The organism is Paenibacillus aestuarii, assembly GCF_027789125.1.
Taxonomy (GTDB): Bacteria; Bacillota; Bacilli; order Paenibacillales; family NBRC-103111; genus Paenibacillus_E; species Paenibacillus_E aestuarii.
In genome coordinates this window covers 1-88,506 of sequence record NZ_JAQFVF010000048.1, presented here as the reverse complement: position 1 = coordinate 88,506, position 88,506 = coordinate 1, and the positions used below count along the sequence as shown (strand labels likewise).

The 88,506-nt window shown below is 50.5% G+C and carries 99 protein-coding genes, 1 tRNA gene and 1 other annotated feature; of the genes, 6 read left to right on the top strand and 94 right to left on the bottom strand.

Translation table 11 applies throughout. The features are described from left to right. The 16 genes from O9139_RS20485 to O9139_RS20410 all read right to left on the bottom strand — a co-directional run. The coding region (locus tag O9139_RS20485) for a hypothetical protein (RefSeq protein WP_270881328.1) at positions 1–198 on the bottom strand (198 nt) is incomplete at its 3' end. Between the two features lie 164 nt (positions 199–362). Continuing rightward, positions 363–491, bottom strand: coding sequence for a hypothetical protein (locus O9139_RS20480; protein WP_270881327.1), 129 nt, complete (start codon positions 489–491; stop codon positions 363–365). A 402-nt stretch (positions 492–893) separates the two neighbouring features. Beyond that, positions 894–1,514, bottom strand: a complete 621-nt coding sequence (locus O9139_RS20475; protein WP_270881326.1) for a redox-sensing transcriptional repressor Rex — start codon at positions 1,512–1,514, stop codon at positions 894–896. Then, a complete protein-coding gene (dinG, locus tag O9139_RS20470) occupies positions 1,511–4,375 on the bottom strand; it encodes an ATP-dependent DNA helicase DinG (protein ID WP_270881325.1) in 2,865 nt (954 codons plus the stop codon). Before dinG ends, O9139_RS20475 begins: the two co-directional genes overlap by 4 nt. A gap of 87 nt (positions 4,376–4,462) precedes the next feature. Next, complete coding sequence (locus O9139_RS20465) at positions 4,463–5,056, bottom strand: tetratricopeptide repeat protein (RefSeq protein WP_270881324.1); 594 nt, start codon at positions 5,054–5,056, stop codon at positions 4,463–4,465. 97 nt (positions 5,057–5,153) lie between these two features. Then, complete coding sequence (panD, locus tag O9139_RS20460) at positions 5,154–5,537, bottom strand: aspartate 1-decarboxylase (protein WP_270881323.1); 384 nt, start codon at positions 5,535–5,537, stop codon at positions 5,154–5,156. A 5-nt stretch (positions 5,538–5,542) separates the two neighbouring features. Continuing rightward, positions 5,543–6,430: a pantoate--beta-alanine ligase gene (gene panC / locus O9139_RS20455; RefSeq protein WP_270881322.1), complete on the bottom strand. Its 888-nt coding sequence runs from the start codon at positions 6,428–6,430 to the stop codon at positions 5,543–5,545. An 8-nt stretch (positions 6,431–6,438) separates the two neighbouring features. Beyond that, positions 6,439–7,293 carry a 3-methyl-2-oxobutanoate hydroxymethyltransferase gene (gene panB / locus O9139_RS20450; protein WP_270881321.1) on the bottom strand — a complete coding sequence of 285 codons (855 nt, stop codon included), beginning with the start codon at positions 7,291–7,293 and terminating at the stop codon, positions 6,439–6,441. Positions 7,294–7,555: 262 nt separating this feature from the next. Then, positions 7,556–8,524, bottom strand: a complete 969-nt coding sequence (locus O9139_RS20445; RefSeq protein WP_270881320.1) for a biotin--[acetyl-CoA-carboxylase] ligase — start codon at positions 8,522–8,524, stop codon at positions 7,556–7,558. A gap of 58 nt (positions 8,525–8,582) precedes the next feature. Beyond that, entirely contained in the window at positions 8,583–9,902 is a 1,320-nt protein-coding gene (locus tag O9139_RS20440; protein ID WP_270881319.1) for a CCA tRNA nucleotidyltransferase, read from the bottom strand. Positions 9,903–9,932: 30 nt separating this feature from the next. Then, positions 9,933–11,105 carry an N-acetyl-alpha-D-glucosaminyl L-malate synthase BshA gene (bshA, locus tag O9139_RS20435; protein WP_270881318.1) on the bottom strand — a complete coding sequence of 391 codons (1,173 nt, stop codon included), beginning with the start codon at positions 11,103–11,105 and terminating at the stop codon, positions 9,933–9,935. Between the two features lie 19 nt (positions 11,106–11,124). Continuing rightward, positions 11,125–11,817 carry a bacillithiol biosynthesis deacetylase BshB1 gene (bshB1, locus tag O9139_RS20430; RefSeq protein WP_270881317.1) on the bottom strand — a complete coding sequence of 231 codons (693 nt, stop codon included), beginning with the start codon at positions 11,815–11,817 and terminating at the stop codon, positions 11,125–11,127. Then, the gene (locus O9139_RS20425) at positions 11,810–12,238 is read right to left on the bottom strand and encodes a methylglyoxal synthase (protein ID WP_270881316.1); all 429 of its coding nucleotides are present in this window, start codon (positions 12,236–12,238) and stop codon (positions 11,810–11,812) included. The genes bshB1 and O9139_RS20425 overlap by 8 nt, the downstream gene beginning before the upstream one ends. 42 nt (positions 12,239–12,280) lie before the next feature. Then, positions 12,281–13,084: a 4-hydroxy-tetrahydrodipicolinate reductase gene (gene dapB, locus O9139_RS20420; protein ID WP_270881315.1), complete on the bottom strand. Its 804-nt coding sequence runs from the start codon at positions 13,082–13,084 to the stop codon at positions 12,281–12,283. 38 nt (positions 13,085–13,122) lie between these two features. Beyond that, positions 13,123–13,620, bottom strand: a complete 498-nt coding sequence (locus tag O9139_RS20415; RefSeq protein WP_270881314.1) for a tetratricopeptide repeat protein — start codon at positions 13,618–13,620, stop codon at positions 13,123–13,125. A 44-nt stretch (positions 13,621–13,664) separates the two neighbouring features. Beyond that, positions 13,665–14,003: a nucleotide pyrophosphohydrolase gene (locus O9139_RS20410; RefSeq protein ID WP_270881313.1), complete on the bottom strand. Its 339-nt coding sequence runs from the start codon at positions 14,001–14,003 to the stop codon at positions 13,665–13,667. Between the two features lie 146 nt (positions 14,004–14,149). Here O9139_RS20410 and O9139_RS20405 point away from each other — a divergent pair, with 146 nt between their 5' ends. Then, positions 14,150–15,019, top strand: coding sequence for a YitT family protein (locus tag O9139_RS20405; protein ID WP_270881312.1), 870 nt, complete (start codon positions 14,150–14,152; stop codon positions 15,017–15,019). 40 nt (positions 15,020–15,059) lie between these two features. On the opposite strand, the gene O9139_RS20400 is transcribed toward O9139_RS20405, so the two are convergent. The 58 genes from O9139_RS20400 to ypeB form a co-directional block, all read right to left on the bottom strand. Next, the gene (locus O9139_RS20400; protein WP_270881311.1) at positions 15,060–15,950 is read right to left on the bottom strand and encodes a sporulation protein YpjB; all 891 of its coding nucleotides are present in this window, start codon (positions 15,948–15,950) and stop codon (positions 15,060–15,062) included. Positions 15,951–16,005: 55 nt separating this feature from the next. Continuing rightward, the gene (locus O9139_RS20395) at positions 16,006–16,680 is read right to left on the bottom strand and encodes a DUF1405 domain-containing protein (protein ID WP_270881310.1); all 675 of its coding nucleotides are present in this window, start codon (positions 16,678–16,680) and stop codon (positions 16,006–16,008) included. 65 nt (positions 16,681–16,745) lie between these two features. Then, positions 16,746–17,636: a menaquinol-cytochrome c reductase cytochrome b/c subunit gene (locus O9139_RS20390; RefSeq protein ID WP_270881309.1), complete on the bottom strand. Its 891-nt coding sequence runs from the start codon at positions 17,634–17,636 to the stop codon at positions 16,746–16,748. Between the two features lie 19 nt (positions 17,637–17,655). Beyond that, entirely contained in the window at positions 17,656–18,327 is a 672-nt protein-coding gene (gene qcrB / locus O9139_RS20385) for a menaquinol-cytochrome c reductase cytochrome b subunit (RefSeq protein WP_270881308.1), read from the bottom strand. Positions 18,328–18,344: 17 nt separating this feature from the next. Further along, a complete protein-coding gene (locus O9139_RS20380; protein WP_270881307.1) occupies positions 18,345–18,890 on the bottom strand; it encodes a QcrA and Rieske domain-containing protein in 546 nt (181 codons plus the stop codon). Positions 18,891–19,182: 292 nt separating this feature from the next. Continuing rightward, positions 19,183–19,614, bottom strand: coding sequence for a DUF2487 family protein (locus O9139_RS20375; RefSeq protein WP_270881306.1), 432 nt, complete (start codon positions 19,612–19,614; stop codon positions 19,183–19,185). 70 nt (positions 19,615–19,684) lie between these two features. Next, positions 19,685–20,725: an LCP family protein gene (locus O9139_RS20370; RefSeq protein ID WP_270881305.1), complete on the bottom strand. Its 1,041-nt coding sequence runs from the start codon at positions 20,723–20,725 to the stop codon at positions 19,685–19,687. A gap of 138 nt (positions 20,726–20,863) precedes the next feature. Next, positions 20,864–21,052, bottom strand: coding sequence for an IDEAL domain-containing protein (locus O9139_RS20365; protein ID WP_270881304.1), 189 nt, complete (start codon positions 21,050–21,052; stop codon positions 20,864–20,866). A gap of 174 nt (positions 21,053–21,226) precedes the next feature. Further along, positions 21,227–22,354 carry a hypothetical protein gene (locus tag O9139_RS20360; protein WP_270881329.1) on the bottom strand — a complete coding sequence of 376 codons (1,128 nt, stop codon included), beginning with the start codon at positions 22,352–22,354 and terminating at the stop codon, positions 21,227–21,229. A 165-nt stretch (positions 22,355–22,519) separates the two neighbouring features. Then, positions 22,520–23,116 (bottom strand): histidine phosphatase family protein, encoded by a 597-nt coding sequence (locus O9139_RS20355; protein WP_270881303.1) that lies wholly within the window; start codon positions 23,114–23,116, stop codon positions 22,520–22,522. Between the two features lie 56 nt (positions 23,117–23,172). Then, complete coding sequence (locus O9139_RS20350; RefSeq protein WP_270881302.1) at positions 23,173–23,802, bottom strand: anti-sigma factor family protein; 630 nt, start codon at positions 23,800–23,802, stop codon at positions 23,173–23,175. A 7-nt stretch (positions 23,803–23,809) separates the two neighbouring features. Next, positions 23,810–24,391, bottom strand: a complete 582-nt coding sequence (locus tag O9139_RS20345; RefSeq protein WP_270881301.1) for an RNA polymerase sigma factor — start codon at positions 24,389–24,391, stop codon at positions 23,810–23,812. 1,410 nt (positions 24,392–25,801) lie between these two features. Beyond that, the gene (locus O9139_RS20340; RefSeq protein WP_270881300.1) at positions 25,802–26,659 is read right to left on the bottom strand and encodes a polysaccharide deacetylase family protein; all 858 of its coding nucleotides are present in this window, start codon (positions 26,657–26,659) and stop codon (positions 25,802–25,804) included. 162 nt (positions 26,660–26,821) lie between these two features. Continuing rightward, the gene (locus O9139_RS20335; protein WP_270881299.1) at positions 26,822–27,910 is read right to left on the bottom strand and encodes a prephenate dehydrogenase; all 1,089 of its coding nucleotides are present in this window, start codon (positions 27,908–27,910) and stop codon (positions 26,822–26,824) included. A gap of 26 nt (positions 27,911–27,936) precedes the next feature. After that, positions 27,937–29,037, bottom strand: a complete 1,101-nt coding sequence (gene hisC / locus O9139_RS20330; RefSeq protein ID WP_270881298.1) for a histidinol-phosphate transaminase — start codon at positions 29,035–29,037, stop codon at positions 27,937–27,939. Between the two features lie 156 nt (positions 29,038–29,193). Then, positions 29,194–30,000 carry a tryptophan synthase subunit alpha gene (trpA, locus tag O9139_RS20325; RefSeq protein WP_270881297.1) on the bottom strand — a complete coding sequence of 269 codons (807 nt, stop codon included), beginning with the start codon at positions 29,998–30,000 and terminating at the stop codon, positions 29,194–29,196. 3 nt (positions 30,001–30,003) lie between these two features. After that, on the bottom strand, positions 30,004–31,200 hold the full coding sequence (trpB, locus tag O9139_RS20320; RefSeq protein ID WP_270881296.1) for a tryptophan synthase subunit beta: 1,197 nt from the start codon (positions 31,198–31,200) through the stop codon (positions 30,004–30,006). Further along, positions 31,197–31,895, bottom strand: a complete 699-nt coding sequence (locus tag O9139_RS20315) for a phosphoribosylanthranilate isomerase (protein ID WP_270881295.1) — start codon at positions 31,893–31,895, stop codon at positions 31,197–31,199. The genes trpB and O9139_RS20315 overlap by 4 nt, the downstream gene beginning before the upstream one ends. Positions 31,896–31,910: 15 nt before the next feature. Then, the gene (trpC, locus tag O9139_RS20310) at positions 31,911–32,717 is read right to left on the bottom strand and encodes an indole-3-glycerol phosphate synthase TrpC (RefSeq protein WP_270881294.1); all 807 of its coding nucleotides are present in this window, start codon (positions 32,715–32,717) and stop codon (positions 31,911–31,913) included. Next, a complete protein-coding gene (trpD, locus tag O9139_RS20305) occupies positions 32,707–33,741 on the bottom strand; it encodes an anthranilate phosphoribosyltransferase (RefSeq protein ID WP_270881293.1) in 1,035 nt (344 codons plus the stop codon). Before trpD ends, trpC begins: the two co-directional genes overlap by 11 nt. A gap of 14 nt (positions 33,742–33,755) precedes the next feature. Next, on the bottom strand, positions 33,756–35,303 hold the full coding sequence (trpE, locus tag O9139_RS20300) for an anthranilate synthase component I (protein ID WP_270881292.1): 1,548 nt from the start codon (positions 35,301–35,303) through the stop codon (positions 33,756–33,758). Positions 35,304–35,681: 378 nt separating this feature from the next. Beyond that, positions 35,682–36,059 (bottom strand): chorismate mutase, encoded by a 378-nt coding sequence (aroH, locus tag O9139_RS20295; RefSeq protein ID WP_270881291.1) that lies wholly within the window; start codon positions 36,057–36,059, stop codon positions 35,682–35,684. A 3-nt stretch (positions 36,060–36,062) separates the two neighbouring features. Beyond that, entirely contained in the window at positions 36,063–37,157 is a 1,095-nt protein-coding gene (aroB, locus tag O9139_RS20290; RefSeq protein ID WP_270881290.1) for a 3-dehydroquinate synthase, read from the bottom strand. A 1-nt stretch (position 37,158) separates the two neighbouring features. Beyond that, complete coding sequence (gene aroC, locus O9139_RS20285) at positions 37,159–38,322, bottom strand: chorismate synthase (protein WP_270881289.1); 1,164 nt, start codon at positions 38,320–38,322, stop codon at positions 37,159–37,161. 229 nt (positions 38,323–38,551) lie between these two features. Further along, positions 38,552–38,713 carry a hypothetical protein gene (locus tag O9139_RS20280; protein ID WP_270881288.1) on the bottom strand — a complete coding sequence of 54 codons (162 nt, stop codon included), beginning with the start codon at positions 38,711–38,713 and terminating at the stop codon, positions 38,552–38,554. A 95-nt stretch (positions 38,714–38,808) separates the two neighbouring features. Then, positions 38,809–39,591: a CheR family methyltransferase gene (locus O9139_RS20275; RefSeq protein WP_270881287.1), complete on the bottom strand. Its 783-nt coding sequence runs from the start codon at positions 39,589–39,591 to the stop codon at positions 38,809–38,811. Positions 39,592–39,816: 225 nt separating this feature from the next. Next, positions 39,817–40,260: a nucleoside-diphosphate kinase gene (ndk, locus tag O9139_RS20270; RefSeq protein WP_270881286.1), complete on the bottom strand. Its 444-nt coding sequence runs from the start codon at positions 40,258–40,260 to the stop codon at positions 39,817–39,819. Between the two features lie 88 nt (positions 40,261–40,348). After that, entirely contained in the window at positions 40,349–41,326 is a 978-nt protein-coding gene (gene hepT, locus O9139_RS20265; RefSeq protein ID WP_270881285.1) for a heptaprenyl diphosphate synthase component II, read from the bottom strand. After that, complete coding sequence (locus tag O9139_RS20260) at positions 41,323–42,186, bottom strand: menaquinone biosynthetic enzyme MqnA/MqnD family protein (protein ID WP_270881284.1); 864 nt, start codon at positions 42,184–42,186, stop codon at positions 41,323–41,325. The genes hepT and O9139_RS20260 overlap by 4 nt, the downstream gene beginning before the upstream one ends. Continuing rightward, entirely contained in the window at positions 42,167–42,778 is a 612-nt protein-coding gene (locus O9139_RS20255; protein ID WP_270881283.1) for a UbiX family flavin prenyltransferase, read from the bottom strand. Before O9139_RS20255 ends, O9139_RS20260 begins: the two co-directional genes overlap by 20 nt. After that, positions 42,775–43,650, bottom strand: a complete 876-nt coding sequence (locus O9139_RS20250) for a UbiA-like polyprenyltransferase (protein ID WP_270881282.1) — start codon at positions 43,648–43,650, stop codon at positions 42,775–42,777. The genes O9139_RS20255 and O9139_RS20250 overlap by 4 nt, the downstream gene beginning before the upstream one ends. Positions 43,651–43,654: 4 nt before the next feature. Then, positions 43,655–44,395 (bottom strand): demethylmenaquinone methyltransferase, encoded by a 741-nt coding sequence (locus O9139_RS20245; RefSeq protein WP_270881281.1) that lies wholly within the window; start codon positions 44,393–44,395, stop codon positions 43,655–43,657. 15 nt (positions 44,396–44,410) lie between these two features. Beyond that, complete coding sequence (locus O9139_RS20240; protein WP_270881280.1) at positions 44,411–45,277, bottom strand: heptaprenyl diphosphate synthase component 1; 867 nt, start codon at positions 45,275–45,277, stop codon at positions 44,411–44,413. Between the two features lie 88 nt (positions 45,278–45,365). Beyond that, positions 45,366–45,905, bottom strand: a complete 540-nt coding sequence (locus O9139_RS20235; protein WP_270881279.1) for a hypothetical protein — start codon at positions 45,903–45,905, stop codon at positions 45,366–45,368. 67 nt (positions 45,906–45,972) lie between these two features. After that, positions 45,973–46,236 carry a trp RNA-binding attenuation protein MtrB gene (gene mtrB / locus O9139_RS20230; RefSeq protein ID WP_270881278.1) on the bottom strand — a complete coding sequence of 88 codons (264 nt, stop codon included), beginning with the start codon at positions 46,234–46,236 and terminating at the stop codon, positions 45,973–45,975. A gap of 68 nt (positions 46,237–46,304) precedes the next feature. Then, positions 46,305–47,231 carry a phosphatase PAP2 family protein gene (locus tag O9139_RS20225; protein WP_270881277.1) on the bottom strand — a complete coding sequence of 309 codons (927 nt, stop codon included), beginning with the start codon at positions 47,229–47,231 and terminating at the stop codon, positions 46,305–46,307. A gap of 94 nt (positions 47,232–47,325) precedes the next feature. Next, a tRNA-Pro gene (locus O9139_RS20220) sits at positions 47,326–47,402 on the bottom strand. A gap of 508 nt (positions 47,403–47,910) precedes the next feature. After that, positions 47,911–48,183, bottom strand: coding sequence for an HU family DNA-binding protein (locus O9139_RS20215; RefSeq protein ID WP_235122749.1), 273 nt, complete (start codon positions 48,181–48,183; stop codon positions 47,911–47,913). A 270-nt stretch (positions 48,184–48,453) separates the two neighbouring features. Then, positions 48,454–49,932 (bottom strand): stage IV sporulation protein A, encoded by a 1,479-nt coding sequence (spoIVA, locus tag O9139_RS20210; RefSeq protein WP_270881276.1) that lies wholly within the window; start codon positions 49,930–49,932, stop codon positions 48,454–48,456. Between the two features lie 325 nt (positions 49,933–50,257). Continuing rightward, on the bottom strand, positions 50,258–51,007 hold the full coding sequence (locus O9139_RS20205; protein WP_270881275.1) for a hypothetical protein: 750 nt from the start codon (positions 51,005–51,007) through the stop codon (positions 50,258–50,260). A gap of 19 nt (positions 51,008–51,026) precedes the next feature. Further along, complete coding sequence (locus O9139_RS20200) at positions 51,027–51,374, bottom strand: 2Fe-2S iron-sulfur cluster-binding protein (RefSeq protein WP_270881274.1); 348 nt, start codon at positions 51,372–51,374, stop codon at positions 51,027–51,029. 18 nt (positions 51,375–51,392) lie between these two features. Continuing rightward, complete coding sequence (locus tag O9139_RS20195; protein WP_270881273.1) at positions 51,393–51,977, bottom strand: nucleotidyltransferase family protein; 585 nt, start codon at positions 51,975–51,977, stop codon at positions 51,393–51,395. Positions 51,978–52,021: 44 nt separating this feature from the next. Next, positions 52,022–52,315 carry a 2Fe-2S iron-sulfur cluster-binding protein gene (locus O9139_RS20190; RefSeq protein ID WP_270881272.1) on the bottom strand — a complete coding sequence of 98 codons (294 nt, stop codon included), beginning with the start codon at positions 52,313–52,315 and terminating at the stop codon, positions 52,022–52,024. 18 nt (positions 52,316–52,333) lie between these two features. Beyond that, on the bottom strand, positions 52,334–52,513 hold the full coding sequence (locus O9139_RS20185) for a DUF2768 family protein (RefSeq protein WP_270881271.1): 180 nt from the start codon (positions 52,511–52,513) through the stop codon (positions 52,334–52,336). Positions 52,514–52,610: 97 nt separating this feature from the next. Continuing rightward, a complete protein-coding gene (locus O9139_RS20180) occupies positions 52,611–52,895 on the bottom strand; it encodes a stage VI sporulation protein F (protein WP_270881270.1) in 285 nt (94 codons plus the stop codon). A 77-nt stretch (positions 52,896–52,972) separates the two neighbouring features. Further along, complete coding sequence (locus tag O9139_RS20175; protein ID WP_270881269.1) at positions 52,973–54,016, bottom strand: NAD(P)H-dependent glycerol-3-phosphate dehydrogenase; 1,044 nt, start codon at positions 54,014–54,016, stop codon at positions 52,973–52,975. Between the two features lie 33 nt (positions 54,017–54,049). Further along, on the bottom strand, positions 54,050–54,652 hold the full coding sequence (gene plsY / locus O9139_RS20170; RefSeq protein ID WP_270881268.1) for a glycerol-3-phosphate 1-O-acyltransferase PlsY: 603 nt from the start codon (positions 54,650–54,652) through the stop codon (positions 54,050–54,052). A 36-nt stretch (positions 54,653–54,688) separates the two neighbouring features. Continuing rightward, the gene (gene der / locus O9139_RS20165; protein ID WP_270881267.1) at positions 54,689–56,014 is read right to left on the bottom strand and encodes a ribosome biogenesis GTPase Der; all 1,326 of its coding nucleotides are present in this window, start codon (positions 56,012–56,014) and stop codon (positions 54,689–54,691) included. A gap of 156 nt (positions 56,015–56,170) precedes the next feature. Further along, positions 56,171–56,350, bottom strand: a complete 180-nt coding sequence (locus tag O9139_RS20160) for a capping complex subunit for YIEGIA (RefSeq protein ID WP_270881266.1) — start codon at positions 56,348–56,350, stop codon at positions 56,171–56,173. Between the two features lie 6 nt (positions 56,351–56,356). Continuing rightward, positions 56,357–57,262 carry a YIEGIA family protein gene (locus O9139_RS20155; RefSeq protein ID WP_270881265.1) on the bottom strand — a complete coding sequence of 302 codons (906 nt, stop codon included), beginning with the start codon at positions 57,260–57,262 and terminating at the stop codon, positions 56,357–56,359. Beyond that, positions 57,262–57,888 carry a YphA family membrane protein gene (locus O9139_RS20150; RefSeq protein ID WP_270881264.1) on the bottom strand — a complete coding sequence of 209 codons (627 nt, stop codon included), beginning with the start codon at positions 57,886–57,888 and terminating at the stop codon, positions 57,262–57,264. Before O9139_RS20150 ends, O9139_RS20155 begins: the two co-directional genes overlap by 1 nt. A gap of 76 nt (positions 57,889–57,964) precedes the next feature. Continuing rightward, positions 57,965–59,023 (bottom strand): type 2 isopentenyl-diphosphate Delta-isomerase, encoded by a 1,059-nt coding sequence (gene fni, locus O9139_RS20145; protein ID WP_270881263.1) that lies wholly within the window; start codon positions 59,021–59,023, stop codon positions 57,965–57,967. Between the two features lie 44 nt (positions 59,024–59,067). After that, positions 59,068–60,360, bottom strand: a complete 1,293-nt coding sequence (gene rpsA, locus O9139_RS20140; protein ID WP_270881262.1) for a 30S ribosomal protein S1 — start codon at positions 60,358–60,360, stop codon at positions 59,068–59,070. Between the two features lie 151 nt (positions 60,361–60,511). Next, positions 60,512–61,093 carry a lysophospholipid acyltransferase family protein gene (locus O9139_RS20135; RefSeq protein ID WP_270881261.1) on the bottom strand — a complete coding sequence of 194 codons (582 nt, stop codon included), beginning with the start codon at positions 61,091–61,093 and terminating at the stop codon, positions 60,512–60,514. 1 nt (position 61,094) lies between these two features. Next, positions 61,095–61,778: a (d)CMP kinase gene (gene cmk / locus O9139_RS20130; protein WP_270881260.1), complete on the bottom strand. Its 684-nt coding sequence runs from the start codon at positions 61,776–61,778 to the stop codon at positions 61,095–61,097. A gap of 128 nt (positions 61,779–61,906) precedes the next feature. Further along, complete coding sequence (locus O9139_RS20125; protein ID WP_270881259.1) at positions 61,907–62,131, bottom strand: DUF5359 family protein; 225 nt, start codon at positions 62,129–62,131, stop codon at positions 61,907–61,909. 67 nt (positions 62,132–62,198) lie between these two features. Further along, on the bottom strand, positions 62,199–62,861 hold the full coding sequence (locus tag O9139_RS20120; protein WP_333742789.1) for a flagellar brake protein: 663 nt from the start codon (positions 62,859–62,861) through the stop codon (positions 62,199–62,201). Between the two features lie 107 nt (positions 62,862–62,968). After that, on the bottom strand, positions 62,969–64,375 hold the full coding sequence (ypeB, locus tag O9139_RS20115; protein ID WP_270881257.1) for a germination protein YpeB: 1,407 nt from the start codon (positions 64,373–64,375) through the stop codon (positions 62,969–62,971). A gap of 73 nt (positions 64,376–64,448) precedes the next feature. On the opposite strand from ypeB, the gene O9139_RS20110 reads away from it, so the two are divergent. Further along, positions 64,449–64,724 (top strand): hypothetical protein, encoded by a 276-nt coding sequence (locus O9139_RS20110; RefSeq protein ID WP_270881256.1) that lies wholly within the window; start codon positions 64,449–64,451, stop codon positions 64,722–64,724. Between the two features lie 58 nt (positions 64,725–64,782). Here O9139_RS20110 and O9139_RS20105 read toward each other — a convergent pair whose 3' ends face one another. From O9139_RS20105 to O9139_RS20080, 6 genes are all read right to left on the bottom strand, one after another. Next, a complete protein-coding gene (locus tag O9139_RS20105; protein ID WP_270881255.1) occupies positions 64,783–64,938 on the bottom strand; it encodes a hypothetical protein in 156 nt (51 codons plus the stop codon). Between the two features lie 70 nt (positions 64,939–65,008). After that, positions 65,009–65,704: a glutamic-type intramembrane protease PrsW gene (gene prsW / locus O9139_RS20100; protein ID WP_270881254.1), complete on the bottom strand. Its 696-nt coding sequence runs from the start codon at positions 65,702–65,704 to the stop codon at positions 65,009–65,011. 46 nt (positions 65,705–65,750) lie between these two features. After that, entirely contained in the window at positions 65,751–67,001 is a 1,251-nt protein-coding gene (locus O9139_RS20095) for a Glu/Leu/Phe/Val family dehydrogenase (protein ID WP_270881253.1), read from the bottom strand. A gap of 21 nt (positions 67,002–67,022) precedes the next feature. After that, a complete protein-coding gene (locus O9139_RS20090; RefSeq protein ID WP_270881252.1) occupies positions 67,023–68,540 on the bottom strand; it encodes a DnaB-like helicase C-terminal domain-containing protein in 1,518 nt (505 codons plus the stop codon). 120 nt (positions 68,541–68,660) lie between these two features. Next, entirely contained in the window at positions 68,661–69,266 is a 606-nt protein-coding gene (locus O9139_RS20085) for a genetic competence negative regulator (RefSeq protein ID WP_270881251.1), read from the bottom strand. 245 nt (positions 69,267–69,511) lie between these two features. Then, positions 69,512–69,823, bottom strand: a complete 312-nt coding sequence (locus O9139_RS20080) for a hypothetical protein (RefSeq protein WP_270881250.1) — start codon at positions 69,821–69,823, stop codon at positions 69,512–69,514. Positions 69,824–69,992: 169 nt separating this feature from the next. On the opposite strand from O9139_RS20080, the gene O9139_RS20075 reads away from it, so the two are divergent. Then, on the top strand, positions 69,993–70,826 hold the full coding sequence (locus O9139_RS20075) for a polysaccharide deacetylase family protein (protein WP_270881249.1): 834 nt from the start codon (positions 69,993–69,995) through the stop codon (positions 70,824–70,826). Between the two features lie 44 nt (positions 70,827–70,870). On the opposite strand, the gene O9139_RS20070 is transcribed toward O9139_RS20075, so the two are convergent. The 3 genes from O9139_RS20070 to O9139_RS20060 form a co-directional block, all read right to left on the bottom strand. Further along, positions 70,871–72,520, bottom strand: coding sequence for a stalk domain-containing protein (locus O9139_RS20070; protein ID WP_270881248.1), 1,650 nt, complete (start codon positions 72,518–72,520; stop codon positions 70,871–70,873). A gap of 78 nt (positions 72,521–72,598) precedes the next feature. Beyond that, the gene (locus O9139_RS20065) at positions 72,599–72,799 is read right to left on the bottom strand and encodes a hypothetical protein (RefSeq protein WP_270881247.1); all 201 of its coding nucleotides are present in this window, start codon (positions 72,797–72,799) and stop codon (positions 72,599–72,601) included. 2 nt (positions 72,800–72,801) lie between these two features. Then, on the bottom strand, positions 72,802–73,404 hold the full coding sequence (locus O9139_RS20060; protein WP_270881246.1) for a CPBP family intramembrane glutamic endopeptidase: 603 nt from the start codon (positions 73,402–73,404) through the stop codon (positions 72,802–72,804). Between the two features lie 88 nt (positions 73,405–73,492). Between O9139_RS20060 and O9139_RS20055 the strand changes: the two genes are divergently transcribed. Then, positions 73,493–74,413: a hypothetical protein gene (locus tag O9139_RS20055; protein ID WP_270881245.1), complete on the top strand. Its 921-nt coding sequence runs from the start codon at positions 73,493–73,495 to the stop codon at positions 74,411–74,413. 67 nt (positions 74,414–74,480) lie between these two features. Here O9139_RS20055 and O9139_RS20050 read toward each other — a convergent pair whose 3' ends face one another. After that, positions 74,481–74,804, bottom strand: a complete 324-nt coding sequence (locus O9139_RS20050) for a rhodanese-like domain-containing protein (protein WP_270881244.1) — start codon at positions 74,802–74,804, stop codon at positions 74,481–74,483. Positions 74,805–75,012: 208 nt separating this feature from the next. Next, positions 75,013–75,241, top strand: a binding site (T-box leader). Positions 75,242–75,322: 81 nt separating this feature from the next. Here O9139_RS20050 and serA point away from each other — a divergent pair. Next, a complete protein-coding gene (gene serA, locus O9139_RS20045; protein ID WP_270881243.1) occupies positions 75,323–76,903 on the top strand; it encodes a phosphoglycerate dehydrogenase in 1,581 nt (526 codons plus the stop codon). A 125-nt stretch (positions 76,904–77,028) separates the two neighbouring features. On the opposite strand, the gene O9139_RS20040 is transcribed toward serA, so the two are convergent. The 9 genes from O9139_RS20040 to O9139_RS20000 all read right to left on the bottom strand — a co-directional run bounded on the left by O9139_RS20040 (position 77,029) and on the right by O9139_RS20000 (position 86,677). After that, positions 77,029–78,918: a sensor histidine kinase gene (locus O9139_RS20040; RefSeq protein ID WP_270881242.1), complete on the bottom strand. Its 1,890-nt coding sequence runs from the start codon at positions 78,916–78,918 to the stop codon at positions 77,029–77,031. A 1-nt stretch (position 78,919) separates the two neighbouring features. Beyond that, positions 78,920–79,633 (bottom strand): response regulator transcription factor, encoded by a 714-nt coding sequence (locus tag O9139_RS20035; RefSeq protein WP_270881241.1) that lies wholly within the window; start codon positions 79,631–79,633, stop codon positions 78,920–78,922. Between the two features lie 69 nt (positions 79,634–79,702). Then, positions 79,703–80,962, bottom strand: coding sequence for a cytochrome c biogenesis protein CcsA (ccsA, locus tag O9139_RS20030; protein WP_270881240.1), 1,260 nt, complete (start codon positions 80,960–80,962; stop codon positions 79,703–79,705). Further along, the gene (gene resB / locus O9139_RS20025; RefSeq protein WP_270881239.1) at positions 80,959–82,623 is read right to left on the bottom strand and encodes a cytochrome c biogenesis protein ResB; all 1,665 of its coding nucleotides are present in this window, start codon (positions 82,621–82,623) and stop codon (positions 80,959–80,961) included. Before resB ends, ccsA begins: the two co-directional genes overlap by 4 nt. A gap of 56 nt (positions 82,624–82,679) precedes the next feature. Continuing rightward, positions 82,680–83,216, bottom strand: coding sequence for a redoxin domain-containing protein (locus tag O9139_RS20020; RefSeq protein ID WP_270881238.1), 537 nt, complete (start codon positions 83,214–83,216; stop codon positions 82,680–82,682). Positions 83,217–83,370: 154 nt separating this feature from the next. Beyond that, positions 83,371–84,117, bottom strand: a complete 747-nt coding sequence (locus tag O9139_RS20015; RefSeq protein ID WP_270881237.1) for a pseudouridine synthase — start codon at positions 84,115–84,117, stop codon at positions 83,371–83,373. A 210-nt stretch (positions 84,118–84,327) separates the two neighbouring features. Further along, entirely contained in the window at positions 84,328–84,861 is a 534-nt protein-coding gene (locus O9139_RS20010) for a spore maturation protein (protein ID WP_270881236.1), read from the bottom strand. Positions 84,862–84,867: 6 nt separating this feature from the next. Then, positions 84,868–85,467: a nucleoside recognition domain-containing protein gene (locus O9139_RS20005; RefSeq protein WP_270881235.1), complete on the bottom strand. Its 600-nt coding sequence runs from the start codon at positions 85,465–85,467 to the stop codon at positions 84,868–84,870. 13 nt (positions 85,468–85,480) lie between these two features. Continuing rightward, the gene (locus O9139_RS20000; RefSeq protein ID WP_270881234.1) at positions 85,481–86,677 is read right to left on the bottom strand and encodes a D-alanyl-D-alanine carboxypeptidase family protein; all 1,197 of its coding nucleotides are present in this window, start codon (positions 86,675–86,677) and stop codon (positions 85,481–85,483) included. A 243-nt stretch (positions 86,678–86,920) separates the two neighbouring features. On the opposite strand from O9139_RS20000, the gene O9139_RS19995 reads away from it, so the two are divergent. Next, positions 86,921–88,216 (top strand): ArsB/NhaD family transporter, encoded by a 1,296-nt coding sequence (locus O9139_RS19995; protein WP_270881233.1) that lies wholly within the window; start codon positions 86,921–86,923, stop codon positions 88,214–88,216. Positions 88,217–88,267: 51 nt separating this feature from the next. Here the strand turns inward: O9139_RS19995 and O9139_RS19990 are convergent. Continuing rightward, the coding region (locus O9139_RS19990; protein WP_270881232.1) for a hypothetical protein at positions 88,268–88,506 on the bottom strand (239 nt) is incomplete at its 5' end.

Sequence of the window (88,506 nt, the reverse complement as noted above, 5' to 3'; positions counted from 1 at the left end):
TGTGAGAATAGGAGGACGGGTTGCATTAGCTACTCCAAAAGCTCCGAGCACGACTGTTAGTCCGGTTTTGCCCAATTGGAGCAGCCTCCTCAGCGTTTTCCCACGCTGCAGTCCGGTTTTGCCCAATTGGAGCAGGGTTTCCGCACGCTGGCACCCAATCTCCATGCTGTAGTTCGGCAAAATCGGACTACAGCACACTCATCCGCCCCGAGCCCTGCTGCAAGTGGGCTTTTTCGGACTACAGCGGCTATGTATGGTGTGAGAATAGGAGGACGGGTTGCATTAGCTACTCCAAAAGCTCCGAGCACGACTGTTAGTCCAGTTTCGCCCACCTGAGCAGCCTTCGCCGCACTTTCCACGCTCTAGTCCGGTTCAGTCCAGTTTTGTCCAATTGGAGCAGCCTTCGCCGCTCTTCCACGCTCTAGTCCGGTTTTGTCCAATTGGAGCAACCTCCTCTGCGCTTTCCCACGCTCTAGTAAGGTTTTGTCCAATTGGAGCAACCTCCTCTGCGCTTTCCCACGCTCTAGTCCGGTTTTGTCCAATTGGAGCAACCTCCGCTGCACTTTCCACGCTCTAGTCCGGTTTTGCCCAATTGGAGCAGCCTCCTCTGCGCTTTCCCACGCTGCAGTCCGGTTTTGCCCAATTGGAGCAACCTCCTCAGCACTTTCCCACGCTCTAGTCCGATTTTTCCCAATTGGAGCAGGTTTTCCGCACGCTGGCACCCAATCTCCATGCTGTAGTTCGGCAAAATCGGACTACAGCACACTCACCCGCCCCGAGTCCTGCTGCAAGTGGGCTTTTTCGGACTACAGCGGCTATTCGAGCATACTAAGCCAGCACCAACCAAAAAAGCTATACCCCAGCCGAATTCACGGCTAAGATATAGCTTTTGACTAATCCAAATAATACGCCAAGCTCTGCAGCTCCGTCGTAAAATCCGCATGATGCACGCGAACCTCCGGCGGCACCTTGATCACGACCGGCGCAAAGTTCAGAATCGCCTCGATCCCGCAGGACACGAATTGGTTCGCCACATTCTGGGCTTCCATCGCCGGCACTGTAATAATCCCGATGCGAACGCCCAGCTGCGATAACGTAGCCTTCATCTCCTGCATCGGCTGAACGGTCAAGTTATTGATCGTCTCCCCCGCTTTGCTCGGCATGGCATCAAACACGGCGACAATCTTCATATCATTTCGCAAGTACGTATTATAATTGCATAGTGCCCGCCCCAGATTACCCGCTCCAACAAGCGCCACAGAAATATGCCGGTCCAGCTTCAAAATTTGCCTGATCTTTTCGATCAGATAGGCAACGTCATAGCCGATACCCTTCTTCCCGAACTCGCCAAAATAAGCGAGATCTTTACGAATCTGCGCAGGGTTCAGATCCAGCTTCTGGCCCAAATCCTGCGAAGAAACGGTCATTATATTTTTCATCGCCAAATCGTTCAAAAACCGCAGGTAGATCGGCAGACGGCGGACGACCGCTTCGGATATTTTCTGCGTTTTCATGGCTGCAACACTCCCATCCACTCGTGGATTCGCGGCAGCATCTGCTCCGTTGTCATATGTTCGATTTTCGGACCAGGCAGCGAATATAAGAAGTGCTTGCCATAATAGGTATCAATGACACGCGTATCGTAAATAATTACGATCCCCTTATCCGACGATCTCCGAACGAGCCGGCCAAATCCTTGCTTAAAGCGGATTACAGCCTGCGGTACCGAAAACTTCATAAAAGGATTTTCATTGCGCTTCTTAATATTTTCGCACTTGGCCTCGACCAGCGGATGGTTCGGCGGCTGAAACGGCAAGCGGATAATCGCCAGGCAGCTCAGCGCATCGCCTGGAATATCCACGCCTTCCCAGAAGGAGCTCGTTCCAAGCAGCACGCACTTATTATTATCCTGGAACATACGGGTAAGCTTGCTGCGATTGCTGCTGTCAACGCCCTGGCCAAGCACCGTAATGCCTTGCGGCTTCAACAATTCCTTCAGCCCGGCATGAACCTGCTTGAGCATACGGTTGGATGTGCAAAGAATCAGCATCCGCCCTTGCGTCACCACCGCCACCTCGCTAAGCGACTGAACCAATGCCTGAATGAACACCGGATCGCCGGCAGCGCCTTTGATCGTTGGAAAATCTCTGGGAATGACGACCAGCGCTTGCTCGCGGTAATTAAACGGCGAAGGCAGCTGAACGGTCTTGAGCTTACCGGACTCCTCATCGGCGGGAATGTGAAGCCCAAGCTGCTCCGCCGAGTATTGGAACGATTTATTTACGGACAACGTCGCCGAAGTCAAAACAATACTATCTTTTACCTCAAAAAAATGCTGCTGCAGCAGCGGGCTGACATCTGTCGGCACACTGATCAGCTGAAGCGATCTCGCTTTGGCGTAAGTGCCTGCCTCCATCCAATAAACATACCCATCATCAGCCATCTTCATGAAAAAATGAAGCGCATCCCGGTGTTCGTACAGTTCCTTCACGGTCCCGTTCAAATCGGTGACAAGACCTTGGACTTCAAACACGTCCTGCATATCCTTGATTTCATTCAAAAGCTTATCTAGTCCGCGAAGCACACTGCTCATGTTCAAATAAATGTTATCTTCCATCATCAGCAGCTCATTCCAGTGGCTAGGCAGCTCATCTGGTTTCACCCGCAGCACGTACTGCGAATTTTCCGATTGCGAAGGGTCGCTGCGTGAAGACAACAGCTCATAGAGCCCTTCGCTTAGCCGATCCCAGTCCTCTTTGATCTGAAGCAGCTTCGGGAACGTACCGTCGATCACCGCACTCCACGCTTCAACGCGCTCGGGATGATCGTCATTCTTGTTCAAACGAAACCGCAGCATCGGCAGCTGGCCGCTGCGCTGATCCTTGAACAGCCACTGCAGCGTGTTATACAGCGCGGCCGCGTGCAGTTCGATCCCTAGATGCTTGCTCGCCACCTCTTCAAAATGATGCGCCTCGTCGATAACCAGCTGTTTGTAGGCCGGCAGCAAGCGGTTCTCCGCCTTCATGTCCGTGAACAGCATGGAATGATTCGTAATAATTAAATCCGCCGTATTGGCGTCATTACGGGCTCGGTGGTAGAAGCATTTTTTGAACCATGGACACATCCGGTTGAGACACGAGTCGGTGTCGCTCGCCACCGAATACCAGAACTGCGCGCCTTTATTGCCAAAATGCAGCTCTTCCTCATCGCCGTGCTCCGTCTCGCCCAGCCATACGACCATTTGCGCCGCCGTTACCGGATCATCTTTGCCATTCTCATAATCGCGTGTGGTCAGCTTCGTCTCAAACTTGCGCAGGCATAAATAATGGCTTCTACCTTTCAACACAGCTGCTTTGAAATCGACAGGAAATATTTCCTTAAGCAAAGGAATATCCCGTTCGCGCAGCTGCTCCTGCAAGTTAATCGTATGCGTGGAAACGACGATTTTCTTTTCATGTCTGATTCCGTAGTATAACGCGGGTATCAAGTACCCCAGCGACTTGCCGGTGCCGGTGCCCGCCTCAATCATCAAATGCTGATCCGTGCGGAGCGACTGCTCCACCTCGCGAATCATCATATCCTGCGATTCTCGCTCCTCGAAGTCGACGAATTTTTGCCGCAGCTGCGCTTTCAGTCCTTCCTGGAAATCCTCAAATGTAGCGCCAAGCTGTAGACTCGCCTCTTCGTCGCGAACTTCCTCATCTTCGCCCCAATCGTTCACATTGATCGTAAATTGGCGGAAATAGCGGTGCGCATCGGCATCAACACCGGTCTCCGATTCTTTGAACATCCGGATTTCGTCTAAAAACCAGCCTAAATCGCCCGCTGAGCTTTCGAAAATGTGACTCAATCGCTGCACCGTGAGCAGTGGCAAACCAAGCAGCCGCTCCATGCATATGATCCAGATGAGAGCAGTCACTTCGGCATCGCTGTCCGCTTGATGCGGCCGCTCATGGTCTATGCCAAACAGACTGGCTACCATGCTCAGCTGCAAACTGGAGATAGATGGGAATAACATGCGCAGCATATCCATCGTATCCAGCACACGTCCGGAGAATGGCGGATAGCCTGTTTTCGTCAACCCTCTTTGTAGAAAAGAAAGATCAAACGGTACATGATGACCTACCAGCACACAGTCGAACAATAAAGGAAACATGTCCGACATGACCTGATCCAGTGCAGGCGCATCTTTGACCATTTCATCGGTAATGCCCGTTAACGTTGTAATAGAAGAAGGTATACCCATACCTGGATTTACCAGGGAAGTATACCTGTCGACAATTTGAAATTGATCTATAATTACAAGCCCGACTTGAATGATCTCATCGGCTTGCCCGCTTCCTGTCGTTTCAAAATCCAAAACTGCAAATTTCATGACCTGATCTTCAATCCCTTCGTCCTGCACTTCTCCTAGCATACCAAATCTGATCAGGAAAAGGGAATACCTTGTTCATCCACCCGCTTATGACTCATCCAGATTGATCAACGGCTCCATGCAGGATGGATCGGTATGATAGGCTTTTTGAAAATATTCGAACGCCTTCTCCATGTTTTGATTTTGCACTTGGATACAGCCCATCGCATTGTAAGAGATTGCTTTCATTTTCGTATTATTGGTTAGTGGCAGCAAAAATTGAAAGTGACGGTATGCTTCGCCAAATTCCCCTTTTCGTAAATAACCCATGGCCAAATAAATACGTGCCAGCAAGAAATCGGGTTGCCGCTCAATCAGCGCCTCGAACTCCTGGATAGCCTGATCGTACATATATAGTTTGTAGTACCCCTGACCCTTCACAAACTCCGCTGTCTGCTTGCCGGCGACATCCAGCTCCATCAGCTCATTATGAAGGGTCTGGGTACCGATCGGTACGGCCCCATAGAACTTTCCCAGCTTCTCCTCAAACTGCAGCCAAGCTTCAATAAACTCGTCGCTCATCGACTTGAGCACCTGCAGTTGTTCGTCCAGCTCCGCTTTTTTCTCTCCGGCGCTGCTCGGGTATTCCCTTTGGATTTCTTCCAAAACCTCGTTCATTGTGGAAAATAAATGCTTAAACATTTGCCATCCCACCTTTGCCTCGAAAGCTTACCCTCATTCTTTGTCAGTAGCGCCGATTTCATGCATGAAAAGAAACGAAAATCCGACGTACAAAAAGTTACAGCACCGTGGAGTGTTCCTCTTCTCGGAGCAGCTGTGCCACCTTGTTGTCCGCTCCCATAATGGCAACGGTAGGGCGATGCTTTCTGGCCTCTTCATCGGTCATCATGGCATAGGAAACGATAATGACGATATCGCCTGTCTGTACCAAGCGAGCGGCAGCCCCGTTGAGGCAAATGACGCCTGTGCCGCGAGGACCTGGAATAATGTACGTCTCCAGACGGGCTCCATTATTGTTATTAACGATTTGCACCTTCTCACCCGGCAGCATATCGACTTGATCCAGCAGATCTTCGTCAATCGTAATGCTTCCGATATAGTTGAGATTCGCTTCCGTTACGGTAGCGCGGTGAATTTTGGCTTTCATCATTGTGCGGAACATGTAAATCACTTCCCAATTGGCAGAATAATGTTATCAATAAGTCTGGTGTTACCGAATTTAACGGCAACGGCTACGATAATGGAAGTAAGATCGCTAAGATAGCTGCTTTCAAAAGGAACCAAAGTCGGATATTCCAACACTTCAACATAATCGATTTGCGCTAAAGGCGCGGTTACAATATGATTTTGCACAAGCTGTGTCAGCTCATGAGCGGCAAAATTCGGATTGCTTTGCACAAAATTTTCCGCTTTCTTCAAAGATTGCGAGAGAACGAGCGCTTGCTTGCGTTCTTCATCACTCAAATACACATTGCGCGAACTAAGCGCTAAGCCATCTGCTTCACGCAATATCGGACATGGTACAATTTCCACAGGGAAATTGAGATCGTTCACCATCTGCTGAATGACGGCCACTTGCTGCGCATCCTTCAGCCCGAAGAACGCCTGATCCGGCTGCACCATGTGGAACAGCTTGCTGACCACCGTCGCCACGCCGTCAAAATGGCCCGGGCGAGACGCCCCGCACAGCCGCTCCGACACGCCCGTCACGGAGACGGTCGTCCGAATCTGCCGCGGATACATCTCCGCCACATCCGGCATGAAGACGATATCCGCGCCCGCGGCTTCGGCAACCTGCAGATCGCGCTCCGCATCGCGCGGATAGCGCTCGAAATCCTCGTTAGGCCCGAATTGCAGCGGATTGACAAAAATGCTGAGCACGACGAGTCCGCATCGCTCCCGCGCCTGGCGAATTAAGCTTGCATGACCTTCGTGCAAGAAGCCCATCGTCGGCACGAACCCGACCGGCTTCTCACTGCTGCGGCGAAATGCGGAAACCCGCGCTCGCAAATCGCTGATCGTATGAACGACTTCTATCGTTTGGACAGCTTTCATGGCGGCCATTACTCCTTATCCCCATATAAATATTGGACAACATCGTTATCCATATGAAACGTATTCTCAGGTGCAGGAAAAGCGCGTGTTTTCACTTCCTGCACATAGCTGCTGATGCCATTGCGTATAGCTTCCCCAATATTCGCGTACGTTTTTACGAACTTTCTGGGTGCGCTGGCACTTCCATACTGCAGCAGATCGTGGAAGACGAGCACTTGCCCGTCGCAATTCACGCCAGAACCGATGCCGATCGTCGGAATGGACAGCTCCTTCGTAATCCAGGCTGCCAGCTCATCGGTCACGAGCTCAATGACGATCGCGCAAGCCCCGGCCTGCTCAATCGCTTTCGCGTCGCGCATCAGCTTCTCCGCCTGCTCCGAGCTCTTGCCCTGCACGCGGAATCCCCCGAGCTGGTGCACCGATTGCGGCGTTAAGCCGATATGACCGACAACCGGCACGCCTGACTTCGTAATCGCTTCTACCGTTGCCGCGATTTCTTCGCCGCCCTCCAGCTTCACCGCTTTCGCGCCGCCTTCTTGCATTAAGCGCGCCACGCCTTTCAGCGTCACGTCGAGGCTACCGTGGTAGGTCAAGAACGGCATATCGGCCACGATAAACGTGTTCCCTGCCCCTCTGACCGCGGCGCGCGTATGATAAACCATATCATCCAGCGTCACCGGCAGCGTCGAATCGTAGCCTAATACAACATTGCCCAGCGAGTCCCCGACGAGAATCAGATCGACGCCCGCTTCTTCGGACAGCTTAGCCGACGGATAATCATACGCCGTTACCATCGTAATCGGCACACCGTCCTGCTTCATCTTTCTCATCTTGGCTGTCGTTAACGGCTTGCGTTGTTCCATGCGTATCCCAGCTTTCCGTATAAAATAAAAAAACCTTTTAGCTAAGAGCTAAAAGGAGCGCATGCAGAAAGAATCCCTATGATCCTTCTGTCTCGGTCCCCTCAAGGCTCAGAGCAGAATCCAACATCTTGTCGTGCTTAGTATTCCATACAATCATGACCTTAAGTCCGCAAGTGCAGTTCCATACGGATACCGCCTCACACTTTCATTATACCAAACCTTACATATTTTGAATATCCCTATTCCCCTACGGCTCGACTTCCTACTTCAGCTCGATATCGCCGGAGTAAATCTTCATCCGCTCGCCTTCTTTGGTCACGACCGTCAAGGCCCCGGAGTCATCCAGCGATTCGGCCATCCCTTCCACAATCCCCTGCGGCGTATGCGTCCGAATCGGACGACGCAGCGTTACGCTCTGCGCTTCCCAGAGCAAGCGGATCGGCGCAAAGCCCTTCTCCAGGTACAAGTCATACAGCTCTTCAAACTCTTGCAAAAAGGATTGAACCAGCGCTTCCCGCGACACATCGGCACCACGCTCAATCGCTAATGATGTGGCAACGCTCCGCAGCTCTTCCGGATAATCGTCGACGCTCAAATTCGCGCTGATGCCGATGCCGGCTATCACATATTTCAGCCGCTCGTCTTCACCGCTGCTTTCCAGCAAAATGCCGCTGATTTTTTTGCCCTTGACCAGCAGATCGTTCGGCCATTTGATGCCGGCGTCCACGTGTGCCGTTTTTTGTACCGATCGGCACAACGCGACGGCGCACAGCAGCGTAAGCTGCGGCATGAAATAGACGGGAATCCGCGGGGTCAGCACCAAGCTCATCCAGATGCCTTTACCGGCCGGAGAATGCCATTTGCGCCCCATGCGCCCTCTGCCCGATGTCTGGGACTCCGCGAGCACCAGCGTGCCCTCAGGCGCCCCTGAGGCGACGAGCGCGTGTGCGATCGTTTGCGTGGAATCGACTTCGCCATAAACGTGCAGCTTCTGGCCCATTCGCTTCGTACGCAGACCAGCCAGCAACGCGGTCACATTCCAGGCATCAGGCTTGCTCAGCAAGCGGTACCCTTTGCGCGTGGCGGATTCGAATTTATAGCCGGCTTGGCGGAGCGCTTCAATATGCTTCCACACCGCCGTGCGGCTGACATTTAACTTTCGGCTGATCTCTTCCCCCGATACATAAGCATCAGGGTTTTGCTCAAATAGTTGTAATATGCGTTCGTTCATCTTGCTTCACTCACCTGCTCACTCATTCACAATATCATTAAGAAAGCCGCGAATGACGCTACATCAAAGCGTCGCGCGCGGCTTGAAGCAAATCGTCCCGCCTATTCACCAGCTCGCCCAGTGCCGCACGTTCGAGCAGCTGCTGAAGCAGCTCGCCCATCCATGGGCCGGGCTTCCTGCCCAGCGCCTCCGCCACCTCGTTGCCGGTGACGTCAAGTTCCTTCAGGCTGGCGCAAGGCATCTCCGCCAGCCAATCCCGCCCGTGCCGTACGAGCAGCGGCACGGCATAGCGCTGGAAGCGCGCGAGCTCGCCGCGCGCCACTTCTAACGGCTGCGGCAGCGCCTGCAGCACGTCCAAGAGCGCGTGTGCCGCCGCCATGCCGCGGCGCACAGCGCCTATTTTCCAGACCCGCGCGAGCAGCGCCGGGTCTGAAGCTGCCGCGGCGGCGTGCGCATGCTCGCCGCCATCAAGCTGCGCTGCGAGCCACTCGCGCAGCGCCAGTACGCCCGCGATCCGCTCGGTATCGGCGCGGGAGAAGGTCAGCTCCTGGAGCGCCAGGCGGACGGTTTCCGCCGGCGTCTCCAGGAGCATCAGCAGCAGCGCCCAGCGCGTCTGCTGCTCAGTTAGCGCGCTGACAGCGTCCAGCGCGTGGTCGTGCGCGAGCCATAGCTCAAAAGGCAGCGGCAGCTGCTTTTTGAGATGAGCCGTGAGGCGGCTCGCGAGCAGGAGGCGCACAGCCCGTCCCGGGGCTGGGCCTTCGACCATGCGGGCGAGCTCGCTGCGCACGCGCTCCATGGCGATGTGGCGCAGCAGCGGAGCTTGCTCCAGCAGCGCCTGCCACGTCTGCGCCTCGACCTCGAGCCCGTAAGTCGAGGCGAAGCGGATACAGCGAAGCATGCGCAGCGCATCTTCGCCGAAGCGCTCCTCCGCTGCCCCGACGCAGCGGAGCACACCGTTTGCCAGATCCTGCTGGCCGTCGAACGGATCGAGCACTTCATGCGCCATGTTCATCGCCATGGCGTTCATTGTAAAATCGCGCCGCCGCAAGTCCTCCGTTAAGTCCGAGATGTACTCGACGGATGCCGGGCGGCGAAACCCCTCATACTGCGCCTCTTTGCGGAACGTCGTCACCTCGTAGGTCCCCTGTTCCAGGATGACCGTCACCGTTCCGTGGGCTAGTCCCGTCGGCGCCGTGCGCTTAAAACACGCCATCACCTGGTCGGGCAGCGCCGACGTGGCGATGTCGATGTCCTTGATCGGCCGCGCGAGCACAGCGTCCCTGACGCAGCCGCCGACGTAATATGCCTCGTACCCGCCCGCAGTGAGCGTAGCGAGTACGTAGGCGGCTCCGGCGTCCGCTATTTGCATGTGTGTCATATTCACTCCTAACGGTCCCGCTGCATTCTTCTACTGACAAGTCGAAGCCGTGATACGGTGGGATTCCGGCAGCTCGCGTCCTAAGACGCGGTAATAAATTTCTTCATAATGCTGTGTCGTAATATCGTTGCAGAAGGTGCCTCTTGCGCGCTGCAAACAATTTTGCACAACTTGTTCATAATGATTTTCATCGGTCAGCAGACGAAGCACATAGTCAGCCATCTGCTCGGTATCGCCAATATCGGCTAAATAGCCGGTTTCCCCGTGGGTAATCAGCTCGGGAATTCCCCCGGCATTGGAGCCGACCGTCGGCACGCCGCAGGCCATCGCCTCCAAGGCGACGAGCCCGAAGCTCTCCTTCTCGGAAGGCAGCAGCATGACGTCCGCCAGGGAGATCACCTGGGCGACATCGTCCTGTTTGCCGCAGAAACTCACTTTATCTGTAAGGCCCAGTTCCTTTACCTTGGCAATCATTTTGGACAAATCCGGACCTTCCCCGACGAACATCAGTCTGGATGGAATTTTTTTACATACTTTAGCAAAAATGTCCACGACGTCCTGAACGCGCTTCACTGGCCTGAAGTTGGAGATATGCAGGAGAATTTTTTCATCCGCCCGCGCGAACTCTCCTCTCAGTTTGGAAATATCTCGCGGATAATAAACCCGTTTATCTACGAAATTGTAGGTCAAATCAATATCCCGGTCGATGGCGAGCGATTCTCTCGTTTCCCGGATCAGATCTTTGGACACCGCTGTGACGGCGTCGCTTTCATTAATCGCGTACCGGATCAAATCCGAGATCGATTGGTCTTGCCCCAGCACCGTGATATCCGTACCGTGAAGCGTTGTCACAACCTTGAGCTTGCTGCCGACCATCTGCTTGGCGAGCAGGGCGCAAACCGCATGCGGAATCGCGTAATGCACGTGGAGCAGGTCCAGCTCTTCCATCTTCGCCACTTGCGCCAGTTTGCTGGCCAACGACAAGTCATAAGGCGGATAACGGAATACGTAATATTCGCTGACCTCAACCTCGTGGTAAAAAATGTTTTTATGATATTTACCCAGCCGAAACGGCATGCTGTGCGTAATGAAATGCACTTCATGCCCTTTCTCCGCCAGGAGCTTCCCCAGCTCTGTCGCTACAACGCCGGATCCGCCCAGTGTCGGATAGCAGGTAATCCCTATTTTCAGCTTATCGCTCATTGTCCACCTCATTTTCCGGTCAAGCGAAGCGGTCCACCAGCAGCGGCAATTTGGAGACGAAGCCTTCTGCGTAAGTGATCATTCGTTTCTGGCCCATAAGCCGGTCGCGCGCTTCCACACGCTCTACATAGCCTTGATTCAGCGGTGTGGATACGGTGTCCTGCCCCGTAACAAACTGCGAACGATAGGCGCTGAGCGCAGCAATTTTGGCATCATACCAACTGGAAACGTCGACCATAACGTCCGCTTCGTACACATCGTTAATAAAATAAAAATACAGCTGCTGCACCTGCACCGCTTCCATCTCGGGCAAATACCTGCGCAGCTTGGCGTTGAATACCGCCTCCTGAATTAACTGCGAGCAGGCAATATGATCCGGATGGCGGTCCTGCCAGTACGGTGCAAATACGATTCTTGGCTTATATTTGCGGATCTCCATCGTAATGCGCTCGATGTAGTCTGGCGACATAAACAAGCCGCGATCCGGCAGCCCGAGGTTTGTGCGAAGGCTCAAGCCTAGCAGGCGCGCCGCTTCCTCCGCCTCGGCTTGTCGCAGCTCCACTGTGCCGTTGGAGGACATTTCGGCGTACGTCAAATCGCAGATGCCCACCTTCAGTCCGGCTGCCGTATGCTTGGCGATCGTGGCGCCCATGCCGATCTCAGCATCATCCGCATGCGCGCCGAAGATCAGAATATCTAACGAATCATTCATTGGCATCGATTCCCGGTTTATATTTATGTACGAGTTCTCTCCAGGCAAAGTCGCCCCGGTCTACGGCACGCACCAGCAGCTCTGCCGTGGCGATGTTCGTCGCGCACGGAATGCCCTGCACATCGCACAAACGAAGCAAAGCGATAATGTCCGGCTCGTGCGGCTGGGCCATCAATGGGTCGCGGAGAAAGATGATAAGATCCATCTCATTCTCTGCGACGAGCGCTCCGATCTGCTGATCCCCGCCAAGCGGGCCGGACATGAAGCGATGTACGTCCAGTTTCGTATTATCCATAATCCGCTGCCCTGTCGTTCCCGTCGCATACAATTTATGACCGTGAAAAACGTGCTCATATGCAGTGACGAAGTTCACCATCTCATCCTTTTTACGATCATGGGCAATTAACGCTATTTTTAGCATGGTCATCTCTCCTTAGCGCTTTCCTCGGAAAGCTTCTCATCTCTAATCAATAAAATGCTCAAAGCCGTAGATCATGCCTGTATACGTCATCACTTTCCGTACTGCAATGGCTACTCCCGGCATATAGGCTGCGCGATCATAAGAATCATGCCGGATCTTCAGCGCTTGGCCTGGCTCTGCCATAATAACCTCTTGTTGGGCAAAAATTCCGGGCAGCCGCACACTATGTATTCTAAACCCATTGTAATACCCGCCGCGCGAGCCATCAATGGTTTCCTCTTCACGGGGATTGCCTTGGCGGATTTCTTCCCGCACTTCCGAGATCAGCTCGGCGGTTTTGATGGAGGTGCCGGATGGGGCATCCAACTTCTGGTCACCGTGGTATTCAATGATCTCCAGATGAGGGAAATACTTGGATGCTTGCGCGGCAAAACGCATCATGAGAATCGCGCCGATGGAGAAGTTCGGAGCGATCAGGCCGCCGATTCCCTGCTCTTGGCACAGCTTGTCCAGCTCCTGAATGTGTTCGGGCGTGAAACCCGTCGTGCCCATCACCGGACGGACACCATGCTTAATGGCCAGACTCGTATGCGAGAAGGCGGTTTGCGGACCTGTAAAATCGACCAGCACATCCGGTTTCGACGTTACCAGTGCGAGCTCCAAATCGTTCTGCATCAGAACGCCGCACTCCTCCATACCTACCATTCGCCCTAAATCAATCGGACCGGAGGTACGGGCAACGCCCGCAGCCAGTTCCATATCTGGCTCCGCCAACACTTTCTTGACGACCTCCCGCCCCATTCTACCGCTTGCGCCTACGACGGCTACTCTAATTTTGCGATCCATGTCTGTCGTTCTCTCCCTTTTCTATGATTCATGCTCATCTATTTCAGCAATTGTTTGTACTGAGCCGCTTGCTGCTTGGCTATTTCGTGAAAAGGCTCCAGCCTTAACCCTTCCATCACTGTCTTATAGGCGTTCTCATAATCCCTTCGACTTGCAAAAACTTCTGCTAGAGTCAAATACGCTTCTATAAATAGAGGATCCAGCACCAGCGCCTGCTTCAGTAAGAAGATCGCACGCTCTGTTTGTTTGGCGCCTTTTAACTCCTTGTGTGCCTGTTCAGCCAGCTCTCTTGCCCGCAGCACTTTCAGATGATAGCGATGCGTCTCACTGCCTGATTCCAGCTCGACCGCCTTCGTGGCGTGCTCGATCGCTTTGTGCAGCTTATTGCTTCTCGCATAAGTGATGGATAGTTTGTAGTGATAGGCAGCGTTATGCGGCTCTGCTGCTATCGCTTTTTCAAACCATTCAATGGCCTTCTCAAAATCGTGACCAAGAATAGATTCGTATGCTTTCTGTATTTGATTTTCTCCATTCATCTGCCCATCCCTCCTTCTTATAGAGATGGTACAGTTTATGAAGGTTATGTGTTTTCGGTGTTAATTTTAGTCCAACGGTCTGCATCGCGGGTATTGAATTTATGCATCACTTTGTCGTGAGCTTCAGTCAAATCAATCCCCAGCGAATTGGCAAAACAGATCGTGATGAACAAAATATCGCCAAGCTCCAGCTCAATGGAATTGTCCGCTTCCGTCTTTTTTTTCGGCTTCTCCCCATAGGCATGGTTCACTTCTCTAGCCAGTTCACCGACTTCTTCGGACATCCTTGCCAGCATCGCCAGCGGACTGAAATAGCCTTCTTTAAATTGAGATATATAGCGGTCGACTTCTTGCTGCATATCTTTAAGTGTACGTTCGGACATGCTCACCCTTCTTTCCATGATCACCCACAAGTTATCATTACCATGTTAAACTAAACATGAAAAGTTGACAAATTTTTTTCATTGCAAAAAAAAGATATACTATACGTATACATAGCGCCCTAGGCCAGATGGAGGAAAAACAAACGATGTATAAGGAACGAATCTCGGATCGATTAACGAATTTGGCAGCTATTTTCATCGGCACGGCCATATATGCTTTCGGGCTGCACTATTTTGTCATATCCAATGAGCTCATGGAGGGAGGCGTTACAGGTGTATCGCTGCTGCTCAAATATGTCCTCAACGTACCTCCGTCCTACTCGACGCTGATCATCAATATCCCTTTGTTTTACTTGGGATGGAGAAATTTCGGCAAAGAAGCGATGCTTTACACCATCTTTGGCGTCCTCTCGCTGTCTTTCTTCCTCTGGGTGTTGGAACTTGCGATTCACCATCAATGGCTTGTGCCATTCCGGACGTCGCAGGACTATTTCCTCGTCACGCTATACGCGGGATTAACATTAGGGACTGGGCTCGGTCTCGTTTTCCGCTTTGGCGGCACGACAGGCGGCTCTGATATTTTGGCGAGAATTGGAAATAAAAAAAGAGGTTGGAGTGTCGGTCAAGTCATTCTTGTCATCGACGTCGTCGTCATCGGTTCCTCCTTCCTTTATTTGCCAAAAGAGAAGGTACTATACTCACTGGTCGTTGTATTCGTCACTGCCAAAATCATCGACTATATCTCTGAAGGCGCGCATGCAGCCAAGGCATTCACGATTATTAGCGATCATGCGGACAAGCTAGCGCAAACGATCACCCAGGAGCTGGATCGCGGCGTCACGCTCTTCCCTGCCCGAGGCGCCTACTCCGGCAATCAGAAAGAAGTGTTGTACTGTGTCGTCTATCGCCACGAAACGCGGAGAATGCGTGAGCTCATCACTTCCATCGACCCACGGGCTTTCATTATTATAGGTGAAGTTCATGATGTGCTCGGTGAAGGATTCAAGAAGGAATGAAAAAATCCCGCTGCGGCCATCCGGCCTGGCGGGATTTGGTTTATAAATACTCTTTTTCTCGCGTCTTCGCTTGCTGTCTGCGCACAGGAACGACATGCTTGCCTGAACGGTACATCCGCCATGCCGAGAAGCTCAGCACGCTGACAATGATGAATCCAATGCCGATCGACCAAATAATCGGCTGAATCGGATCGGTGACAGGCACGAAAGCGATGGCATCTTTATTTTTCATAAACAGCTCGTCGATCGTCTGCTGCAGATGGTCCATTCCTGAGCCGAGCTGTCTCATTGGCAGCGGGTTTTGGTTCAATAGGCTGTGCAGGAAGGTCATCAACGAGTCCAGCTTCTCGACATCGGCAGGCTGCCTGCTGATGAGCAGCGATGGGCGGATAACGCCCAAATGCTGCGAGAGCTTCGTATAACTGGCCATCGCCGCTTTCTGCCCGTCCGGCCTAAGCGTGCTTTTCAACTCGTCTATGTCGTTTTGCAAAACCTTATAATATTGAAGCCACATCGGCTGATTTTTATGAGTGAGCGCATCTGTGGCCAGCCGGATTTTGGCAACTGCCACTTTGCCTTCTTCATTTGAATAGGAAGCAGCGTTAAAAACACGCTTCGCTTGCGTGATCGTCTCCGTAAGCGCGTTCAGCCCTTCTACAGAGGTGACCCCTTCGAAGTGAATTTTCGGGATTTGGTCCGAAATCTGCTGCAATTTGCTTCTCGCCTCGACCACTTGACCTTCCATCGTCTTGTTGTACATATCCTCGGCCACTTGGTTCAAGAACTCCATTTTCTGCATTTGCTCCGGATCCGCTTGCTGCGCCGTTGTTTCCTTCTCACTTGGCACGGCTCCGCATCCCGCGAGAAGTCCGATAAGAACTATGATCATGACTACGGTGGCCAACCGTTTCGTGCCGGTTCCAACCAACATGGGACAATCCCTCCTTCACGAACAGTTTATGGAGGTTTGTCCCGAATTAGACCTGTTATCTCGCCGCGGTTGCTTTCTTGTGGGCTCGAGAACGGTGGAAAGCAAGAGCAATAAGAATGCCCGCTATACTTAATCCGATCGTAAACCCGTCAATGGTCGGCAGATTGTCCCAGAGCTCTTCCGGCAGCCTTGGAAAAACACCGCGCTGATAATCCATGAAATCATTCGAAAGCGTCCAGATGGCCACAAGAACGACTGCTGGAAGCCGGTATGTAAACCACCTTGCATACAGCAGGACTTCAACGGCCATAGCCAAATGCGAGGCTGTCAGCATCCAGCCGTCCGTGCCAACCGGCACGCCCTGCCAGGCGCCAGCCCAAATCATCGTGACCGCCCAGATGCCATATTTAAACGATGTAATAAGTGCGAACGCTTCCACAAAGGCGCGGAAGGCGCGATACAGCTTGCTTCTCTCCGAGTTCAGTTTGCGTTGATCGAGGATCAAGTACAGTACAGCTCCGGTAAAAAACAGACTCGCGGTCGGGCTGTCTGGCACAAAGATGACATACCAGATCGGGTTCTCCGCAATCGTATCGACCATCTGATTCCAATACCATTCGTACCCATAGACGGTGCCAAGAAAATTACAGATCAACAGGAGCCAGAGGAACTTCGGGTTAAGCAAAAAAGATGAGCTCCAAAAGTAAGAGAGCGAAAACGTGGACTTCAAGATAGTTCCTCCTCCAAAGGCTGATTTAAAAAAACCTGACCGCTTGCGCGATCAGGTTCTGTGTCTTACTGGGCTTTCTGTCTGGATAACCAGTCAGCCAGTTTGTCAATATCGGCATCTGTCAGGCCTTTATCAAGGTTAGCTTGATATTGTTTGCCCATGTTGCCTTTACCGTTTTTGATAATGCCCAAGATTTCATCTTTGGAATGTTTGTCGCCGACACCCAGCAAGGCTGGTACGCCGGAAGAAGGCATTCCTTTCAGACCGGCTTGGTGACATGCAAGACAAGTTGCTTTCTTATAAATTTCAGCGCCTGGATCGTCTGCAGCCACAATAGCTGGCGCTTTTTTCGTATCTTTGCTGGCACCGCCGCCAGCAGCCGCACCTTTATTCGCGTGCAGTTCTTCTTCACGCTTAATGTGCTCAGGGACGATATTCTTATCTTTAAGCTCAACTTGGTAGTGAGCCCAAGACGTGTAAGTCAAATAGGAACATGCCACTAAGGATAGGATCATCAAGGAAGCGGCAATCGGTCTTCTGTAAAATCTGCGTTCTTTGCCTGTATCCAGGAATGGAGCAAGCAGCAATCCGCCAAACAGCAAGCCTGGCACGATAACCGCACCGAACACGACGTAATTGCCGGAAGTATACGGATACTTCAGCAATTGGTACATGAACAGGAAGTACCAGTCCGGCATTGGAATGAACTGCGTGTTCTTCGGATCAGCCGGGTAACCCAGCGGAGCCGGATCGGACATAACCAGCACTAACATGCCGACTAGTACGACTACGCCTACCATCCACTCTTTTAGCAAGAAGTTAGGAATAAAAGCTTCGGATTTTCCCGGATACGCGGAGTAATCGCGAGGAATCAATCTTTGCTCTGGAGTTTTCTTAACTACGCGGGAATCCCCGACGTATACAACTTTTTCGTCTGACTTATGACCATGCGCCACGCATTGCCCCTCCTCTCAATTATAGCGGTCCGGAAATACCTTGTTTGCGAATCATGAAGAAGTGTCCGGCAAGCAAAGCAAGCAAAACGCCCGGCAGGAAGAACACGTGGATTGCAAAGAAGCGTGTTAGCGTTTGCGCGCCAACGATTTCTCCACCTTGCATCAGCGTTGCGATGTATTGCCCGATAAATGGCACCGATGCAGCAATCTTAATACCTACTTGAGTCGCAAAGTATGCTTTGTTATCCCAAGGCAACAGGTATCCGGTGAAACCAAGACCTAACATAACGAAGAAAATCAGCATGCCCACAACCCAGTTCATTTCACGAGGAGCCTTGTAAGAACCAGTGAAGAACACGCGCAGGGTATGTAAGAACATCATAACGATAACTAAACTGGCTCCCCAGTGGTGCATACCTCTCACGATCACACCGAAAGCCACTTTATGTTGTAAGTAGTCAACGCTGGCATAGGCGTTGATAATATCAGGTGTGTAGTACATCGTTAAGAACATACCTGACAAAATCTGAATGACTGTAATGAAAAACGTCAATCCGCCGAAGCAATAAACGAACGCGGAAAAGTGGTGAGCAGGGTTAACGTGCTCGGGAACCTCGTGGTCTGCTACATCTCTCCACATCGGCGTAATATCAAGACGTTCGTCAATCCAGTTGTACATGTTTTTAAACATCTGATGGTGACGCCTCCTTATACTCTTGTGTTGGCATGCAGTTGACCAACGTAAACGAACCCATTCTCGACTTTGAGCGTGTATTCATCCAACGGCTTCGGCGCTACGGCAAGGTTCTTACCGTCTTGTGTGTAGTGCGCGCCATGGCATGGACAGAAATACTGGTCTTTGTAAGCCGGGTTGTCATTCCAGTTAACCGTACAGCCCAGGTGTTTACATGTTGGATTCAATGCAAAAAGCTTGCCGCTGCTGTCTTTGGAAATCCACGCTACAAGTTCTGCATCGCTTTCATACCAGCCATCAACTTGATGAACTTGGAATGTAAACGATTGAGGAACATTCGTGATTTTACTTTCTTCGACAACTTTGATCCAATCCGACGCTGCCTTTGGTTTAAGGACAGGATCAACAGCAAACCTTAGCATCGGAATCATCATGCCCGCTGCCATGAATCCTCCAGCGCCACCCAGGGTGTAGGAAAGAAATTGTCGACGGGACATTTCGCGTTTGGTACCCGGTTTCTTTCCATGCTGCTCTTCATTGTGCTTGTTGTGGTCACTCATTCTCAGGTCTACCCTCCTACATGGCCTGGCGTCCGAAACCCCCTCGGACGCACAGTTCCTCTATCACGTGTCGTTCGACATTACACTACAATACTAGGACATTACTAATAATAGCCTACGACTTCTAGGGCGTCAAGAATCCTGAACGCGTTTTCCAACGCTGAAATCTTGCCCTTCGGACAAATTTTAACGAAATTGTCACATCTTTTTTTTGCCAAAGAAATCGAGTGCTCTCCTTATCGTGCACAATTTTTTTTCCAATAATACACTCATTTTGCCCTCAAATCGAAACTTAGTCACCTTGCTGCCACATCTGCTGGATCTGCTGCGAAATCCGGGATTTGATGTCGTTTGCCTGTTCCGGCCATTGCGCCATATCGACAGAAATCAGCAAATCAGCCTCCTTCGCCGTCCACGCTGCAGCTGGCAGATGAATCGTCATTACGATCACATAGCGAAAGCCCGAACGTTTCAATTGCAGACAGATGGCGTCCAACTGCGCCGGCATGTCCACCCCCGTTACATAATGGAGCGCCGGATAGGTCACCACTCTTCCCTTATAAGGAATTTCAATGACATCCAGCGCATCCCGCAGCTGCTCTAGCGCATGTGTCGTCTGCACAGGGTCCTCGAAGCCCTTCAGCCCTGTAAGCGGCAACAGACAAGTATCCAGGTATGGTTTGAGATCAGGCCATTGATCTTGTTCAATTTCACTAAATTTCATATGTAGGTCCGTCCTCCCATATCGTTTGCAAAACAAAAGCTTGCTATGTAAGCAAGCTCTAAATGATACTTTAGTTTGTCTGTGGCAGCCTGTCAATGGAATCGGGCGACTGCGTTCGCAGGGCTGCGAACGCTTGATCAAGATCCTCTTGCTTAACTACGACGTACGGGCTTTCCCATTCACCATCCAGATGAATGTAATTCACCTCCTGCGGCTTCAGCGTCTTGTACGCCAGGGTCATTGTGCGCAGATCGTCCGCTGGGATATCCGATTTCACGGAGTTCCCGGCAATATCGAGAACTTTGCCCCAGGCGGATACGCCATTTAAGGAAGTCAACTGGTCCAGCAGTTGATTAAGTACTTGCTGCTCCCGTTCGTTACGCACCAAATCGGATGATTCTGCCGTTCCGAGATTCGATTTGCGGTAACGGATAAAATCCAGCACCTGCTTACCGTTCAAATGCTGAACGCCTTTGGACAGATGAATGTTCGTGCCGTCGCTTACGTCTTCATATTTCATATCCATGTCCACATCGATCGTCATCCCGCCAAGCGAGTCAATCAATTGCCGGAAACCGTCAAAGTTAATGACCGCCATGTAATCGATCGGAACGTTGTATAAATTGCTAAACAATTTCTTTGTTTCGCTTAACGCCGTATCCTTGCTTTGATTATAGTAGTAGGCATAAAAATAATTCACCTTATGCGAATCCGAGAACCCAGATTGCTCCGCCGTCACTTCCAAATCTCTCGGGATGGAGACAACGGTCGCTTGGCGGGTCGTCGGATCCACGCTAAAGAGCATCATCACATCCGTGTTCAGCGACCCTTCGCTGCCGGCACGCTCGTCGACGGCGGTCAATAAGAACGTCAAAGGCTTATCGAACATCGGTTTCGTAACCGGTGTCAGATTCGCCACGGCGCCCGTTTGGAGCGGCTTCGTCCCCGTCGGGGACGAAGCTGCCGGCGCGGCGATCCGATCAATGGTGTCATTCATTTTATTGTACAAATAAATGGCATATATAGAGGCAGAGGCAAGAATAAGGCCGACAAAGACAATCAGCGCCCATAGCGTGTGACGCCGGCTGAAAACTCTAGCTGTATGTTTCATTGCAATACTCCTTTTGTCACATATTCATTTGGTATTTAATCTGACGCATTCACGATCCGATTGGTTCAACAAAAAAGACATGAGAAGCAAGCTTCCCATGTCTTTCAAGAATTCAATATGCAAGGCGTCCGCCATTCGTCAGCCGAGGGATAGTAATGTTTTGAGCTCAGATGTAAGGGCCAGGAATGTTGCTTGATCTCCCTTAGCTAAAGCACGGTCAATCTCTTTGTAAAGGTTCTCTTCCTTATGTTTGCGTATGGCATCATCCCAAACCATCTCCGCGAAAAGTGCCAACAGCGCATCGTTAGATACATTCATTTTTCCCATAGGACCTACCTCCAAATGTTGTCCGCGGTTTGTTAGGAGCCTTCATTTTCGCAGAAATATGTTCTTGATTACACTCTTTTGTGTCTAAGATTGTGTATGCTCCTATTAAAGCATATTCACACAGCTATCTTCCGTTTCATGCAATCGCCCGCTCTGTTCGGAATGTGTTAATACCTAATAAGAGTCCAGCATGTACGTAACCTTGTCCTCTTCAGCCACATATGTACCTCGAATCAGACTACTTCCAAGCTTCGTAACCTGCACGACTTTGCCCTGCACTTCATCTTCACCAATGCGGAGCAATCCAAGATGCATCATCATCTGCAAGATGCGCTGTTCAAAGATGGATTCTGAGGTGTCATAGTAGAACGGCTTAATCAGCTTGCACAGTACCTCACCGAGAGACGCAGCTGTCACCCATTGGCCGGTCAAGCGCTCAATCCACTGTGAGAGCGATTGCACATTCGGAATCGGATTCTTGTACAAGCGAAGCCAGAAACGATAGACTGCTGCCAGGTTCTCTTTGCTGCCCTCCTGCACCCGCTGGTTGCCGGCGTCAGTCAAATAGAGAGTTTGTCCATCCTCGCCGATGAGCCCTTGATAGTAGCAATAGTCGTAGATCAGCGAGAATCGATTGGGGTACTCTTTAAACATACGCCCGTAACCGAATCTCCATGCCCCTTTCATCACCATTTCTTCCTGAACGGAGAAACGGTCCAAAATTTGCTGCAATTGACGTTTATACATGGTGCCGTCGGCCGCCAGCGGCACGCTTTGCTGCATGGCCAAATAAGTGAGGAAATGATGAATGTCATCGACGATCAACATTTGTTCATCGCGGTATACGCGGGGTTCCTCCGTCCCCACCAGAGAAGTTTTAAACCTGCTCGTCAACACATCGTGGAACTTCTTCTTCAAATCTTTCGGGACGTGGAATAACGATTTCGTCTGCTGCGAATACCCGTTGAAGAGCCAACCCAGCTTCTTAAACTTGATAATCATCTCGCGCGGATTCCAGTCCTGATTGTCCTGCTTGGCAAAGTACGACTGCCCCACTCTAGCGAGCAACTCTTCCAGACTGAACGCATTGCGCTGATCGAACAACAGCGAATTCAGAAAGCGGATGTCTTCCATACTTAAGTTTTGAACTTGTCTCTCAAAAATCTCTCTGCGCAGCGCCGTGCTCAAGATAGATTGAATCAAATCGTTCTTGGAATGGCCGTTACATTCACATTCGTAGGTGTGGGCTATTCTGCTTAATTCATGGATGTCGGCGTAGCAAAGCATGTCTGCAAGATTCATTTCCATTAAGACGCCCCCCCATTGTACAGAGCTTGAAGCTCCGTGGTTTCTAGTAACCATTATGGGATTTTTTCCCGAAAATATTCCGCGGCCAGCAAAAAAAGCGCATCTCCAGACGGAGTCGCGCTTTGGTTTCGATAGAATTGTTGTGTCGTGTTGAGAACGTTACCCTTGGGCTGAAATCGAAGTTTCAGAGTCTAGATGCCGCAAACAGTTATACAGTTCAAGCTCCCAGCCCTGATCTTTACGCAGTAAAATCGTTAAAGACGTATTTTGCAAAAAAGCTTCAGGATTCATCTGCAATCCTTTCAATACTTGAACGATAAAGCCGCCATGCGATATCAATAGGAGACGCTCATTGGGGTACGTACGGAGCAGCTCTTGCTCCAATTCGGACCAGCGCGCAAGCAGCTCGTCATCGGTCTCCTGCCCGATATCCAGCAGCTTCCATTCGGTGCCCCAGCGTTCTTCCCGCTCAGCTGCTGTCGTGCCCTCAGCCAGCCCGTAACGGCGCTCACGCAGCCGCGCATCAGTGCCTAGGAAGGGAATGCCGGATTGCTCGGCAACGATCATCCCAGTCTCTTGCGCTCTGCGCAAATCGCTGCTGATGATGCCTGTCCACGATTCGCCGGCAAGCCGAAGCCCCAGCAATCTCGCTTGCTCCCTGCCTTCCTCCGTCAAATCCGTATCCAGCTGTCCTTGCAGCTTCCCGAGCAGATTCCACTCTGTGCTGCCATGCCTGATGAAACCGATGGTTGTCATATTCAGCCTCCTATAATGTGTAATGGGTACAAAATGAAAAGGCCCCTTGCGGAGCGCTATTTGTGAGTGCGAGACAGCCAATTCATAATCAGCATCGTGCAGATTAAACCAAGAATCGAAATGACCAGCAAATAATGCGGATAGGAATGAATCGGCCCGACATGGAAGCGCAGGGGCTCCATAAAGCTCGGATTCAAGCTGGCCACAGCATCCACCATTTTATGCCCGTTCATGGATTCGCTCGTGGTCGATTTCAAGGCCTGTGGGGCCTCCATGTCAAAAAGAGAATTGTCCGCCGAAGCAATGGTCGATTGCGGCTCTCCATTGTAGACGACAGCAAACAGAAAGCTAAAGATGAACAAAGCTAAACAGAATGCGATGACCGCTGTCAAATTTCTTCTCAGGTTATAAGAGATCGAGTAGATGCGTTCCGTCACAGGAACCCGCCATGTCTCGTCCTGATAGATCCGATCCATCACCTTATTGGAGACAGCTGGCTCGTAATCCGGCAGCTCATCTTCAATCGTCGCCGTGCGGATCAGCACCGTGCTCTCTTCCCAGATCCGAAATTCTTCTGCGCAGCTCAGACAAGTCGCAATGTGTTTATCCACCGCGGCGCGTCTCAGGTCATCATTCGGCAAATCCCAATAGATTCCAAATAACTCCTGAATGTCATTACACTTCATCGCTCTTTCATCCCTTCGATTCTTCAAATATCGGCTCGCTGAAATAAGGATCCAGCTGCACCTTCACCGATGCCCTAGCCCTGAATAACAGCGACTTCACGGAACTGACCGTCTGTCCCAAGATGTTGGCGATTTCCTGGTAATCCATCTGATCATATTCGCGCAGGATCAGCGCGGAGCGCTGCTTTTCCGGCAAGCTGTTAATCGCCTCGCGGACCATCGATACCTTCTCATTGCGCAGCATCGTCTGTTCCGGCATAGCGTCGTAGGAAGCGTGCGGCGTATGGCCGCTTTGCTCCAACGAAACTTGCACGCTTTTATTTTTGCGCAGCTCACTTAACACCGTATTGCGGGCAATCGTGTACAGCCAAGTGGAGAACGAAGCCTCTACTTCACGGAAGGAGTGCAGACTGCGGTACGCTTTATAAAAAGTTTCATTGCAGAGATCTTCCGCAATAGCTTCCATATGCGTGCTCTTCAACATATGAAATATAAATGCAAGGATTTTACGCTCGTAACGACGCATAAGTTCATTGTAAAGTTGAACGTTTCCATCCTTGATTTCTCTGATCAACTGGGAATCGGTCATTACGGTGCGGCCCCTCCTTGCGATTCCGGGTAGCACTCCCAGCTGTTCCTACATGTTGTACTTCAGCGGGAGTGAAAAGTTGCGGTTATTTGTGAACGAATTGTGAATTCCTTTCTCTCACAATATCGCCGGACTATACACATTCTTGATTCATTGCGAAAATCCTGCTCAATTCGACAATAATTTGTTAAATCTTTAGAATTCAGCGTCTGATTTATTCAGATATCCGTCATAGTCATTGTATAAAGTTGGACATCAAAATATGGTATTTTCACAAAAAATACACATTTTCCGGAGTCCGAACGCATGGCTGAAAACAAAAATACCGCCGAATTGGCGGTTGCACATTTGCTGCTTATGATCAGCTTTGATCTTTCCTTAGCTCAAAGTCAAACCTGCTTTTAATCGCATCGTAATTCCCCGTGAAGAATCGATAAATTCCAAATGACTCTTGATAAAATTGAAATCATATTAATCACACTTACCATTCAAATTCTTCCTCACTGTCAAGTTTGAAAACTTCTTGACAACCACATCATTACGCGTTCGAGCCATTAGCTGATCTCGCCATAAAAAACAAGCTCAAGGGGAATCGTTGTACTTCTTACGCTAGCGCTTAGCTTTAGAACCTTATTGACAAATACCTTTTAAAATATTGGGAGTCGTCAAGGTATTTGAGCGCTTCGTTCATTTAAATGCCGCTCGGGTATTCGTATAAAACCGACACCCCCATCTTCATCAACCACTCCGTCAGATTGCTAAGCAAGCTTTTCCTTCGGCTGTAAGTCTTATCTATCGTTTGGCATTCAACTCATACATACTGTCGCTATTCGATCATCTTGGCAAAAACACATCCATAGAATCACTCACTTTCAGTGAATTTATGGATATTCTATCATTCATACTTACATTTTTTTCTACATTTTATCGTTTATATATATTTTATGTTTCTATATTGTTAAATGAATCTATACTATTTCTTCATACAGCAAATTTCTGTAACTTTTTACAAAGGAATTCCTTCACAAGCGTAAGTTTAACTAAAATTGTTAAGGCTTACTAAATTTATCGAGAGGGATTTCGTTTGAAACTATTTATTTAAAAGAACGGCATAGTGAACTTATGAAAAGCATGGAAGATACCATCCAAAATATAATCTAAGATCTAACGAAAGGAGACAGTTTCAAATCATATAAAAGTGTTAGATTTCACCTAAACGTCGCCGTTTCGAACTGTGGCGTTTTTTAAACTCGCTATTCATTTTAGACAAAAAAAAACCGCCAAATTGGCGGTTGCACTTATGGTGCAATTATCGGATAGGAGTGGAGAGAAACCATACTGTACTTTTATTATATGTATCCGTTTTCAATTTGTCAACAACTTTTTGAAACCGTTTTCTATCCTTTGATTTTAGTTAATCGCTTCCAGTTCTACCTGATGTCGGATCAGATTGTTGACAGAATGGGCACGCACATAAGGACTCCCTGCATTGATCCGCGGGATTTGCATCGGATCGGTATGGCGGCTGGCCATGCCTGTCTTGGTCGTGAAGCTGTACTGGATGCCGGCTTGCTTCAACAGTTCCATCGTCTGGTCGTCATAGCTTCCGAACGGATACGCATAGGCATCCACCGCTTTGGCCCCTTTCAAATCGCTAAGCTTGCGTATGCACTTTGTCGTATCGTCCAATACACGCTGCTCGAACTCAGCATCGGTCTCGATCCGCTCGCCTCTCATCATTTTATTGGTCAGCATCGGCTTCCCGTCTTTCATCGCATGCAGCGAATCCGAATGCGCCTGAAACTCAATATCCGGGTCTTCACGGCGAATTTGCGCAATCTCTTCATTGGATAAGGACGGAATGGAGCTGTGCAGCGGATCGTCCAGATCCTTCGTAATGACAAAGTTGACAGCTGGGATGTCCATCCGCTTCAAAACTGGATAGGCGTTCGTATAGAAGCTTCTATAGCCGTCGTCAAAGGTGACAAGAACCGCGTTGTCCGGTACACTAGCCCCTTTGCTCATGAATCGCTTGAATTGATCCATCGTGATGAATTGGTAGCCTTTTCGCTTAAGTGCACGCAATTGATCCGAAAATAGTTTCGTGGAAATTGTGACACCGCTTTGCTGCTCATCATCTATGTGATGATACACAAGCACAGTCACTTGGTTCGAGTAAATGGTATCGTTAGCTTGAACCAGATTGGGGAAAAAGTTAGCTGTTACAGCAATCATAAGTACTAAAGGTTTCCACATTTTACGGATCATTTGTTACTTTCGCCCCATCTATAAGTAATATTGGTATAACGGCAGTAGTCATTATAGCATAAGCTCATAGACTTTGAGAATGAGAGATTATTCATTTAAAAAAGCTGAATTCCATCCTTTCCGCAATCGCAGAAAAGGCTGGAACTCAGCTTCATTCATTCGCTATACATGCACCGCGTAATCGCGCTTAAGCACTTGCACGGCACGATCCGCATCTTCTTGATTGCGGAAGGATAGACGCAGGATGCCAGGAACATCCTCGCGGCTTTCGATAATTTGGATATTGCTCAAATTAATCTTTTCATTACCCAGCGTCGTCGTAATCTGGCCGATGATGCCAGGATGATCCGGGATGTCGACATAAATGTCGTATAAAGACGTGATCATCCCTTTGCGCCGCTCCGGCAGCTGGCTGCGGAAATCGCCGGCCGTGCGGAATTGCTGCGCAATTCCTTCCCCATCGCTGCGCTCGAGCAGATCGATAAACAGGGACACTTCGCGATTCCAATCCTTAATCAAACGCAGCAGCACTTCGCGGTTGTTCACGAGAATATCGCGCCAGATCGTCGGCTCGCTGGAGGCGATGCGCGTGATGTCGCGGAAGCCCCCGGCCGCCAAATTCTGGTATAACGGATTGGCATCGTTATACTTCCTGACCTGATTGACCAGCGCAACAGCGATGATATGCGGCAAATGACTGATCGCTCCCACGATATCGTCATGCTCGCGCGCATCGACCTGCACAATCTGCGCTTTGGTCGGTTTAAGCAGGGCGGCCAAGCGGTCGACCTCGGCTTGCGGTGTGCCGGCAGCCGGTGTCAGCACGTAGAACGCATTCTCGAACAAATACGAGGATGCCGCCTCCACGCCATGCCGGTCCGAGCCCGCCATCGGATGCCCGCCGATGAAATGCACGCCTTCCATAGCGAGCGAGGCGGCTCTCTCCGTCACGGATGCTTTGGTGCTGCCGACATCGGTGATGATACAGCCTGGCTTCAGCGGCAGCTTCACCAGCTGTTCGATATATGTTTCCAGATTCCCTACCGGCACGCAGAGGAAAATAAAATCGGCTCCGTCTACAGCTTCTGCCATCGAGGTTGTCGCGATATCGACCACTTCACGCTGCAGCAGCTTCTCTACGGATTTAGGATTGGGCGAATGGCCGACAACGGTAAAATCAGGCTTACCTTTATAGCATAGGGCCAATGAGCCTCCAATCAGCCCTACACCGAATATTGTAATTTTTGTCATGAAATCAACCTTTTGTCATAATCTTATTAGGCTTGCACAGCAACCTCTGCAAGTACTTCTGTCAGCGCAGCGATGAATTTCTCATTTTGCTCACGGCTGCCGATTGTGACCCGAATGGACGTTGGGAAATCAAGCGCATGACCACCGCGGACGATGATGCCTTTGCGCAGCAAGCCATCGAATACAAGGGCTGCAGGGCGACCTACGTTCACCAAGATGAAGTTGCCGTGAGCCGGATACATGCTCAATCCCAATTTGTCGAATTGCTGGGATAAATATGCCAGACCTTCGGAATTCGCTTGTCTGCAGCTCGCAATGAAATCCTGATCCTTAATGGCCGCAAGCGCAGCAGCTTGGGAGAAACGCGTCGTGTTGAACGGCTCCCGCACTTGGTTGATCGAACGGATGACGTCTGGATGCCCGATACCATAGCCGATGCGGAGCGACGCCAAGCCGTAAATTTTGGAGAATGTGCGCAGCGAAATCACGTTGCGGTATTGCTTGATCAGCTCAAGGCTGTCCGGGTATTCGCCCGTCGTATTGTACTCGCAGTAAGCCTCGTCCAGAACGACCAAGACATGAGCCGGAACTTTAGCCAAGAACGCTTTAATTTCCGCGTCAGTGTTCATCGTGCCTGTCGGGTTGTTCGGATTGCAGATCCAGACAATCTTGGTTTTATCCGTGATGGCCGCCAGCATGGCATCTAAATCATGGGTGCCATCCTTCAAAGGTACTTCAATGCAAACCGCGCCTTCAATCTCACAATTGTGTTTGTACTGCGGGAACGTATGTTTGGCCATGACCGTTTCGTCGCCTTGCACCAGATAAGCTCTCGCCAGCATCAAAATGATTTCATCTGAACCGTTGCCGAAGATGACTTGATTCGTGGCCACGCCAAAGAACTCAGCGACAGCTTCGGTCAATTGCACGGCGCCGCCGTCCGGATATAAGCTAACGGTCGACAGTTCAGCCTGGATCGCTTCAATCGCTTTCGGCGAGCAGCCGAACGGATTCTCGTTGGAAGCCAGCTTGATCACTTTTTTCAAGCCTAGCTCTCTTTTTACTTCTTCAATAGGTTTACCCGGTTGATAGACGGGAAGATGGACTATGTTTTTTTTAGGTTGCATATCATTCACCTCTTTGTGGAATTGTGCCTATTAAGAGTGTAACGCTTTAAAGCTCAACAGTAAATAGTAAATTGTGAATTCCCTATGGACAACTTGCACAATATGCGCAAACGCCCCGCCATCCCTCGGTTAACAGGGCCAGCAGGGCGATGCTTTTTATCCTTTTAGTTGTGACACAAAATTATGAATTTGCAAAAGCCCTTCCGGATGAGCGCTATCGGCTTGCAGATGTTCCAGCGCCCCTTCAATCGTGCGTACAACAGCGCTGCCGACGACGACACCGTCAACTTTTTGCTCGAAGCGCTGCACCTGCTCGCGGGTCGAAATCCCGAAGCCGACGACAACCGGCACGCTGGCTGCTTCTTTGACCGTCGCCAGGAACTCGTCGATTCCACCGAAAAATTCGGAGCGGACGCCGGTTACGCCGAGCGATGACACGCAGTAGACAAAGCCTTTGGCGCTTGCGGCAATTCGCTTGACGCGCTCATTCGAGGTCGGCGCCACCAGCGGGATGAGGTGAATGCCGAAGCTTTCCGCGATGGCCCTTGTCTCGCCATCCTCTTCCAAAGGCAGATCGGGAATGATGATCCCGCTAATATCATGCTCTTTCATGAGCTTAAACACCCGTTCAAGACCGACTTGCAGCACCGGATTGTAATAAGTGAACAAAATGAACGGAAGCTCCGAGCCCCGGCTGCGGACCTCGCGCGCCACACTCATAACATCGTGAATCGTAATTTTGCTTAACAGCGCACGTTCGGACGAGCGCTGGATGACAGGACCATCTGCTAACGGGTCCGAATAAGGCACGCCAAGCTCCACTAGATCAGCGCCGGCGCGCTCCATTTCGAGGATCAGCTCGACGGAAGCCGCAGCGGAAGGATCGCCAACGGTTAAAAAGGGGATAAACGCAGTCTCTCCCCGCTCCTTCAGCTCAGCAAATCGTTGATCGATACGGTTCATTGCTTATTCCCTCCCTATGCCTAAATAGCCCATAATCGCTTCCACGTCTTTATCGCCACGACCGGACAAATTCACAATAATGATCTGATCTTTAACCATCGTCGGCGCCAGCTTCACCGTCTCGGCAATCGCATGCGCGCTCTCCAGCGCAGGAATGATTCCTTCTGTGCGGCTCAGCAGCTGCAGCGCATCAATCGCTTCCTCATCAGTAATCGGCACATATGTCGCACGTTCGATATCTTTGAGGTAAGCATGCTCCGGTCCAATCCCCGGATAGTCAAGCCCTGCGGAGATTGAGTGCGCAGGCAGCACTTGGCCGTATTCATCTTGCAGCAAGTAGCTCAAGGAACCTTGGAAAACGCCCGGCTTCCCTTTGGTCATCGTCGCTGCGTGCTCCTCGGTATGCACCCCGCGGCCCGCAGCCTCGACGCCGATTAATTTCACGTCCGTATCTTGAACGAACGGATAGAAAATACCCATGGCGTTGCTGCCGCCGCCGACGCATGCAACTATAGCGTCAGGGAGCCTGCCTTCCGCCTCCAAAATCTGCTCGCGCGACTCGTCGCCGATCACGCGTTGAAAATCACGGACCATCATCGGATACGGATGCGGCCCTGTGACAGAACCGAGGATATAAAATGTATCCTCGACATTGCTCACCCAATAGCGCAGCGTTTCGTTGCACGCATCCTTAAGCGTCCGGGTACCGGAGGTAACCGGCACGACTTCCGAACCGAGCAGCTTCATCCGGAACACGTTCAGCGCTTGACGCTTGGTGTCTTCTTCGCCCATGAACACCTTGCACTCAAACCCCAGCAGCGCTGCGACTGTCGCCGACGCCACACCGTGCTGGCCGGCGCCGGTCTCAGCGATCACTTTCTTTTTCCCCATCCGCTTGGCAAGAACAGCCTGTCCGATGGTGTTATTGATTTTGTGCGCACCGGTATGGTTCAAATCTTCCCGCTTCAAATAAATTTTCGCGCCGCCCAGCTTCTCCGTCAGACGCTCCGCATAATACAGAGGCGTAGGGCGGCCGGAGTATTGCTTCTGTAAATAGCGGACCTCAGCGATAAAATCAGGATCATTTTTATATTGTTCATAAGCTTGTTCAAGCTCAATAAGTGCATTCATCAATGTTTCCGGCACGTAACGGCCGCCAAACTTGCCAAATCGGCCTTGCTGATCTGGGACTTGAGTCATGTTGGGAACACCCTTTCCACAAACGAAGTTATTTTCGCAATATCTTTGACGCCATCGGTCTCAACGCCGCTCGAAACATCAACGCCGTCCGGCCGGTAGGCCTCGATCAGCTCGTGCACGTTATCAGGCTTAAGCCCGCCTGCTACCAGTATCTTGACACCCGCCGCATCAGCCCACTCCCGGTATACGGGAATGCAGTCCCATGCGAACGTTTTGCCGGATCCGCCCCCATATATAGGATCGAACGTATCGAGCAGAATAGCATCTACCGAACTGCGATAACGATCCAGCTGGGCGGAGACGGCTTCAAGCGTAGGAACGCTGTCCTCCGTTTTTGAGATGGACACCGATTTGAACACCTGCACGCCATACTGCTCACGCACCTGCTGGCAGAACGCAGGGCTTTCCTGGCCGTGCAGCTGCACCACATCGAGCGGTGCCGCCGCCATAGCTGCGGCCAATTCAGACTCGCTCGGATTCACAAATACACCGACAGTTAGCGGAACCGTGTTCCCCTGGTCTGCCTCCGAGCGCAAATAGGCGATCAGCTCTCCTGCGCGTTCAGGCGTGAGCTGACGCTTGCTCGGCGCAAAAACAATTCCGATATGAGTAATCGGCAAATGCTGGATCGATTTTAACATTGCAACGTTTTGAAGTCCACAAATTTTTACAATTGGTGATGTTTGAACAGCCATAGATTTTGCCTCTTTCTACCGTTCTAATGTTGCGGCCCGGTTAACTTCGCCCATCAAATCGTATACAGCTGTCTCCACGACTGGCTGACGCATAAAATGCTCACCGATCAGCACCGCTTGCGCGCCGATTTGCTGCAAATAGGCCATATCGTCTCGCGAGGAAATGCCGCTTTCGCTCACAACCGTTTTATTGGCAGGAATGAAAGATATGAGTTCTTCTGTCGTGTGCAGGTCTGTCACGAATGTTTTCAAGTTGCGGTTATTGACGCCGATCAGCTGCGTATCGAGCTCCAAGGCACGTTCCAACTCTTCGCGATCATGGACTTCAACGAGCGCATCCATCCCGAGAGCGGCGGCCAACGACAAGTATAGCTTCATTTGCTGCTGCGACAAAATTGCCGCTATGAGCAGGATCGCATCCGCTCCGATCAACCTCGCTTCATAGATTTGCTTCTCGTCGATAATAAAATCTTTGCGTAGCAGCGGAATTTGCACCGCACTGCGTACTGCGCTTAAATATGCATTATTGCCCTGGAAATACTGCACATCGGTCAAGACCGATATGCAGTCAGCGCCAGCGTGCTCATAAGCCTGTGCCAAAGCTGCAGGTTCGAAGTCTTCGCGGATCAAGCCTTTCGAAGGTGATGCTTTCTTTACTTCAGCAATGAGTCCCATCGGACGATTGCGACGAGCCGTCAGAGCCTGTTGAAAGCCCCGGCAGTTTGGCATTTCGGCGATGCGTCTTTCCGCTTCTGTGATGGAGAAGCTCTCCATGGCTTCAACTTCAAGTCGTTTGGTCGCTACGATTTTATCAAGAAACATGGCTCAGTTCTCCCGTAAAATGGATTAGATCATTCAGTTTCTGCGCGGCACGGCCCGAATCGATGATATCTGCCGCAAGCTTCACGCCTTGCTGCAGTGTGCCCACGTGGCCGGTTACATAGAAGCATGCGGCTGCATTGGCGAGCACGATATCCCGATGCGGTCCCTTAGCACCGGCGAATATTTGGCGCATGATTTCGGCATTCAGCGCTGCATCCCCGCCCGCCACATCTTTGATGCTGTGGGCGCGCAAGCCAAGATCATCCGGAGTGATGGTATAGGTTTCAATGCAATTCTGCTTCAGTTCTGTCACTTTCGTCGGCGCCGAGATGCTGAATTCATCCAGACCGTCCTCACTTGCCACAACAAGTGCGCGCTTTAGCCCTAACGCTTGCAGCGCTTGTGCGAGCAGCTCCGTTTTGGAGCGGTCAAACACGCCTAGCACCTGCCGGTCAGCGCCAGCCGGATTCGTCAGCGGCCCAAGCAAATTGAACACCGTGCGAAAACCAAGTTCACGTCTCGGCGCTGCAACATGCTTCATCGACTGGTGGTACGATTGGGCGAACATGAAGCAGATGCCCAGTTTATCCAAACATTGCGCCGCCTGCTCGCTGCTTAGCGTAATGTTAATGCCGAGGGCTTCCAGCACATCGGCGCTCCCGCTCTTGCTCGACATCGCTCGGTTGCCATGCTTCGCTACGCGAATACCGCCGGCTGCCGAAACAATCGCGGCCGTCGTCGAAATATTGAACGTCTCCGCACCGTCTCCGCCCGTCCCGCAAGTGTCCAGCAGGTTTGCCTGGTGGACGTTCACTTGCACGGCTTTATGCCGCATCGTCTCGGCAAAGCCGGTAATCTCCTCCAATGTCTCGCCCTTGATCCGCAGCGCCGTTAGGAGGCTGCCGATCTGTGCAGAAGTCGCCGCGCCTTCCATGATGTCCGACATGACGCTGCGCGCCTCTTCCCGACTGAGGTGTTCGCCGCTCACCACTTTACTGATCGCTTTTTGCACATATTGAGTCATCTTGTGCAGCCCCCTTACGAATTGACAAAATAGTCTTTATTAATATCGCTAACCGGTCTAGGCTCCGGACTAAACATCGCCTCGGCCATACGAATCGATTTCAATAATGCTGTTGCTTTGTTCACCGTCTCTTGGTATTCACTCTCCGGCACAGAATCCCATACAATGCCGGCTCCGGCCTGCACATACGCTTTACCGTTTTTGAACACGATCGTGCGAATCGTAATGCAGGTGTCCAAATTGCCTGAAAATCCCAAATAACCAATAGCTCCCGCGTAAGGTCCTCTGGACTCCGCTTCCAGCTCGGCGATAATTTCCATCGCTCTTAGCTTTGGCGCACCGGACACCGTTCCCGCCGGCAAGCAGGAAAGAAAAGCGTCAAAAAAATCTTTGTCCTTCGCCATTTTCCCGGAAACGTTGGAAACGATATGCATGACGTGCGAGTAACGCTCAATGTCCATGAACGTATCACATTTCACCGTACCGAATTCCGATACGCGCCCGATATCGTTGCGGCCGAGGTCGACGAGCATGAGATGCTCAGCGCGTTCTTTTTCATCGGCGAGCAGCTCTTTCTCATACGCCAAATCTTCTTCCGGCGTTTTGCCCCGTGGTCTCGTGCCTGCGATCGGCCTCGTCTCCACCTTCTCTTCCTCCACCCGCACGAGCAGCTCCGGGGAGGTGCCGACGATGACCTCGTCGTCCATCTTGAGCACGTACATATATGGTGAAGGGTTCATAGTGCGCAGCACGCGGTACACATGCAATGGCGATACGGCCGTTTCGATCTCAAAACGCTGCGACAAGACTACTTGGAAAATATCCCCTGCTCGAATGTACCCTTTCGCTTTTTCGATGTTGGCGATAAATTGCTCTTTGGTCACATTCGAGCGAATCTCGCCTAGCGCCGGCTCCGACAGAATCTGTTTATGCGACATCGTTTCCGGGCCGAGCGGACGTTTGATTTTCTCAATCGTTGCATCAATCTTGGTGCAAGTGTGCTGATAAGCCAGCGCAATCTCCGCATCTGTGGCAAAAGGCGGCACATGCACGTTCGCAATCACTTTAATCTGCTGTTTAAAATGATCGAACACGATGACCTGATCGCAGAACATGAACTGAATATCGTTCATTAGCAGATCGTCGATGCGGTGGGCAGGCAGCTTCTCGTAATACTGCATCAAGTCATAGCCGAAGAATCCAACCGCCCCGCCTGTGAAACGCGGCAAATCCGGAAGCTGCGGGCTCGTGTAGGAGCGCAAATACGCTTTGAGCACATCGATCGGCTTCTCCTCAGAGACCTTCGTCTCGGTGGGCGTCTGCACTTCAGTCCGGCCATGCTTCGCCTTGATCATCAGAAAAGGATCACTGCCGATAAAGGAATATCGAGCCCATTTGACGCCACCCTCCACGCTCTCCAGTAAAAAAGCCCGCTTCTCTTGAAATAGCTGTTGGAATACGCGAATCGGCGTTTCTGTATCCGCCAGCAAATGCCGGACCACCGGAATGAGATTGTAATCTTTGGAAAGCCGAATCACTTCTTGAATTTCAGGTGTGTACATGGTTTCATCCCCTCTCGGCTGACGTTTCGCATTCTGCAGCGCCGTCAACCCTATTCCCGTCTTTTTTGGTGAAATGTCCGAATGAAAAACAAAAAAACCTCTACCGAAGTAGAGGTTTCGTTTATAGTTGTTGTAGGTAATAGATAGATTCGTAGAAATTCAGCAGCGCAAACAGAATCAAACAGACGCATCTTCGCTACCGAAGACAACCCTATCTGTTATATCTCATGCGTTCATCTCTGCTCCACTCATCTTGGCTTGGCTCTACTCAACTAAACTCGGCTCTACTCACTGAACTCAAACTGTTCTTCTTGGCTGCAATTCTTGACTGTTCTAAACTGTGTTGCTTTCTCAACTATCTACACTATACTACCGTTCTTATGGATTTGTCAATTTAACAATATCCGGACGAAGTGCTTGCGCTTCTTTCAAGTACACGTGGTTTATCTCTGCTTGCCCTTTGGTCGTATTGATCTGTACCATCAACCGGATACATCTAGGCAGCGAATTCTCCACCGGAACTTCCAACGAGCACATCAGTGGCACCAGCTCCCAACCGACCATCGTACGAATGGCACGCGCCGGGAACGTAGCAGTAATATCGCCGGTAACCGTAATAAATACCGAACAAATATCTTCCGGGCGAAAATCGTTCGTTTGCACGATCTGGTGCAGCAGCTCACCTGTCGCCGTCAAAATCTCATGCTCATCATTGCGCTCTACTGTTGTAGCACCGCGAATTCCCCTAACATACATCGGCTAGCCCTCCTTTTTTAAATGTTCCACGATGCCCCTGACCTGGTCCACCGTGACATCCTTGCGGATCTCGACCTTGCCGATTTCCGTAGGAATGATATATACCATCATGCCTTCTTTGAACTTCTTATCGTACATCATGGCGCTCATGATGCTGTCCGTGTCCAAATGTGCCGGAATGCTGACAGGTAATCCGTATTTTATAAATAAGTTCTTCGTGATCGTATGAATGCTATCTGCGTAGCCGAACTGCTGCGCCAGCTTCGCTGCGCCGACCATACCGATGGCAATCGCTTCGCCGTGCAGCAGCTCCCCGTAGCCGGCAACGGCTTCCAGGGCATGGCCGATCGTATGGCCGAGGTTCAGGATGGCGCGCAAATCGTTCTCCCGCTCATCCTGCGACACGACGATGGCTTTGACCTTACAGCCGGTATACAGCGCATAGCTGAGCGCTTCCGGATCCAGAGCAAGCAGCTTGTCGGCATTGTCGTCGCACCACTGCGTGAAATCGGCGTCCCAGATCAAACCATGCTTGATCACTTCCGATAAGCCCGCCTTCACTTGGCGGGGCGGCAGTGTCAACAGCGTGTCGATGTCGAACAGGACAAGCTCCGGTTGGTGAAACGCACCAATGATGTTCTTGGCCATCGGGTGGTTCACCGCCACCTTGCCGCCGACACTGCTGTCGTGGGCAAGGATCGTCGTCGGGATCTGCACGAAGCGGATCCCGCGCATGAAGCTCGCCGCGGCGAAGCCGGCGAGATCGCCGACCACGCCCCCGCCAAGGGCGACGATCGCTGAGCTGCGATCGAGGCCCGCCTCGAGGGCGGCGGTAACGATTCCCTCGAGCTGCGCGAGGGATTTGGTCGGCTCGCCTGCAGGCACGACGCAGGCGCTGGCGGCGAAGCCGCCTTCCTGGAGCCGCGTCATGACGCGCTCTAGGTGCAGCGGCGCGACCTCGTCATCGGTGATGACGAGCAGCGGCGACTTGCGACTGAGCTTATGCCGCTCAAACAGACCAGCGATGTTGTTCAGAATGCCTTGACCAATATAAATCGGGTAAGACCGCTCTCCCAAATCGACGGTAAGTTCTCTCATCTTAGTAGCTCTCCACTTGGGCTAAGAAGTTGTTAAGGTTGTTGCGGATTTCCTCGATGGAATCCCCGCCGAATTTCTCCATGAACGCATTCGCAACTTCCCAAGCGATAACGTTCTCCATGATAACGCCAGCCGCTGGCACCGCACACGTATCGGAGCGTTCCACTTGAGCGGTGAACGCTTCTTTCGTATCAATGTCGATGCTTTGAAGCGGTTTGTACAGCGTCGAGATCGGTTTCATCACAGCGCGGACGACGATCTGTTCCCCTGTTGTCATCCCGCCTTCGAATCCGCCTGCGCGGTTCGTTTTGCGGCGGAAACCGCCTTCTTCGGTGTACATAATCTCATCGTGCACATTAGAGCCCCGGCGCTCTGCCGCTTCGAAGCCGATGCCGAATTCAACGCCTTTGAACGCTTGAATGGACAGTACGGCTTGTGCAATGCGGCCATCAAGCTTACGGTCCCACTGCACGTGGCTGCCGAGTCCGACCGGCACGCCTTCAATAATGACTTCCACGATACCGCCAAGCGTATCGCCGTCTTCTTTGGCCGCATCGATCGCAGCAATTATCTTCGCTTCAGCTTCTTTATCTACGACGCGAACCGGCGATTCTTCCGTAATGCGGATCAAATCGTCGAGTGGCAGCTCTTGGCGCTGCACTTCGACGTCGCCGATGCGAATGACTTGTCCAGCCACTTTGATGCCGAACTCCGCAAGCAGCTGGCGTGCAACGGCGCCTGTAGCTACACGCATCGTCGTTTCACGGGCGCTGGAGCGCTCCAAAATGTTGCGCAAATCTTTTTGATTATATTTCAATCCGCCATTCAGATCGGCGTGACCTGGACGCGGGCGGTTCACGCGGCGTTTGACTTCGTTATCGCCCTCAACAGGCTCAATCCCCATGACGGTCGTCCAATGTTTCCAGTCATTATTTTCCACCACAAGCGCGATTGGCGCACCTGTTGTTTTGCCGTGACGCACGCCACCGACGATGTTCGCCGTATCTTTCTCAATTTGCATCCGACGACCGCGGCCGTAGCCTTTTTGACGTCTATGTAGTTGAAAATTCAAATCTTCAAAATTCAATGTTACATTGCTAGGAAAGCCTTCAATAATTGCAGTGAGCTGCGGGCCGTGCGTTTCCCCTGCCGTTAAATATCTCACAATCCGTTACCCCCTCAACATATTCGCAGAAAACGAGTTTGCTAATCTTCCAAAACACTTTAGCGCTTTGACGCGCGATTATCTTCTGATCATTATAGTATAGGTCCTGTAGTTTGGCAACCGACAGATCCGACAAAAAGCAAAAACACGCTCTGCTTACGAGATTAATCCTCCCAAGCTAAAGCGTGCTCCGCTGCTACATGATCCAATCCGCGATCCCTTCCCGTGCTTACCCGTGCATGGGCTGCTTTTGAACAAATCTCGGTTCGTCCATTTGCGGATCGTTCATCAATCCCATCACTTGACCCGAATCGACGCCTAAGATTTGCGCGCACTCCTGAATCGAGATCATCCCCCTGCGATACGCAGTTATTACCTTCCGTTTGTCCATTACCCATCCTCCTGTGAGCTTTCCAACCCCATTGTCAGCATCGTTAGAGCAGATACTCTTTATATACCTTACAGTATTGGAAAAAATGGAAGATGTTATACGCCTTTCTTGCGATAAAAGAACGTATCGGCAGGCTCCAGATCATATTGTCCCGGGGAAAAAATCTGTTCGGTCGATCCGACGAAGAGCAATCCGCCTGGCTTCAAAGCCTTGGCGAACTTTTGATATAAACCATGCTTGGCTTCTTCGGTAAAATAAATGATTACATTCCGGCAAACGATTAAGTCAAATCCCGTATCAAATGTATCTACCAACAAGTTCCCCTTTTGGAATTTCACGGCGCGTTTGAGTTCGTCGGTGATATGGAACATCATATTGTCCTGGCGGAAATATTTTTTCACATATTTGTCCGGGACATCACGGATGGAACGATCCAGGTACATCCCTTTGCGCGCCTTGTCCAGTGCGCCTTCATCAATATCCGTCGCTTGCAGATGAGCGTCTGCGAGTGCTCCCTGCTCCGCCAGGATCATCGCCAGTGTGTATGGCTCTTCACCTGTTGAACATGCGGCGCTCCATATTTTCAACCGTTTGTTGCTGCGCAGCATCTCGGGAATGTAGCGCTTCTCCACAACTTCCCAACGGTTAGGATTGCGCCAAAATTCCGAGACGTTGATCGTCATACGGTCCAGGAACTCGTAAAACAGTTCTTTATCTTTCATCATGGCATCGAAAAAGGCTACAAATGTGCTGTAACCGCGCTTCATTCTTAAGGTGGTCAAACGGCGTTTCATTTGTGCTTCTTTGTATTGTGCCAGGTCGATCGCTGTATACTCTTTTACTTTTTTGATAAACGTTAAAAAATCCTGATCTTCCATGCCCTACCTCCACTTTAACCATCGCTGTACAAGATTGATTCTGTAAGGCACGCTCGTTCTCCTGCAAAATCCGACAAAAACTTGCTCGCCACCAACAAGTGCAAGCCGGCTGGACAGGCTGCGCTCGTCAGCTAGCTGCGCACACACCTAAGGGTTCCCACCCTTCCTCGCACACGGCGCCACCAAACAAAAAACCTGCAGCACCAGGCCGCAGGTTTGTATGTATTAGATCCAACTCTCGATCGCTTTGTTATACGTCACGAACTCTTCCGGCTTAAAGAAGTTGCCGATTTCACGTTCGGCGCTTTCCGGAGAGTCTGAACCGTGAATCAGGTTTAAACGAGTGTGAACAGCGAAATCTCCGCGAATCGTTCCCGGCGCTGCTTCCAGCGAGTTGGTTTTGCCGATCATCGTCCGGGACAGCGCAATCACTTGATCGCCTTCCCAAACCATTGCAAATACGGGTCCGGACGTAATAAACTTCACCAGCAGCTCAAAAAAGTCTTTCCCTTTATGCTCCGCATAATGAAGCTCAGCAAGCTCTCTGTTGATGACCATTAGTTTGCTTGCAACGAGCTGAAAACCTTTTTGCTCGAAACGTTTGACAATTTCACCAATGAGCCCGCGTTGTACACCGTCAGGTTTGATCATGAGAAATGTTTTTTCCATAAGGTCAGCCTCCTTCTATGAGGTCAAAAGATGTGTTTACACCTAGTTTACACTGCTTGGCAACATTTCTCAAATTTGTAGGTCGAACTCAGTAGGAGCGATTGCCGATAAAGTAGGCGACTTCCACCAAATCCTGCTTCGCTTGGGTGTTCGGAAGCGGATCCAGTGCTGCGATAGCTTTATCGATATATTTTTGCGACAACGCTTCGGACTTGTCAATTCCTTCACTGTTGCGAATCAAATCCAGGAAGCGGCTGACATCCGTTTGCCCGTCAAGCAGCTGGATGCGCTCCAGTTCCTTCAGGATCAGCGGCTTTAGCTCTGGATCTTGCAGGGCAAACAAAACCGGAATCGTTATATTGCCTTGTTTGACATCGCTGCCTGGCGGTTTGCCGATCTGCTTCTCAGTACCGATCAGGTCGAGGATATCGTCGCGGATCTGGAACGCCATGCCGACATTATAGCCAAATGCGTACAGCTTGTTGCTAACCCAATCCGGCGCATCGGCTGCCATCGCACCAAGCTGGCATGAAATCGCGATCAGCAAAGCCGTTTTGCGGCGAATTCTTAATAAATAATCGCGGATCGTCTGCTCATGGTTGAAAAAGAAGCGAATTTGCTCCATTTCGCCAATCGACATCTCCACAATCGCTTTGGACATAATCTGATGAACTGCTGGTTTATGTATTTGGGTAATGACCCCAAGTGCTTTGGCAAAAATATAATCGCCGGTATACATGGCAATGCGGTTATCCCATTTGGAACGAACCGTTAGTTGGCCTCTTCGCGTGTCGGCATCGTCAATAACATCGTCATGCACAAGTGTAGCCATATGAATCAGCTCCAGAGGTACAGCGACATGCTTCATCGTCTGCAGCTGGTAGTTGCCGAATTCGCCGGACAGCAGCACAAAGACAGGGCGTATCCGCTTACCGCCGGCTTTCAGCAGATGGAGCGAGGCTTCCTTCAGCATCGCATGGTCCGTGTAGATACTTTCCGCCAGCTCCTTCTCGATCGCTGCGATATCTTTTTTCTTCCTTGCATAGATATCCATTAAATTTTTCATTCTGTCACCCGTGTTTTTTCTTTCTCTGACCAAATATCGATCTTAGCCGCCTTTGGCAGGAAACCTAGCTCGAAGCAAAAGTTATAATACGTTTGCAGTCCTTCCCATTGCTCTGGTCCGAAATCATAACATAAAGTATTAAAATAATGATGCCAGTACGCTTCAGATCCGCCTACTTTTACTTGCGCTTCCTTGATCATGTCGTCAGGCTTACGGTGCGCTTGTTGTTTGCTTTGCACAAACGCCGCAAAAATCTTAGCCACTTGTTCAGGATATTGGCGAATCGTCTCTTTACGAATCGCCCAAACGGCGAAAGACATCCATTTTCCCGTCCATTTCGCCCATTCTTGCCCAAGATCCGAAACCATATACTTGGTATTGCGCCAATTTTCCTTGATGGCATCATCGCCAATAAGCAGAGCCCCGTCCGCATCCTTGATCATGGCATCCAAATTCGGCGCCGCAAATTCATAAGTCGGTTTGCCGTGGTAGAACTTTTCCAAAATGATTTTCAGCAAATTCACCGAAGATGCCGAAGTTGTCGGCAGTACGATCCGGCCGTTGGCGATTTCCCGCAAGGGCTTCTGATGGAACAGCAGAATCGAGTTGACTTCACCATACGCGCTCACCGATAAATCCGGGAACAGCACATAATCTTCAAAAGATTGGCCATAGGCGAAAGATGAAATCGGCCCCATGTCAATCTCCCCGGCAGCCATCGCCCGATTCAGGGAGCTTGGCACTTGCTCAATAATCTCCACGTCGTTACTGTCTATCAACTCAGGAAAATAGTAGTAAATAGGCCAAACGTTCGTATAATTAATTCTTCCTATCCGTATTTTAGGGTTGTGTGTGCTCATCGTTCTCTCCCCATCTCCGGTACAAGGAATGCTCGATCCCCATGCTGTCCAGTACTTTGCCCACAAGGAAGTCAACCATCTCTTCTAACGATTTCGGCCGGTTATAAAAAGCCGGCATAGCCGGAAGAATACGAACACCCATTCTGGACAAAGTAAGCATATTTTCTAAGTGTATGGCATGTAACGGCGTTTCTCTTGGCACCAATATTAAGGATCTGCCTTCTTTCAGCATCACATCTGCCGTACGTTCCAGCAAATTATCCGAAGCTGCGCGGGCGATGCCCGATAATGACCCCATCGAGCACGGAATGACGACCATGCCGCGCGTGCGGAACGAGCCGCTGGCGATCGAGGCGCCAATGTCCGCGATCGGATGATAATGGAAGCGGCCCGAATAACCGCCAAAATGTTCTGTCAGCATTTCTTTGCGCTTCGAAACCTGCCAATCGAGCTCGTCGTGAAGCACTCTCCAGCCGGCTTCCGTAATGATCAAATGTACGTCGTGGCCTTGCTCCAGCAGCACTTGGCAGAGCCTCACCCCGTAGATTGCTCCGCTAGCTCCGGTTATACCTACAACCCAATTGCCTGTCATGAATGATGGGTAACGACGACATCAATGAGTGTGAAGGCAAAGACTACCAGGCTCAACACTCCGTTCATCGTAAAAAAGGCCGCATTCAATTTGGACAAATCGTTGGGTGAGACAAGGCGATGTTCCTTATACAGCAAGAAGTAAGCGATCACGAGCCCGATCAAATAGAACCAGCTCAAATGTGTCAAAAAGAACAGCGTGACAAGACCGACAGCTGTCAATACGTGCAGCACGCGCGCAGTCATGAGCGCAGCTTTAATGCCAAACCGGCTAGGGAACGAATACAACCCTTCCTCGCGGTCAAAATCGGCATCTTGGCAAGCATAAATCAGATCGAAGCCTGTGCTCCAGAAAACGACGGTCAAATAGAAAATTATCGAAGCCCAAGTAAACTGGCCCGTAACAGCGATCCATCCGCCTAGTGGAGCTAAGCCTAATGTGATACCCAGAATTAGATGGCAAGCCCATGTGAAGCGTTTGGTATAAGAGTAAATAACAAGAAAAAACACTGCAATCGGCAGCAGTTTCATCGAAAGAGAGCTTAAGTTAGACGTTGCCCAGAACAGCAAACCAAAGGATACAATGATATAAAATGATACCTGTCTTACGCTGATTAAACCAGCAGGAATTGCCCGTTTCTCTGTTCTTGGGTTTTTCTTGTCGATCGTTTTATCAATAACGCGATTCAACGACATCGCGGCTGTTCTCGCCCCCACCATTGCTAACGTAATCCATACAATTTGCATCCAGGAAGGCAAATGCCCGTTCAGCACAACCGAACCGAGAATAGCCCCCATGAACGCAAAAGGCAGCGCAAATACGCTATGTTCAAACTTGATCATCTCTAAAAATATTTTCAATTTAGTAAACATCTTTTTACACTCCTGCTTTCTTATTGCCCTTAGTTCCTATGTGCAGTGCTGCAATACCGCCTGTTAAGGGGTAAGCTTGTACCTGCTGCAGACCGTTCTTCTCAAAAATTTGCGCCAATTGCTTGTGGTCAGGAAAATGGATCAGTGATTCCGGCAACCACTTGTACTGCTCGTAACGCTTGGCGATCAGTTTTCCTAAGAATGGCAGAACCCGTTGGAAGTAGAAATAGTAGATCGACTTGAACGGCTGCCACGTTGGCTTGGAGAGCTCTAAGGACACGACTAAGCCGCCAGGCTTCACGACGCGCTCCATCTCGCGGATGACCTGCTCCAGGTCCGGAACGTTGCGCAGCGCAAAACCGATCGTCGCATAATCGAACGTGTTATCTTCAAAAGGGAGGCTCATGGCGTTGCCGCGAATTAGTTCGATCTGCTTGTCCAAGTGCAGCTGGCGGATCTTTCCTGCCCCGTAGTCCAGCATGTTCTGGCTGAAATCCAGCCCGACGATCTTACCGTTCCCGCTGGCCTGTGCCAAGCTGATCGTCCAATCGCAGGTGCCGCAGCACAAATCGATCGCCGTCTGTCCGGGCTGCACGTTCATCTTGCGCATCGTAAACTTCCGCCAAGCTTTATGTCTACGGAAGCTTAAAATATTGTTCATCAGGTCGTACTTCGGAGCAATGCTCTCAAAGACGGAGTGCACGAATTCTTCTTTTGATTTGCTCTTTGCTTTGGTCGTATTCATGTGTTTCAATTCCCCTCAAATTTCTTCAAGCACTTGCGGCTGTTTCACGGCAAAACGAAGAATCGGCTCCCCAATGTGAAAGAGTTCACTAATTAGCTTATCGGAATCAAGCTGCCGAATGCTTGCTTGCAGCTGTTTGACATGCTGGTCCAACATTTGATAAAGCTGCGAGCTGATGTTGTATTTGTGCAGCAGTGTACGTACTTTCGCTTGATCCGCTTCGTCGAGGTTCAGCTGTTTCCGTTCTTCTTTGGTTCCGTGCTGAAGAATGTGCCAGAATCCCCAGCTTCCGTGAAAATTAGCTGCAGATTCCGCCCGGAAAATCTCTTCAAAAATCACTTCACATTTTGTATAACTTCTCAGGACTTCAGGCCAGGCATGATCGTAGACGTCAGCCATAAATTCCGAAAAAGACAAAAACAGCTGAGATTTGATTTCCACCGTTTGATGGATATAATCTTCTGCCGTCAACTTGAATTGCTTCATTTTGGTATAGACATTCATCTTCAACCGATTCACTTCACAAATTGCATTGGAAAGCTGTTTGATCATCTCAATCTGCCCGGCTTGCGACAGCAAGTGATAAAACCGGGAGCTAAAGTAATCACCCGCAAGCACTTTCAACTGCCTGGACCGCGCGGCTTTCTTCTCTTTAATCTCGTTGGAAGCTGTCACCATATCATGCGTATCCAACCCTAATTGGACAAGCGATGTCGCAAGCGTATACAGCTCGCTGGAGGGGCTAAGTTTCGTATTCCCGTTCAGGAAGGCGTAAAGTAAGCGCGACCGCAACTCAGGAAAATCGGGCAAGTCCGTGTGAATTTGGATCATATCATATTCCGTATACTGCTTGGCGATCTCAGGGATCCGATAAGAATTCATGCAAAAGCCTCCGTAACCATGTGCCGAATATCAATTATGTTTCTATCCAAGTAATTATAGCATAACAAGATCGCAGAAGCACAATTAATTATAAGGGATATCTTTGCTGCCACCTGGGTGTGTATGTTAATCTGAACCGGTTCTGCAATTGCTGCTCCAGCTGAATTAAACTCAGCTCGTTGGCACTCGCCTTCATATCTTTCCCTTGTTCACGATCCGCAACCATCGCCAGCACCAATTGCGCCGATGTTTGATCCGTTGCCCCCGAATAATCCATCACGCGAATCCAAACCTGATTCACATTTTTCGTTTTATTCGTCATCGTCTGCGCAAGTGTATATAAATCGCGGTAGACGGCAGCGGATTCCGCATTTTTGGGCAAGCTCAAATCCAAGGAGAGCCGTGAGTTGGTCAATTCCACCTTGCGGATGCGCAGCTGCAGTGGAACTTGTACCAGCAAATCAACTAGATTGCTGTTCGTGAGCTGTGCCGCGCGCTTGCCAGACCAGGAGTCGGCAATGCCAGTGCTCATAGTCGGCAGCTCATCCAGCTTGGGAAGCATCGACATGCCGATTGCGATCGCTCCAGAAACTAAGGCCATTATGATCATGCGTGAAGTCCAGTTCATGTATAAGGCACCTCCTTATACATCATTGTACAAAGAAAAAAAGCAGGCTATGCCTGCTTGCAAAAAATTATTCCTCTGTGTCGATCGTACCGAACTTCGTCATGATGATCGCCTTGCCGCGAACTTTAACCGCAGACGTATGCTCGGTGAACTGGGCGATCATCACTTCGCCCTTGTCCAATTTCTCCGTATGATGAAACCGGGTATCTTGTCCGCGTGTCAAACCGATGACATGCACGCCGTTATCCTTGGCTTTAATGACGAAATATTCATTGCTGTTTGGCGTGTTAGCAGGTTGAGCCGCTGTAGAGTTGCTATGTTTGGAATCCACGTTCATTCCTCCGATCTTCTTCTTTTCATGATGCTAAAAAAACGGCCAGAAGTCAACTTATCTATGGGTTATGCGGATATTTGCTTGGAGGCAACGCCCGCTTTTTGACGATAAAACAATTTGAACTTCTCTGGCACCACTTTGTTCGTAGCGGTACGGATCAAGAAGTCCGTCAACTTCACCGTGCCGTATGCGAACAGCATGCCTGCGCATACATCAATCAACCAGTGAATTTGGAGGTAAAGCGTTGAAAAAATAATGGAAGCACAATACGTCACCATCATCCATTTGAAAATGCGGTCTTTCTCCCGCAGGGCCAGCAGCAGCATGGCAAACGAAATGGAGGTATGCATGCTGGGGAAACAGTTCATCGTCGCGACAAGCATCGAATTCTCATCCGGAAAGACGCGGTGCAGCAAGTCCGGCTGCTTGTTGACATACCAAACTTCATGCAGCAAGATCAAGTTGTAAAAAGGTAAAATGAGCGGAAACTGCAGCATATGACCGGATAGCGCGTATGACAGCATTTTCTTGATACTGCGTGTCCAGAAGCTGCGCACAATGCAAATCCATAGTGACAGTACGAAGCCATAATTGTAGATCCAAACCATCGCTTTATCCAAGTATGGATTGGCGATCCAGCGCGCCCAGCCCCCTGTATTCAGAGGAATCGCATTCATATAATCATCCCAGTGCCAAGGGTGGCGGTTATTTTCAAACATCCAGTTGGCAATTCTCCACCATAAGCTGTTTCCCGAACCGTAGAAGTAATAAAATACACCTAATAGTGGAATTCCAAAGATGAAAAATTTCTTCCAATCCACATCAACTTGGTCTTTGCGGACACCGAGCAAGCAGATCAGGAGCAGTACCCAACATTCCTTACTCCAGCCTCCGACGGTGCCAATCCGCCAAATCAGGTAAATGGACGCGATAATGCCATACATCGTCCAATCCTGAGCTCTGAGCAGCTCATTTACTTTCAGCTTGTTCATGCTGTTCCCCCTATAATATCTCTGTAAAGTAGCGCGAAGCAGGGTACGGAGTCGTGCAAAAGAAAAAGACATCGGCTTGACGATGTCTTTCCCATGGTCGGAGTAACACGATTCGAACGTGCGACCTCACCCACCCCAAGGGTGCGCGCTACCAGGCTGCGCCATACCCCGGTATTAACGAAAACTACCACGCTATACAGCCAGTCGTAACAAAGCTGTAGGGATTTTAATATGGACAAAATTCCCCTTCGTGCTCCCTGATTATACAATATCACGGCTCACCCACGCAATATATTTGAACGAATTATTAACGTTATTCTTACTACTATATTTGCACATTTTTAGCGAGTTCTTAGGTACCATTGTTATCGTTGCTTTTAGCCGAAACGGTTCTTTGACATTATGCATCTAACTTACCTACCCCATTCAATGGCAGACCGCGAAGGAAGAGTATTAAATGTTATGCAAAGAAGTCTATTACTGAAACTAGATTTACAAAAAACACTATTTTTCTAGTAAAGTGTCTAGATCGTTAAAATCGAATCGATAACTTGGCCAGTCTTTATCAAATGACAAGGCACTCTCTCGAGTCTGGTGGAAATAATAGGATAATAAATAAAGCCGTAACTGCTCATTGCAGCTACGGCTTGAAGGACAATCGTATGTAGAAACTAGTCAATTATTGAATGCCGTCTCTAAGCGCTTTACCAGGTTTGAAAGCTGGAATTTTGCTTGCAGGAATTTCAATTTCATCACCAGTCTGCGGATTACGTCCTTTACGAGCAGAACGTTCACGAACTTCAAAATTCCCGAATCCTACGAGTTGAACCTTATCTCCGCTTTGAAGAGCTTCGGAGATTGCATCAAAAACAGCATCAACCGCTTTGGTTGCATCTTTTTTGGAAAGCTCGGAGGTTTCAGCAACCTTGTTAATCAATTCAGATTTATTCATGCCATTCACCTCCCCCCAAAAATTCTACTTCCGTTACTTCCTGTTTTCACCGTTTCATCAAAAAATATACATGAAGTTATAAAAAATCGTGGATTTTCTGAGTGAAAATTTGATACTGAAAGCAGACGAATAAAACCATAGTAATACAGTGGGACGGCAATTTCAAGTGTCACTCGGCAGATTCTACTTGTTTTTATGCTAAAAATCGACAAAAAACACTCTTAACGAGTGTTTTTTGCTTATTCCTAAGGCATTTCATTGCCATAGCTGTTAAAGAATGATAGCAATCAGGCCGCCGGAGCCTTCATTAATAATACGGCCAAGCGTCTCCTGGAGCTTGTAGCGGGCATTATCCGGCATCTGCGCCAGCTTGCCTTGAATGCCTTCGCGAACAATCGAATGCAGCGATCGGCCGAATATATCGGACTCCCAAATTTTGAGCGGATTGTCCTCGAAGTCCTGCATCAAATAGCGGACCAGCTCTTCACTTTGCTTCTCGGTACCGATAATCGGCGAGAATTCCGATTCGACGTCGACGCGAATCATATGAATCGACGGCGCAGTCGCTTTCAGACGCACCCCGAATCGCGAGCCTTGGCGAATCAGCTCCGGCTCATCGAGCGCCATCTCCGCCAGCGTCGGTGGCGCGATACCGTAGCCGGTCGTCTTCACCATTTCCAGCGCCTCGGCGAATTGGTCGTATTCACGCTTCGCATGGGTGAAATCCTGCATCAGCTGCAGCAGGTGATCCTTGCCGCGAATCTCAACGCCGACCACTTCCTGGAGGATGCGGTCATACAGCTCATCTGGCGCGTACAGATCGATCTCCGCCACACCTTGCCCCATGTTCATGCCGGCAAGGGCAGCCCGCTCGATAAATTCATATTCGCCGAATTGGCTGACTACCCGATCCACATCGCGCAGGCGGCGGATATCTTGCACGGTATCACGGACGGAATTCTCAAAACGTCCGCGCAGCCAGTGATTTTCATCCAGAACCATAACCCAGCTTGGAAGGTTCACGTTTACTTCATGCACAGGGAACTCGTAGAGCACCTCGCGCAGCACGGACACCATTTCCTCTTCCCCTGCGTTAGCTACACTCATCGTCACGACAGGAACGTCGTAACGGCTTTGCAGTTCGCTTCGCAGCTCGAGGGCAGGCTCGCCGTTCGGCTTTTGCGAATTGATGATCACGATAAACGGCTTGCCGACTTCCTTCAGCTCGTTGATGACCCGCTCCTCAGCGAGGACATAGGAAGATCTCGGAATGTCAGAGATCGTGCCATCAGTCGTCACGACGACACCGAGCGTCGAGTGCTCTTGAATCACTTTGCGCGTCCCGATCTCCGCTGCTTCCTGGAACGGGATCGGCTCGTCGAACCAAGGCGTATTGATCATACGCGGTCCGTTTTCATCCTCGTAGCCTTTGGCGCCATCTACGGCATAGCCTACGCAGTCGACCAGCCGGACATTGACATTTAGTCCTTCGGCAACTGAAATTTGAACGGCCGTGTTCGGCACGAATTTAGGCTCAGTTGTCATAATCGTGCGGCCAGCAGCGCTCTGCGGGAGTTCATCGGTAGCCCGGATCCTATCCGCTTCGCTTTGAATGTTCGGAAGCACTACAGATTCCACAAAACGTTTAATAAAGGTTGATTTTCCTGTCCGGACTGCGCCGACAACGCCCAGGTAAATGTCCCCTCCCGTCCGTTCTGCAATGTCCTTAAAGATATCCACTTTCTCCAAGAGAATCCCTCCTACAGTTTGGTCGTCAACTGACGCATAATGACGGTTACAATTGACTACTCGTACATCATATAGGGACTTTTGATCTTTCTTTTTTTGATCAAACGCTCACCTATTTGGACTAGTAAGAAATATATGTACGTTCGATAGAAATATGATAGATGCGCAATATCTTTTTTTCGCAGCCCACATTTCCGTTAGAAGCACATCGAACCTTTGAACGAACGTCAAAGTATCGCCATTGAAGAATATATGTGGCTGCCGATTCTGATATTCTGAAAAAAAATAAAACCTCTTACGTTGCTCACGTAGGAGGTTCGTCTGTCTATTCAATATCCTGTGGCATCGGCTGATCGTTCTGCCAGTAGTACGCATAGCTGCGGATCGGTACAAAATAGGATTTCGCAACCAACAATTCGCGCAGATCCTGATCCGGCTTAAGCGAGCCTTTCAGCGAGCCGCTCTCCACCATTTTCATCAGATCCATGCCATAATCAATCGCGACTTTGCCTGTTTGCTTATTCACCATATAAGTAATCAAATTAGGCCTGCTGTAATCGGATTTCACTTCAGGGGCTTTCATGCCCAGCTCGTTGAAATCCACATAATCAAATTTATCGTTGATCGCTACGCCCTTGGGCAGCTCACCGTTGTGCTTCAATTTGTACTCATCCATCTTCTTCTGCACGTCGTCCACGCTCTGATAGGCGGATAGATCCATCAGCTTCACAGTCGGCTTCACCTCGACATCGACAAGCACATACATGAAGATGCCACCGCTCTCAAATGCATTGGCCGGCACACTGCTAAGCAGATGCGACTTTTGCAGCTTGGCGAAATCGATGACGTATTTTTCATATAACGGCGTGGTCATCTCGCTATTTTTAATAGGGAGCACACCGCTCTTGTCGTGGAATTGATCAACCGCTTGCTGAACCACCGTAATAAATTCCGCCGGATTGATCTGATTCTCTTTGCGCAATTCCTTCGGGTACGCACATCCGGTAAGCAGCAGCACAAGGCATATCGCAGCGCTTAGCCATTTTCCAAAAATTTGAAATCGTTGTAATGTCACTGCTGAACCATCCTAACTTTTAAAATAAATCGTCATCCTCAGCCTGCTTGGCAAGCTGCTTGCGGATCGCCGCTTTGAGCGGGTCTTCCGGCACTTCGACAGTGACCGCTCCTACGACTCTAGCTTGACAGGCGAGCCGATAGCCTTCATCCGCTTGCGACCCCAGCTTGAACTTTTCATTATTATTCAGTGGCGCTAAGCCGCTCTGATCCTTCACGATCACTTTGCACATCAGACAAGCCGCCTTGCCGTCACAGCGCGTGCGGATTTGCGCTTTGGCACGCCGCCCTGCATCCAGCAGTGTGGTGCCTGGCCGAACTTGAATATGTTTGTTATCAGGCCAAAAATGCACATCGAGTTGAGACATGGTGTACCTCGCCCCACATTAGTTTTGAAATAAACGTTCCAGACGGCTGCAGAACTCGCTGCCCATCCGGTTCCGCTTCAGCAAATCGTGCAGCGCAGGCATGTGCCGTTCTGGACTTCGGCGCATCGCCTGCGCAATCGCTTCATAGCGGTCAGGGCGCTCACGCAGCACATTAAAGATGAGCTCGTGCGCGAGCGGCATCATCTTCACGTGATGAGCGAGTCCCTCAAGCGGGAGTTCGATCCCGTGGTGCTCCCAGAGGTAAGTTGCTTCGATCGTGTACACCGAATCGAGTGCCTGGACGCGAAAATCGCCGACGAGCTCGATGGTTGCCCCCAAAATCTCGTAGTGGCTCAGCGTAGACGCATAGATCGGTGTTTCGCTGTAAGCCGGCTCATCAACGGCAAATTGGGCAAGAGCTGTATGTATCGCGGGAATATCGCCCCCATCTACATAGAGATCCAGATCTCTCGGACTGCGGAGCGTATCGATTTCGTGCATGACGAGCCCGCAGCTCCCGCCGATCAGCCATTTGGCGTCGACGCTGCGGAGCTCGGCGCTCAGCTTGTTGATCGCCGGCAACATAGGTTCTAGCAGGGACATAACGCCAACACCTTCCATTCGACTTATAGTTTCCACAGCAGACACTAGAAGTATGGCTTGTGTGTCACGGCGATGTCACCGTTCTGTTTCACAACGCATTGACAGGCTAGCCGGTAGCCTTGCTCAAGCTCTTCAGGCTCCAGCCGGTCTTCCTCGGCCTCCGTCGGAGCGGCAAGCAGCTCCCGCCCGGCTGCAATGTAACAACGGCATCTGGCACAAGTCCCTCTTGTGCAGGAAAAGCCCCATTCAACGTTATGCTTTAAGGCATGATCGAGTATCGTAAGCCCGGTATCTGTCTCTACGGATGTCGTCATTTTGCGTGTTTTTAATTCTAGCATTTTTCGTCCCCCAACTAACTATAGCATCGATAGCAGCATGTACACTAAAATTGGAATAAAAAGCAAAAAGGCGATGGTCGACAAAATCGTCCGCAGCGCCCCCGTCGTGCGAGTTCTGGCATAAGAAATGAGAAGAGAGGCTACGACCATAAGTCCAATCGCCACAAAGGATGCCCACATTTTGTCTAAACTTGACATTTCCACTACTCCTTCGCGCTTGGTGCGACAAATTTCTCCGCTAATTATAGCATAAGGGCAGAAAAAAAGCATAAAGGGGATTAAACTCCCCTTTATGCTACTTGTTCTTACCGAGCATCATGCTCATCAACTGCTGCATGTTGTTCATATCCAGCTTGCTGCTTTTCACAGCCTGCACGATCTCATTGACCGTCTCTTCGGATACTTTGACGTTTACAAGACCGGAAACCTGCTTAATCAACTGGCGAAGCTGCGCCTCGCTCTGCAACGTCGACGGTTTCACACCGCTGGCGATTTTTTGAATATCTTGAGGTGTAACGGTTTTGCCCGTTTTCTTTTTCACTACGTTTAATACGTCTTTCGATATATCTTTTTTCGTCAAGGATGTCGCCTCCCTATACCTCATGTGACCAAAAGCGTCTAAGGTATAGTATGAGTCGGGACATCATGTGGTGTAGGCTACCCCTGCCATTTTGTCGCTGCGTCAAAGGCGTTTTCTTCGATTTCATGGGTTCTGACGCGTCCCATCAAATCTTGAGCGGCCAATTTAGGCGATTTACCGGCAAACATCACGTTGAAGAGCTCGTCCGTAATCGGCATCGTGACCTGCAGGCGCCGGGAGAGCTCATGCGCATTCTTGGTCGTCTTCACGCCTTCGACCACCATGCCCATATCAGCGAGCACCGCATCAAGCGGGAAGCCCTGCCCCAGCTTATATCCGGCTCGCCAGTTCCGGCTGTGCTTGCTCGTGCACGTCGCGATCAAGTCGCCGATGCCGGCAAGCCCGGCGAAGGTGAGCGGGTTCGCGCCCATACGGGTGCCCAGCCGGGTAATTTCCGCGAGCCCTCTCGTGATGAGCGCCGCCTTCGCATTATCGCCGAAGCCAAGCCCGTCGATCAGTCCGGCGCTGAGCCCGATAATATTTTTGAGCGCGCCGCCCACTTCAACACCCGCTACATCAGGGTTCGTGTACACTCGGAAGTAGCTGTTGATCAGCAAATCCTGCGCCGCTTCCGCCGCTTCCAAATTTTGCGCGGCAACAACGACCGTGGTCGGGCTTTTGCGGATCACTTCCTCTGCGTGACTTGGCCCGGATAAGACCACGAGGCGCGCAGGATCCATTTCGGGCAGCTCATCGATGAGCACTTCCGTCATCCGCTTCAGTGTCCCGGTTTCAAAGCCTTTGGTCGCGTGAATCAACAACGCGTCTTGCTTCAGAAACGGGCGAATTTGTGAGGCAACCTCACGCATCCCTGCCGAAGGTACGACCATGACAACGGCTTCCGCATCCTCGACCGCTTCCTGGAGTGAGTTCGTCGCCACAATAAGCGGCGAAAGCTCGACGCCAGGTAGGAAACGCGCGTTCGTATGTTGTTGATTGATTTCCTGAACTTGCTGCTCATTGCGCGACCATAACAGCACCTTTTTGCCGTTATCTGCGAGAACAGAGGCTAGTGCCGTTCCCCAACTGCCAGCAACAAGCACGGATACTTTGTTCGACATGGAACTTCAACCTCCCCTTTAACCCCTGCTGTTTTAGGCGCGTTTTTGCCCCAGTTTGTTTTCTTTCCCTTGGATGAGCTTCACAATGTTGGTCCGATGGCGCACGATGGCGAAAATGCACAGCAAGATGCTAATCAACAGAATTGGTACCGGCCGGTCCATCCCCCACAAGAGAAAAGGTAAAAGTGCTGTAAGAATAAGGGAACCGAGCGAAACGAATCTTGTAATCGCGATGATCACGATGGCCGCCAAGCCGGCAATCAACGTTGGAATGAAGCAGAGTGTCGCCATGACGCCGATCGTTGTCGCGATGCCCTTACCACCGCGGAAGCCGAAATAAATCGGCCAGTTGTGGCCAATGATGGCCGCCAAACCGCAAAGAACGGGGATCCACATGCCTTCCGTGCCTGGAGAAGCCCACTGGCCGAGCAGTACGGCGACAACGCCTTTGATGGCATCAAGGAGCAGAACCATGATGGCCGGCCCCTTGCCGAGCACGCGCAGCGTGTTCGTAGCGCCTGCGTTGCCGCTTCCATGCTTGCGGATGTCGATGCCTTTGATCCATTTGCCGAATAAATAACTAAAGCTAATGGAACCTAATAAATAACTCACCACAATGCTAATGATGGAATACAAACAATACGACCTCCTTTGTGTTTGGCATTTCTTTAATTATTCATCATCCGAAGATTTTCTGCGGCTCAGGATTCGGATTGGAGTACCTTCAAACCCAAAAGCGGCGCGGATTCGGTTATCCAAATAACGCTCATAGGAGAAATGCATAAGCTCCGGTTCATTCACAAACAGTACGAACACAGGAGGCTTCACAGCCACTTGTGTCGCATAGTTAATGCGCAGTCGCTTGCCTTTATCTGTCGGCGGCGGGTTGTAGGCGACAGCGTCCGAGACGACGTCGTTCAGGACATGCGTTTGGATGCGCAGCGCATGGTTTTCCGCCACTTGCATAACGACCGGCAGCAGTTTATGCAGGCGCTGCGTTGTTTTGGCGGATACGAACACGACAGGCGCATACGTCATGAACAGGAAGTGGTCACGAATCTTCTGGGTGAATTGGTGCATCGTTTTGTCATCCTTGTCCACGATGTCCCATTTATTCACCACGAAGATCGCGGCTTTTCCCGCTTCATGCGCATAACCGGCGATATGCTTGTCCTGCTCAATGATGCCTTCATGCCCGTCGATGACGATCAGAATCACATCAGCGCGCTCAATCGCTTTCATCGCCCGCATGACGCTGTACTTCTCCGTATTCTCGTACACTTTGCCCCGTTTGCGCATACCTGCGGTGTCGATGATGACATACTTTTGACCGTCACGCTCAAACGGTGTATCAATTGCATCACGGGTCGTGCCGGCGATGTCGCTGACAATCACGCGCTCTTCGCCGAGAATCGCATTGGTCAAGGACGATTTCCCTACGTTTGGACGGCCGATCAAAGCGAATTTGATCACTTCCTCGCCGTACTCTTCATCTTTCTTATCCGGAAAATGCGCGCATGCAGCTTCCAGCATATCGCCGATACCGATGCCATGCGAGCCCGATATCGCGATCGGATCCCCGAAGCCTAACGAATAAAACTCATAAATCTCATCCTGACGCTGCAGATTGTCCACTTTGTTCACGGCTAGAACAACCGGCTTTTTCGAACGGAACAGCAGCTGTGCAACTTCTTCATCTGACGGTGTGACGCCCGCTTTGGCATCCACCATGAAAATAATCACGTCCGCTTCTTCAATCGCGAGCTCTGCCTGAACCCGCACAGATTTAAGAATCGCATCTTCATCATCAATCTCAATACCGCCCGTATCAATGACGCTGAACGATTGATTCAGCCATTCACCGATGCCATACAATCTATCGCGAGTAACTCCCGGTCTATCTTCCACAATCGCCAGGCGATCGCCTATAATCCGATTAAATATCGTGGATTTGCCGACATTCGGTCGGCCAACAATAGCAATAATAGGTCTAGCCAATTTCCATTCACTCCCTAGGTTTGCATGCAATTCACGTTCCACGGCACCTTCCATGTACAGCCATGGAAAATTACGCAACTTACATCATAACAAAAAAACAGGCACTTTGCTAATCACTTCTAAAAAAAATATCGGGATGACGTCATTTCGCGCACGTTAATTATGCTTAACCAAAATGATATTGCCGTTTTTCAAATCGTGGGCATTGGCATCCAATATTTTTTCCAGCGTAAAAGAAACTTTCTGTTGTTCTTCCTTCGTGGCGACGGCGAAAATAGGGGCCCCTCCAGCCACTTGATCTTTATCCAGCGTGACGATAGCGAGAATTTGCGACATGCGTAGTTAGCCCCCTTTCTGTTGATTGACGCCGGCCTCGGAAGGCATGCGTACTGCGCTCTCCAGGACGGGAATCCGGTGCAGCGCCGTTTTCACTTTATCTGCGTCCCGTTCCTGCGGAAGGAGCAGCAAGCCTAGCTCACCCGTATTCATATTCAGCTTGGCCATCGGCATGAGCGAAGGCTCGCCTGAATCGCGATACACACCAAATAAGGTCGATATATCATGGAGAATCGCCTGTCTTTGTCCGAGATTGGCTAAGGTCACGCGGGAATTCCGGTTTTTCGGCTTGATGATGTAACCTAGCGCCTGCTTCTGAATAATTTGCTGCGTATCTTCAAGGCCGATATTCATAATATAGACCGAGCCGACGAACAGATCAGGCCCTTCTAGACGAACGGGCACATGCTCGATGTGTGCGATCGCTTCCAGATTCTTACCAGTCTTAAACAAATTCGCTAAGAAAATAGACAAGATGCCCGCCACAATCCCCCAATACCAGGCGAAACAAATACTGAACAGCGAGGCGACAAATGCGGAAAAGATGACCAAGTAATTGCGCCCTTCAAACACCATCGCAATGCCTTCAATGTAAGCGGAGCCCCGCGGAACGAGCTCCAACTCATCCACCTTGGTCAAGCTTTGTCTCTCCATATTGCGGACATCGCGGAATTGCTGTGCGGCCAAAGAGAGAAAGGTAACAGCAGTGTAGTTTTTTTCCAAAAGTGCCGGCACAGCAACAGCCCCTAACCCTGCAGCAATCACCCCCAGGGAAATGTGAATGATTTTGCCATGCGGATAGGTCGGGTACTGCCGGTAATCGGTGCGCAGCATGTTCAGTCGCGACAAGATGCCAAAAACCACGCCAACAACAACACCAACCGTATACCGATGCGAATAAAACCAGTCCATTATTTGCGCCATCCTCCTTTTCGATCCATCCAGCTTCTTATCACTCCACGGCAGCCGTTATAGGCGCTTTGCACCATGACAGTCAACGTTCGCGCAGCAAAGACAGTCAGCCACCACTGATCCTGAAAATGCGTGCCCCCGAGCCGGTGATTCATATGCCCCTGATGAAGACTGCTCTGATAAAGGTCCCCTAACAGGTAACCGATGGAGATGGCGGCGATTTGTTCCGGTGCGCTGCGCTGCAGCATGGTCGCGGCCACAGCAAGCAGCAAGGCCGTGTCCCAATCGGGGTTGCCCACGATTAAAATCGGATCCATCATCAGCAGCTGTCCGATCAAAAAATGCAGCGATCCCATCAGTAAGCCGATGGAAAGCAGATGAAGCTTGTGAATAAATCCATGCGTGACATAGAGGATGACCAGACAGATGACGGTTATCCACATATAGACCAATTGAACTTGAACCTGCGCAATCGTCACGGACAACCGTGAACTTAACAGCCACGCCACAAAAAAAAGAAGTATTGCCTTATGCGAAATACTTCTTATAAATGTCTCCTTCCATCCGCTGGCCAGCAGAATCAGCGTGATGCAGAGAAGTATTAAAGACAAATAGCCGGAGTTCATAATCGATACCACCCTGCGGAACATCGGGCTCCCTAGCGGGAAGCCCCTTCTGTTCCTTAGTATGGCAAAAAATCGATTATTTACTCCGGCTTCCTCTTGCTGCATAATCGGTCAGGTCCATGCCGCGTGTCCGGCACCATTCCGCCGTCTCGCCTGTAATGACGACAGGTCGCTCCCATAATTGCTGCACGGTATTCGCGCCGAGCGCGGTCATAATCAAGATGAGTCCCTGCTGGAGCTCATCGATGAAGCGCAGCAGCGCATCGATCCCTTCGGCGCGCAGCACCTTCAAGAACGCACCGGCCATGCCGACGGCCGATGCGCCAAGCGTCAACGCTTTGGCGGCCTCCAAAGCGTTCGTAATGCCTCCCGAGGCGATGACAGCGCCTCGCGGATACACCGACAATGCTTCGAGCAGCGCGATGCTTGTCGGTGTGCCCCAATCGTTCAGCCACGCCAAGGCTGCTGAACGGCGCGCATTCTCGATGGCGGCGAAATTAGTGCCGCCCGACCCGCCGACGTCCAGCACGCGGACGCCGATCTCTTGAAGCTGCTTCGCATTCTCCCTCGGAATGCCGAAGCCGACTTCCTTGACGATGACCGGGACTCCGACCCGGTCTACGATCGCTGCGATGCGGTCGATCATGCCGGCGAAGTTGCGGTCGCCTTCCGGCATGATCAGTTCCTGCATCACGTTCAAATGAATCTGCAGCGCGTTCGCTTCAATCATGTCTACAGCGCGAAGCGCCTGCTCGACGGAAGCTTCGCTGCCCAAATTGGCCAGCACGATGCCATGCGGGTTCATGCGCCGCACAACTTGATAGCTCGGTGCCACCTCGCTATTTCGCAGCGCTGACATCTGCGAGCCGACAGCCATGGCCAACCCCCGCTCTCTGGCCGCAATCGCCAGATCACGATTAATGCGTTCTGTCTCCTCTGCTCCGCCGGTCATCGCATTAATGAAAATCGGCGAACTCAGAATGAGATCGCCGATTACGGTCGTTAATGCAATTTGATCCGTCGAAGTCTCAGGCAGACAGTTATGCACAAGCTTCACATCCGCCAACCCCTGTTGTCCGGATTGGCCAAGCTCCAGCGCATAATGGACATGCTCCATTTTGCGTGAGATGCGCATGTTCCAGTCCTCCTAAGCTAACAGTTCGTTACATAAACAACGACTTATTTAAATTTGGACAATTTGTCGCCAAAACGCTCGCCAAGTGTCATGGACATACCTTGATTGCTCAACGAAACGTTCTCGTTGCCAGCAATTTCTTTTTGGTGGTTTTCTCTGCTGCCGCGGTCGCGGTCAGGTCTTGGCTGTCTTTCTCTCTCAGGCTTCGCTGCAGCAGCTGGAGCTTCAGGAGCTTCTTCGGTTTCTTTGATGCTCAAGCTGACGCGTTTCTCGGAAGCGTTGATTTCGAGAATTTTCACTTTCACTTCTTGTCCTTCTTTCAGCACTTCATGAGGAGTGCCGATATGACGGTGAGCGATTTGGGAGATATGCACAAGTCCTTCTACGCCAGGCGCCACTTCAACGAATGCGCCGAATGCAGCAAGACGCTTAACAGTTCCTGTTACGATATCGCCAGCTTTGAACTCGCGCTCCACTTTGGACCATGGGCCTTCTTGTGTCGCTTTGATGGACAGGCTGATTTTCTCGTTAGCTGGATCCAGCTTAAGAATTTGAACTTTCACCTTGTCGCCTTCTTTAACAACGTCCGATGCTTGCTCAACATGATGCCAAGCCATTTCGGAAATATGTACAAGACCGTCGATGCCGCCGATATCGATGAAAGCACCGAATTGAGTTAAGCGTTGAACTGTACCATCCAACACTTGACCTACTTGCAGGCCTTCTATAATTTTCTTTTTGTTTGCTTCGTGCTCTTCATCCAACACATCTTTTTGGGAAAGAATCACTTTGTTTTTCTCGCGGTCCAGTTCTTTCACACGCAGGCGCAATGTGCGACCTTTGTAAGAGCTGAAATCTTCAACGAATTGACGCTCAACCATGGAAGCCGGAACGAATCCGCGAACGCCGATATCAACAACAAGTCCGCCTTTCACAACTTCAGCTACGACAGCTTCGATAACTTCTTTGCTTTCCAATTGGCCTTGCAGTTTATCCCAAGCTTTCTCGCTGTCCACAACGCGTTTGGATAGAACCAATGTTTCTTTCGCATCGTTGATGGATACGACTTTCAGCTCAACTTCTTGGCCGATTTGTACGGCTTGGCCAGCATCGTCCAGAGAAACGGATGAAAGCTCGCGAACCGGGATCACGCCGTCATATTTGTAGCCGATATCAACGAAAGCTTGATCTGCGTCTACCTTCACGATTTTACCTTTGACAGTAGCGCCTTTCTTCAGCACAGCAACATTGTTCAGCGCGTGCTCGGCTTCAGCTTGAGATACAGCTGTTTCTTGTACTTCTTGCGTTTGATCTTGAACTTTAACTTCATCTGACATAGGGTTACCCTCCTCTATTTAAAACCATCAATAAAAATTTATAAGTCACAAAGCAGCTGCACAAAGCGTCTACTCTGTTTCACACACACACAAACTTCCCATACAATTTAAGGATAGTATAATTCCAACCTTACATTTCCATACATAACACTTAATCTTTGCTGTAAGAGGCGTGCAAGCTTCGGATTTCATTCATAATCGCTTCTGTCGCGAGTTCCAGATCTTCCGAGCTTCCGCTTGTATAGGCGCTCAAATCCATCGGCTTGCCATATACGATCTTCATCTTGCGAAATAGCTTGTAATGCCCGACGATCGCCACCGGAACTACAGCTGCGCCTGCTTTCAGCGCCAGACTGGCTGCGCCCTTCTTGCCCATACCGCCGGCATTGCTGCGCGATCCTTCAGGGAATACGCCCATCATCTTACCGTCCCGCAGCAGTTGGATGGCAAGACGGATCGACTCCTTGCTGACCCCGCCTCGCTTGACTGGAAAAGCCCCTACCTTTGCGATGGCCGATCCGAGAATCGGTATATCGAACAGTTCGGCCTTGGCCATGAAGTGCACTTTGCGCTCCAGCGGTGAGCCCAGGAGCGGAGGATCCCACAGACTGATATGATTGCAGCATAAGACAACCGCGCCTTCTGCCGGGACATTCTCTCGGCCAAACGCTTGAAGACGGAAACATACAGCAAAAATGATGCGGAATAAACCCCTGCCAATAAGGTATAGCATCTTACTTGCCACCTCCGACTTTGCTTTTGCAAAGTCCCAGGATCTCGTCCACAACTTCGTTAATCGTCATAGACGTGCTATCCATTAGGATAGCATCATCAGCTCGGCGAAGCGGTGAAATCTCCCGATTCTGATCCAACTGGTCACGCCGGGCAATATCTTGCGCCAACTCTTCCAGTGTCATGGTGCAGGTTCCGCTGCTTTGCATTTCTTTAAAACGTCGTTCTGCCCTCTCGGATACGCTTGCCGTAAGGAAAATCTTAAGCTCAGCGTCAGGAATGACATGGGTGCCAATATCACGGCCATCCATAACAATTCCTTTGGACACTGCCATTTGCTTCTGCATCGCGACCAGCAGTTCGCGAATCGCTCCGATGCTGGCAATCTGGGAAACATGATCCGTGATGGCAATAGTGCGAATTGCTTTCGTCACATCAACGCCATCGACGTACACTTGCTGCCCTTCGGCCGTCGGAACTAATTCGATGCGCATGCGGTTCGCGAGCGCGATGACCTCAGATTCTTGATCAGGAGACAGCCCTTCTTGCTGTACCTTCCATGTTACTGCGCGATACATAGCCCCAGTATCGACGTAAACAAATCCGAGCGCGCCAGCTACAAGTCTTGCAATGGTGCTTTTACCAGCGCCAGCGGGGCCATCTATGGCAATATTGAACTTATCCAAGCTGTTGTTCCTCCTAACAATACCTTACGAACAAAAAAGCAGGCACTGCCTGCTAATTAAGGAAATTATACCACACTACCAATGTATATGCAAAACTTGGAGAATGCTACTAGCCGTAGCATTCTCCTCTAAGAACGCTCTCGATCCGCGCCCACGGGCTGGGAGTAAGGTTTGCCTTCAAGCGGTTCGACCCTTGTAATATGCTTGCGCAAATAAGGGATTTGCAAGAGCGCTTGAGCGCATAAAAGCAGCACAAAAAACACGAGCGCCAGCCTGAGCAAAATCTTCTCCACCTTCTTGGAGAAAAGCACAAACAGCTGCTCGTACGATCGATGTTCCTGATCCGATGCCATGGAAGTCTCACCTGCTCACTTCAATTCATGCATCAAAGTATACCCAAGAAGATCAGATTCCATGCAATCAGCGTTTGCGGAAATCCATCTGCCGTTCAAAGCAAAACCGGATAATCTTCTGGCGTTCGCGGTCGGTAATTTCCACAAAGCTGACCATTACGAGCAGCCTTCCCGTTTCCAGTTTCTTCACGCGGACGACTTCCCCTTTGAACGGTATGTGCTCAATGGAGCCATTCTTAAAAGGCACGAGCAGCCAGCAGGATAAAGCAGCTTGCAAGCCAAGTGGAAGATGTCCTTCACAGATGAAGGAGATCCCGCCTCCGCCGATATCCTCGGTTAAAGCGACGAATAGGAGTTGATCGGAAAATTTCACTGCGATTTCGAGCTCGGCGAGCACGCGCAAGAAGCTTCTGCGCTGCACTTGTGTGATGGAATCGCGATCCGGCAGCTTCAGTTCGACCAGACGGACGACATCTTCGCGAAAACCCGAAACGGTAGTGGTGAAATAATGCTTGACCCCGCCCATATTTAAAAAATAAGCGTTCAACTCATCGCCAGCATAAAGCCGCTTTAGCCGACCTGTCTGCTCATTCAGCGGAAGCTCGATTACAATCGCGCTGTCTGTGATATCAGCAATTCTTGATTTGTATTCAATCTTGCTTTCTTCGTCATCAATAGAATTGATCTGCATGTACAAAATCTGATTAACCTTGGGAAGCAATCCGAGCACCTCCGACAATCTCTGCCAAATTTCCTGTTACTTCATCGATTATAACACGAGATTCTGAATTAGAAAGCAAAAAAGAAGCGAGGAGGCAAGCTCCCGCTTCTCTGGTTTTATTTCGTTGCTGCCGGCTTTTGGCCGGGGGCTGCAGTTGCACCTGCAGCAGCGGCTGCCGCCTGGTCCGGACGAATCGTTTCTATTTTTTCTTCCGTTCCGTTATCCGCATTGATGAACACTCTGTACAAATTGCCGTTCATTTTACCGACGATCTCGTGGCACAGCACTTCCTCATTCAGTTCATTTTCAATAACGGCAAGCTTTTGACTGCTCACTTCCATCTTGGCATTTACGGATTTACGGGCTTCCTCTGCATTAACTTTAGGCTGACCGAGATTCCGGAGTTTGTGGCCGAATATGTATTCGCTTGCCTGCAGGCCCGTTACTTCTAAATTGTCCAACGCAACTCTGACACTAACTTGCTCAGGATAAACCGTCACGTCTTTTTCACGCTTGGCGAAAACGATATTGGCAATGTGCTGGTACTGGTCATAACTGACAGCGCTCATATCTTTATATTCATGCTGATCCAAAAATTCATTGGCCACATCTCTCGCCTGGCGAAGGTCAAACTTTGACTCTTGCACTGTCCGCGGCTTCATGAAATAAATCAGATGACCGCCTTTTTTGGTGTAGTCCATTTGAATATCGTTCTCCCCATGGCCTGCACCCGGCACAACGACGCTATAGGTTTTGTATTCCGGGGTTGAGCTTCCGTTTTCAACCACTTTCATGTTGCCGCTGTCGCTGATCCCCAAGAACTGCGCTGCTTTCTGCTTGATTGCATCTGCCGTCATCTCTTCGCCGGTCAGCATTTTAACATCCGCTTGCGACAGCGCGTTGAAATTGCCTGGCCCCCAATCCAGTTCCTCATAAGCGCCGACCGCTTTGTCCACCGTCGAAAAACCGTCGATGATAACGTTGTCTTTCGGCTCATTTTGCGAAGCCAAGGCCGACTCCACATCCATCCAGCGCAGGTTGCTGGCCATCACTTTGTCCTGTACGCCGCGCAGCGACGTCGTGATCGCTTTGGAATGATCGTAGAGCGCGCTCAACGTCTTCATCTCCTGCTCATTGAGCGGCTGTTTCGTCATGTCACGGACGGACAAGCGATACGAGAAATTTGCCATGTTTGCGAGGAAGTCTCCCGTTTTGTTAAAAGGCAGCAAGGTCAGCGGCAGCTGGTTGATATCGTTCTGCGCCTGGCTCGTCAGCCGCCAAACGTTCACTAACCCTTTGCGGTATGATGCCTCGGAGGTGGAGTTGACCGCCAGTGTATTTCCCAGTTCCGTATGCAACTTGTCCATACGGAAGGAGAGATCGTGAAATGCGCGCTGGTATTGATTCTCAGCTTTGATTAAAATGGTGTTCTTCTCCTGATGCTCCAAATACCCCCAAACCGACGCCCCGATCAGGGCTAGCACAAGGAATGGGAACATCACGATACTTAGTCTTTTGTACATAACTGGGCTCCTTTCATTTCCGTCAAACTTGCCGTTAGTTTTCGCGTGGAAAGAAAGGTTTATACATACAAAAATGACAGTGGGAGCACTGTTAACATCTTTGACTACAGCGTGGTTAAACCGCTCTAGCAAGAAGCGGGAGCGCTTAATGCTCCGCTCCCAGCATGGGATTGGTTTGCCGCTTGGCGACCCGGAATCGCTCTCGGCGGGCAGGCGGGCGCGCCTGCAGCGCGACGATGTCGCCTTACACCGCCGGGCTCTCACTCTCGCATACCTCCAACGCGACATGCCGCCCTACATGCCAAGCCCCCACAAGCGCCCGCAGCGCATTTTCACGCAAAAAAAATAACGGAACATCGCGTCCCGTTATTTTCTAAGCAGGCGAACCCTAAAGTTCCGCCTCATTATTATTCGTCGGTCTCGACATCAAAATCATGCTCATTGCTGCAGATGCACTGACGGAAGCCCGTTTCGATTTTCCCTTTTTCCTTCTTACCCTTGAGGACAAATCGCTCACCGCACTGCTTGCAGCGTATCGTTACTTTCACTCGGATCGTAGACATGTATACCTCCCGGCCATTTCCGGGCAGCATTCGGTAAAAACCGCCCTGATACAGTCCATTATGACCCTATTCAACTCATTTTAATCTTCTCGTCCGAAGGTGCAATGCGCAGCGGCGAACGTGCGTTTGCCCGATCAACCCGCCAGAGCGTGCGTATCCATAAATAAGTCATAACCGGGATCATAATCCATACCCAGTACGATTTGGCCACGAGTAAAATATAATCGAACAAGCCGTGCCATAGAATCGGCAGCAGTAAGGAGTACCACAGGTATCTTTGCGACTTCTCCGGTGTAAATTTGGCCTTGCCCATGTAGTAACCCATCATGACGCCGAACAGCGCGTGGCCCGATACCGGGAGAAGCGCGCGAATAAGGAGCGCCGAAAAGGATGAGGCATTTAAAAACGCATAAATAATGTTCTCAAGTGTTGCATAGCCCAAGCTGACAGCCACAGCATAAACGATCCCGTCATAGGGCTCATCAAAGGAAGCATGCCTATAGATCAGATGGTAAAGGACAATCCATTTCAGAAACTCTTCAATCCCGCCGGATAGAAAAAAGGCCGTTGTAAAATTGCCATCCCCGATTTCCTCAATAAAAGAGCGCTGCAGGACCATCGTCGGATAAACAAGCAAGAAACCGAACACGAACATGCGGATGACCAAATGAATCGGCTCCGTTTCGTAACGGTCTTTTAGATAAAAGTAGGCTAGCAAAGAGAGACCTGGGGCTACAGATGCCAGCACAACGGGCAAAATATGCATGCATAGCTCCCCCTTTGGCGTTAATGCTCGCGAATGATCGGGTCGGTTACACCCAACCGCGGAAGCGTGAGGCCTCAGCCATTTTGCGAACGCCCACCATATAGGCGGCGAGCCGCATATCCACTCCGCGCGTGATATGAATATTATAGACATTTTCAAAAGACTTTTCCATGACTAATTGCAGTTTGGCATGAACTTCTTCTTCTGTCCAGTAATATCCTTGATTATTCTGCACCCATTCGAAATAAGAAACAATAACGCCTCCGCTGCTCGCCAGCACGTCCGGTACGATGAGGATCCCTCGGTCCGTCAAAGTTTTGGTCGCTTCCAACGTTGTCGGCCCGTTAGCCGCCTCAACGATAATGCTGGCTTTGATACGATCCGCATTTTCCTTCGTGATCTGATTCTCAATTGCTGCCGGGACCAAAATGTCGCATTCCTGCTCCAATATTTCTTTGTTCGTCAACGTATCCTTAAACAAATTCGTGACACCGCCGAAGGAATCGCGGCGATCGAGCAAATATTCGATATCGAGGCCGTCCGGTTTATATAACGCGCCATGCACATCAGAGATGCCGATGACTCTCGCTCCCGCTTCATGCATGAATTTCGCCAAATAGCTGCCCGCATTGCCGAAGCCTTGAATAATTACCCTTGCGTCCTGCAGCGCAATGTTTTTTTTCTGCAGCGCTTTATCGATCATAATCGTAACGCCTTTCGCCGTTGCCGTCTCGCGGCCGTGCGAGCCGCCCAGGACAATCGGTTTCCCCGTAATAAAGCCCGGGGAGTCGTACTCGCGGATCCGGCTATATTCGTCCATCATCCAGGCCATAATCTGCGAGTTCGTCATCACATCCGGCGCCGGGATATCCTTGGATGGACCGACCAGCTGGCTGATTGCCCGCACGTAGCCGCGACTGAGGCGCTCCAGCTCGCGGAACGACATTTGCCGCGGATCGCAAATGATGCCGCCTTTGCCCCCGCCATAAGGAAGATCCGAGATGCCGCATTTCAAACTCATCCAAATGGACAGTGCCTTCACTTCATCCTCCGTCACATCCGGGTGGAAGCGCACGCCGCCCTTCGTTGGACCGACAGCATCGTTGTGCTGCGCTCTATAGCCTGTGAATACTTTCACACTGCCATCATCCATGCGGATCGGAATACGCACAGTTAAGACACGGAGAGGTTCTTTGAGCAGCTCATACATTTCTTCCGGATAGCCAAGACGCTTCAGCGCCTCGTGGATGACGGTTTGTGTGGATTGCAGAACATTTAGATTTTCTGTATTCGACATAAAGTCCACCTCGTGAGCGAATTATTCAGTAAATAGAGCGCGTTCATCATGAAAATGCATCGGAAAGCTGCCTAAGGTGCCATTACGGTTCTTCGTTAATTCGATCAACATCTCTTGTCCGGTACCAGTACCGGTACCGCCGGCACCGGCCGGATTCGATCGCATGCTCATGACCACATCTGCCGAAGCCTGAACCGCTTCGGGAACATTGCCCTCCCCGGAGTCGAGGGCTGTCGCCGCAATGATAGGGCAGTTCCACTCGCGCGACCACATCTTCAGCGTGTATGCGACCAACGCCTGCGGCTGCAGCCCGTTCGGCTGTGCGATCGCCTTCTGGACCGGAATACGCTGTAGATGGTCCATGAAGATGACCGGGACGCGGCCGACGATCATCTCGATCCGTTCGATGGATGCGGCGACTTGCTCCAGCGTCGTATCCATCGTGCATTCCAGCGTCCAGAGCATTTTGCTGATGGGCGCGTAAGCTTTGTTCGCCTCGGCGACTTGATCGGGCTCCACTTTGCCGCCGAGCACTTGCTGCGGCGCAACGCCGAGAATGCGTGCGATGCTCCTGGCCCACAGCTCAAAGCTGGTCATATCCCAGGATACGTAGATCACCGGTATTTGTTCAGCTGCCACATGATCGGCCATTTGCTTCAACAGCATGCTTTTCCCGACAGATCCGCTTCCCGCAAGCAGATACAATCCGTGATTGAACCCGCCGAAAAGCAAAGTATCGAGCTTGGCGAAGCCCGTGGAAATGCTTGCGGCCTGACCGCGGTGTCTTTTCATATATTCTTCCAAAAAGATCGTACTGTTCTTCATATCCGGCGCTACCGGCGTCAGCATCGTGGCTTCGACGGTTTCCGTGACGAGTTGGATGAACGTTTCGGCTGGATTTTTCACGCGGATAAAAAAATCATTCACATCCCGGATCGTTTCCGGTAAATGGACGATGTAAGTTTCTTTAGCATGTTCCCTTAATAAGGATTCTATGCGGGAAGCTTCCCTGCGCCCCGTTTCATCGTTGCCCATGCATATATAAACTCTTTTGTCAAGAAACAGCGGGGCGTGAACCTCTTTGAACACTGCAAAATCTGGAACGCAAACAGCCGGCATCTGCGCCTGTGCCAGGATCAGCACATCGAAAATACCGGAACAAAGTACAACCTCTTCAGAATCATGTAAGGACTGATAGTGGAATAAGAACTGGTCCACACCGTATAAAGGCTTATATTTGGGCTCGCGATGATCAATAGCCCGGCCGACGAGATCCACAATTTCGCCTTCATAATTGCATATCGGAATAATAACCCGGTTCTCAAAATAATCCCCTAGTTGGTTTTGATTGATATAGAAACCAATTTTACCGATTTCAAAACCGATCCTGAACAGTTGGACGGTTTCTTCTTCGATACCTCTCTTCTGCAAGTAGACGAATGCTTCTTCACGCAGCTGCTTCTGATAATAAGATAGCAGCGCTTCCAAATCAACAGCAGGCGATGCTGCCGCAAGAGGATTCCGCTCTGTATCCGCCATTCATGATGTCGCCTCCCGAACAGGTATGAGGTAAAGATCCACAACTTAAAAAAGCATCTTGCAAAAACAAATGTTTTTGAAGATGCTTGTTTCATTCTGCTGCATGAGCAAGCCTCCGCCTTAACGGAAATGGCGGCAAAGCTCTTTCACCGCATCGTCTGCGATAATAATCTTTCCGTACTCTTCGAGCACCGCAGGGGTTACCGAAGCGGCCTCGCCGAATTCGGACAGCACGGCGATGAGCGCCTGATACTTGGAGTCTTCCAGCTCAACAGGCTCCAATTGCAAAATATATTTTCCTTTATAGGAATACAATGTTCCGCCTTCCATCAGAAGCGGATTGATTACTTTCGCAGCGCGAAGCAGGTCTTCAAAATCACGGAAGGCATAGGAGATCAAATCACTCTGTTCCATCGTGACTTCCATCTCGTAGACTTCATCAGCTTCATGTTCGTCATATGCGTCGGAGTTCGCATACAAATCAAGCTTGCCTCTGGTTACAATAACAACCATGCCTTGTGCTGGAAGCGCGAACACTTCTACGGCAAGAGGTCCGGACGGGTCAAATCCGAGTTCAGAGTACGCCTGGTCCATCATTTCGCTGAAAAGTTCATGAACTTTGGGAATTTCCCTCCACATGTCATCCTTTTGAATCCCGCGTTCTGTTAAGTCATCGAATGTTAGGAAAATCCGTATCTTATCCTGACTTAAGCGTTCAATTTTCATGATAGGATCCTCCTTTAAGCTTTTCTAAGGGAAAAGCAATCCTCTTAAGCATGTTCACCTTATTAGAATCAGAATATGATAAAAATAGAAAAAGGTGAACCTCGAAAAACGAAATGGACACGTATTCTTTCGTTTTCACCTATCATGTTAACACTATTTGGCCTTAAATGCACGTGGAAGTTAAGTATAAATAAAAAAAGCACAGCCGGCCGCGTGAGCAGCCTGACTGCGCTTAGGTATGATGGTTATTGGATGGTTGTTGTCGTTTCCTTCGAATCCTTCATGATTTCACTGACAGCAGCCTTAAGCCCAGGGTCTTTGTTGACGATTTTATCAACTTCGTTGAGCCCTCCCGAGCTTGCATTGGAGAAGTTTTTGACTGTCGTATCCTTGAAAGATTTACTAGCGAAATTGTCTCTCGCTTTATCCATAGCCTTGCCCATCGAATCGCTGGACGAACTGAATGCAGACAACATCATGTTCTTGCTTTTGCGATTCAAATAAATGACCGCTGCTGCGCCTGCAATACCACCAAGTAAAAATGCGCCAATTTTCATTTGGTCTCCCTCCATGTCATGTAGTTTGAATCAAGATTAGCTTGTGCGAGAACAGGAGGGGGCATACGCTTCGCGAGCAGGAAAACAAAGGGGACATGAACGCGCGGAATTGTGGTAAAATACTGATAGCTCTGCGGGCGCAGAGCAAGATTGATTGAGGAGACTACATATGAAACAAGCAAGTGCAGTCCTGGTCTGTACAGCCCTACTGATGACCGCATGCAGCGGGCAGAACACCGCGGCACCGATAGCCACGGTCAGCCCGGCGCCGGTTCAAGCTGCGACACCGAGCCCGACACCCGTCCCAATGCCAACGCCGACAGCGACGCCAGCTCCAACACCTACGCCAGCTCCGGAAATCAAAAAGACATATCATATGAACAAAAATTATGATATTGTCCCGAACGATCCGAGCGGCAACAAAAAAGTCGTGCTTCTTACCTTCGATGATGGGCCGAAAGACAAAGAAATGAATACCGCGCTTATTGAAACGTTGAAAAAGCATAACGCGAAAGCAATTTTTTTCATGAACGGCTACCGCATCAAACAAAAGCCTGAGCTTGTGAAATTGGTCCATGACAGCGGCAATCTCATCGGCAACCATGCCTGGGATCACGATAATTTGAAAGATATGACCAATGCCAAGATCGATCAGCAGATCGACGACGTGCAGAAGATCGTCAAGGATATTATTGGTGAAGAGCCGCAATTTTTCCGTCCTCCATTTGGTTCCGGCAATGATTATTTAAAGCAAAAAATTAAAGACAAACATATGCTCTATATGACGTGGTCCAACGGCTCACTTGATTGGGAAATGACCAATGCCAAGAACGATCCGAACAAAGTGGTGGAAAATGTGCTCAAGCAGCTTCACGGCGGAAGTAATATTTTGATGCATGAGCTGCCATGGACCGTTTCCATTCTCGATAAACTTTTGACCACGCTTGAAGAAAAAGGATACTCTTTTGTAGATCCGAACGCCATCGAGCTGGAGATGAGATAAAGCAATAAAGCCCTGCACCATTAAATGGTGCAGGGCTTATTTCATTAATAAGAGATATTCACTGTTCTTGTACTGTCCACATAGCCGACTTTAGCGCCTAACGTTTCGGACAGCAAGCGAACAGGGATCATCGTCGTCTCATGCACGAGCTTCGCCGCTGAATCCGTTGTATGCTCAACGCCATTGACCGCATAAGCATTCCGATTCGTATAGAACACTATCGTTTTATCCTTTTTCTTGTAGATCGCCGCTTTATTCGCATCATCCCACTCAACCGTTGCCCCGAGCGCCGAGGCAAGGTCGCGGATATACAGGTACGATGTCCCATCTTCGATATATGGCGTCTGCTGCATCGGGAATGGGATCATATCCAACAAATACTTCGTGTCATCCAAGCCGAAACTAACGGTGTGACTCCGGTTCAGGCCAAAGTTCTTCATTTGGCTCGTATAAGCAACCGCATCCTGATGCAGCTTCAACACACCTAGGCCATCCTTGGGCTCCGTCCGGAACGTCCACTCCTTCTCGAACGGCATCGTGCTGCCGTCCTTCATCACAGCCGTCAGCTTCACGCTCGCTGTATACGAAGTATCCAGCTGCAGCGGCTTCGCCGGCATGAGAATCACTTCGTTGCTCAGATGGTCGTCTGAGCTTGGATCATTCTGCAGCAGCGGCACATTGCTGCCACTCTCGTCGACCAGCTTGGCGTCGAGCAGATTAACTTTCTGCACGCCCGTTCCGTTCACGCTAGCCATAATCGGGTAGCCGACCGGGTAGTCCGTTCCTGTATGCATGCGAATCGGATCGGGAGTCTCATGACCATCAAACGCAGTTGGAACGTAAAGATCGTTGCTGCTTGGCGAAACCGTCAGCTCCGGACCGCTGTCCGCATAGCCGAACTCTATCACATGGAAGTTGCCCGATTTATAGATGCCGATTTCCACCAGCGAGGGCACCATGAACGGCGAGCGGTGATACGGTGCATCGAACAAGCCGTCGATCGCCTCGACCAGCGATGTCTTCTGGTAGGCGACGTCCTCAAAGCTTGAGCGGTTATAGCCGATGAAAGCGATGCGGTCGGCCAGGGTCTTCCCAATCGCGCCAGGCAAGGACATGTCCTCTTCATGCATGGATACCGGCGTGTAAATCGGATCGATCTTGTTCTGGGACAAGTATTCCGCATGCTTCTGCGCCGCCGTATTCAGCGCGTCGCTGAACGATACCGGAGACAGCCCTAGCTTGGCACGATAATCATTGATCGCGCGCAGCCCATCCTGTTGTTCTTTGTTCGTCTCGGTTGACAGCGTAATGGCATTCGCCGAGACGGTGAACGACCATTCGATATTTACCGGTTCATAACCGTCAAATGTGAATTTGAGGCGCGCTGTGTAGTTGCCAGGCGGCAAATCCGCCGCGGGACGGTATGTGTATTTCACGGATACCGGATCGTAGGTAGCCGCGACCTCGGTATCGTTCAAATAAAAATGATAGCTTGCCGGCGTCTTGCCTTCGCTTAAATTGATGCGTACGCCGATATCCGGGCGCTGCAGTCCAATCGTCCCTTGCGGATAAGAGGCATAGCCGTAAGATAACGCATATGAAGGTTTGGCGGACCAAATCAGGCTTGAACATAATAAAGCGACAATCACGAAACATTTCATTATGGCATTCCATTTTGATAACTGTAAACTCATCCCGTTGCTCCTCCTTATCAAAAAAGAAACTATGAATCTATCATAGCTTCTTCTGCGGAGTTATACAAACTTTAAAGTTCAGGTATAGCGGATTCCCCACACGGTTAAACCGATCACCAGCATAATAAACAACCATAATAAAGTTAAGTAAAAGATTCGTGTCCATTTCCCATATTCCGAAGGATGGACCGCTTTACGCGGCGGCAAATAGGTGTCTTCATCTTCAATAGCCAATTGACTATCTGGTGTTAACCGCGGTGGCTGATCTTGCGCGTTCATGTTTACGATTTATCCTCCTTACCGTAACGTAAAATGCATCCCATCACAAAATCAATAATAAAGTGAGCGATAATCGGCGTCCACAAGCTTCCGGTCTGCACATAAATCCAGCCAAGGCCATAACTGATGCTGAATACCATTCCGGTCATCAGCCAATGCTGCAAATAACGGATATGGATCGCAGCGAATACGATGCTTGTCCAATAAGGCCCCCACCAATATTGCAGCGCGCCGCGAAACAGCACTTCCTCACAAACCGCGACGATGAATGAAATTAAAGCGATATGCCAAACGGCCCGATTGCCGAAAATCATTTCATTGATGCCGCCATCGTCAGAGACCTCTTTGGGCACCCATCTGGAGATCAGCAGGTCGACGGCTAAGACAGCCACAGCATAGACGGAGCCCCACACTGGTATGGCCCAACCACCTTTGATTTCGAATAACGAAAGAATCTTATGATTGCTCTGAAAAAATACGATCACAATGCCGATAATTAGGGTTAGAAGTTGGGTTATGTACAAATTGAGCAGTAAAGTCCGATCGTTCAGGTCACTCGGATCGATTTTGCCGAAGCGAATATTTTTGAAATCGAATTTTTTCATGTATAGCTTCCTCTTTTCCTCACATATTCCCTTTTCTAGCCGATTCACCTATACTATTTTAAGAAAAAGAGAGAATAGGAGCTTGATTATGGATAAACGTCTGACCCGCACGGATTATTTATTTGCCCTCACCTTCATTTTTATGCTGGTTTGCATCCTCGGCGCCTTTTTTTACGGGCTCAAAATTGGCCAGCAGAAAGCGGATGAACGATATGCAAATATGATGAAGGCTAGCAAGCCTGCCACCAAAGATGTAGGTGCCTATGACCAGCAGGTTTTAGTCTCTTATTACCATACCATCTTTTTACCCTTTAGGGAATTTCAGAATAAATGGTTTGAACAGATGAATCAGATCGGTCAAGGCAATTCTACAATCGATGCATCGGCAGCACTCAAGGAGCTGTCCAAAATCGCAGATGACCGATTTACCACCCTACAAGCCAAATCTATGCCTGCATCATCGCCTTTGCTCGTGCAGTCGCATCAAAGCTACCTGAAGAGCCTTAAGCTATTCGCCGACGGCCTGAAGGATCTTCAAAGCAAAGCGAACAGCATGAGCGCCGCGCAGCTGATGATGGCGATCGATAACAATTCCTTCATCCAGGAGGCCAAAACGCAAGCGTTATCCGCGCAGAAAGATTATTTTGAATCCATCGTCGCCTGGAACGAAACCATCGATCACGACCTGGAAGTGTTTGATCCAAACAACAACGCCAATCTGGATCAATGGCGAGCGATGAATGTCAATGTCAAGGACTTGTACATAACGGCCAAATTGCTGAAAAACAAAACCCTCACACCGTACTTTCCACAAGATTTGACCGCTCGTATCGATGAGTTTATTGCTGCGGGCCAATCGCAGAAATTAAATGTCAACGACGTCAATCAGACGATCAATTTGCTGCTCAGCACAGATGCTGTCCGCACCGGGGACTTTGTCAAGGGCAAAGCCAGATTTTACAGCAAAGAGCCGCTGCCGCAGCTGCCGTTTTTCTCTGATGTGAATTAATCAAAAAGCCGGACGCTGCCTGCGTCCGGCTTTTTGATTCCTGCGGCTCGAAAGCCTCATTAGAACATCAGTCGTATTGAAAACCGCGGAGCATACCGATCGCCGCCATGCCTCCCTCTACATTGATGATCCGGTCAAAACCGTTGTCGAGCAAGTATTCAGCAACCCGATAGCTCCGTACCCCATGCGCGCAAACGATGTAAATATCTTTATTTTCTGGCAATTCGCCCATACGCAACGGAACTTGCTGCATAGGAATAAGTGTGGCTTCATCCAGATGATAATATTCCCACTCATAAGGCTCCCTGACGTCCAGGATCATGCTGTCTTTCAACTGTTCCTGCTCCAGTGCCTTCAGGAATTGATTTGGCTGTATGCTGATGACTTCCATCGAAGTCCCCCCTTCCCTGATTTCCCTGATCCAGGGAACCTAATCAATAAGAAGAATAGCGAAAATTGGGCTAAAATTCAAGCCTTTTAGCGCCTCATCTGCATGATGCATACTCACAAAAAAATAAAAATTCATTGTGCAAAAATTCAATCGACATGTATTGACACCTCCCCGAAGCCGTGTTACTCTATTAAAAATTCGATAAAGCAGTGAAGCGATGACGGAGCCAAGCAAGACAGTAGCTTACAGAGAGCCGATGGCAGGTGGAAATCGGCAGCGAACGTTTGCGGAGCACTCCAGAGTTATTGCATTGAAATCAAGTAGATGCAATCGGGTTCGGAACCCGTTATAGTTCCTGGTCGCAAGACCGTTGAGGCTCTCCGTGCGAACGGGTAGCGAATTAGGGTGGTACCACGAAAGCAACTCTCGTCCCTTTAGATAAAGACCGCAGTGTCTGTATCTGGAGGGCTGGGAGTTTTTTTATTTTCAATTGTTCATATTTTAAGGAGGCAATGATGATGTACAAAGTATTAGTATCCGATCCAATCAGCGACATGGGAATTCAAATGCTTTATGATGCAAACGATGTCGAAGTTGTCAAACAGCCTGGACTCTCCGAAGATGAACTGGTAGCCATCATTGGCGAATATGACGCCCTGCTCGTCCGCAGCCAAACGAAAGTTACAGAGAAAATTATGAATGCCGCAAGCAAGCTGAAAGTAATTGGCCGCGCTGGTGTCGGTGTCGACAACATCGACCTCGAAGCTGCAACCAAACGCGGAATCGTCGTCATCAATGCGCCGGATGGCAACACGATCGCGACATGCGAGCTGACCTTTGCCATGATGATGTCCGTAGCACGGATGATTCCGCAGGCGTACAAGAAAACCGTTGGCGGCGAATGGGACCGCAAATTCGTCGGCGTCGAGCTGCGCAACAAAACGCTCGGTATTCTCGGCATGGGCCGTATCGGCAGCGAAGTTGCCAAGCGCGCCAAAGTGTTCGGCATGAACGTGATCGGCTACGACCCGTTCTTGACTGAAGATCGCGCGGAGAAGATCGGTGTGAAGCTTGGCACTGTGAATGAGATCGCGGCGCAAGCGGATTTCATTACGGTGCACACACCGCTGACAGCGGAAACGCGCCACCTTATCGGCAAGCCGCAATTCGAACTGATGAAGAAAGGCATTCGCATCATCAACTGTGCGCGCGGGGGCATCATCGACGAGATGGCTTTGGTGGAAGCCATAGAGCAAGGCATCGTTGCTGGAGCAGCGTTCGACGTGTTTGAAGTCGAGCCTCCGCAAAAGGATCATCCGTTCTTGAACAATCCAAAAATTATCGTGACCCCTCACCTTGGCGCATCCACTGTAGAAGCGCAAGAGAATGTGGCGATCGACGTCTCGGAGGAAGTGCTGCATATTTTGCGCAACGAGCCGTTCAAAAATGCCGTGAACATCCCGCCGGTACCTGCTAATGTGCTCAGCAAGCTGCAACCGTACTTCGGCCTTGGCGAGAAGATCGGCAGCATTCTCGGGCAAATCGCGCAAGGTGCTGTTTCTGAAATCGTCGTTGGCTATGCCGGTGATTTGGTTGATGTCGATACGGCTCAACTGACACGTTATATCGTCAAAGGCGTGTTCCAGAACCAGCTGGAAGGCATCAACATCATCAATGCCATGCATGTGGCTAAATCACGCGGTGTGAACATTGTCGTGCAATCCTCGAGCACAGCGAGCAGCTTTACGAACCTCGTGACTGTGACTGTGAAAACGAAGCAAGAGGAAAAAACACTTGCCGGTACGCTGCTGGCCGGCTATGGCGAACGGATCGTCCGCATCGATCAATATCCGGTCGACTTCGCACCGGAAGGCAATCTGCTGCTGATTTCCCACAACGATAAGCCAGGGATTATCGGCCGGGTCGGAACCTTGCTGGGAAGCAACGATGTGAACATCGCCACGATGCAGGTAGGACGTAAAGTCATCGGCGGCTCCGCGATCATGGTGCTGACGATTGATAAATCCGCTCCAACCCTTGTCCTGGAAGACCTCAGCAAGCTGACGGAAATTGTTAATGTCCGTGCTTTAACCGTATAATTCAACCCGGGCAGGAATCAAAGTGTTTCACGAACAACAAGATTTTGCTTGTTATTTCTACAAAAAAGAGGCGTTTGCTGCACAGATTCTGCAGCAAACGCCTCTTTATTTGTCGAAATTGTCTATCAATTCTGTGTTTTTATGACAGAGGGCAATAAGATTTTGAAAGTCGTGCCTTGACCGACCGTACTATAAGCTTTGACACTGCCTTGGTGCGAGTCGATAATATTTTTGACAATCGCCAGCCCCAGTCCGGTTCCTCCGGTGGAACCGCGTGTCCGCGCCTTGTCCGCTTTGTAGAAGCGCTCGAAGATGAACGGCAGGTCGTCGGCGGGAATCCCTTTCCCCTCGTCGATGACCTCGATGCACACGGCCGGCTGGTCCTTGTACGACGACGGCCCTGCTTTTACTGTAATGCCGGCTCCGCTAGCGGTATGCCGGAAGGCGTTGTCGAGCAGGTTCGTCAGCACCTGCTCGAGCCGGTCCTCATCCGCCCGCTGGAGGATGAGGGGCATCTCCGGCAGCTCGACGCTCAGCGCGATGCCGCGCTCTTTGGCCAGCACCGTAAACTTGCGGTGCATGCGGCGCACCAGGGAGTCGACTTCGACCTCCCTGAAGTGCAGCTCGAGATGGCCAGCTTCCATGCGGGCCAGATCGAGCAAGTCACGGACGAGTCGCCCCATGCGGAGCGACTCGTCGTGGATGACCTGCGCCAGCTCCTGCCGCTCCTCCGGCGTGGAGGCGATGTCATCGAGCAGGGCTTCGCTGTAGCCCTGCAGCATGGAGAGCGGCGTGCGCAGCTCGTGCGACACATTGGCGACGAAATCTTTGCGCAGCTTGTCGAGGCGCTCCTCTTCCGTCACATCGCGCAGCACGGCGACGGCCCCGCGCACTTGTTCGCTCGCGTAAAGCGGCGTCATCGCGACGGACCATACACCGTTCTGCACATGCAGCTTGGACGTCGTCTCGCTCGACTCTTCAACCACCGCTTCGAAGAGTGGGATGAGCGGTACCGGAATCGGCTTGTTGTTCGGGTTGCGGTAGCTCGTCAACCCCCAGTCGCCAAGCGATGTATCCGGCTTACGGAAGCGCTCCGTCGCTTCCTCCGACCATTCGATCGTGCTCCATTCCTGCACGATGCGCTCGCCCTGCGGGTTGGTCAGCATGACCGAACCGTCCGCTTCCAGCGTAATGACCGCATCTGTCATACTCCCCAAAATGCTGGACAGGTGCTCTTTTTCCTGGCTTAGCGCCTCTATGCTGTTCTGCATCTTTTCGTTCATATGGTTAAACGTCTTGGCCAGCTCACCGATCTCATCCTTAGAAACAATAGGCACACGCGTGCCATATCGCCCCATCGCGATCAGATCCGCCGCCTTTTTCAACTGCTGCAGCGGCCGGGTAATCCGCGAAAATAAGAAAAACGCGAAAAACGTTGTCATCAAGAATCCGACGATCGAAACGGAGATGAAAAGCTTCAGCATGTACGTCTGCGTTGCTTCCAGTGATTGTAAAGATTGGTAAAGTAGCGTTGCCCCCACAATCACACCCTGCATATTTTTCAACGGAACAGCTACAGCCACATATTCCGCTCCTGAACGAAAGCGTCCGTTCGCCGATAGACTGAGCTGCTTCGTTCGCATCTGACCGGCAAACACTTGCTTCAACTCACCTTCCGTGAACAGATCAGTCGAGTGGAAAGTAAGGATGCTGCTTCCTTCCACCTTGGGCAGCACGGTTTCTTTCATGTTCGTCATGATGACGATCATTCTTGCATCCTGGAACTCGAGCAGCTCATTGGCCAGCTGGTAAAATTGCTCATCAAACATATGCCGCGACGCTTCATCGGAGAAGCGCACCGCCAGCTTTTTTACGTTATCCGTCTGATCTTTCGCTTGAGAAAAATAATTTTCCATGTAATTGACAAGAAAAAAGCCCAGTATGAGCAGTACAACCGCAACCAGGCCAATAATCGTTAACCACAATTTTCCTACAACGCTTCTAAAAATTATCACTTTATTTCGGCACCTCTAACTTATAGCCTACTCCCCATACCGTTGTGATCATCGCTGCCGCATCCGGGGATACTTTGTTCAGCTTCTCACGAAGCCTCTTCACATGGGTATCCACCGTCCGCAAATCACCGAAAAACTCATAATTCCAAACATCCTTCAGCAGCTCTTCACGCGAGAACACTTTGTCCGGAGAGACAGCCAAATAGTGCAGCAGCTCGTACTCTTTCGGCGTCAGGGCCACTTCCTGCCCGCCAGCCGTTACCCGATGCGCATCGTGCTCGATGACGAGATTCGGGAACACGATGTTGTTGCTGGACGTCGACTCCTTGGACAAGTACGCTGTCGCCGACGAGCGGCGAAGAATCGCCTTCACGCGATAAATGACTTCGCGCGGGCTGAACGGCTTCACGACATAATCGTCAGCTCCGACTTCGAAGCCGCTCACGCGGTTCGTCTCTTCGCCCTTGGCCGTCAGCATGATGACCGGCGTAGACTTCACTTGACGCAAGCGAGCGCAAACCTCAATGCCGTCAATACCCGGCAGCATCACATCGAGCAGCACCAGGTCAAAGTCTGTATCCATCGCCATGCGGAGCGCTGTTTCGCCATCTTCCGCTTCCTCAATAATGTAACCTTCTTTTTCCAAATACATGCGAAGCAGGCGGCGAATCCGCTCTTCGTCATCAACCACAAGTATGCTGGCTTTCAATTCCATAACCTGTCACATCCTTTCTTATTCGCTTCCTCGTTGCCTATTCATCTAAGAAGCAGACGAGATGTCAACCTAGACACCCGCGTAGGAATGCAATCCGGCGATAACCAGATTCACCCCGACCAGTGTAAACATTACGACAATAAAGCCGATAACCGACAACCAGGCCGATCTTTTACCTTGCCAGCCTCTGGAAAGGCGTAAATGTAAGAATACAGCATAGAACAACCAAGTAATTAAAGCCCATACTTCTTTGGGATCCCAGCCCCAGAATCGGCCCCACGCTTCCTGCGCCCAGATCATGGCGAAGATGAGCGCGCCCAGCGTGAAGATCGGATACCCAATCGCAATCGCTCTGTAGCTAATTTCATCCAAATCCTCCGGATCCATACCTTTGACGACCGGACCAATTGCAGCGCCCAGCGGTTTGCGGGACACCAGACGAGCCAAGCCGTATAAGATCAAACCGGTAATGACAGACCAGATGACAGTGTTCAGCTTGCGTCCCGCACTAGCGCCTTCCATCCAGGATGGTGCTGTAAAGAGCGGTTCCTTCATGCCGAGAAACGGCTTCATCTCCACCACTTGCATTTCATACGGCTGCACGATCGGCGGCAGCACATACGTTTCGCTCTGCGTAGTCGTTTGCTGTTGACCTTGAGCATCTGTCACGGTCACTTGCTTCGTGAACGTTGCTTTATAACCTGAACCGTTAAACGCAAAAATAGAACCAATAAAGCCGACCAAAATTAAAATAAATAATAATGTAAATTCCAAACCGCGTTGTTCGCGCTTATTTTGCTTCGTGGTACCGTTGTAATCAACAGCTCGGAGCAGATACATAAGTCCGCCGGCAAAACCTACGCCGAAGAAGGCTTCCCCCGTCGCAGCGGTCGTCACGTGAATTTTCAGCCAATAGCTCTGCAAAGCCGGAATGAGGGGCTGTACTTCGCTCGGAAACACGGATGCATAAGCGATGATAATAAAGCCGATCGGCAGAGCAAACACGCCGAGTACAGGCGTCCGGTAAATCAGATACACGATCAGGAACGCGAACATGATCATCATGCCCAGGAAGGTCATGAATTCGTACATATTCGATGTTGGAATATGACCGGCTTCCGCCCAACGGGTAAAGAAGAACGTCACATGACAAGCAAAACCTGCTACAGAGGTTAAGAAGGCGACGAATCCCCAACGTTTCGTATGTGTTTCAGGATCGCGGTTGCTCCATTTTTTGCCAGTGATCGATAAGACAAACAGCAAGAAGGCTAACAAGTATACAAAAAATGCGATGAGGAGAAAGGTACTGCTCACGGAATTGACGTTCACTCTTGCTTGCCACCTTTATCTAATAATTTTGGCGAGATGACGATGTCGTTCTTCGCCAGTGCCGCAGCGACTTCGTTGCGCAAGCCGAACCAGTTCTTGTTCGTGTGCGCTCCCAGCGTAAGCTTGCCGTCATCGATGCGCAGCCATACGCGGCGATGCTGCCAATAGAAGCCCATGATAACCCCGATCATGAAGATAGCCGCCCCGACCCAAATGTAAGGCATCGCTTTATCGACGCGAATATTCAAGTAAGTGGTATATTGGGCGAATTGAACGCCTTCCATGGAACCAACGGCGATATTCAGCTTCTGGGCGATCGCACCGTTGATCTGGTCTTGCGAATACGTTTCTTTATCAATCTGGCGCGGGAAATACATATACGGCTCTCCGGAAGCCGCTAAATTCGGTCCTGTAATGCTAAAAATAAAAGCAGGCGCTTTCGGTTCGTTGGACTTGGAAATCGGCTGCCTTTTATCGTCCAAGCCGAAATCTGGGAAATACCCTTTCAGCTTCAACTTGTAAGGTCCAACAACGTATTCATCCTTCGGATTGTTCATCGGCAGCTCGAAACTGCCGAACGACTCTCCGGTTTGCGGATTGCTTAACGTCGGTTTCACAGAGATCAGCATCGGCGATGCCTTGTAATCGAATTGATACGCCAGAAGCCCTTTGTAATCGAGCGGATGATTCACCAGGATGTTCGCTCTGTGCACTTCTTCCAGCACCGGATCGGTTGCGTTTTCATCGCAATTCGCCGTACAGTGATACAAAACGGCTTGCGTTTCGTACGTTTTTGGTACGATCTGTCCCTTATCTTTAATGCTCTCCGGCAAATCCTTGTCTGCATAAAGTTCGAGATTGAACTTTTCGTTCTTAATGTAGTAGGAAGTGTGCGGAATTTGCTTCGTCTCGCCTTCCAGCAGCCCCATATACTGATCCATATGCCAGCCGGGGATACTGCGCATCAAGACGCCGAGTAAAAAGATGATAAGACCGATATGATTGATGTAAGGCCCCCAGCGGCTGAAACGGTACTTCTCGGCGAGCAGCGCCGTTCCGTCGGTATGTACGCGGTAATGCTTCTTGCGGAGCAGCGCAGCCATCTGATTGGTCCACGCTACAGCCTCCGCTTGCTCAGGCAGCGATCCGGTGTAGGTCACTTTTTGCCGGGTCAAAAAGTTCTCGTGCTTGCGGATTTGCTGCTTCGAAAGCGCTTTGTACAGCGGCAGCACCCGGTCGAGACTGCAGATCACGAGCGATGTCCCGATCATAAACAACAGTGTGATGAACCACCAGGAGTTGAACGTATGCGAAAATCCGAGCTTATAGTAAATAGTGCCTAATGTACCGTAATTCTGCTCATAATACTGAGCGGGATCCATATCCAGAAACGTGTTCTCCTGCGGATAAATCGTCCCTACCGCCGAGGCTACCAACGTGACAAGAATGATATATACCGCTATTTTAACCGATGAAAAGAAATTCCAGACTTTGTCCAGAATTGAAGGATTGGATTTCTGTGAACGGCGGGCCATCCCGTCATACCGCATCTCCAGCAAATCGCTGCCGTCATCATCGATCAGCGGCTTACCGCAGGATTCGCATAGCGTTGTTCCTGTCGGATTCTGATGCCCGCAATCACATTTGGTGTTGTGAAACATGTTGTCCTCCCAAGAGCTTTCTTCAAGAAAACTTGCTTCGTCTGCGTGATCTGTTGTTACGATTTTTTCAATGCGGCCAGCTGGCTGTTCGTTTGCTCCATAAACGACTCTGTCATTTGTCCGATTTTCTTCACTTCCACCTTGCCGTCAGGGTTAATAAAGAACGTCGTCGGATAGTCCATAACGCCATACATCTTGCGCACTTCTTCCTTCGCATCCAACAGCACCGGCAGGTTCAAGCTATACTGATCCATAAAGCCTTGAACGGTCACCTTGTTCTTATCAACGTTTACTTCCAGGAAAACGATATCTTTGCCCCATTTGTCATATTGCTTCTGAAGATCAGGCATCTCTTCTTTACACGGAGGGCAGAAGGTTCCCCAGAAATTGACCAGCACCGGCTTGCCTTTGTAATCTGACAATTTGTGCGTCTTGCCATCGAGCCCGACCAGCGAGAAATCCGGCGCTTTGTCACCGACTTGCGGGTATTTTTTACTATCCGAGGCGGACAGATTGGTAATGATGGTAAATACGCCTATGACGAGCACGACGGCGAATATCGCGATCTGTACCCATTTTTTCCTTGCGCCCACGCTTAATCACCTTCGCTTTTTATTCACATTGTACACCATTTCACATGCGTCAATAGAGCGCATTCAACTTTGCCAAAACGACGCTTACGCCCCAATTACGCCTCACTTTTGAAGACGCTCTTATAGATCATTATAACGAAAAGAAGGCCAATTCTTATTGGCCTTTTTGAACTTTATGTGTCGAGAGCGCTGCGTCCTTAAGCTCCTTAATCTCGGAAACTGTCAGATGGCGGAACTTGCCTCGGGGAACGCCTGTCAGGAAGATCGGACCGAATTTGATCCGCTTAAGTTTGATGACAGGAAACGATATCGCTTCGAACATCCGTCTGACTTGTCGATTCCGTCCTTCGTAGATCGTGATCTCGATCACGGTCTCATTCGTATCCGGATTGACATCCGCATACTCGACTTCTGCCGGGGACGTCATGCCGTCCTCCAGTTGCACCCCGCTTCTCAGCTTGTCCAGCAGCGTACCGTGCGGCACACCTTTGACCGTCGCTTGATACGTTTTGGGTACGTGATGCTTCGGATGCGTTAACAAATGAGCAAATTCTCCATCGTTGGTCAACAGGAGAAGGCCTTCTGTATCGTAATCCAAGCGTCCTACCGGATATACGCGCTCCTTGATGCCTGGCAGGAAGTCCGTGACCACTTTGCGGCCCCCTGGGTCAGTCGCGCTGGTAATAACGCCTTTGGGCTTGTTCAAAAGCACATAAATCTTTTGCTGCGAGTTGATGGCCCGTCCATCGACTTTAATCTCGTCTTCCGACGGGTTGACCTTTACCCCTAGCGTCGTGACAACTTCTCCGTTCACTTGCACGCGCCCGGCTGTAATGATCTCTTCGCACTTCCGGCGGGATGCGATGCCCGCTTCGGCTAACACTTTTTGCAGTCTTTCCATGATCCGCTATTCACCTCATGCTAATGATAACGGAGTTACTTGCAAATCACAAGCACTGACGCACAGGAAATCCGGATTGCGACATGAATAATAAGAAAGGATGCTGCTCTAAGCCGGATTGTGCGGATTAGAGAGCATCCTATGAGTGGCGATGGCTGCTGGACGGCGATCCTGAAGGTCATAGGTCCTGAGGTCCTGAGGCCCTGATGTTCACCCAAACACCAAATAACAAATCACAACGGACGCCACAAAGCCCACGAGGTCTGAAATCAAACCGACCTTCAGCGCATAGCCCGCTTTGCGGATGCCTATGGCGCCGAAGTAGACCGTGATGACATACAGCGTCGTGTCCGTGCTTCCTTGCACGGTTGACGCGATGCGACCGATCATCGAATCCGGACCGAACTGCTCGATCAGGTCGGTGGTAAAAGCTAGCGAGCCCGCTCCCGTAATCGGGCGCAAAATCGCCAACGGCAGCACTTCTGTCGGCACGCCGAGCTGTTCGAACAGCGGCCGCAGCCAGCCGAGCACGAAGTCCATCGCGCCGGAGGCGCGGAACACGGAGATGGCGACCATCATGCCGACGAGATGCGGTATTATTTTAATCGCGGTATCGAAGCCATCTTTCGCTCCGTCAACAAAGGACTCATAGACCGGAACCTTGCGGTAGGCTGCATATAAAGGAATGAATACGATCATGACAGGAATGGCCCATGCCGAAATGAGCGAAACGATTTCGTACATGCGTCATCATCCTTTCAAAGGTGGAATCGTTGAGCGCGACCTGCGATACCATCGATCCACCAGGATAGCCGCAGCCGTTGAGATGGCCGTCGCAATCAGCGTTGTCCCGACGATTTCGGCAGGATTGACGGAGTTGAAGTTCATGCGGATCGCAATCAGCGTCGTCGGGATTAATGTGATGCTGGACGTGTTCAATGCCAAAAGCGTACACATGGCCGGACTCGCTGTGTCTTTGTCCGCATTCAGCTTCTGCAGCTCCTGCATCGCTTTGATTCCCATCGGCGTCGCCGCATTACCGAGCCCCAGAATGTTAGCGCTCATGTTCGACATAATGTAGCCAAGTGCGGGATGGTTATTGGGAACACTTGGAAAAAGAAAGCGTACGAAAGGGCGCAGCAGAACCGCCAGCTTGCTAAGAATGCCGGCATCCTCCGCGATACGCATCATACCCAGCCAAAAGACCAGCACACTGATCAGTCCGAAGCAGACGGTGACACCGCTCTTGGCGCCGTCGAAGGCCGCTTGCGTAACCGCCTCGACATTCCCATTCCAAGCCGCGACACCAAACCCGACCACGATAAAAAACAACCATATCCAATTCACCATGCGGTTCAGCCTCCTAATCGATCCATTCGGGCTCCGAGAAAGTAAACAGCTCCTGCACCAACAGCCTGCAAATAAACACATACTTGGTAAACAGCGTTTCCTGATAAGGCAAGCCTGGCTTAAAACTGAAAGCCGATTGTTCATCATCTTTCATGCGCGTACTCGTCTTATCGTAAAGCGGCACCGTCTCAATCAGCTTCTGATTCATATAAAAATGCAGCAGGCCCCTCTCGCCAAGCCGATAATCGGTGGTTGCCGGATCGGTTAATGTGACCTTTTTGCTCAGCAGACCCGCCTCCCCTTCGGCAAGCGGATAGGAGACGGTATGTCCCACTACCCAAGGGCTGCCTTCTGTGGCATCGCCTTTCGTGGCAATCGTCTGTAACGGGTAATAGTTGAACCCGTACTGCAGCAGCCGCGCATGATCCGCCCAGTCATTCGAGTCATTCAATGTCACGACGGCAAGCTGCTGGCCGTTACGGGTCGCCGAAGACACGAGACAGCGCTTCGCCAGCTTCGTGTAACCCGTTTTTACACCGTCAGCGCCGTCGAACATCGAAAGCATTTTATTCTTATTCAGCCACGTATAATCCCAGGCTTCATTGGGATTGGGCACCTTTTTCACCTTCGTGCTGACGATTTGCTTGAAGATTGGATTTTTCAAAGCATACGCCGTCAATTTGGCCATATCATTCGCGCTGGATCTGTGGCCCTCCCCTTCGTCCAACCCGGATGGATTTGTAAAATGGGAATTCGCCATGCCGAGCATCTTCGCCTTCTCATTCATCAGATAGACGAAACCTTCTACACTCCCTCCGACATGCTCGGCGATGGCCGTAGCCGCATCGTTGCCGGATCGTAGCATGAGGCCGTAAAGCATATCTTCCAGACGCATCTCCTCACCCAGCTTCAAATAAATGGAAGATCCTTCCTTGCCAAAAGCGGTTTTGCTCACCTTCACTTTATCGTTCAGTTTGCCATTTTCGATGGCTACGATGGCCGTCATGATTTTGGTCAAACTGGCGATCCGCATCGGCACATCACCTTTCGTGCTATACAAGATGCGTCCGGACTCCACATCAATTAACGCAGCACCGACGGCATTCGTACTGATTCCCGGCGGAGCCGCTTCCGCTTGTCCCCATGGCGACACTAAGCCTGCGAGCAGCAGCATGATTGACAGGATCATGTGCAAAAGCTTTTTCCTCATCGTTATCCCCCTACGCGAAAAAACTTGAAGTTGAACTGCGTATACCTGCCCAAAACTTTGTACAAGTATATGCTTTTCCACCGTAGTTAGACCTCTTGTCCGTTATTTACAAAACCCGCCCCACCTGCTATGATGTACTGGAATTGCATATGGAGATCACCGGAGGAGCCTGCCAACGCGGGCTCCTTTTTGCATTTTTTTGGATTTCCGAGGCAAAATACAACCATTCAAGGGGGATTCGCAATGCTGACATGGATTGCTCTTATCATTTTTTTAGTCACCTATGCGCTCATTATTTCGGAGAAAGTAAACCGCGCCGTCATTGCGCTTCTAGGCGCAGCAGTCATGATTGTTGCGGGGATCTTGGATGTGCATAAAGCGCTGCTGCAGTACATCGAATGGGAAACGATCACTTTGCTGATCGGCATGATGATTCTAGTTGGCATCACCAATCAGACCGGCGTGTTCCAGTTTGTCGCCATTCGTGCTGCGAAAAAGGTGAAAGGCGAGCCGCGGCGCATTCTGCTCATTCTTTCCTTGCTGACTGCCGTTGGCTCTGCTCTGCTGGACAATGTGACGACGGTACTGCTTGTCGTCCCTGTGACCTTCGCGATCACGCGCGTGTTGAGCGTCAATCCAGTGCCATACTTGATCGCGGAGATCATCGCCTCCAACATTGGGGGGACAGCTACACTCATAGGGGACCCGCCGAATATAATGATCGGCTCGGCGAATCCGCATTTGACTTTCAATGCGTTTCTCATCCATTTGGCGCCGATAGCGGTCTTGATTATGGCAGTGACGCTATTCATTTTGTATGGGATATATAAAAATCAGCTGAAACCGAACCCAGAGCTGCAAGCGAAGCTCATGGCGATGGACGAAAAGTCGTTCATTCAAGATCCGCGGCTGATGAAAAAGGCTTTAATCATTTTAACGTTGACACTGCTCGGCTTCATGCTGCATTCGCTGATTCACGTGGAAGCGGCGGTTGTTGCGATAACCGGTGCTGTATTGCTGATGTTATGGGGATTGAATGAGCATCAGGTGGAGGAGGCTTTTGCCTCAGTGGAATGGGTCACGATCTTCTTCTTTGCCGGCTTGTTCAGCCTGGTCGGAGGATTGCAAGAGGTTGGCCTGATCAAAAGCCTGGCGATGAAAGTGTTAGACATCACGGAGGGAAATATCGGACTCGCTTCGGTTCTCATCTTGTGGGGATCCGGAATCGCTTCCGCGACCATCGACAATATTCCTTTTGTCGCCACGATGATCCCGCTGATCAAAGATATGGCGGCTGGTCTCGGCCTGGCCCCTGATTCGCTGGAAGTGAACACACTCTGGTGGTCACTTGCGCTGGGTGCCTGCCTGGGCGGCAACGGAACGATCATTGGCGCTTCGGCCAATGTGATCGTTGCCGGGCTGGCGGCGAAGGAAGGAAGAGGCTTCAGCTACCTCGAGTTCCTCAAAATCGGCGCGCCGATTACGCTCGTTTCGCTGGCGCTCGCTCAGGCGTATGTGTATGTGCGGTATTTGATGTAGACGTGTATATGTAAAAACGCGTTACGCACGCGCATGGGGCACTTGCGCTGCTTAACTGCAGCCTGCGCGATTCATGAGCAGGCTGCTGTCGGGTTTTACCCACTTGCAGCTGCCCGCTCTCCTCCCAAGCACCCTGCAGTCCGATTTCGCCCAATTGCAGCTGCCGACTCTCCTCCCGAGCACCCTGCAGTCCGGTTTTGCCCAATTACAGCTGCCGACTCTCCTCCCGAGCACCCTGCCTGTCCGGTTTTGCCCAATTACAGCTGCCGACTCTCCTCCCGAGCACCCTG

Excerpts from the sequence above, each read along its gene's own strand:
- serA (WP_270881243.1), top strand. The coding sequence starts at position 75,323 with ATGTACAAAGTATTAGTATCCGATCCAATCAGCGACATGGGAATTCAA.
- O9139_RS20240 (WP_270881280.1), bottom strand. The coding sequence starts at position 45,277 with ATGAATTCTTATCGGATCCCTGAGATCGCCAAGCAGTATACGGAATAT.
- dinG (WP_270881325.1), bottom strand. The coding sequence starts at position 4,375 with ATGAAATTTGCAGTTTTGGATTTTGAAACGACAGGAAGCGGGCAAGCC.
- resB (WP_270881239.1), bottom strand. The coding sequence starts at position 82,623 with ATGTTTCACAACACCAAATGTGATTGCGGGCATCAGAATCCGACAGGA.
- O9139_RS20365 (WP_270881304.1), bottom strand. The coding sequence starts at position 21,052 with ATGGGAAAAATGAATGTATCTAACGATGCGCTGTTGGCACTTTTCGCG.
- trpC (WP_270881294.1), bottom strand. The coding sequence starts at position 32,717 with ATGTTTCTTGATAAAATCGTAGCGACCAAACGACTTGAAGTTGAAGCC.
- O9139_RS20405 (WP_270881312.1), top strand. The coding sequence starts at position 14,150 with ATGTATAAGGAACGAATCTCGGATCGATTAACGAATTTGGCAGCTATT.
- O9139_RS20080 (WP_270881250.1), bottom strand. The coding sequence starts at position 69,823 with ATGAAAATTGGCGCATTTTTACTTGGTGGTATTGCAGGCGCAGCAGCG.
- qcrB (WP_270881308.1), bottom strand. The coding sequence starts at position 18,327 with ATGTTTAAAAACATGTACAACTGGATTGACGAACGTCTTGATATTACG.
- O9139_RS20065 (WP_270881247.1), bottom strand. The coding sequence starts at position 72,799 with ATGAACGCGCAAGATCAGCCACCGCGGTTAACACCAGATAGTCAATTG.
- O9139_RS20035 (WP_270881241.1), bottom strand. The coding sequence starts at position 79,633 with ATGGAATTGAAAGCCAGCATACTTGTGGTTGATGACGAAGAGCGGATT.
- O9139_RS20225 (WP_270881277.1), bottom strand. The coding sequence starts at position 47,231 with ATGAACAAGCTGAAAGTAAATGAGCTGCTCAGAGCTCAGGATTGGACG.
- O9139_RS20075 (WP_270881249.1), top strand. The coding sequence starts at position 69,993 with ATGAAACAAGCAAGTGCAGTCCTGGTCTGTACAGCCCTACTGATGACC.
- O9139_RS20250 (WP_270881282.1), bottom strand. The coding sequence starts at position 43,650 with ATGTTTACTAAATTGAAAATATTTTTAGAGATGATCAAGTTTGAACAT.
- O9139_RS20095 (WP_270881253.1), bottom strand. The coding sequence starts at position 67,001 with ATGTCGAATACAGAAAATCTAAATGTTCTGCAATCCACACAAACCGTC.
- O9139_RS20410 (WP_270881313.1), bottom strand. The coding sequence starts at position 14,003 with ATGTCCGAACGTACACTTAAAGATATGCAGCAAGAAGTCGACCGCTAT.
- O9139_RS20235 (WP_270881279.1), bottom strand. The coding sequence starts at position 45,905 with ATGAACTGGACTTCACGCATGATCATAATGGCCTTAGTTTCTGGAGCG.
- O9139_RS20175 (WP_270881269.1), bottom strand. The coding sequence starts at position 54,016 with ATGTCGAACAAAGTATCCGTGCTTGTTGCTGGCAGTTGGGGAACGGCA.
- O9139_RS20200 (WP_270881274.1), bottom strand. The coding sequence starts at position 51,374 with ATGTCTCAACTCGATGTGCATTTTTGGCCTGATAACAAACATATTCAA.
- O9139_RS20055 (WP_270881245.1), top strand. The coding sequence starts at position 73,493 with ATGGATAAACGTCTGACCCGCACGGATTATTTATTTGCCCTCACCTTC.
- O9139_RS20090 (WP_270881252.1), bottom strand. The coding sequence starts at position 68,540 with ATGGCGGATACAGAGCGGAATCCTCTTGCGGCAGCATCGCCTGCTGTT.
- panC (WP_270881322.1), bottom strand. The coding sequence starts at position 6,430 with ATGAAAGCTGTCCAAACGATAGAAGTCGTTCATACGATCAGCGATTTG.
- O9139_RS20190 (WP_270881272.1), bottom strand. The coding sequence starts at position 52,315 with ATGCTAGAATTAAAAACACGCAAAATGACGACATCCGTAGAGACAGAT.
- prsW (WP_270881254.1), bottom strand. The coding sequence starts at position 65,704 with ATGCATATTTTGCCCGTTGTGCTGGCATCTGTAGCCCCAGGTCTCTCT.
- O9139_RS19995 (WP_270881233.1), top strand. The coding sequence starts at position 86,921 with ATGCTGACATGGATTGCTCTTATCATTTTTTTAGTCACCTATGCGCTC.
- O9139_RS20355 (WP_270881303.1), bottom strand. The coding sequence starts at position 23,116 with ATGACAACCATCGGTTTCATCAGGCATGGCAGCACAGAGTGGAATCTG.
- O9139_RS20015 (WP_270881237.1), bottom strand. The coding sequence starts at position 84,117 with ATGGAAAGACTGCAAAAAGTGTTAGCCGAAGCGGGCATCGCATCCCGC.
- O9139_RS20185 (WP_270881271.1), bottom strand. The coding sequence starts at position 52,513 with ATGTCAAGTTTAGACAAAATGTGGGCATCCTTTGTGGCGATTGGACTT.
- O9139_RS20000 (WP_270881234.1), bottom strand. The coding sequence starts at position 86,677 with ATGAGGAAAAAGCTTTTGCACATGATCCTGTCAATCATGCTGCTGCTC.
- bshB1 (WP_270881317.1), bottom strand. The coding sequence starts at position 11,817 with ATGAATGATTCGTTAGATATTCTGATCTTCGGCGCGCATGCGGATGAT.
- O9139_RS20060 (WP_270881246.1), bottom strand. The coding sequence starts at position 73,404 with ATGAAAAAATTCGATTTCAAAAATATTCGCTTCGGCAAAATCGATCCG.
- O9139_RS20400 (WP_270881311.1), bottom strand. The coding sequence starts at position 15,950 with ATGTTGGTTGGAACCGGCACGAAACGGTTGGCCACCGTAGTCATGATC.
- O9139_RS20475 (WP_270881326.1), bottom strand. The coding sequence starts at position 1,514 with ATGAAAACGCAGAAAATATCCGAAGCGGTCGTCCGCCGTCTGCCGATC.
- aroB (WP_270881290.1), bottom strand. The coding sequence starts at position 37,157 with ATGAGAGAACTTACCGTCGATTTGGGAGAGCGGTCTTACCCGATTTAT.
- O9139_RS20155 (WP_270881265.1), bottom strand. The coding sequence starts at position 57,262 with ATGGACTGGTTTTATTCGCATCGGTATACGGTTGGTGTTGTTGTTGGC.
- O9139_RS20150 (WP_270881264.1), bottom strand. The coding sequence starts at position 57,888 with ATGAACTCCGGCTATTTGTCTTTAATACTTCTCTGCATCACGCTGATT.
- O9139_RS20085 (WP_270881251.1), bottom strand. The coding sequence starts at position 69,266 with ATGAAAATTGAACGCTTAAGTCAGGATAAGATACGGATTTTCCTAACA.
- O9139_RS20445 (WP_270881320.1), bottom strand. The coding sequence starts at position 8,524 with ATGAACGAACGCATATTACAACTATTTGAGCAAAACCCTGATGCTTAT.
- panB (WP_270881321.1), bottom strand. The coding sequence starts at position 7,293 with ATGGAACAACGCAAGCCGTTAACGACAGCCAAGATGAGAAAGATGAAG.
- hisC (WP_270881298.1), bottom strand. The coding sequence starts at position 29,037 with ATGCAACCTAAAAAAAACATAGTCCATCTTCCCGTCTATCAACCGGGT.
- hepT (WP_270881285.1), bottom strand. The coding sequence starts at position 41,326 with ATGAAAAATTTAATGGATATCTATGCAAGGAAGAAAAAAGATATCGCA.
- O9139_RS20275 (WP_270881287.1), bottom strand. The coding sequence starts at position 39,591 with ATGGAAGATCAGGATTTTTTAACGTTTATCAAAAAAGTAAAAGAGTAT.
- O9139_RS20245 (WP_270881281.1), bottom strand. The coding sequence starts at position 44,395 with ATGAATACGACCAAAGCAAAGAGCAAATCAAAAGAAGAATTCGTGCAC.
- O9139_RS20010 (WP_270881236.1), bottom strand. The coding sequence starts at position 84,861 with ATGTACGAAATCGTTTCGCTCATTTCGGCATGGGCCATTCCTGTCATG.
- O9139_RS20280 (WP_270881288.1), bottom strand. The coding sequence starts at position 38,713 with ATGGACAAACGGAAGGTAATAACTGCGTATCGCAGGGGGATGATCTCG.
- O9139_RS20110 (WP_270881256.1), top strand. The coding sequence starts at position 64,449 with ATGACAGTGGGAGCACTGTTAACATCTTTGACTACAGCGTGGTTAAAC.
- O9139_RS20195 (WP_270881273.1), bottom strand. The coding sequence starts at position 51,977 with ATGTCCCTGCTAGAACCTATGTTGCCGGCGATCAACAAGCTGAGCGCC.
- O9139_RS20335 (WP_270881299.1), bottom strand. The coding sequence starts at position 27,910 with ATGACAAAAATTACAATATTCGGTGTAGGGCTGATTGGAGGCTCATTG.
- O9139_RS20380 (WP_270881307.1), bottom strand. The coding sequence starts at position 18,890 with ATGAGTGACCACAACAAGCACAATGAAGAGCAGCATGGAAAGAAACCG.
- trpD (WP_270881293.1), bottom strand. The coding sequence starts at position 33,741 with ATGACTCAATATGTGCAAAAAGCGATCAGTAAAGTGGTGAGCGGCGAA.
- O9139_RS20360 (WP_270881329.1), bottom strand. The coding sequence starts at position 22,354 with ATGAATCTTGCAGACATGCTTTGCTACGCCGACATCCATGAATTAAGC.
- O9139_RS20345 (WP_270881301.1), bottom strand. The coding sequence starts at position 24,391 with ATGACCGATTCCCAGTTGATCAGAGAAATCAAGGATGGAAACGTTCAA.
- trpB (WP_270881296.1), bottom strand. The coding sequence starts at position 31,200 with ATGACTCAAGTCCCAGATCAGCAAGGCCGATTTGGCAAGTTTGGCGGC.
- ypeB (WP_270881257.1), bottom strand. The coding sequence starts at position 64,375 with ATGTACAAAAGACTAAGTATCGTGATGTTCCCATTCCTTGTGCTAGCC.
- O9139_RS20350 (WP_270881302.1), bottom strand. The coding sequence starts at position 23,802 with ATGAAGTGTAATGACATTCAGGAGTTATTTGGAATCTATTGGGATTTG.
- dapB (WP_270881315.1), bottom strand. The coding sequence starts at position 13,084 with ATGGATCGCAAAATTAGAGTAGCCGTCGTAGGCGCAAGCGGTAGAATG.
- ndk (WP_270881286.1), bottom strand. The coding sequence starts at position 40,260 with ATGGAAAAAACATTTCTCATGATCAAACCTGACGGTGTACAACGCGGG.
- O9139_RS20125 (WP_270881259.1), bottom strand. The coding sequence starts at position 62,131 with ATGGCATCGGATCAGGAACATCGATCGTACGAGCAGCTGTTTGTGCTT.
- O9139_RS20375 (WP_270881306.1), bottom strand. The coding sequence starts at position 19,614 with ATGAAATTTAGTGAAATTGAACAAGATCAATGGCCTGATCTCAAACCA.
- O9139_RS20005 (WP_270881235.1), bottom strand. The coding sequence starts at position 85,467 with ATGGTGAATTGGATATGGTTGTTTTTTATCGTGGTCGGGTTTGGTGTC.
- fni (WP_270881263.1), bottom strand. The coding sequence starts at position 59,023 with ATGCGCATCTCACGCAAAATGGAGCATGTCCATTATGCGCTGGAGCTT.
- O9139_RS20070 (WP_270881248.1), bottom strand. The coding sequence starts at position 72,520 with ATGAGTTTACAGTTATCAAAATGGAATGCCATAATGAAATGTTTCGTG.
- O9139_RS20415 (WP_270881314.1), bottom strand. The coding sequence starts at position 13,620 with ATGAATGGAGAAAATCAAATACAGAAAGCATACGAATCTATTCTTGGT.
- trpA (WP_270881297.1), bottom strand. The coding sequence starts at position 30,000 with ATGAACCGTATCGATCAACGATTTGCTGAGCTGAAGGAGCGGGGAGAG.
- O9139_RS20340 (WP_270881300.1), bottom strand. The coding sequence starts at position 26,659 with ATGATCCGTAAAATGTGGAAACCTTTAGTACTTATGATTGCTGTAACA.
- O9139_RS20105 (WP_270881255.1), bottom strand. The coding sequence starts at position 64,938 with ATGTCTACGATCCGAGTGAAAGTAACGATACGCTGCAAGCAGTGCGGT.
- O9139_RS20315 (WP_270881295.1), bottom strand. The coding sequence starts at position 31,895 with ATGGCTGTTCAAACATCACCAATTGTAAAAATTTGTGGACTTCAAAAC.
- O9139_RS20135 (WP_270881261.1), bottom strand. The coding sequence starts at position 61,093 with ATGCTATACCTTATTGGCAGGGGTTTATTCCGCATCATTTTTGCTGTA.
- O9139_RS20425 (WP_270881316.1), bottom strand. The coding sequence starts at position 12,238 with ATGCTAAAAATAGCGTTAATTGCCCATGATCGTAAAAAGGATGAGATG.
- rpsA (WP_270881262.1), bottom strand. The coding sequence starts at position 60,360 with ATGTCAGATGAAGTTAAAGTTCAAGATCAAACGCAAGAAGTACAAGAA.
- O9139_RS20465 (WP_270881324.1), bottom strand. The coding sequence starts at position 5,056 with ATGTTTAAGCATTTATTTTCCACAATGAACGAGGTTTTGGAAGAAATC.
- O9139_RS20215 (WP_235122749.1), bottom strand. The coding sequence starts at position 48,183 with ATGAATAAATCTGAATTGATTAACAAGGTTGCTGAAACCTCCGAGCTT.
- O9139_RS20160 (WP_270881266.1), bottom strand. The coding sequence starts at position 56,350 with ATGTCGCAAATTCTCGCTATCGTCACGCTGGATAAAGATCAAGTGGCT.
- panD (WP_270881323.1), bottom strand. The coding sequence starts at position 5,537 with ATGTTCCGCACAATGATGAAAGCCAAAATTCACCGCGCTACCGTAACG.
- O9139_RS20260 (WP_270881284.1), bottom strand. The coding sequence starts at position 42,186 with ATGAGCACACACAACCCTAAAATACGGATAGGAAGAATTAATTATACG.
- O9139_RS20370 (WP_270881305.1), bottom strand. The coding sequence starts at position 20,725 with ATGAAACATACAGCTAGAGTTTTCAGCCGGCGTCACACGCTATGGGCG.
- trpE (WP_270881292.1), bottom strand. The coding sequence starts at position 35,303 with ATGTACACACCTGAAATTCAAGAAGTGATTCGGCTTTCCAAAGATTAC.
- aroH (WP_270881291.1), bottom strand. The coding sequence starts at position 36,059 with ATGTATGTTAGGGGAATTCGCGGTGCTACAACAGTAGAGCGCAATGAT.
- bshA (WP_270881318.1), bottom strand. The coding sequence starts at position 11,105 with ATGAGCGATAAGCTGAAAATAGGGATTACCTGCTATCCGACACTGGGC.
- O9139_RS20050 (WP_270881244.1), bottom strand. The coding sequence starts at position 74,804 with ATGGAAGTCATCAGCATACAGCCAAATCAATTCCTGAAGGCACTGGAG.
- O9139_RS20255 (WP_270881283.1), bottom strand. The coding sequence starts at position 42,778 with ATGACAGGCAATTGGGTTGTAGGTATAACCGGAGCTAGCGGAGCAATC.
- O9139_RS20440 (WP_270881319.1), bottom strand. The coding sequence starts at position 9,902 with ATGACACACATGCAAATAGCGGACGCCGGAGCCGCCTACGTACTCGCT.